This is a genomic window from Dyadobacter jejuensis, from assembly GCF_003149085.1.
GTDB classification, from domain to species: domain Bacteria; phylum Bacteroidota; class Bacteroidia; order Cytophagales; family Spirosomataceae; genus Dyadobacter; species Dyadobacter jejuensis.
Genome location: NZ_QGDT01000010.1, coordinates 115,343 through 215,452 on the forward strand (window position 1 = coordinate 115,343; position 100,110 = coordinate 215,452).

Sequence of the window (100,110 nt, forward strand, 5' to 3'; positions counted from 1 at the left end):
ACCTCCAAAGAGCAAGAGTTTTTCCGTAAGCGTGGTTTTCCCTGCATCGGGGTGGCTAATGATCGCAAAGGTGCGACGCTTCTTTATTTCCTGTATATTACTCATAAGTATCAATTGATCTCCTATCCCCATCGCCACAACGGCAGCCTGCACAGCGGCCCCAGCCTTTGAAATGGGCAGGAAAATCGGCCATAAATAAAATTTGCACAAAGATAAGGATAAACAAAAGCCGTCCCTAATAGGAACGGCTTTTGTTCTAACTAAATGTTATCTAACTGATCAGCTATTCAGTAAAAGGAATGCTTGTAATCTTCTACGGAAGTCTGAATCACCTCATGGGCTTCTTCACGGCCATACACATTGGTAATTTCAATATGGGCCTTTTCGCCTGGGAGGTTTTTATAAGTCAAGAAGTAGTGCTTCAGACGCTCTACTATCCCGTCGGGAAGTTCGCTCAAATCGTTGAACTCACCATATACTCCATCTCCCTTCAGTACGGCAATAATTTTATCGTCGGCTTCTCCTCCATCCAGCAGGCGTATCCCTCCGATAGGCTTGGCTTGACACATAATGTCGCCGTGAGAGATAAACTTCTCACAAAGCACCAAAATATCCAATGGATCTTCATCCCCTTGGGTAACCTCTCTTCCTGACCGTTCCCTGGCCAAATCAGCTATCTTCTCGGCACAATAAGTCTTAGGAATGAAGCCATAAAGCGCCGGAACAATGTTCGAATATTTCTGAGGGCGATCTATCATCAGGTAGCCCGTAGCCTTGTCAATCTCGTACTTTACAGTGTCTGTAGGCACTATCTCTATAAATGCTGTAACCAACTCTGGCGCATTTTCTCCCAGTGGTATTCCATGCCAGGGATGGGCTTTGTGTACGTTCGCGATCATTAAATTTACGAATAAGTAATATTTTAAGTTTACAATACTATTATTTGGAGCTCTCCTAGCCTGCTCTTTGAGAAACCACGTAGTCATCGACCTTGGTCACCGATTGCTTCACAAACAATTCCCCCAAAAACCCGGCCAAAAAAAGCTGAGTACCCACGATCATCGCCACTAATGCTAGAAAGAACAAGGGGTTTTCTGTTACATTCCTGTACACTTCCTGAGACACATATATTTTATAAATTTTGGAACCTATTAACCAACAGGCTATAACAGATCCAAGAAAAAACATGAGTGTTCCCAAACTTCCAAACAAATGCATAGGACGTCTGCCAAACTTATTAACAAAGGCAATCGAAAGCAAATCCAAAAAGCCAAAAATAAATCTTTCGAGCCCAAATTTTGTGGTACCGTACTTTCTAGGACGATGTTGGACCACTTTCTCCCCTATCTTGGCGAAGCCATTCCATTTGGCAATAACGGGAATGTAGCGGTGCATCTCCCCATAAATGGTTATATGCTGGACCACTTCGCGTCGATAGGCCTTCAGGCCACAATTAAAATCGTGAAGGGTCACACCCGATATTTTGCGGGTAACGGCATTAAAAAGCTTGGTAGGCAGCGTTTTGGATATGGGGTCAAAGCGTTTCTTTTTCCAGCCCGACACCAAGTCAAGGCCGTCTTCTTGAACCATCCTATACAGTTCAGGTATTTCGTCGGGGCTATCTTGCAAATCGGCATCCATGGTAATGATCACGTCGCCCATAGCGGCCTGGAACCCGGTTTGCAGCGCCGCTGTTTTACCATAATTCCGAACAAATTTCAAACCCTTGATGCGGTCATTCGCCTCAGAGAGGCCTAAGATAACCTCCCATGAGCGATCTTTACTGCCATCATCTACGAAGATAACCTCATACGAATAACCATGCTCTGCCATAACACGTTCTATCCATGCACTAAGCTCAGGCAACGACTCTTCCTCGTTGTAAAGTGGAATTAATACGGTAATTTGGATCGATGCGTCAGTCATGTAGATGGAAGGCCACTGGCCATACTAATTTATAGCCGTAAAGTTCGGCTTTTTCTTATCAAAATATCAAATAAAATGGGGACAACAGTCTTCTAAAACTATCTGTATAGCTCCGCTCCTCCCCCTCAAACACGATTAATTCATTATCTATCACCTTTTTACTGGATTCCTCTCCCCTATAATATGAAGTCAACCTCCTAAAAGGTTTTTTTGTTTCTTGATCTTTTAGGCGTAAAATGCGCTCAGGGTAAAACCCATAAGCCTTAGCCAAGGCTTCAAAGTCTAATGACTCTTCATAGGGAAGCAAGATATGGAAGGTACCCTCGGGATGTAATAACCTGGAGGCGGACTTCAGCAAGTCCTCAAAGTCTAGGGTCTCTGCATGATGTGCCCTATTTTTAAGCGCATTTGGGGAACGTAAATTGGCCTGATAAAAGGGCGGATTGGTAATAATGGCATCGAATAACCCCCCAGGGTCGAAATCCTGAACCGCTCCATGGTGTATATCCAATCGTGGGGCAAACGGACTCAGCCTAACATTGTCCAGGCTTTGCTCGTAAGAGTCCCGGTGTAGCTCAATACCCATCACCGAGGCCTCATGATAGCGCTGCGCCACCATTAGGCTTAGGAGTCCCGTTCCAGAGCCTATATCCAATACGCGCGTGGCCTTCGGCAGCTCCACCCAGGCCCCAAAAGTACAGGCGTCGGTACAGACCTTCATGGGGCAGCGATCCTGGTAAACCTTAAACTGCTTGAATTCAAAATAATTATTTCTTCCCATTATTTGCGACCAAAATCTGCCGGGTTTTCACCCCAATACTGTGTTTCCCATTTCATAATCCTGTTGGGATACGTATTGGTAGCCAGCCATCTTTCGGCCCTTTGCAGTAGCTCGAACACGGGTTTGTTGCGAGGAGTCAGTGCCAACTTGGTATTGGCATGCTTCTTCTTTATCCAGCTCATAGCCGTTTTGGAATCGGTATATATGGGTATGCTACTCCCCTTGGCCTGCAGATAGGCTAGCCCATGGACTATGGCCAAAAACTCACCTATATTGTTGGTGGCATCCTTAAAGGGGCCTTGAAGAAAAATGCGGGTACCACTTCCCAGATATACTCCCTGGTACTCCATATCGCCAGTGGCCGTGTTCCAGGCCGCGTCCACGGCTATGCTATCCTGAATAGGCTTCCCAATGGAGGCGGGAACGGCCTTTGAAAGTGTTTTTTGCCCAGCTTCCTTCTTAGCCACATATTCCCAGTAGTTTTTTTCTATGGCTGCTTGCGCTTCTGACAGGCTATCAAAAGACTTGAACTGAGCCCCATCGAAGTTCTTTATCCGCTCTTCACACTCTTTCCAATCGGTAAATATGCCCGTCTCCCGACCCTTCCACACTACATAAAATTTCGATTTCTTAGCCATTACGCTTTATTTTCCCAAATCTCACAAAGATTAACAATGACTTTGACGGCCATTTCCATATCCTGAACCGACACCCATTCCAACTTACTATGGAAGGCATGCTCTCCTGCAAATATATTGGCACAGGGCAGACCCATAAAGGATAAGCGCGACCCGTCCGTACCTCCTCGAATACTGCGACGAATGGGGTCCAATCCGGCACGTTTCATGGCCTCTAGGGCATTCTCTACCACCTGCGGGTAGCGGTCGAGTACCTCCTTCATATTTCTATACTGCTCCTGGACCAGCAACTCGGCCGAAGACCCCGGATACTGAGCCATCACCGACTCCATGATCCCGCGCAACACCTGCTGCTTGTGCAGGAGCCCGTCGGTAGTAAAATCTCTTAAAATAAAATCGATGGTCGCTTTTTCTTGGATTCCACTAAAGGAAACGGGATGAATAAAACCCTCCCGCTCCTGGGTAGTTTCTGGAGACAGTTCGGCTTTGGGCAGGGCTGCGAGTATATCTCCAGCAATTTTCAAGGCATTTTCAAGCTTTCTAAAGGCATAGCCTGGGTGGGTGCTCACCCCATGGATGATGATCTGCGCCCCATCGGCCGAAAAAGTCTCATCTTCCATGGTACCCACGGCCTCTCCGTCGACAGTATAGGCAAACTGGGCTCCCAGGCGCTCCAAATCGACCTTTTCGGTCCCTCTACCCACCTCTTCATCGGGAGTAAACAAGATCTTAACCGTTCCATGGGGAATCTCTGGATGGGCCACCAAAAAGGCTGCTGCAGTCATAATTTCGGCCACTCCGGCTTTGTTATCAGCACCGAGCAAGGTAGTGCCACTAGCCGTCACAATATCATTGCCTATCTGCTTGTCGAGGTCATGGAGCTCACTTTTCCTCAGTACCTGGCTGCCGTCGTCGGGCAGTACAATATCCGAACCATCCCACTGGCGGTGCACCAGAGGCTTTACGTCCTTTCCCGAAACATCGGGAGAGGTATCTACATGCGAGCAAAAACACAGCACCGGTACGTTGGGCTTCGAACTGGTAGCCGGAATGGTAGCATATACATAACCATTTTCGTCCAGACAAGCATCGCCAAGTCCGATAGCCTTTAGTTCCTCTACCAATAAGCTACTTAGCTTCAGCTGCTTGGCCGTACTAGGAAATGAGCTCGAGGAAGGGTCCGATTGGGTATCGATCTGGACGTAGCGAAGAAACCGTTCTAGCACCGTAGACATAAATAAAGATTTTAATTGTGAATGATTAGGCGTTCAAGATTTTCTCAAGATCTGCAGGAGAATAATTGATATTCTTCAGGGTCTTGTCGTCCGCCGTGCGGTATACCAGGTACTTACCTCCATCCTCTTTGAAATAACATGGAGTCCCTTTCGCTTCATAATGGGCCACCGTGGCTTCCGCCTCGGCAATAGTGAGGCAGGCCTTAGACATATTGGAACGTTGCACCTCATCGAACAAAGCCTTGAATTTGTCGCCTAAGCCAAACTCCAAAACCGCTCCTGACAACACATATTGTAAGTCGCAAAGGGCGTCAGCCACTTCTACCAGGTCCTTTTCGAGAATTGCCACTTCCAATTCTTTGAGTTCCTCAGCCAAAAGCGCCACACGTAACCTACTCCTTTCTTCCGAAGGGAGTTGGGGTTGATCCAGTATGGGATGCTTAAAAGTCCTGTGAAATTCGGCTACCTGATTAAGGCTATCGATCTGTTGCATATTCCTAATTGATAATTAATGATGTGTTGGAGAACGGGTTATGGTCGTATAAAGCACCTGCACCTATCCTACAACGAGATTTGATTTAAATAGTTTAATAGCGATGGCGATCAGTATAATACCAAACACCTTACGCAGTACGTCGATCCCCCCTTTTCCTAGTTTATCACCGATCCAATTGGACGATTTTAGCACGATATAGACAAAAACCAGATTCAGAAGAACCCCTATCAGGATGTTTTGAATGGCATAAGCCGAACGTAGGGCTAAGAGGGTGGTCATGGTTCCGGCACCAGCAATGAGCGGGAACGCTATGGGCACAATGGACGCGGCACTCGAATCCAGATCGTCGTGTTTAAAAATATTCCGGCCAAGGATCATTTCCATCCCTAAGAGAAACAGAATAATAGCACCTGCAATGGCGAAGGAGGATACATCCACTCCAAATAAACTCAACAATCGCTCTCCTAAGAATAGGAATAAGATCATAATAAAACCAGCTACCAGAGTAGCTTTTTCAGATTCTATATGCCCTATCTTTCTACGAAAATCGATAATCATTGGAATAGAACCTAGAATATCGATCACTGAAAATAAAATGAGCGAGACGGATATAATTTCTTTGAAGTTAAACATGCGACCCGAATATGTTTTTTTCACAAAGTTGAAGAAAACATACTATATAGCCAAGAATTAGAACAAACTGGGCTGGGAATTCTATAGAGCGTCTACCTATTATTCGCCTGATGGATATTGAAAAAGGATAATCACGGAGTCTATAAAACGCTATTGGGCAAAAAATTCAGAAAAGTATTAAACTGTTTCTTATATTTTTCTTCGTCTACTTTGTAGAAATACGCACCTTTCTTGGAGAATCCTCTCTGTTTTTCGTCCAGCTTGATCAAGAGTTTTGTCGATAATAGCTTTCTGCTAAAGTTTCTTTTGTCTAGTTCAGACCCGAATATAGCCTCATATAATTTTTGCAACTGGGGGATCGTAAATTTCTCAGGCAGCAACTCAAAGCCAATGGGGTGTTGAGAGGCCTTATACCTCAAATATTGGATGGCCATATCGACCATTTCAGCATGATCGAAAAGAAAGGTAGGGAGTTCTTCCAAAGAAAACCATTGGGCCTCGTAGTCACTCGACAGAGCTTGGCTATAGTCTTCGACGTTGATCAGCGCAAAATAGGCGATAGAAAAGGTGCGCTGTACCGGATCACGTAAGGGATCGCCAAAAGTATGCAATTGCTCCAAATAAATATCTTTGAGATTGGTGAGCTCATACAGGATTCGAGAGGCCGCATCCTGCAGGCTCTCCTCTTGATGTACCCAGCCCCCCATCAACGACCAAGTATCCTTTTCATTTTCTATGCCGCGTTTGACGAGCAATAATTTTAGAGACTCCCCATCAAACCCAAAAATAATGGAATCTATCGCTACTAAAAACTTGTCCTGAGTCTCGTATTGTTTTAATATATCTAATCGCACAGTTGATAAAGAGTAGTTTTATTTAAAGGATATACAGGAATATAGGTAGTGAAAAAAGGAACAGATCACTTCCAAATAGCTGCCACTTCGTTATATAAGAAACTGAAAGCTATAAATTCCTACTCATTTTTTGAAACAAGGATATAAAAAACATCTTCAAGGTATGTATTTCCTGATCGGTAATGGCCGGAAAGTTGGCAATCCGAAAAGTAGACTCCTTCAAAGCTCCATAGCCATTGCCAAGAATAATCCCAGCCTCCCGGGCTTTCTTTTTTACTACCACTAGCTCTGCTGGCTCCATGGCTATGGTGAGTACCGTTGGCGACCTCAGCTCGGTAGATTCAATTACCAAATGAAGGCCTATAGAATCGAAAAAGGAATACAGATCGGCGGCCCTTTCCTCTAGCAACTTTGCCGAATGCTCTATGGGCTGGCGGTCGTGCATGACCTTACCCAGCAAGTATATTCCGAGCGTATTGGGCGTAAAGGGTGTTTGGAACTTTTGAAAATTTTCCCTGATAAAAACGAAACTGTTGTAATGATCGTATTCGTGAAGCGCTATGGCACGGCTTATAGCCGCTGGGCTTGCAACGAGCACAGCAAGTCCCGGAGCCAGTCCAAAGCATTTTTGAACGGAAGCGAACCATAAATCGGCCGTAGCCCAGGGTAGGTGTAAGCCAGCCATCGAGGAGGTGGCGTCCACGGCTATAAGGGCTTTGGATCGCTCACGTACATCGGCCAGAAACGTATCGGGCAACATAGTGCCATTGGAGGTCTCATTATGCGTCAGGCATAGGAGTCCGTCGGATGCGGGTAAGGTCAGACTTTCCAAGTCTGGCAGTGCTTCTGACTCGAAAGCATGGCTCAGGACTCCCTCATTAATGCGACCGTCGTATTCGGCCCATTTCTTCCCGAATGCGCCGTTATGGAGATGTAGGGCACCCTTATCGGTGAACGATTGGGCAATTATCTCCCAACATTCCGTGGCTGACGACACCAAAAATACCTCATAGCCCTCCGGTATTGCTAGCTTGGAGGCCACCATTGTCAGGGTTTCTTGCAGCATTTGCATAAACCCTTCGCTCCTATGGTTCTGGCTCAAAATACCTTCTTGGTACGCCTGCTGCATATAGGCGGCTACTTCTGGATAAATTTTCGATGGCCCTGGATAAAATGTAATCATACCTACCGAACAATAAGATTGTGTTGAATGCAAAAAAGGCTCCACAGAGCCTTTTTCTTAAAGATAATAACGGTTATCAAACGAAACCCTCTCGGATCATGGCCTTGGCCAATTTCTCCCCTAACTCCGGAGTGGCTTTCAACAAGGGCAAGCGTACCTCTGAGCGACATACCCCTTTGATCTCCAAACATCTCTTGATTCCGACGGGATTCGATTCTATATATAAAAGATCATCAAACTCTAAGAAGGCCAATTGAAGTTTGGCAGCGTCTTTAAAACGCCCTTCTAAAGCCTGCCATGTAAGCTCTACAAATTCTTTTGGAAAAGCATTGGCAATCACCGAAATGACCCCATGCCAGCCCACACTAATCATCGGCGTCACGAGGTTGTCGTCGCCCGCCAATAGTAAGAAATCGTCGGGAACTTGGTCGGCCAATTGCATGCTTTGCTCCAGGCTACCTCCAGCATCCTTAACCCCAATTATATTAGGGTGCTCCGCTAGTGTAACGATGGTTTCTACAGACATGTTAACGACCGTCCGTCCTGGTACATTATAAAGCAACACCGGCACAGGTGAAGCATCGGCAATAGCGGTAAAATGCGCTATAATACCCGCTTGGGTAGGTTTATTATAATAAGGGCATACCGACAAGATGGCGTCTATACCATCAAAACTTGTTTGAGCAATGGTGTCCAATACCGATTTGGTATAGTTTCCTCCTATACCATAAACAACCGGCAATGACTTATAATTATTGGCAATGGTAAAGTTGAGAATCTCCTCCTTCTCACGGGCCGTTACCGTTGGCGACTCCCCCGTAGTACCCTGTACCACCAGATAATCGACACGACCTTCCGAAACCAGGTCGATAAGATTCTTCAGTCCGGCATAATCTACTTCGTCTTTATCATCAAAAGGCGTAACGAGGGCCACTCCTACACCTTTGAAACGTTCATCCAATGGCATTATTCCAGTATTAAAGTTTGTTTATAATCCACAAAGTTAGTCAAGTATATGGTCAAAAATAGGCCCTAAAAGCCACTAGGCATGGTATTTTTAACAACCTGCTCAATATCAACAGTTTACATACTTAAAATTTCCACACTATTCGGCCTGCCCACCTAAAAGGGTTATAAATTCTTCTTCCGAAAGAATGGTAACCCCTAATTTTCTGGCTTTTTCTAGTTTGGCAGGGCCCATATTTGCTCCCGCCACGAGGTAGTTCAATTTTCCTGAGACTCCACTAAGTACCTTGCCTCCATTCGCTTCAATTTTAGTCTTCAGTACCTCCCTTTCGAAGTTTTGGAAAACACCAGAGATCACAAAGGTAGAGCCCGCTAGGCTATCCCCCTCCATTTCCACGACCACATCACCCGTTTCCATCTGTAAGCCCGCATGGCGCAGTCTACTGATCATCGCCTGGTTGTCTGGATTAGCAAAATATTCCAAAACACTGTTGGCAATACGTTCTCCGATTTCTGGTACGGCAATGAGCTGGTCGAAGTCTGCGACCATCAGTGCATCCATCGTTTTAAAATAACTACTCAGCTTTTCTGCTACTGTGGCCCCCACGAAGCGAATTCCTAAGGCAAACAGCACTTGCCTAAATGGTACCGACTTAGACCTATCGATTCCTTTTAAAATATTAGCAACGGTTTTTTCCCTGAAGCTAATTTTCTTGACCTTGCCTGTGTCCTCGTTTAAGATGCTTTTCTCCAACCCTAGGAGTTGCTCACCCGTCAAGGCATACAGGTCGGCAGGAGAACGTACCAATCCCACATCGTAAAGCAATTGAATTTTACCTTCGCCTAGGCTATCGATGTCCATGGCTTTGCGGTGGATAAAATGCTCTATACGCCCCTTTACCTGAGGAGGACAGGCGGTATCGTTAGGGCATACGAATGCTACCTCCCCTTCCTTCCTTACCAAGGGGGTATTGCATTCGGGACAATTAGTGGGAAATTCGATAGCCTCTGTCAGATAAAAATCACGCTGGGAAAAATCTACACCGGTTATTTTAGGGATTATTTCTCCACTTTTTTCCACAAAAACGGTGTCCCCTACCCGCACCTCAAGTCTTTCTAGCTCGTTGGCATTATGCAAAGTAGCCCTTTTAACCCGGGTTCCCGACAGGTGTACCCCCTTCACTTTTTTATAGGGCCAGTCGCGTTCACTGACGTCACACAGATTGGCCACTGGGGTCACTGCCCCGGTTCGGCCTACCTGGTAGTCGACGTACCGAAGGACGGCTGGCTTGTTTTCAGCCTTATATTTAAATGAAATGGCCCAGCGCGGGCTTTTTGCAGTAAAACCTAAGGTCCGCTGTTGCTCCAAGGAGTTCACTTTTATAACGATACCATCGGTGGCTAATGGGAGTTTGGTTCGTTCCGTTTCCCACTCATGGATATAGGCGATTACCTCGTCGATGGTCTGAACTTTTCGCCATCCAGGAGAGACCTTAAAGCCCCATTGCTGCAAGGCTTCCAGGCTTTCAGAATGCGTTGCGAAGGGCGACTCATCACTCATAAACGCATAAAGGTAGCAATCCAGTCCACGGCGGCCCGCTTCGGCAGAGTCCTGAAGCTTAAAGGAGCCCGAAGCCGCATTTCTTGGGTTGGCATAGGGGTTCTCTCCCAGTATATCCATTTGCTCATTAAGCTTGGCAAAAGAACTATAGGGCATAAAACCCTCCCCCCGTACTTCGAATATTTCTGGTATGCCCCCTTTCTTTACCTTAAGGGGTAAGCTCCTGATGGTCTTTACATTTTGGGTAATCTCGTCACCTTTAGTGCCATCGCCGCGGGTCACGCCTCTGACCAAAAGCCCCTCCTCATAGGTAAAACTAAGAGAAATACCATCGAACTTCAATTCACAAATATACTCGAAGGGTTCTCCATTCAGGCCCTTTCGTACCCTTTCGTCGAAGCTCCTAATCTCGGCTTCGTTATAGGTATTGTCCAGCGACAGCATCGGATAACGATGCTGAACCGTATTAAAATTTTTGGTAATGCTCCCTCCTACCCGATGGGTGGGGGAATCAGGGAAATTATAAGCAGGATATTGGGCTTCCAACTCCTTCAGTTGGGCTAATAACTGATCGAACTCAAAGTCGGGAATAGCCGAAACATGTTCCTGATAATACAATTGGTTGTATTGTTCGATCTTTTCGATTAAAGCTAATATCTGTTGTTCAGGCGACATGGTCTTGATGGTATTTATGGCAATTAACTGATCTTCAACCCATGAACCAAAAGGCCGGGGAATGTTTTCTGCAAAATTAAGATTATTTCTTTTGGAACATCGAGGAGATTCTTTTCTGACGCCTAAAAGCCCTGCCTACCGAAAAGGCTGTATGAATATGTAAAGCCCATCTTTCCGTTATAAAGCGCATCAAGGGAGCTGCTGTGTCTACACTAAAGTCGGGGCAAATGCCTCCGTATATTGGTTTCTTGCGGTCAACACACCCAATTTTGTCATAGAATTACTTATTTTTGGCCTCTGACACGTCAACATTAACTCCTAATATGCCAGAAATAGCCCCATCGATATTAGCCGCCGACTTTGCCAATTTGCAAAGGGACATAGAAATGCTCAATAAAAGTGAAGCAGCATGGATCCATGTTGATATTATGGACGGTATGTTTGTTCCAAATATCTCCTTCGGCCTGCCCGTATGTTCGGCAGCGAACCAACATGCTCGAAAACCATTGGATGTGCATTTGATGATCGAACAGCCTGATCGCTATTTAGCCGCTTTTGTAAAGGCAGGCGCTGCCTTAATTACGGTCCATTATGAGGCCTGTCTTCACCTACACAGCACCATTCAGCGTATCAAAGAACTAGGTGTAAAAGCGGGAGTGGCGCTCAATCCGCATACCCCCGTAGAGTTGCTTAAAGACATACTTGCCGATTTGGACCTGGTACTGGTCATGTCGGTAAACCCTGGATTCGGCGGGCAGAAATTCATTGAAAACACCTACAAAAAGGTGTTAAGGCTCGATGGGATGCGCAAGGCCCAAGGTCTTAACTTTATGATTGAAGTAGATGGTGGCGTCAACCTTGCGAATACTCCAAAATTGGTAGAGGCGGGGGTAGACTTGCTGGTGGCAGGAAGCTCTGTATTCTCTTCGGCCGACCCCTTGGCTACGATCAGACAACTCAGACAGGCCGCTCAAGTATGAGACGATGGATCATCTTCGGTGTCGTTCTGGCCTTCGGTATCACGGTAAGTGCCCCTTCGGTCGTGGCCCAGCGGGAGGATAAGCTCCCGATCAGGGCGAGTCAAGACGGCCAACATTTGCTGGATGCGCAAAACCAGCCTTATTTGATGGTAGCCGATGTTGCCTGGCAGCTACTTCGCAAACTCAGCCTGCAGGATGCCACCAAATACATGGACATTCGTAAGAGCCAGTCGTTCAATACCTTGATCGTCCAGGTATTGCCGATTCAACCCACCCAGCGGAACTTTTATAAGAAGACGGCTTTTCTGGGTACGGGAATAGCGGAGCCCAATACGTCCTATTTTACACATCTCAAAAACCTGGTTTCAGCGGCCGAAAAACGTCAACTGACCATGGCCCTGGTCGTCAACAGAACCAGTTGGAAAACACTCTTCCAATCGGCCCAACCCGACGAGATTCAAAAATATGCCACGTATCTGTGCGACTTGCTGGCAGGGAATAAAAATGTTATCTGGGTGCTGCAGCCCGAGGGAATTGCCAAAGAGTCCTTTCAAGTACTAGCAGAAGCATTCCGTAAGCAATCGCCAACCTTGATGGTAGGTTCTCTACGCGAAAAATATGCTGGGGAGCAAAATTTCGACGAAGGACAACTTAGCGATATCAATATCCTGGTGCCCGACTCTACCAATAGCTCCAGCGATTATAGTCAATTCCTTCGTAGCAAGGTCCAGGAAATGACCCAAAAGAAGGATAGCCGTCCTTTGCTATTGGCCAATTCGGTATATTCCAAAGAGCTCCTTGACCAGTCGGCCCAAATAAGGAAACAAGCCTTCGAAGCATTTATGGTGAGCGGCGCAGGATTTTGCCATCAGAGTACCATCAAAAATTTTAATTCGACCTGGGTTCAAAACATCCAACAGGATGGAGCAGAATATATTGAGAAGCTCGTAAAAGTACTCTATGGAGTACCCTGGGCCTTTCTAGAGACCGACTGGAACAGCAATCTGATTGTCGATTCTTTGGACAAAAGCGAAGTAGGTGTTAAATTGTTAAACAACAAAAGAATGGCCCTGCTCTACCTACCTGGCTCAAAAAATATAGAAATAGACCTCCACCCCATGACGGGAGCGAACTTCAGGGCGGTGTGGTACAGCCCACGTACGGGAAAAAGATGGTTTGGAGGCGGCTTGAGTACGGAAAAACAAATAACCTTAACTCCCCCGGAGACCAAGCCCGAATGGGACTGGCTGGTATTGATTGGCTCAGGATTAAATTAGTCCCGAAACCAATGATGACAGATATCTAGTAAATTAATTAACCAAAGAGATAACCAAGAGGATAGTCGCCGACAAGCCTATCAGTTACTTCGAAGGAATAGCTATAATGACACCAATTACGACCAGAGTACATCTAAAACTAAGCTATTTGCTGGTTTTTGCCTTCGTTCTTAAAACGGCCTTTGTCAAGGCTCAAGAAGTGGCATGGGCCAGTAAAATATTGGGATACTCCTCCGAGCTTCGGACCGAGGGAAGCGGCACGGGCTATCGAGCCATACAAATATTAGGAAAGCCCAATAAGCTTCCAGCCGTTGGCGATAGTCCAGTGGCCTGGTCGCCGGCACAGGCCGACCGCCACGAAGACGAATGGATTAAGGTCGGATTTGACGCCACTATGCCCTTAGAGCAAGTTGTAATCGCCGAAAATTTCCACCCTGGAGCCATTAGCAAGGTGTTCGCCTATGATAGCACGGGAAAAGAATACCTTATAGAAGAGCGTACACCTGGGGTGGTACAGCCCAAAGGAAGGATGTTTCGGATTTTCCCAAAACAAAAAGGGATTATTTGCAAGGCTATTAAGGTCGTACTTACCCCCTCGGCCGTTGCGGGGTATAACCAAATAGACGCGATTGGGATATCATCGGGCACTCAGCCTATTGAAGCAGAGATTGTTATTTCTGCCACCCATCAGCTCAAAGAAAAGAAAGAAAATCTGGGAGCTGCCATCAACAGTCCAGGTGTAGAAATAGCCCCGGTGATCGCTTCAGATGGGAAAACGCTCTTTTTTGCCCGTTCCGATCACCCTCAAAATTTGGGTTCCAGATACCGTCAAGACATATGGGAGTCGACTCTAAGGGCCGATGGAAATTGGGAAACCGCTACCAACCTGGGTCCGCCGCTCAATAATATAGGAGATAACGCTCTGACGAGTATTTCGGCTGACGGCAAAAAGATCTATTTAGTCAATAAGTATCTACCAGATGGAACCCTGGAATTCGGCTTTTCTTATTCTCTAAAAACGAGCACAGGATGGAGCTTCCCCAAAGAACTCATCATTCCGAGCTTGGGGTATAACCATAACCACGCTTCCCTGGAGATTACCGTCTCGCCTTTGGGCAATGTGCTGCTTATTTCGATAGAGCGACCCGACACCGAAGGAAAAAGAGATATTTATGTTTGTTTCTCCACCGGGGCTAATACCTGGACGGCGCCTATGAACATCGGCAAGACCATCAATACAGCGGCACATGAGGGCTCCCCTTTCTTGGCCCTGGACAATAAAACACTTTATTTTTCGTCAGAAGGACACAGCGGGTATGGTGACAGTGACCTCTTTGTCAGCCGCCGACTAGACGATACCTGGGTCAACTGGTCTGAACCTGAAAACCTCGGCAACCAGATCAATTCCCCTCGCTGGGAGGGCTATTTCAATGTGCCAGCTGACGGCAAATACGCCTACTTCTGTTCTTCAGACCAAAGTTTAGGAGAGATAGATATCTTCAGAATACCCCTTTCGGCCGAGCAGAAGCCCGAGCCAGTCGCCATGGCATCGGGAATGGTATACGACAAAAATACCAGTAAACCACTCCCTGCACATATTCAGGTGGTACGCGTATCGGACGACTCCACAGTTACGAGTGCCCTTTACGAGCCCGGAAACGGCAAATACCAAGTGTACTTACCGCTCAAAGAGACGTATAAAGTGATGGCGACACAGGAAGGTTACTTCGCAACGGTAGAGCCGCTGAACCTTTCAGAAGACTCTTTATACAGAGAGATTTCGCTAAATCTTTACCTGGCACCCATCGAAAAGGGACAACAAATAAGGCTGAGCAACACCATGTTCGCTCAAAGCAGTGCCGAGATAGACGCCAGTACCTATGAGGAACTCAATACGGTAGTGGAGCTGATGAAGACGCATAGCAGCATGAATATTTTGCTGGAAGGACATACGGATAATCAGGGGGACACCAACAAAAACATTCGCCTTTCCCAAGACCGAGTCGATGCGGTAAAAAAATACTTGGTAGCACAAGGTATTAATGCCAGCCGTATAAAAACGAAGGCTTGGGGTCCCTCTCGCCCTATCACCCATAACCTTACAGAAGAAGCCCGACAAAAGAACCGAAGGGTAGAATTCACCATCCTTGATCTATAAGTAACCAAGATCCATAATTATTTGCGTACTTTCGCCCAAAATAGCACCCATTACTACACCAGAATATATTTGCAACGAGCCTTTACGACTTGATGACTCTAACAAAACCAAAATCAACTGTTAATTCCTGGATCATACTCGCCCTTTTATTGGGCCTGGGATTCTTCTTACGAGTGTACAAATTAGATGCGTATAGCATATTCTTTGACGAAAAAAGTACCATGGTTATTAGCCAGGGAATCGTTCTCGAAGGAGCCAACCAAAAAGAGGTTTTTGCTACCAAAAAATTAACATCCCGAGCGTTTTGGAAGACGCCCACCTTGGACCATGCCCCTCGGACGGTACTCAGGTCATTTACCTATCAGGAGGTATTCGTTCCGAGGAGTTTTACCCCGGCAGAGTTTTGGTCCCCTAAAACCATAGCGGACTATTATGAGGCGATGACCCGTAGCGACATCGGCAACAGTCCGTTTTATTACTTACTGCTTCATTTCTGGCTCGACCTATTTGGCATGTCCGATTTTTCGGCGCGTTTTTTTTCAGTCCTTTTTAGTGTGGCTATCATAGCCCTCACCTTCGTATTTGGGAGACGTTTTTTCTCGGATCGGATCGGCCTCATAGCCGCAGGGGTAGTGGCCATTGAGCCATTTTTTATCGCTTATAGCCACCAAGCACGCAACTACTCCTTAACGTTTTTCCTGACCCTACTGGCTACCTATTACTTTTTACGCATCATCGAAGAAAAGGAACAGGGCCGCTGGCCGGTCTATTTGGGCTATATCCTGGCCGCTGGCCTCGCCCTATTATCCCATTTTCTGGTGATTACCGTTTTGCTAGCCCATGGCTTATATGCGGTATTTTTCCTGAGAAACCTTAAGGTCTGGCTGCGTATGGTTCTGGCCGCCCCCGCCGCACTTTCCGGGGTTACGTGGTGGCTAATCTATGGTGGTGGACAGTACACCTTGTATACCTTAAGTTACCAAGCCGACTTGTATAGAAGAATGGCCGAGACCAGACCCTTCGACAACCCCTTTGGCGCTTTGCCCGCAACATTCGATAACGTATTGAACAAATCGCTCCCCCTTTTTAGCGATATTTATTTATATACCAATGGCATGGCCGACGCCTTAGTGGGTAAGCGTAACCTGGTCATCTCAGTTTTGGTAGGAATAGCCCTGGTCATTTTCCATCGCTACAGCAAGAAAGTAACTACGAATATCCCTTCTAATAAATTATCTTTCAATTGGTTAAGTATCGCACCCTTCGTACTGATAGGCATGGCGATGTTGGTTTACACGCAAAGCCGATTGCAATTCAGCATCTTATCAGTAGCCATATTTTCCATTTCTCTGCTTGTCGACATTCATCGACAGGCCGATAATGCTCAGCGAAGCCGGCTCTGGCTGCTCTATTTTATGGGTTTTATCCCTACCCTTTTTCTTATCATAATGGCCTTTAAGAACGGCCACACCACTGGTATCACACAACGTTACTCGGGATTTTCCTTCCCTTATATCATTCTGATATTAAGTATGATTCTGGTATATGCAGCCTCCCTAAGGCTAGAATACCGCCTACTTATCTTTATGTTTTTGGGTATACAGCTATTTTTTGTTGGCAATCGACTCCGCGAATTCTATCAGGACCGTTCGGTTAAATATGGGTATTTTGCATCGCCTCGGGAGCCCAATCCATATATGGAAGCTGCCGAAGCCATTCAGAAAATGTATCAACCTGGCGATACGATCCTCTACCCGGCGGCAGATTTTCTGTTTCTATCAGAAATGGACCGGACCTTCTTACCCTATTCGGTACAGGACGCCCAGCTAACCAACCTGTATTTCCCTAAAGATGCCCAGTATCAACAACGCATGGATAACACGCAAGATGAAAGCATTTTACTACTCAAAAAAAATAAGTCTGAGCCAATTGTGATTAAGCGACTTAAAGGCCTTCGATATGGTTCAGAATAGCTTTTGACGGGAAATTAGGGATACCGAACAATAAGAATTTGTATATTGCGCACTTATTAGACCTAAAATGCTTGTTACTTTGTAATCGAGTTCTCAAATCGCATTGACACACCAAAAGGCCATGACTGCAGAAGAAATCGTACAGAACCCTGAAAGGCTCAGTGGGGAGTTAAGACTTAGGATACTTGGGTTATACCATAAGGCTCATGCCGGGCATATAGGCTGTTCGCTGAGCTGTATCGACCTAATGATCGCCGTTTTATTCCTTAATAAACACGATGATGATACCTTTATCCTATCGAAGGGACATGCCGCAGCGGCTCTATACGCCTGTCTGAATGAGCTGGGGGAGATTAGCGATGCCGAACTGGATACTTTCTATCAAGATGGAACCACTTTGCCGGCACATCCTGCCCCACGTCAATACAAAGGAATACCCTTTGCTACGGGCTCTTTGGGCCATGGACTACCCATTGCCACGGGCATAGCACATGCGGCCAAGGTGTCGGGCGACGGTAGCTATTCCTATGTACTCCTTTCCGATGGTGAAACCAATGAGGGCACCACTTGGGAAGCTGCCCATTATGCCATTCAAAATAGACTCGATAATTTGATAATGATTATCGATAAAAACGGATTGCAAGGCTTTGGCTCTACGCAGGATGTGTTGGGAGAAACCGCCTCTGTGGCCAAATGGGAGGCCATCGGTTTTGAAACGGTATCGGCCAACGGCCATGATATCCCCGCACTTCATGAGGCCATCCAAGAACTTAAAACACATAAAAACGGGCTCCCAAAAGTTATAATCGCCGATACAGTTAAAGGCAAGGGAGTTTCCTATATGGAAAACAGATTGGAATGGCATTATTTGCCCATGAACCAAGATCAGTACACCCAGGCCACTACCGAAGTAAAGGATCGATATTTTAATGAACTCACGAATGCTTGACCAATTACCGGTTTACCACGATAAGATAGAAAAATTAAAAGGACCTATATTTGTTTTTGGAGCGAGTGGGTTTATTGGCGCTAATCTTTTCAAAGATATATTTAAAATCAGGAAGGACTGCTACGCCCTTACGCACGATGCCACCAAAGCTTGGCGACTAAAATTACTGAATGTCCCCTTCGAAAATATCATTCATTGTGATATACTTTCGAATAATTCGGTGCAAGAGGTCTTCGAGAAATACAAGCCACAGACTATCTTCAATCTGGCAGCTTATGGGGCCTATTCCAAGCAAAGCAACGTAAATCTTACCTATGAAACCAACGTGCTAGGTACTGTAAACTTACTACAGAACTGCACGCCAGAGATGACCTATATCCATGCAGGGAGTAGCTCTGAGTATGGCTATAACTGCACCGCTCCCCAGGAAACAGACCGGGTGGAGCCCAATAGTCATTATGCGGTTTCTAAAGTATCAGCGGCATATCTGCTAGAATACTACGCCAAGGCACATCACCTAAAGACCTTAAACCTAAGGCTTTACTCCATTTATGGAGCCTGGGAAGAGCCCGACCGGCTGATGTCGAAGCTAATAGAATGTGCCCGGGCCAAGACCTTGCCTACTTTGGTATCTCCAGACATTAGTCGTGATTTTGTATTTATCGACGACTGTGTGGAGGCCTTTATAGACGCCGCCAATGGAATTGATAGCAAAACTTCTGGAAATTCGTACAATATAGCTACTGGCCTCAAAACCACCATTGGCGACCTGATCGAAACCACCCGCAAGACCTTCTCTATCGGGCAACAACCCGAATGGGGAAGCATGAACAACCGAAAGTGGGACCTTGCCGAATGGTACGGCAACCCCGAAGCCTTCCAACAGGACTTTGGATGGAAGGCCAGGACTCCGCTTGAAGTTGGACTTCAAAAAACATTGCAATGGCAGGAAAACATTGATTATGACCAAAGTGTAATCCCCGCCTTCCAAAACCCCAAACTGAACCCTGTCATTACGGCAATCATCGCTTGCTATAAGGACGCTCAGGCCATTCCATATATGTATCAACGACTGGTAAAAACCTTTAACCAGTTAAAAGTACGCTATGAGATCATTTTTGTCAACGACAACTCCCCTGACAACCAAGAGGAGGTGATCAATCAAATATGTGACAAAGATCCGAATGTAGTGGGTATCAGTCATTCCAGAAATTTTGGTTCTCAGTCGGCATTTTTGAGCGGTATGGAGATCGCCACCGGCGACTGTGTCGTCCTCATGGATGGCGACCTCCAGGATCCGCCAGAAATCATCCCTGATTTTTATGAAAAATGGATGGATGGGAATGATGTGGTTTATGGGGTTCGTGTTCAGCGCGAGATGAAGCCGCATATTCATTTCTTTTATAAGAGCTTTTACAAGATATTCCAAAGCTTAAGCTATATCCCTATCCCCCGCGATGCCGGCGATTTCTCGATGATCGACCGTAAGGTGGTGAAGGAACTCGTGGACCTACCCGAAACCGAACAGTTTTTGAGAGGACTTCGGGCCTGGGTAGGATTTAAACAAACGGGTGTTCCCTACGTTCGCCCCGAAAGGATGTTCGGAGTATCGACCAATAATTGGGCAAAAAACATATGGTGGGCCAAAAAAGCCATTTTCTCCTTTAGCTTTGCCCCGCTGGAGCTAATGAGTTATGCCGGATTTGCCCTCACGGGTCTGTCGATATTGGGAATAATTTGGCAGATTCTGGCTAAATTAATCTTCTTCCCCGATACCCCACAGGGGATCAGTACGGTCATAGTCCTCATCGTATTTTTCGGAGGCCTAACTATCCTGGGGATCTCCTTCTTGGGCGAGTACATCACCAAAATATTCGAGGAAACGAAGAAGCGGCCCAAGTACATTCGTACACGCATTCGCCGAGGAAGTAAATCATACAAAACGGCAGAAGAGATTCGCACACTCGTAAAACAATTACGGAAATGAGAAAAGAATTTTCAGCAAGTATAGAAAAACTCGCCCTAGAGGACGATTCTATCGTCTTTATTACTGGCGACTTGGGCTATAATGCCCTCGAAAACCTGCAGAGCACCCTCGGCCCTCGTTTTGTCAACGCTGGGGTAGCCGAGCAAAACATGGTGGGCGTTGCCGCTGGCTTTGCCCATAAGGGCTATAAGGTGTTTTGTTACAGCATCGCACCCTTTATCGTATATAGGTGTTTGGAGCAGTTCCGCAACGACGTGTGCTTCAATAACCTGCCGGTATTCCTGGTAGGCAACGGGGGTGGCTATGGCTATGGCATCATGGGCAGCAGCCACCATACCATCGAAGATCTGGCCTGCCTAAGTGGCCTTCAAAATGCTCAGGTCTGGACCCCGGCCTTTTCAGACGAAATAGATTCGGTTGTTACTCAGATCGTGAATGAAAAACGTCCGGCTTACCTTAGGCTAGGAGCCGGGAAAACGACGCCCAAAGAGGCCGTGACGATGGGCTCGTTTAAGCTGATCCATCAAAGCCCCACCGCCGACACGACCGTCTTTGCTTTAGGCCCTATTGCCAATAACGTGCTTGCCGCTCTGGATGCCTATCCCGAGCTCATGCCCAAAACCAATATTATATCGGCCTTAAGATTCCCCTTGCAGCTAACCGCCGAGCTTAAAGAGTTACTTCAAAAAACACCAAATATTGTAGTTGCCGAAGAACATATTGGAACTGGTGGCCTAGCTCAACAGTTGAGCGTTCAGCTGCTAGAAGCAGGTATCCCTATTCAGTCCTTTAAGAGCATCAAAGCCGAGGGGTACCCCAATTCAAGATATGGCAGCCAAGGCTACCATCAGAAGCTCTCTGGACTTGATGCTTCCTCAATAGCCCAAAGTATCCTGGCCATACCTACTTTGACATGAACAGGAATATTTCTACAATCATAGTCTTAATCCTGTTATTGATTCCATTGGTCGTATTTTTTATGGTATGGGACTACTATGCCATCAATATACCAAAATGGGACGATCACAGCCTTAAGGCCTTTATTGTAGAGATGACTAAGGCTGAACATTGGCAACAACAGTGGGTAGCCATTACCAAGCAGCATAACGAACACCGCATAGCCCTCACCAGGCTCATCGCTTGGGCAGACTATCAGCTGGCAGGGGCTCTGAACTATAGGCATCTGATGATAGCCGGAAATCTGCTCCTGCTAGCGGCATTCCCCCTATTTTTCACGATATTAAAGAGAAACAAGAAACCCTTGTTCGCCTTAGTACCTATTCCGTTTCTATGGCTTACCCTGGCCTTTTGGGAAAATATGTATTGGGGCATGGCCTCCGTCCAGAATTTTGGTGTGATTACCCTAGTACTATGGACTATCTATTGGGCTATCCAGCCTGGTAACGGTCTGTTTGCCCTTTCTTTGCTCATGGCCTGTCTCACCGTACTTACGAGTGGTAATGGCCTCATGGTCCTCCCCATAGTAGCCGTACTGTTGTTTTTGAGCCGAAAACCTCAACGGTTGGCCATATGGGTAGTTATGAGTGCTGGCGCTATTTTTTGCTATTTTTATTGGTATAACAGCAACGTCTCCAACCCCGCAACCAAGGCCGGCCTTTTTGACCTTCTAAAAGGTTATATGGCCTTTTTGGGGGCCTTTGCCGAATCGGTACCAGTACCCAACAGCTTTCAAGTATGTATTCTCGTAGGGTCGGCGCTTTTCCTGGTGGCGATTTCCATTACGCTGAACACCTTATACCGACTTTCCAAAAACAAGTATGGTAGCCGGAACGAAAAAATTTTAGACCTCTTTAGTTTAGGCGCCTTGATGTTTATCCTTGGTACTGCCGTAGTCGTCGTGTATTCAAGGGCTGGATTCGGCTTAGAGGGGCTTATTACCAGCCGTTTTAAAATCTATTCCGTCCTATTGCTCATTATAGCCTATTTGTATATTGTGGTGCCCATTCGGGGCAGTTTCCTTTGCCCATATATCTCGGCTATCACTTTAATGGCCGTGATTTTCAATATATTCAGTTATCATTTTCATTTGGTAGACGCCGTCAATCTGCGGAAGATGCTCTCCACCGATCAGTTTAACTGGACCTATACCAACAAGAAACTAGAGCTACCACCGGAAACAGATTTTGCCCAGACCATTATGGCCAAAACTCCCGTTAACTATACCCAATGGTTTGAGGCTATTAAGCTTGCCGACAAGCAAGGATATGCCGGGCCCACCCAAGGGCTATCGGCTTTGCTGAAAGAAATCTCATTTAAAGAATCTCCCCTAAATCTTCAGGTCAATAACGTTAACTTTACGAGCCAACGACTTCAAGACAGCGGGGTGTATATACTATTAAGTAACAAGGATCGATACTACGTATATCCTACTTATAGAACTCGGAACAGAAACCGCAAACAACTTTTCTTGAAACAATATTATTTCGCCCCAGGCTTCTATAGTGAAGTTCCATTTAACCAGCTCACAAAGGGCACGTACAAACTAGGAATTATCCGTCAAGAAGGAGATAAAATCGGAATCCTATTCCAAAATGAAACATTAAACGTTCCGGAAGTCAAGGTAGAAAAAATTGAGGTTAATTGGTAATTATGCGTGCAACACCACAAGGACATATCATTCAGCTAGATGGCATACGGTTTATCGCCGTCGCACTGGTATTAATCGACCACTGGTTCGCCGAGGTAAATATCATTCCTCTAGGCCCATTGGGGGTAACCATATTTTTTGTTTTAAGTGGATTCCTAATATCACGAATCCTACTTAAGAGCAAGGACAAGACCATAGACCAGCCCGGAGGTATGGGCCGGTATCTAAGTAAGTTTTTTATTCGGCGAACGATCCGCATTTTTCCGGTATATTACCTGAGCATCGCCTTACTTTTCATTTTTAATGTCCCTCCAGTTCGCGATACATGGCTATGGCTCGTCCTGTATGGTACCAACATCTACATCGCTATCAACCAACACTGGATGGGCGTGGTAGACCATTTCTGGTCCTTGGCCGTAGAAGAGCAGGTCTATATTTTTTTCCCATTTCTCATCTTTTTCGTCTCTCGCAATCGGCTAATCCCAGTCTTGGGGCTGATGGGACTATTTAGTGTATTGCTTCGCTTCTATTTCTTCTACACGGGCAAAGAATGGTTTGTTTCCTACGTAACCATGCCTGCCTGCCTGGACTCCTTTGCATTGGGAGGCCTGATGGCCTGGTTACAGCTTTACAAAAACGATTTGTTCCAAAAGCTTTTTAGCAGGTCATGGCCTGTGCTGGCTGGTGTAGTAGCCTGGTGTTTGCTACATTATTGGTCCAAGACCTACGGTACCACTTTGCATAATGTGGCCAATGTGGTATATGACCGATTGGTGTCCTCGGTATTCTGTTTCTTTCTGATAGGAAGGTCCGTAGTGGGGTTTGAAGGGGGTATGAAGGCCTTTCTCGAGCACAAGGTCAGTATCTATTTGGGAAAAATCAGTTATGGCTTATACCTTTATCATAACTTCGTATACAATCATTACCATAGCGGCCCCAACCACCCGACGGTACGGTTAATGAACAAAATATATGAGGTAATACCCAGCTTAAAAGGCTCGCTTCCCTTTGAAGCCCTCCTGTTTGCCATACTTACGGTTATGGTAGCATCGGTATCCTGGCATTTCTTCGAAAAACCAATTAATTCACTTAAAGATAAATACGCTAAGTAATTATAATTATTTGAATGGGTGGTATCCATTAATATTTACTAAATTCGCACAAACTTACCAAATCTATAATTGAATGTCGTTCCTTCTGAGTATAGTAATGCCTGCATACAATGAACAAGATTGTATTGAAAAAGTGGTATACAATTGGACTAACTTCCTTAGAGACAAGTTCCCCAATGATAACACGACCCTGATCGTTATCAACGATGGTTCCAAAGATAACACCCAAGTGTTGCTAGATAAACTTAAAGGGGAGGTATCGAACCTGACGGTTATTCATCAGAAAAACGGCGGTCATGGAAATGCCGTAGTGAATGGATACTTGGCGGCCCTAAAGCTGGGCTCTGAGTATGTTTTTCAAACCGACAGTGATGATCAATTCATTTCCGACGATTTTGATAAGCTATGGGCTAAGCGAAATGAATCGAATTTTATCCTTGGGTATCGCGAAGTCCGCCACGACGCTGGTGTAAGGTTGTTTATTACCAAGTTTTTGAGAGGAACGATATCTACCATTTATGGGACTTTTATCATGGATAGCAATATTCCATTCCGTCTCATTAAGGGGAGCTTCTTACAAAAGCTGATGGACCAACTTCCAAAGCCAGAGCCATTTGCTCCCAATATATTTTTATCGGTAATGGCCAAAAAATCAGGAGAAGAAACTTTTGATATACCCATTACCCACAAAGACCGGGAAACTGGCGAAGTGTCTATCGTAAAATGGAACCTGTGGAAAGTTTGTATCCGCAGCTTCAAAGAGCTGCTCAATTTCCGTATGGAGCTTAACAACAAGGTCAAAGCTATAAAAGCATAACAAGATCTCAGTGATTAAAAACAAATACTTGATTATCCTGTCAGCTGTCGTGATGATACTGGCAGGATATTTCCTATTTAAATGGTATAGAATTTCCTCCTCAGCCTGGAAGTACATCCCCTCCAGTGCCATAGTGGTGGTTTCTAGCGCTCATTTACAGGACTCCACTTACACACTCACAGAAACGAACCTGGACGTAAAGCGTCTGCCCTTAATCGACGTAGCCAGTGACAACCTATCGTCACTGAATCTGCTAACGACGGATGCCAAGAAGTTACAAAAGTTATTAGCTCAAAAGGAAATCACCTATTCATTTCATCCCCGTTCGGCTTCTGAATGGGGGGTGATCGTGTATGTCCCTTTGGAGCAAGCCTCCCTCCAGTGGCTGGAGCGCCCCGACAACCCTGCCATCAGGATGCGGCATCATACTTTTCAGGATAATCGCATCATGGATATTTACGACACGGGTTCGCATCCCTTGTTTTCATTTATCATCAAGGACAATTATCTGATCATCAGTTATTTCGGAGATCTGATTGAGGAAGTACTAAGGACCTCCACCCTAGGGGTACAAGGTCGTAACCTGAAATCAACTTTTTCTAAGACCGATCTCTCTACCGACGGCACTAAGGTATTTTTGACTCAGAACGCCTGGGAATCGGTGATTCCTAAACTGGGGGATCAACAACATTATACCCATTTCCTCAATAACTTCCCGTACTTCCAAAACTTTCATCTGGCTACCACCCAAGAGGGCCGCAACGTTTCTTTTACTTCGGAAGGCTCCCCAAGTCCTGATTACTATCTGACTCAACTATTCAAAAATGTGGGGTCCTTACCTTTTAAAGGGCACCAATATATATCGCAACAGACCGCCCAGCTGTATCGATATGCCACAGCCGACAAAGAACAGTTCCATCAAAATTATCTGGATTGGCACGAAAATGAAGATAGCGAGGCTTGGAAAAAGCTATATTATCATATTGGAAAAGAGCGCGAGCTTTTCCTAGAAAGCTTCGGATCTGAACTCATATTTTGTCAGCTAGAGCAGAATAACAGCCTGGTAGATGCCAAAATTCTTTTGGCCGAATTCAATCAGTATGACAAACTTCGGGTAGTTTTACAAAAGCTTGCCAAGCTGTCGAATGAGGAGACCAATGCCAGTCAAGGAAAATTCCAGGGTTATGATATTTTTGCCATTGGCGTTGAACAGATGCCACAAGCCCTCTTTGGCTCGGCTTTTACTGGTTTTACTAAGACCTACGTTACCTATGTAGCACCCTATTTGGTGATGAGCAATAACGCACAAGCATTGCAGAACTATTTGGTAGATTACGAGAATCATGTTACCTGGAAGCAAGCCCCCGACTACGACAGCCTGCTGGTGAACAGCACCAAAGAGTGCCAAATAGCCATGGTCGCCAACCTAAGAAAGCTCCAAGCCACTCCTGGCCGATCTCAGGGTAAAGTTTATGGAGATTTGCTGGCCAAAATTGAAACCATCGTGGTTGGTTGCCAGATAAACGGCCGCCAGGCGATCCCCTCTATAACGCTAATTCCCAAGAAACGAGCCACAGCGGCCAAGGTACTCAACAAAACCTTCCTGAATATCGACATCGAATGGCCTCAGCTTTACGACCAGCATTTAGCGGCTCTTCAAAACCCAGTAGACGGCACCTCCGAACTCCTGCTTACCGACCAGCATTATAATTTATTAAAGGTTGAAAACTTCAAAACCGGAAAAATCGAGAATATCATTCAACTCGACGGAAATTTGAAAACCGAATCTTTTAAAGTCGACTTCTTAAATATTGGCAGGCAACAACGAATCTTGGCTACGGACAAGTCCATTTATGCCATCGACCAGGACGATGACTCCGTCTATACCACCTTTAGAGAATCCCTCCCATTGGGCAAGGAAATAGCCGCCGTTTACCTCGTAGATGGTGGGCAAGACGGCAGTAACCGGTTTATTATTCGCAGCCAAACGGAAGAGCTTTATATCTGGGAAAGCGTTACCAGCCCATTAAAGAAACTCAGCCAAAGCGTGAAGTTCGAAAACATCCAAGGCCCCATTTTGGCACTCAATCAAATTGGTAATCGAGGATTTATCGTGAGCCAACGTAATGGAAAAATATTTTTATTAGGCGATACTGGGATGGTCAAAAGAGGGTTCCCCAGCGACCTACTCACCAGAACGGCTGGCCCATTCACCTGGACGCAGAATCATACCACTGGGCAGCCCGAATTATTGGGCGTGAGTATATCCGGTCAGCTGATCCGGATCAATTTGGCAGGAAAAATTGTTTCCAAAAAGCAGCTCTTACGCCCCCTACCCGGAGCGACCTTTAAAATTATTTTTGACAGAAATTCGCTAGACTGGGTTCTTACCCGTTCGACGGACTCAAGGACGGCTATCTTGGACCAAAATGGCAAAGAGCTCTTCGAGATCAAAGATATTATGCCCAATGCCGAAATTCAGTATCATTTTTTTGGCGCCGACAACCGATTTATCAGCATCAAGTCGGGGAGCTATACCACCTTGTTCGATCTGCAAGGTAACCGATTGGGCGACAAGGCCATCCCTTCTGAGTCGCCTATCCGAATCACCTATCAACCAGGCTATTACAAACTTTTGATTTTTAGCCACTCTGAGGAAAAAATTCAGATCTGGTCTATTAAATTGCGATAATCCATGAAATTGGCACGTTATATCTTCTTATTTATTTTTATAGGAATTTGGGCTATAGGCACCAGCACCGAGCTTACCAAATGGGCCGCGGAACCCGGATTGGTTCACGATAGCTATCGGTATGGGGACCTCTACCGGCTTTCCAACTTAAAGGACTTTAAAGATCCACGAATCCCTTGCCCGCCCTATCGGCCGATGGACTCTTATGGCACTACCAAGCCCGTCCATTTGTATATCGTAGGCGATAGCTTCACGGAAGCAGACCGGATTGGCCAGGGAAATTTTGCGGCTCAGCGTTACTTGTACACCCATTGGAGCCAGACCCTACATATAAAGCCCGACACCACTGCTATCAACATTCTCATTTTGGAAACGGTAGAAAGGCATTTTAGGGAGAAATTCACCCATCATCCCATCCAAAATATCTTGCCCGATTCGGCAACTTTTGTGGGTGCATACCCCAATACCCCCATGAATCGGCTCGACGACCTATTCAGGGCCTCTAGCACCGAAGGTCGCCTAGACCAATTATTGTTTCAAAACAGCCTTTTCTTAACTTTAAAAGAGTGGAAGGCCCAATTTAACCTTCGGGTGTTTGGTAGGACCACCCCTGAAGTAACCTTGGTAAACCAGGGAGAAGATATTGTCTATTATATGGATACGGATACTCCGAATATCACCTCCTCTTTCACCGACCTGTCCCAAGCAGAGGTAGACTCCATAGTGGGCCATCTCAACGAATCGAAAGCGCTATTAGAGAAAATGGGGTTTGATAGGGTCATACTTTCGGTAATCCCCAATAAAGTATCGGTACTGATGCCCACGTATGGGGACTACAACCAGCTGATCACAAGGACGGTACAGCACCCACTATTGCAGATGGAGGCTATAGATGTGCTAGAGGACTTCCGGAAATCTCCAGAAAATCCCTATCTAAAAGGCGACTCCCACTGGACTTGCCAAGGCCAAAAGATATGGGTCGACAAAGCCAACCAATATATATATTCTTGGGTCCATGAACCCGCTCAGGACGGATCTTAGCAAGTTTCGGGTTTCTATAGCCATAGCAATCCAGTAGATTTGTAGTATAAAAACCATGTACGATGAGTCTCCAGCAAAACATAGATTATCAAAGGATCGCCCTGGCAATTGATTACATTCAAGATCATTTCCAAAGACAACCATCTCTGGATGAAATAGCGGCTCATGTCCACCTTAGCCCCTATCATTTCCAACGGTTGTTTACAGAATGGGCTGGAGTTAGTCCTAAAAAATTCTTGCAGTACATCAGCCTTTCGCATGCCAAAAAGGTCCTGAGTAAAGGCCAGGCAACGCTTTTTGATGCAGTAGAGGCCTCAGGTCTATCCGGAACGGGCCGTCTACACGACCTATTCGTACGAATAGAAGCCATGACACCCGGGGAATATAAAAACGGAGGTCTAAACTTAAAGATTACCTATAGCCATGTTGATAGTCCTTTTGGTCAACTCTTTGTAGCCTCCACCGAAAAAGGAATATGCCAAATCAGTTTTTCAGACAGCCTAGCCGACGGCCTTCACAAGCTCAACCACCTTTTTCCTAATGCCCAGCTGCTGACTGCCGCTCCAGGATTTCACGATACCGTGCAATCCTTCTTCAGATTAGACGTTCAAAACTTACCTCAGATAAAACTCCATCTTAAAGGGACCGCATTTCAACTTCAAGTATGGCAGGCCTTACTTCAGATCCCTGTTGGTGAGCTAGATACTTATGGTGGTATGGCGCGGCAAATGCATAAACCCGGCGCTTCGAGGGCGGTTGGCACGGCTATTGGTAGCAATCCCATTGCCTATCTTATTCCCTGTCACCGGGTAATCCAGGCTACAGGGCTAGTAGGAGGCTACCGCTGGGGCCCCACTCGTAAACAAGCCATCCTTGGCTGGGAGGCTGCTTCTCGGTTCGGACAGTAAAAGCTTACGGAATTCACTATTTACGACACTTCATGAATCTATTCAATCAGGATGCCATCCCCAACCTACTGCCCTATGAGGGCACCGTTTTGCATTATGGCCTGATCATACCCTCTCAGGAGGCCCAATGGTACTACCAGCGCCTGCTCGAAACGATCCTCTGGAAGCACGACGAAGCAGTCATGTTTGGAAAACATATCACTACCAAGCGTATGGTAGCTTGGTACGGAGACCTCCCCTTCGACTACACCTATTCCAAAACCACCAAAACCTCCTTGCCATGGACGCCGGAGCTGTTGTCACTCAAACAACGCGTTGAAGAATTGACGGAATGCCATTATAATTCCTGTTTGCTCAATCTTTACCATGACGGGAGCGAAGGAATGAGTTGGCACAGCGACGATGAGAAGGCCTTGGCACACCATAGCGCTATTGCATCCCTAAGCTTTGGTGCGGCCCGTAAGTTCGCCTTCAAACACAAAGTTACCAAGCAATACATTACAACGATTTTAGAAAGTGGAAGCCTAATCGTGATGAAAGACGATACACAGCAGAACTGGTGGCACCGCCTACCCCCTACCAAGCTCGTCAAACATCCCCGAATTAACCTTACCTTTCGGACCATGGACGTAAAAAAAACCTGAGTCAACATGGCGGCTTAAAGAGGGCTTTTGTAGTCTATAAAAATATCTGCTTTATTTTTAGTAATTTTGGACTTACTTGCAACTTCGCATGTACATAGGAAAGCAGATTGAACTAGATTGAAAGCTTCCCTGTTTACTTACAGGCTGCAAAGCCAAAATCAATATTACCGCGGGCCTAGGATTCATACAGAATGAGGCCCTTTAAAAAACACAAATGACATTTCAGGAATTAGAACTCATTGAGCCAATTTCAAAAGCGCTCCAAGAAGAAGGATACACTACACCAACCCCGATTCAACAACAAGCCATCCCCTTAATTTTAAAGAAAAACGACTTGCTAGGCTGTGCCCAGACGGGAACTGGAAAAACTGCAGCCTTCGCCATACCTATTTTGCAAATTCTGACCGAAACACCCGTACCAAGGGGGGAAAAAAGCCGGATACGTTGCCTAATTATGACCCCTACCCGGGAGCTCGCTATTCAGATTGGCGAGAGTTTTAGCGCATACGGTCGGCATACGAAGATCCGCCATACGGTTATATTCGGTGGCGTAGGCCAGAAACCACAAACGGATGCCTTATCCCGCGGAGTAGATGTGTTGGTGGCCACTCCTGGCCGTTTGCTTGATCTTATTAACCAAGGATTCATTAAACTGAACCAGTTGGAGCTTTTTGTATTGGATGAAGCCGACCGGATGTTGGACATGGGCTTCGTTCATGATGTTAAGAAGGTACTCAAACTATTGCCTAAAAAGAGACAATCTCTATTTTTCTCGGCCACCATGCCACCTGCCATCGTAACGCTGGCCGATAGCATCCTATCGAACCCTTCGAAGGTGGAGGTAACGCCAGTTTCTTCTACTGCCGATACGATCCGTCAAACGGTATTCCATGTCAACAAATCGGACAAAAATGCCTTATTGCTGCATATATTGGAAGATCAAGCCATAGCCACCGCTTTGGTATTTACCAGAACCAAGCATGGAGCCGATAAAGTGGTGAAGGTACTGAGGAAGGCCGGAGTAACCTCGGAAGCTATCCATGGCAACAAGTCGCAGAGTGCGCGACAAAATGCCCTGAAAAACTTCAAAGCCCAAACCACCCGAGTATTGGTAGCCACCGATATCGCTGCCAGAGGGATAGACGTAGATGCTTTGACCCATGTGATCAACTACGAAATCCCGAATATTCCCGAAACGTACGTACACCGCATAGGCCGTACTGGCCGGGCCGGTGCCAAAGGAATTGCCCTGTCATTCTGCGATGTAGAAGAAAAAACCTACTTGAGGGATATTCACAAACTCATTTCGAAAAATATTCCGGTAGAAAGAGACCACCCATTTTCGAGATAAATGATACTAAAATAGAAAATCCGCAGCCGTAAATGCTGCGGATTTTCTATAATTCTCCCAGAGAATCATGATTAAGAATACTTACACCGATATTTCCTTGGCTGAAATGAAGTCTTTGATGCTTCAACCCAATACCCTAGTAGTCGACGTACGCGAGCCTTGGGAGTTTGAGGAATTTAATGATGGGGGTATCAATATACCCTTATCTGAAATCCGCAACCAGCGCGACCGACTCGAACCATATGAGCGCATCGTGGTGGTGTGCACCAACGGCGTTCGCAGTAAGATAGCCGCTATGGACTACTGCCGGGTGGAAGCCTGGTTGGACAAGGCCATTTACCACGTTAAAGGGGGACTACTAGAGGCCCAATAAGCTAAAGACTTCCAGAAAACATATTGCTAAGAGCCTTCCTAAAAAAACAGAGCCTCTCAAATTTCCACTTGCCCTTCAAATACCCTCTGCGCAGGACCACTCAGACAAATATTCTGAAAGCCCTCGCCTCCGTTCGCTTCAAAGGCCACCTCAAGCTTACCACCCAAGGTATCGACGGCGATAGGGCTCGCCCATCCATGATGCAAATGAGCAGACAGCGCACCGGCCGTTACCCCTGTACCACAGGAATAAGTCTCGTCTTCGACCCCGCGCTCATAAGTCCGTATCGCCAGATGATTGGGAGCTTTCAATTCTATAAAATTGACATTGGTACCACCCAGAGGTCCAAATTCTTCTCCATAACGTATCGCTTTGCCGAGCGTTACCACCTCCGTATTGGCTACGCTGTCGACGTAAGCAACATAATGCGGCGAACCGGTGTTCATAAAGTCGTACCCTACGGCCTGGGTCACCTCGGTAACTGGCGACATGTTCAGGTGGATAATATCGCCCCGAACGGCTGCCTGATGAGGGCCATCCACAGCAATGAAAGTAGCCTCTTCGGCGAACAACCCTAAGTCATGAGCGAACCGAACGGCACAACGCCCCCCATTTCCACACATGCTTCCTTCTCCTCCGTCCGAATTAAAGTATACCATTCGAAAATCGTAACCCTCAGCTTTCCGTATTAGGATCAACCCATCGGCTCCAATTCCGAAACGTCGGTGACACAAATGGGCTATCAAGGCTTTGTCGATAGGAAAAGATTCCTGACGATCGTCTACCATGACGAAATCATTGCCTGTTCCCTGATATTTGAAAAAAGATAAATTCATTATTAAAAAATATTATTTCTGTAAAAACCATTCTTTTGGCTCCTAGAGTTCCCACTGCCATCCTATAAACAGAAAAAACCCTGCATGCAACGAATCACAGGCAGGGTTCCAACTTTCCGATTGAAATATAGACTATTTCGTTGGTTTCTTAAGCTCTTTGATACGAGCAGCTTTGCCCTGACGGCCACGTAGGAAGTACAGACGTGCACGACGTACCTTACCACGGCGAAGTAACTCAATTTTAGCGATACTTGGCGAAAGAATAGGGAATACACGCTCCACACCAATACCATTTGAAATTTTACGTACTGTAAAAGTTTCACCTGTAGAATTGGCGTTACGACGCTGAATCACCGTTCCTTGAAACTGCTGAATACGTTCTTTACCTCCTTCACGGATCTTCACGTGAACGTTGATGGTGTCGCCTGCTCCGAAGGCAGGATACTCGGATTTACGATTTTCAATCGTAGCTTCTACGAGTTTAATAAGTTCGCTCATGACGAATGCTTTTATAAAATTAAAGTAAATTGCCTGCTCCCAGCGGAAGAGGTGACGCCCCTTCATTCAAAACAGTCTTTTAAAAACGAGTGCAAAAATAGATTTTATTATTCACTTGTCAAAGGGTTATCACCTAAAAATGAGCATAATTATCGTTCTTTTAGATTTAAATAGAAAATAGGGCTCCGATCATTTGAAAATTCATTCCCTAGTCCAATTTTTGCTTACACCCGTAAAACACCCACGACCAGCCAAACCTATCATGAAAATATTAGACGGAAAACAGGTCAGACAGGCCGATGCTTATACCATAGCCCAGGAGCCTATTAGCCCATTAGCCCTTATGGAACGTGCCGCTCATGCCTTTGTGCATTGGTATATCAACCAGTTTGTACAGACACGACCAGTAGCCATATTTTGTGGACAGGGCAATAACGGCGGCGATGGCCTGGCTATTGCCCGAATTTTATCCCAACGAAGCTACTCTATACAGGTATATCTGGTAGCCCATACTTCAAACCCTTCAGACGATTATCGGGCCAACCTGGATCGACTACAGGGACATCATCGGCCCATACTCCTCAGTTCGGAAGCGGACATCCCGGAACTTTCGGACCAAGTTATTATTATTGACGCTTTGTTGGGATCGGGATTGAACAGGCCCGCTGATGGGCTATTAGCGGTAACAATTGATAAGATCAACCATTGCGACAACAAAAAAGTAGCGGTAGACATCGCCAGCGGATTATTTATGGATCGGCTAAACGCCCCCAGCGATGCCATCGTTAAACCCGACTACACTGTATCCTTCCAATTTCCAAAATTACCATTTTTACTGCCTCATTCGGCCGCCTATGCCGGAGAATGGCATGTGGTAGACATTGGTCTTGCCAAAGACTTCATTGCCCACTGCGACACCCCCTACGAACTAACCGACTACGAATCGGCCGAAAGGCTCAAAAAGCCTAGAGCCAAGTACGCCCATAAGGGGACTTTTGGGCATGCATTGATTATTGCCGGAAGCTATGGGAAAGTAGGAGCGGCAGTATTGGCCGCTAAGGCTTGTTTGAGAGCCGGAGTGGGGTTGCTTACCCTGCACATTCCCAAATGTGCCTACGAAATCGTGCAGGTAAGTGTACCCGAAGCCATGGCCTCTATTGACGTAAAAAAGAAAATTAATACCCTCCTACCCGAGCTTCAAGGCTATACGGCTGTGGGGATAGGTCCTGGGCTAGGCCAACATACGGGCACCCTACAGATGCTCCAACAACTGTTGTCGCTAGCGACTTGCCCCCTGGTGATAGACGCCGACGCCCTCAATCTACTTTCAGAAAACAAGGAATTGTTTGGGCTAATACCCCGAAAATCTATTTTAACACCCCATCCTAAGGAATTTGAGCGCCTGGCTGGACCTGGCCGCTCCGACCTCGACCGCCTCCATAAAGGCAGGGAATTTGCCCAAAAGCACGGAGTCATCATCTGCCTCAAAGGAGCCCATACTGCCGTGATTGACGACTGTGGACGGGTCTATTTTAATACGACAGGCAATCCAGGCATGGCTACCGGAGGTACGGGAGACGTACTTACGGGGGTCATCACCGCCCTTTTGGCCCAAGGCTATAGTCCAGTGGCCGCCGCCCGCTTGGGGGTATATGCCCATGGGCAGGCCGGAGACGCCGCCATCAAAAAAACGGGCATGGCCGGCTTAACAGCCTCCGACGTAGCGGAACACCTTAGACTGGACTGAACCAATCCGCCTATTGGGCCGACTATTATCCTTTAAGGCAATACTTATGAAAGAACTTGATAGGCTATAAAGGCGGAAACATAAGCCAAGGCCGTCATGTATAAAAGCTGTATAAGCGGCCATTTCCAGCCATTGGTTTCCCTATATACCACCGCAATGGTACTCATGCACATCATCGCAAACACATAAAACATGAGGAGTGACGTACCTACGGCTGTGGTATACATGGGTTGGCCAGTCTCAGGGTTAAGTTCCTGCTGCAACCTTTCTTTCACAGTAAGCACGTCTTCGGAGTCGCCGGTAATACTATAAATAGTAGCCATGGTTCCTACAAATACCTCTCGGGCTGCAAAAGATGCTAACAAGGCAATGCCGATCTTCCAATCGTAACCCAGAGGACGAATGGCCGGCTCGATAAAATGGCCAAAACTCCCGGCATAAGAGTTCTCCAGCCTAGCAGAAGCCACGGCAGCGTCTACGTCTTCTTGAGTCGCATCTACCGACATGCTGGCCACTACGGCTTGTTCGGCCTTGTCCATACGATCGCCAGGCCCATAAGAAGCCAGCAACCATAAGATGATGGAAATGGCTACGATGATTTTACCAGCCTCAAAAACAAAAGACCGTACACTTTCATACATGGTCATGCCGACATGGCCCCAACGGGGTAATTTATAGGATGGCATTTCTAACATAAAGTATCCTGGCTCCTTTCGAGGGACAAACAAAGATATGACCCAGGCCGAAGCCAAGGCTCCTACCAGGCCTAGTAAATACAATCCAAACAATACCAGCCCCTGAAGATTAAATATACCTAAGACTTTTTGGGCGGGCACTACCAGAGCGATGAGTATAGCGTAAATAGGCAAACGGGCCGAGCAGCTCATCAACGGCGTTACGAGGATGGTCAACAACCGCTCGTAGCGGCTATTGATACTCCGGGTGGTCATAATGGCGGGCACAGCACAGGCAACACCCGAAATAAGGGGCACCACACTACGGCCATTCAACCCAAATTTGCGCATCAACCGATCCATAATCACCATCACCCTGGCCATATAGCCCGACTCTTCCAGGATGGCTACCAAGGCGAATAGAATGGCAATTTGCGGAATAAAGATGATCACGCCCCCCACACCCGCTAGTACCCCGTCGGTAATCAGGTCGTTGAGTATGCCGGGAGGGAGCATATCCTTGACCCAACCAATGGTGGTGGCCGTGGCTTCGTCTATCAGATCCATTGGATAGGAGGCCCAGGCAAAAATGGCCTGAAACACCAGTATCAACACGGCAGCAAAGGAGAGATATCCCCCTATGGGATGGAGCAGGAGTCGGTCCAATTGTCGCGTCCAGTATGGCTGCTCGGTTTCTCCTGTAACTTTTACCGCCTTGTCTACAATGGGTTTTAGCCTTTCATATCGATCTATGGTTTCGGTAGCCAAGAAATCTTGTTCATCGAAATCATGTTTTTCAATGAGCCCATCCAACTTTACTTGCAAGGCCCTCTCCACAAAGGTAAAATTGTCGTGCTGACAAACATACTGCATCGCCATGTAGTCGTTGGTCAGTCCATATTCCGCCTTCACCTCCGAAATCAGCGCAGGGAAGCTATCGGCCGGATTATAAAAATAGGACTTCAATTGGTATTTAGGGGAATGAATCACCCCCGAAATAGCCTCCTTCAATTGAGTAACCCCAGTGCCGGTACGCGCATTAATATTGACTACAGGCACCTGAAAATGCATGGCTAGCTGAACGGCGTTGACCGTAATATTCCGGTCGGAGGCGACATCCAGCATATTTAAGGCCATAACCGTAGGAAGCCCCAGGTCATGAATCTCCGAAAACAATAATAAATTTCTAAGCAAATTGGAGCCGTCTACCACTACCACTACCACATCGGGATAGTCGGGATGCTGTGGATTGGCCAATATATCCATCACCACCGCCTCGTCTGCCGACTTAGGATAGATACTATAGGTCCCGGGCAAATCGACCGCTGTTACCGTAAGGCCTTGGTTGTTAGGTCCTTTTAGCAAGAAAGTCCCAGACTTTTTCTCGACGGTCACCCCCGGAAAGTTCCCGGTCTTTTGACGCAGACCAGTTAAAGAGTTAAATAATGTAGATTTTCCAGCATTGGGATTTCCTACCAATGCAACTTTTAGACGATTATCTTTCAATGGGATCTTTAAATAAATGCAACTATTCAATCTCTATGGTCGCCGCCTCACTAATGCGCAGCGACAAACAATACTGGCCTCCAATGTTGACACACACCGGATCACCAAATGGAGCGGACCCGTCCAGCCGAACGGTGCAGCCGGGCACACATCCCATTTCCAACAGCTTCAACGACATTAACCGATCTTTAAAGGATTTTATGATCCCCTTTTCACCTTTCTTTAGCTGGGATACTGTTCTCGCGGACATGGGTCTTTATTTAGATTGAATATACTTAACTACAAAGAAAGCATTCCTGTTCGGTATTTCAAATTTTAATTTTAGCCATTTCCATTATCCTAATGAAAATCATAGAAATTCATTCAGTTTTCTGAAAACCCTGTCCGTTTATGTCGTACTTTTGTCGGCATAATACAATTAAGATCGGATTGGAAACCGAAAAATTTCCACCCTAATGAAAAGGTTGTATGATTACCAACTGTGCCAAGGGCCCAAATAGACCGCCATCTGGCTGACAGAACGTATTTAATAATGACTAACCTGGGGCTACATACCAAATTGAAAGAAATCAAGACCCTAATATTGAAAGAAGCCACTTTGGAGTGGCGCCAAAAATATGCCATCAGTGGTATGCTGCTCTATGTGGTGAGCACCGTGTTTGTTTGTTATTTAAGCTTTAGCCTCAAGAGAAATCAGCTCACCCCTATCGTCTGGAACACCCTCTACTGGATCATTCTACTCTTTACGGCAGTAAATGCAATTGCTAAAAGTTTCTCACAAGAGCGCTTCGGGCGGCTGATCTACTATTATAGTCTGTGTAGCCCACAAGCCATTATCCTGTCAAAAATCCTTTACAACTGCCTCATTATGCTGCTGCTGTCATTGACGGGGTTTGCATTTTATGCTTTCGTGATGGGAAACCCTGTGGGCGATATTAAGCTGTATTTGGTGAGCATCGCCTTGGCCGCTGTAGGCTTTGCATCGGTACTCACCCTAATCGCGGGAATAGCCACCAAAGCTGAAAATAGTGCAACTTTAATGACCGTACTTAGCTTCCCTATCATACTGCCCATGCTGTTGATGACGATTAAGCTAGCAAAAAATGCCTTAGATGGGCTGGACTGGTCGGTGAGTATGGACGAAATCCAGACTTTACTCGCCATTGATGCCATAGTAGTTACTTTAAGTTACCTGCTATTCCCGTATTTGTGGAAAAGCTAAGTAAAGATACTGTTCATGGGCGGTCCAGCCATGACAGCACAAACCTAATAAAGGGACCAATAGTATAAAATATCAGTGTTATTATGAGAAAAATGTGGTGGAAAATTGCCAGTATCATCATCCTACTCTATGTGATTGTGATGGGCTTAATGGGGCCAGTGCCTCACTTACCGATTATCAACGAAACCATCCGAAACACCTATTTTCATGTTGCTCTTTGGTTGGCCATGACGACCCTCTTGTTTTCGTCAATGATCTATTCTATAGCTTACCTCAACAAAGGGGATATCAAATACGATGACCGAGCGAGTGAAATTGCCAAGGCCGGTATCTTCTATGGGATTCTGGGGTGTCTCACTGGCTCGTTATGGGCCAATTTTACTTGGGGGGATCCATGGCCCAACGACCCCAAACTAAACGGTGCCGCCGTTGGTATTCTCATCTATTTGGCCTATCTATTGCTGCGGTCGTCGTTCGAAGATGAGCAAAAGAAGGCACGTATTTCGTCGGTCTACAATATCTTCGCTTTTGCGGTGTTTATTCCCTTGATCTACATCTTACCCCGCCTTACCGACTCCCTGCACCCGGGTAGTGGTGGTAACAGTACCTTTGGCTCTTTTGACTTGAATAACGATATGCGGAAAGTGTTCTATCCAGCCATCATAGGATGGATACTACTCGGCCTGTGGATGGCCGAACTACGCGTCCGACTCAAGATTATTGAAAGATCCCAACATGACTGACCCGATGCTTGTCGTTATATATTTGGCAGCATCCACAAATCGAGTCTAGAAATTAAACTATCCCTAAAGAAAAACGTTAAGAAGAAAAGATATGAAACGCAGTGTCATCATGAAACGTCTAACCACTCTATTTTCCTTTTTGTTGCTCATGGCAATAACTGTTTCCGCCCAAACTCCAGACTCCTCCGTCGAAATGGCCACCCGACTCCGTCAGGATGGCAAGATCTGGGTCGTGGTAGCGGTGATAGCCGTCGTATTTATTGGAATCATTGCCAACCTTTTACGTTTGGAAATGAAAGTCCGTAAGATGGAAAAAGAACTTAATATTAAATAAATCAGGAAATATAAGCTATTTTTGAGGTCGCTTAAACCAAAACGGTATTTAAGACAAAAATGGCCTAAAATAGAATTTATAACCCATTTTCTATTTTGAAATTTCAAAAAAAGAACCATTTAGCCGGAATCATAAAATAAAGATTTATTCAACATGAAAAAGATACAAATATTTGGTCTTGTGATCATTGCCATCGCCATTGGCATCATCGTAACCACAGCCGGAGACGCCAGTACCTATGTAGACTTCAATAAGGCGCAACAAATGGCCGATAGTGGAGATAACGAGAGCATACATGTAGTGGGTACGCTCAAAAAAGATGCAGCAGGAAACATTCTGGAAATGGTCTATCAACCTGAAATCGATCCTAATTTTTTCAGCTTCACCTTGGTTGACAATAATAACGTAGCCAGAAAAGTAGTATATAAAAGCACCAAACCGCAGGATTTTGACAAATCGGAACAGGTGGTCATTATTGGGCGCATGCAACAAGATGCTTTCGTAGCCGACAAAATTTTAATGAAATGCCCTTCTAAATACGAAGAAGGCAAACTGGAAACTACCGAACATACTGCCCAAAAATCATGATCCATCATACTATCGGCAATGCCGGTCATTTGCTGGTCATCATCGCCTTCGTCACGGCGATTTTGGCCACTTACGCTTATTTCAAAACTACCCAAGCTTCTACTTCCCTTCAAGATTTAGAGACCCTCAACAGCTGGAAACGATTTGCTCGCACCACTTTTTTCGTGCATATGGCGGCCGTATTCGGCGTGGTGTTCTCTTTATACTGGATCATCGGGAACCATTATTTTGAATATCATTATGCATGGAAGAACTCCTCCCTTTCCTTGCCAACTGGCTATACCATTTCCAGTTTTTGGCAAGACCAAGAGGGTAGTTTCTTATTATGGATATTTTGGAATGTCATACTGGGCTTCATTCTGATATTTACCAACCGGTCGTGGGAAGCCCCTGTGATGACCATCTTCGCTTTGGTTCAGGCTTTCCTAACATCGATGATCCTAGGGGTTGTCATCCCGGGCATCGATCTAAAAATTGGCTCTACCCCCTTCTTACTCCTTAAAGAGGTGATGCCAGATATGCCGGTTTGGAAAATGGATCCTAATTTTATCCCTAAAGATGGTAACGGACTGAATCCATTACTACAGAATTACTGGATGGTGATTCACCCCCCTACCCTGTTCTTGGGCTTTGCCTCTACAATCATACCGTTTTCGTTTGCCATGGCCGGTCTATGGCTCAAGAAGACTCACGAATGGATTCGTCCCGCCTTACCCTGGTCCCTACTATCGGCCATGATATTGGGAGTAGGTATACTCATGGGAGCTTACTGGGCCTACGAAACACTTAACTTTGGCAGCTATTGGAACTGGGATCCCGTGGAGAACACCTCTTTCGTTCCTTGGCTCATCTTGGTGGCAGCCGTCCATACCATGATCATCGCCCGTAGAAATGCTACTGCTCTAAAGACTTCGTTTATCCTGACCATTGCCACCTTTGTATTGGTGTTGTATTCCACTTTTATGACGCGTAGCGGTATCTTAGGAAACGCCTCGGTTCACTCTTTTACCGATTTGGGACTTTCTGGTCAGTTACTGATATACTTGCTCACCTTCCTTGTCGTATCCATTGGCCTTTTGATTTATCGCTGGAAAATGTTGCCAAGCGATGAAGAAGAAGTATCCACTTACTCTCAGGAATTTTGGATCTTTATAGGTGCTACCTTACTCTGCCTCTCTGGCTTTCAGATTCTGGCGACTACCTCTATACCAGTTTATAATAAGATTGCCGAAGCTTTTGGTACGGTTCTCAATCTGGCACTTCCGGCCGATCAGGTGGCCCATTACAATAAGTTCCAATTATGGTTCTTCTCGCTTATCATTATATTGACCGGTATTGGTCAGTTTTTCTGGTGGAAGCGCGTAGGGAAAGATAAGCTCCAGGCCCTTTACAATCCCTTGCTGTTGGCATTGGTGATCAGTGCGGCCATTATTACTTTCGAAGGAGTGAAGGACATTCGCTATATAGCCATTCTAACGGCCTCCGTATTCGCTATTGTCGCCAACGGAAGTATTTTATTGGATATTCTTAAAGGGAACTACAACCTCTCTGGAGGAGCCATTACCCATGTAGGGGTGGCCCTGATGCTGATAGGCATCATGTTCTCCTCCGCTTACGAGCAGGTTGTTTCCATCAACAATTCCGGTCTGATGATCTCCCGTAGTGAGGAGTTTACCCAAAACGACAATAAGGAAAATAAGGAAAACATCACCCTATGGCTCAACAAACCAGAGCGGATGGGCGAATATATGCTTACCTGGAAAGATGTACGCATAGAACCCCGACACATTCCTTCGTATATCAGCAAAAGCTGGGTAGATCTGATTGAAGGTGACTATCGTGCTGTGGCCCTTAGGGATATCGTAGTAGACGACAAGCAATATTATGCCAAAGGAGATACTTTGGAAATAGCTCCTGAAAACTTCTATTATGAAGTCGAATACAGGGAACCTTCAGGAAGGGTATTTAACCTTTTCCCCAGGGTGCAAATCAACCCCCGCATGGGAGGAATTGTGTCGTCGCCCGATATACAACGTAAGGTGGACAAGGACCTGTACACCTATGTATCGATGGTAACCAACCCTACTGCCGAGCCGGTATGGAGCCAAACAGAGAACTTTACGGTCAACCTTCGCGACACGTTCTTTGTAAACGATTATGTAGCCGTGCTCGATCAGGTAGTCCGTACCGATGACGTGGAGGGAATGCAACTAGCCGAAGGAGACGCCGCTGTAAAGGCGATCATTCGAATTCTGGACAACGAACAAGAGTTTGTAATTACTCCATCTTTCGTGATTCGTGACCGGATGGTCGCTCGTAAGCCCGAAGTAAACAAAGAGTTGGGCCTTAGGCTTCAGTTCCAGGAGATTAACCCGCAAACCGGACAATTCACCTTTTCGGTCAATACCACCCAAAAAGATTTTATCGTCTTAAAAGCCATAGAAAAGCCTTTAATCAATATTTTGTGGTTAGGAACCCTCGTCTTGGTTATCGGCTTTATTTTGGCCACCATACGCAGGTTCCGCGATTTCATTAAGATGAGGGATCGAGAGGCTAAAGCTGACAAGCGTAAGCCTGGGAAATCCAAAACTTCTGTGGTCGCTTAAAAGAATAACGACTCATCAAAAAAGCCGAAACATACTTGGAAAGGTACGTTTCGGCTTTTTTGTTAGTTTTAGGGGTTAAAAGCGGTTAAAGGTCGAAAGTCAAAGGCAGTGCCCCGCCCGGTCAAAGGTTAAAGGTCGAAAGTAAAAGGCAGTGCATCGTCCGGTCAAAGGTTAAAGGTCGAAAGTAAAAGGCAGTGCATCGTCTGGTCAAAGGTTAAAGGTCATATATGCCTAGCAAGAACAGGTAATTGCCTACATCCTTTAAACCTTTAGAAATTAGTACGTCACATTAATAAGCAACAAAGGCTTATTGCTTATTGCATATTGCTCATCGCTTACAACCTTTTAAACCTTTAGAAATTAGTACGTTACATTAATAGCCAACAAAGGCCTATTGCTTATCGCCTATGGCTTATTGCATATTGCTTAATGCTTATTGCTTATTGCATAATGCATAATGCTTACAGCCTTTAAGCAAAACGTGCTGTCCAAACCAACCCTACTATCAGCACAATTGAAACGGCTCCCAGTACGAGCATATTAGAATGGTTGCTAGTAGCTAGTTTTGGCTCTAGGGCTATCCATTGGCTATTGTCCAATTTAAGCTTTACTTCATACTGGTTTGCCTCCGAAAGGACTACCTGCTTCTGTGGTAATTCCTTTAACGAAAGGATCAATTCGGATAGACTATTGGGGGTGTTTACAAATAATTCATTTTTCACGTAAATGGACTGAATGCTATCCGGAAAATTATCTAATTCGGCAAACACCGTCGTTTCATGGCCAAGGATCACCTGTGGGTTTTTCATGGCGATCGATTGGTCGTTGACCACTACCTCACAAAATTCCTGAAGTTGCTGAATGACCAGCTGCCTGAACTCCTCTGGCGTCTTAAATGCATCTTTATGGTATCGGTAGTTCACCTCTCCTTCAAAGCCCGTTAAAGAACTTTTAATCACCAATAGCTTCTTCCCATTTTGCTCATAAATCATCAGACTCGATAAGTTGGGCTGGTGGGCGAAGCACGCCCCTCCCATTACTAACAAAAACAGAAAATTGATATATTTCATAACTGATTGTTTCAGATTTTACCTGGCATATGCCCCTGCCAAACCATTGATAAAATTATTGGCTCCTGCATAATCGACATGGTAATGATATCCCCGGGTACTATCGTAATGACCCCGATTATCGTCCAAATCGGTATATTCGGTACCTGTAGCACTCAACCGCTCGTACATTCCAAAACCATCCATAGCATACCCGATCATGGCGGCATGCCCATCTGTTTGTTCGATTTTTGTACTCAAACCAGTAGCCGCATGATAATGATACCCGGCAGTGAGATTGATATGTCCTCCAGCGTCATCGAATGGGGCTAGGGTGTAGGCGCCCAAAATAGCACTGGTGGGCGCGGGAGCATCGAAGACGACGCCATTGAACGCGATACCTCGGGTAGAAGGACCAGAAGACCCTGGTCCACCGCCAAAACTAACCGCCGTGCTTAACTTAACCGGGGTAACCGGAATGTAATAGGTGTTGGTCACCGACGATACATAAGAGGGCAGACATTCTACGCAATAATTTTTGTACGCTTCGCCTACATTTGGATTGGCTGCCGCTTCGCAATCTTCAATGGTAAGGGTTTTGGTGATCGCCCCAGTGCTGGCATCGTACATTTGCCAGGTGGCATCGTTATAAAAACTGGCTAGATTTTCGATAAAGGCACCATCCACATCATATACATTGCCATCTTCGAGCCATATCCCTCCTGCACTGGCGTCGTCCGAAATATTAGAAGGACACCAAGGCCCCATCGTATGATCCGTGGCGGCGCTCTTCGCTACAATTTTATAGCAATCGGCTGTGGTCCCATTTGAGAGTGTGCGCGATACGATGGTTATAGGCTCAGAAAGCCCATCGGCCAAGAAATTGGCTGCATCTACGTCAACTACCGTATCCTCAGAGGCGGTCGGGGTGGTATCTTCACTGTTATCGCAGGAAATAAAGAATAGAAGCGATAAGGAACCTACAATAAGGGTTTTGAAAGTCATGATGTCTAAAATGATTGGTCTATCTCATTAGACTCCCGTTTCCTGTATTTCCTTCGCTGCTAATCGATTTATTTTTTAATGGTTTAAATTCAATAGAAACTTTTCTCACGAAAAGCAGGTTGGAACATCACGATAATCCGACCCGCGGCTCCCTCCTACTAAGGCGTATGATTGGCACGAAGTTCCTCAATCTTGGCATTGATCTGCTTGTCATATTCCAGTATCTGCGGCTGATACCGGTCTGTTTCTTCTTCAATTGCCTTATATTGTAATTCATAGCTTTTTATTCTAATTTCACAATACTCCTTCAACTGTTGGTTTCTGGTCCTTATCTGAAGAGGCAAATCGAGCTCCTCAAAACCATCCAAAAGTGCGATATTTTCTTTCCAATAATAGATCCCCCTATCCTTAATTTCAGTTAGCCGAACGTCTTTTGGGGTGTATGGTGGCATATGATAGGCCTCCAAAGCCATGGCTTCCATTGAAACAAACTTCTTGATCTGCCGGTCATATGTCCCCACATCGTTTGGCAAGCGAGTATAAACGGCATAAGTAGAGGCCAAAACAAAAATGCATAGAATACTTATCGTACCAATATTGAAACTAACGTCCTCGGGCTGTTTGAGACTAGGGAGAAAAGCCCAGCCTATCCCGGCTCCCGCTACCAAGCCCCCCAAATGGGCTGCATTGTCTATCCCTCCTTGCAGTCCACTAATTAAATTGTACCCCACAAACACCAAGATACTGGGCAGCAAAGCTTTACGGGTGGCAGGTTCAATCAAATTCGATGTCAGCATCACCAGGAACGCACCATACATCCCAAAGATGGCTCCCGAAGCTCCGGCGCTTATGGTGAGGTCGTTCCACCATAGACTGGCTGCGCTCGCCGAAACACCCGACAGCAAATAAACTACCGAAAACCTTAACTTACCGAGCTTAGGCTCTAAGAGAACACCTATAATAAAGAGTGCATACATATTCATGAGCAAGTGCAGGATTCCGATATGGACAAAATAGCTGGTAACCAATCGCCACCATTGTCCATCTAACGTGACAGGCCTGAAATTAGCCCCCCACAGCACTAGGCTTTCTTTTCCGGGCATCAAGAAATTGACTCCGCTAGCCACCATCGCTAGGAAGACTAAGATATTCAAGTTTAATAATACAGGAGTGATATAATAACTCTCCTTGGGCTTGAAAAGGGATAGAAAATGATCGAACTTTTCTGCAATCGTAGCTGGGGGTAACATTAAGACATCTTGGTCAGGGGGCACCAATTGGTCTTGAACTTCCTGGTATTTTTCATGTAAGTCCTCCTTGCTGAACGTCCCTTTAAGCTCCTCCATACGCCTATGAAACCTGGTTACCGTACGCTTATTTTTACCCCAGTCCGCAAGCGCACCTCCCAACGATTCACTATGAATAGTAGCAACATCGTCGTGTATTTTGATGGTAACTATACCATTCCACGAAAACAAGCCATTGGCTGTCCGGGCTATGAGTCCACTGTGACTCTGGTAGCTAACCTCCCAGTTCATCTCCTTAGCCGTTTCCAAGACCAGTATCAGAAATTCCTCTGTGGATAGACCCTCTAAAGGGTATTCTGCAATATGTTTGGGTGTAAAACCTATGGCCATCCTCTTAAAAGTGTATGTTAGTAAGTATAATTATGGCTTGCACGGGGCAACCCAAGGCAATAAGCCCCGGCCATGTCCTTATAATGCTCGGCCCACAGGATACAAGAGGTACCTATCGTCGTAGTATTTGGTTTTGCCGTAAAACCAGCCCAAAATAGCACCAGGATCCTTAGCAAAATCTTGATCCTCCTTTAATTTTCGTTCAAATTCCGCTTTTAATTCCGGCGACTCCTCGAGCATACGTTGGGCCAAGGGCTCCATCACATAGGCTTCTATATATTCTGTGCGTTGGAAGATATTGAGGAAAAACCCCCAACTAAAAAATGAATCCTTCGAGGTGGGTTCTAATAAATGGATCGCCAAATCGCCCAGGGGTTGATCGGTAGTGATAAAAACAGAACCAGCCGCATATTCTTGCTTCCGCAGTTCCGACCTTGCTTTACCACTTACCTGCATATGTCCCTCATAAGGGAAAGGTTCATGATTTTCATTTTCAAAATGGGCGTCTTCTATACGATACATTTCTACCTCCACCATGCGAGGAGCGGCAAGTACCTCCATCTCAATACCATGGATTTTCAAGCGTTCTATCACCTCGTCGCAGGAAGCTGGCACCCAGTATCCTTTAGGCCGGGTGATAAAGCCGATCGGTTCCGACTCTTTATAATAGGCTATTTTTTTGGTGATGGGCCTACCCATCCACTCAATATACTCAGACTGGGTAATAGCCGACTTCCTGATTTTGGAATCCATCCCAAGCAACAGCATGCTGTCTGGACGTTGGACGGTCTGATCTGAAAATTCCAATAAGGACATCGATTGAAAATCCACCTGATTCTTCATTTGAGGTATTTTATATGCCATAGGAACTTGAGCCTCCCTCAGGTCTTTATCGGACGCAGTGACTTTCTGCAAGGACTTACCCTCTGTACCCAGCAATTTTAAAGTACGCTCTAACAACACGTAGGTTCCTAAAACCCGTTGCTTATAGGGTTTTAAAGAATGATTTTCGACCAATATAGCTCCTAAATGACGCATAATCCCATAGGTATCTGAAAACCTGGGCCCACCCATTATGGCCACATTTCCTTTAGAAAAATCTCTGTCGTTTAGGGCAAACATCAACGGACCTGGTATATGTCCCTGAGCTCGTAAGCCATCGTCAACGAAGGGCTTAAACTTAGTTTCAAGCCAAGAGGCTATCCCGGGAGAATTCCCCTGCACCCCTGCTCCAGTATAGGTGATATCGAACTGGTAATCGGCACCATCCGTAACATGAATATCCATGTACAGCTCTGGGTCGTAATCGTTTATCACCCCGATCACCGCCCTCACCTCTTTGGTATCCAGCTTGGTATAGTCGCGGTTTAAATTTAGATTTTGGGCATTGGTTCTCCACCCCATGTTTTCGGGTCCCCGTTGATTCGGCCGGTTGTAGGGAGAAGAATTTTCATGCGCATCCACACTTAATATAGGGATAAACAGAAAGTTTACCCGCTCTAACAAGGCTTTCTTCTGACCAAAAGCAATGTCTCGAAGCAGCATCATACCGGCATCTTTCCCATCTATTTCCCCAGAATGGATCCCAGCCTGAACCAATAACAATGGTTTTTTGGAGTTTCTTAAGGCCTCAGGGCTTTTATTGGTATCCGTAGAGGCTACTAGCATATATATATCCCGCCCTTCTACACTCTTCCCCACCGACCGCATCGCTATCAACGGAGAGGCAGCAGCTAGTTTATTGAACCAAGCCATGGTTTCCTTATAGTCGGGCGTGGTCCTGAAACCGGATTGTTCAATAGGTGTAATCCATGGATCGTTCGGTGCAGCCACCAGGGCTTCACTTTTTCCATGCCAATCGAGCACCGGGGGAAGTATCGATTGGGCCATGATGGAGCCCATTGACAAACTTGCAATAGAGGAGATTATAAATTTTAATAGGTTAACTTTAGTCATATGAATTGAAAATAATGAGGGTTACTAATCAGGAATAGTGGAGGATATTCCAATTATATTTTTCTTATTCACTGTTTTCTCTAGTTTGAGGATCTACTTCCGAAATATAGGCCAAAATTTGTACATTTTTAGTTGCTTCTGTTCCCTCTTTTAAGCCAACGAACACGGGACATAGACCCCTATTGGCCAACTCCTATGACTGAGTAGTCCCTGATATTTTGCATTTTTTGGGACCTAACCGAGCCCTAGGCCTATCCATTAGGGCCAATAGAATATAAACAAACTGTTGACTGATGATCAGGATTCCATCCATTTTTGGATACCTTACATCATGAAAATAAATTTTTGGCTATTTAAACTTCAAACTAAGGAACATAAAAAGCAAATACCTCGCTGCTTTTTGAAGTTTTAAAGTGTTACTTTTAATAAGTTGTTATAACTAGTATACAGGACTATTATCTCAGTTTAGTGCTAAATAATTGTTATTAATAGGCATCTTTTAGGTAAAAAAAGTTAAAATTCCCGAAATAGTAGTCCCAAAATTTATTACCAATTTTGGATGCGAAGACAAGCCAATTAAAAACCATTTATGAATCAATTGTACATCACCTATTCTGACGAGGAGATCCTTCATTTAATAATAGGCCAGGACAGTCAAGAGGCCTTTGAGGAGCTTTATGATCGATATTTCAAGGTTTTGTACAATTTCGCATACAGTAAAATAGACGATGAGTATATTTCTCAGGAAATTATACAGGAGTTGTTTGTAACTTTCTGGCAACAGCGGCACGAAAACGTCATTAAATCGTGCCGGCCCTATTTATTTGGCATGTTAAGGAATTTAATACTGCTTCATTACCGCAAGGAGTACACGCGTCAGCGCCACTATAACGAATGGGTATTGACCCACGATGATGTGAGTGATTTATTGCCCGATCAGCCAGCGCTTACCAATGAATTACAGATTAGGTATGAAAAGGGCTTGGAAATACTCCCTCCTAAATGCCGCCAAGTTTTTTTATTAAGCCGCCAGGGGCGCACTTACCGTCAGATAGCTTCCGAGTTATCCATTTCCGAGAAAACGGTGGAGCAACATATTTCCAAGGCCATTCAAATGCTAAAACGCTACCTCAAAGAACATCTGCCTTATCTTATGGCTTGGTTCACCTTATGGAATTGAACGGTTTTACCATATCTACCTTGTCTTTTTTTAATAATTAATTTATTTTTTCGAATAGACTAAGGGTGTTTCCGTTTTGAAGCAACTATAATGCCGACAACGCCTAAACGGATATACTTCGATGCAAAAGCCTTACATTGATCCTCAACTCTTAAAAAAGTACCTGGATAACCAATGCAACGATTCAGAAAAAGAAATGGTAGAGCAATGGTATGCCCAAATAATAGGAATCCCTAATTATTTGGATACCATACCCGACAATGATCGGCGCCGTATTAAAAAGGAAACGTTTTCTTATATATCCCAAACATTAGGATTAGGAAAACCCAAGAGCCTACCATTTATGTTTTCACGATGGACTACCCTACTGGCTGCCGCTAGCGTCGTAATTCTACTAACTCTTTATTTGACGTATATGGGCAAGGTCACAAGCGACAATCCCGTTCAAATGGCCCAAAGGGAGAGACAGACGAATCCATCGGAAATTACTTTTACAAATACCAATTCACAAATTGTGCAACATGTATTGCCAGATGGTACCAAAATTTGGCTGCATCATGATGCCAATATCACCTATCCAAAGGCATTTTCAGGATCCACTCGAGAGGTGTCGTTCTCAGGGGAAGGTTTTTTTGAGGTTACCCCAGATAAAAGCAAACCATTCTATATACACTCTGGAGATCTCCAGGTGAAGGTTCTGGGTACTAGTTTTAATGTGAAGGCAAAAGCGAATGCGGATATTTATGAAGTTTCTGTTGTAACTGGAATCGTGGAAGTGAGTTCTATAAATACGACCAATCCCCAAGCAGAACTCTTGTTAAAGCCCAGTGAACAAGCACTTTATAATCCAAGATCGAATCAGATCACCTATTCCAAAAAAGTTGGCCAAACTAAAAAAGAAATATATGAACCGATTGATATCATTTTTGACAATACTCCATTGAACGAAGTAGTATCGAAATTGGAAACCCGATTTAATGTAAAAATTCACTTTTTGAATAAGAAACTCGCCAATTGTGGCATGACAGCCGATTTTGAGCAACAACCACTCTTAACGATTTTAGATATGCTCTGCGCCAGTTTGGGAGCAAACTATACGTTGTCGGACCAAACCATACTTTTGGATGGCCCCTCTTGTGACTAAGTTTTTTCTAACCGAATGTCAAATTTTAACCCAATAGTCAATATGAATAAGATCCATTCCCCTTAATAAAAGTTGTGGGCTGGAAGTGTACCACCACCGCCAACCCACTTTTAATTCCGCTTCTCTGGCCATCCATGTGTACCACCACAGGCGAAGAGAAACATTCCAATTAGTTCAGTTTAACTTAATTAGAGTTTCAAAATTATGGAAAAATTAGTACTTAACAAGCCAATCAACTGGCTTAAAATTATGCGCATCGGATTTTTTCAGTGTGTGATGGTAGCGCTGCTCGGAAGTATTTCCTATGCAAGGGAGACTTCCGCTCAGTCGATATTGGCCAAGGATATAAGCCTTGAGATCAATAACTTGTCTATAAAACAGGCGCTTGTGGTTATAAAAAATGAAACCAATGTGAAGTTTGTTTATAGTACGAGGGTACCCTTGGACGCCAAGGTTAATTTGCATGTTAAGAATCAGAAGCTATCTAAAGTACTGAATATGATGCTGGTACCACGAGGAATTGGTTATCGTGTAATCAATAATCAGATTGTGCTTAGTCCGAAAACAACCTCTGCAGAAACTGTATTTCCTGAGATTGAGCAAAAGTTACAAACCTTAATTTTGCCCAAAGACATCACCATTAAAGGAACGGTCAAGTCAGCTGAAAACAATGAACTCCTGCCTGGTGTAAGTGTAGTCGTAAAAGGGACACAGACTGGTACTACTACGGATACTGACGGTAATTTTGAAATACAGGTTCCCAATGTAGAAGCCTCGCTTATTTTTAGTTTTGTAGGTTATAAAGCCCAAGAAATAGCCGTCGGAAACAAATCTCAGTTTGACATCCTACTGGAATCGGACACTAAGTCCCTTTCCGAAATAGTAGTAATTGGCTACGGAACCGCCAAAAAAAGTGATTTATCTGCTGCAGTATCTACCGTTCCCGATATGGCACAAATAAAAAACAGACCAGTACTGGACGTCGGTAATATGATTCAGGGTAAGGTTCCGGGCGTAACGGCCGTCAGCAATGGTGGTCACCCCGATCAAACACCTAATATAACGATTCGTGGAACGGGTTCACGGGGTTCTGAAAGCGTATTGTATGTGGTGGATGGGGTGCCCAATGCCCCATATAACCCGGCCGATGTGGAGTCTATTACCATTCTAAAAGATGCTGCCTCTGCAGCAATATATGGCGCCTTCTCGGGTTCTGCTGGTGTCATTCTAATTACGACACGCCAAGCGTCATCCGGTAAACCCAGTATCGAATATTCAGGATTTATGGGAGCCAAAACCGCCTGGAAGTTGCCATCTTCATTGACGGCTGCCGATGAAGCCATGGTATCTAATTTGGCCTTTACCAATGCCGGGTTGAATCCTTTGGATGGCTGGGATGCTAGCAAAAACCCATATGCGCAAGTCACACGTACCAATTGGGTTGATGAGATATTCAGAACCGGTATTGTTCAACGTCATAATATCAGCATCAATGCAGGAACCGACAAATTCTCCACTTTATTCCAAGGTCGCTATGAAAAAAATGAGGGCACGCTACTGAATACTTATAGCCAGAACATGTCCTTGCGTTTCAATTCGGTATATAAATTCACCGACAAATTCAAATTCCGACAGGAGTTGTTCTGGAACAACAGCGATAGCCGTGGGACAGAGACTTCCAGTGGCTATAGCGGAACTATTTTGTCTGCCATTTATATGCCCCGATCGGCCACTCCTTATTATGAAGATGGTAGCTTTGGGGGTGTCGGACCGCGTGATTCACCCTATCTCGGGATCCATGGAGATGCTATTAACCCAGTAGCAACATTATTGAGAAACCGTCCTTATAATAAAGGCAATGATCTTTTATCAGTTTCGGAATTTTCTTATGCCGATATAATTCCAGGTCTTTCGTTTTTAACTCGCTTTTCATATCGTCAGAAAAGTTCTTTATACAAGAATTTTAATGTAAAAAGAACGGAACCCGGTAAGCCTAATAATCAGAACAGTTTAGGCTACAGCACCGACCGCTCTTACAACTGGATTTGGGAAAATACCATGAACTATGCCAGGGTGTTTGGCAAACATAATATTGGTGCTTTGTTATCTACTACATCCCAAGAAAACGCTGCCAAGGGATTTAGTATCGCAGCACGCGATTTTGCAGATGAAGATGCTTGGGCTCAATACTTTATAAATGCCCAGACTTTCACCTCTGACCGCCCAGGCGATTATGACTGGAAAGATAGAAACCTATCGTATGTCAGTAGGGTTTCCTATAGCTGGGCTGACCGCTATTTTGTTACTGGTAGTTATCGTTACGATATAGCGGGACGATTGGCCCCTGGCTATAGAGGCAAAGGATTTCCGGCAGCAACTGCAGCTTGGAAAATCAGTTCTGAACCATTCTTTAACATAAAAGGACTCGATCTGTTAAAAGTTCGGGCAAGTTGGGGGCGGATTGGTAATATCGGATCGGTAGGCAGATATTATGGCTACCCTACCCTAAGCTCCAATTCAACACATCAGGTGGGCGACGGTGCTCCACAATCAAACGCACTGTATATATCGAGCCTTAATAACCCTAAATTGTCCTGGGAAACATCGCAACAAACCGATATTGGTTTAGATATATCCATTTTGAATGAAAAATTAACCATCTCTGCCGATTATTTTGACAAACTAACCTATAACCTGATCAAACGTCAAGATACTGAGTGGACCCAAACCTACGGTTACGATGCACCTTATATTAATCAGGGTGAAATAAGTAATAAGGGTTTTGAGGCCGTAGTGACCTGGAGAGACCAAGTGGGGGATCTGGGATACGAGTTTAGTGGGAATATAGCTACCTTGAAAAACCGGGTTCAGAAAATTGATAATGACCCAAATAGTGTTTGGACCCATGGCGATGCCTGGAGGGGCACCATTAACCCCTATCGGTCGACGGTCGGACAGCCTTATTACTCTTATTGGTTGATCCAAAATGCCGGTATTTTCCAGACCGACGAAGAAGCCAACGGATATGCCGTAGATGGGAAAAAGGTACAGCCCAATGCGAAAGCAGGCGATTTGAAATTCATCGATCAAAATGGCGATGGTAAAATTGACGATGGTGACCGGGTATATATGGGTAATGCCTTTCCAAAATTGACCTATGGTTTCACTACGAATCTAAAATATCGCTCCTTCGATTTCAGCATGTTTATCCAAGGAGTGGGAGGAGTAAAACTATACAACGTTTTCAAAGAGTCGACTTTGAATGCTTCTGAACAGGGTTATAACCGTTGGGATAAAATTTTAGATGCATGGTCTCCGACCAATACAGGTTCGGAGATACCACGAATATCGGCCAATGATCCGAACAATAACTTTCAAACAACTTCGGACTGGTATTTAGAAAATGGAAATTATGTCCGTATTAAAAGTTTAATAATAGGATACACCTTCCCAAAACTTTTCAAAAGTGCTGATATGCGGATTTATTTGAGTGGCGACAATCTCCTCACCTTTACCAAGTATTCGGGCATGGACCCTGAAGTAGGAGGCATCGGAATGGACGGTGGTCAATTCCCCGTATCCCGAGTTTATTCCGCTGGTTTGAAAGTTAAATTCTAAAAGAAAAAAAACATGAAATTAAATATAAAATATACAGGATTAACCGTACTGGTACTTTTACTGACGATGAGTGCTTGTAACGAAGACTGGGTCGATACTAAGCCCAATGGCCAGCCAACTACGGCCTATTTTTGGAATAGTGATGACGACGTAATAAAGGCCTTGGCAGGCATGTATGTACCCTTGCGCTATGAATCGACTTGGGGACGGAATTTGTTTTGGGTACAAAATGCTAGCGACGATCTGATCGTTGGCCGCTCCAAAGCAGATGGCGAAAATATCAAGAACTTTATACCCACTGGCAATGAAGGCTATATGTCTGAAGGTTGGCGTGATTTGTATTGGATGATGAATAAGGCCAATCAGGTCATTGAAGGATTGGACGGATCGACTAATATCACCGAATCTTTGAAAACCCGTGCCTATGGCGAAGCCTATTTTATTCGCGCATTTTCCCACTTCTGGCTTGCATATATTTGGGGCCACAAGGACCAAGGCGTGCCCTATGATGGTGTTGAAAACGAGGGCTATGGCGAACGTATTCCACCACAACTGGCCTCTGTCACTGATAATTATGCCCAAATTATTAGCGACTTGCAAAAAGCATCAGACATGCTGCCACTTTTCCAATCCTATGGAGCAGGCGATCAAGGACGGGCACATAAAGCTGCTGCATGGGGATATATGGTAAAAGTGTACGCCTACTGGGCCCAATATGATCGTAGCAAATGGGCCTTAATTCCAGCCCTCGCCGACAAGATCAAAAATGAAGGTGGACGTGCACTAGTGGCCAATAAAGGTACCGGTGACAAAAACTACCGTGCTGTATTTACAATCGACGAAAACTGGGGTACAGAATATATTTGGTCGGTAACATCCGGCCCACAAGGTGGATCAGAATTTCCAGGCGTAATTTTGGAAAATAAGGGATGGGGAATTTATAATGGTTGGGGATATTTCCAACCGACCGAGGAGCTATACGAGGCTTATGAAGAGGGCGATCCACGGAGAGAAGCCACTATTCTGAAATTTGGAGACAAGTTTACTTTCTTTGGCGTCGAACGTCAGTACTTCTCTACCAACAGTTTGTCTGGCTTCCAGATTGCCAAATACATGGAACCTTACTCCTATGGCACCGATCAGGATGCAGGTTCTAACACCAAGATAAATCAAAATGGTGATTACCCAACAACCTCCCTTAATCTGCCTTTGATGCGCTATGCCGAAGTTTTGCTCTTCAAAGCAGAAGCGCTTTTGCAGCAAGGAAAAGCCAGCGAAGCGGCAGGCCCTTTAAACGAGATTCGTGCAAGAGTAGGGCTGCCAGCTATTGCTACACCTACCCTCGACGACCTAAAACATGAACGCCGGGTAGAACTTGGTTGTGAATGGACCGATCGACTGGCCGACCTAAAACGTTGGGGTGATTTTGACAAAATCAATGCCCCATTGCATGGTCGAATCCATACCAATAAAACGGATCCTAACTCGCCTTACGAGATTCAACAAGTATGGCCCGCCCGTAACTTTAATGCAAGCAAACATATGGCCTGGCCTATAGCTCCCAACGAAATTGCACGAAGTAACGGAGCTTATAAGCAAACCCCAGGATGGTAACCACTTAAGCTAAAAAAGCGGGTTCTTTCGGTGAGAGAACCCGCTTTTTCTTCGGTATGAATAGGAATTGTCGATTCGAATTCGGATTTGTATTTTGTGAATGGCTTTAATGGTTGCACCCTTACCTAGGGTGTAGAATACAGGCCCTGACTTGTCTCTACATCCTTAGGTGTAGATTACAGGCCCTGACTTGTCTCTACACCCTAGGGGAGGGAATACAGGCCCTGACTTGTCTCTACACCCTAGGGAAGGGGAATACAGGCCCTGACTTGTCTCTACACCCTAGGGAAGGGGAATACAGGCCCTGACTTGTCTCTACACCCTAGGGGGCTGCGTTATCAGAAAGCCTTGGTATTTTTTTATTCATTCGCATAAAATTTATCTTTCCCCCAATTCAAAGGATTATCTACAATATAATTTTGAATGTTCTCAAACGATTTGGCATCCCGGATGATATGGTCATAAAATCGAGATTGCCATTCAAATTTGAAACCCAATCTATGGCCATGTTTTGTAACGGCAGATTTGTAGGAACGAATTATGGTGGAAATCGAATTTGATTTTGGCGAAATTTCCGACATAAATTTATTTTTTTCTGTTGGTGGTAGAGACGTTGCGTGCAACGTCTCTACGTTCGTGTTCAATCCGTTAACATTCAAAATCAATACCCCATGCACATGATTGGGCATAACCACAAATTCACCCAATTCGATATTTTTTGAATGATTTTTTATTTCATACCACATCAAATCGGCTATGACACCAATATTGGATAATATCATTTTCCCGTTTTCAATTTTACCAAAAAAAGGTAACCGATCCTTAGTACAAATGGTAATAAAATAGGCCCCCTCACTTGCATAATCCCAGTTTTGCAAACGAGCAGAAGATATCCTATATTTATTTCTAAATTTATCGTCCATTATACAACAATCTCCTTTAATAGCCCATCAGTTTCTTGTTCGGATTTTAAAATATCGGCCGCTATATCTTTTAACGTATGTAGGGCTTCGAATTGGTAAAAATATTTATTGAAAGCAATTTCCTAACCCACTTTCATTTTGGTTTGGTCCTACCTGGCAACGGGTCAAAGGGCAATACTTCTTTTATAAAAAAATTATCGTATAAAAGCTTGTATGCCACATCTCTAAGTTGCAGAACATTTTTGATGCATTATGGGCTGATGCGGTTTTAGGGCTTGCCTTTGCAGCCGATTTATTTTTCCATTCTCGTCCTTTTCGGGTCGATGTATCATTTATTTGGGTACAAGCCAAAGTCTTCATTGTCAAATTACACCTAATTATCATCAAATAAAAATTGTTGGCAACAGGCTGTGTAGGCCTGCTTTTGGGAGGATAGTGTCGCCGGACAGCTCTAATTTTAAGCTCTGGTGATCCGTCAATATCCCGGATCTAGGGTGAATTTATCAAAAATGAGCCCCTTTCTTCAAATACCTGCCTTAAACATCCGGAAAGACCATATCATGAAAATACCATTTCTAATGGACCTGTTGGATTTCCCATTGGAGTATTAGCCTATCATCACCTTATTCCTTTTCCTTAAACTGTCCACGGTAGTAGGCGATTTCCCGTCGATACACCCCAAACTCTGTGTCGGGACATAGCTTTTCTAAGGCGTCGAGCTGTTTGGCAGCCAGCTTTTCATCCAACATCCAAAAATGCTTTTCCTTAAGGGAGCTACCATCCTGGTCGAGGGTATGCTGCAGATCTTCTAACAACCGAACGGGTACTTCCTGTCCGGGCCACTGCGCCAAAGTCTTGAGCTGGGCATCGCGAAACCTGAAAGCGTACAAACGGGTGGTATCTTCCTGCATCCTTTCTACGGCATCGAGGGTTTGAGTGAGAATGGGGCATTGTTGCCCAAAGAGCGGTACTACGCAGCCCAACCCCAACACCAACCCCATTGGCAATATATAGTTTCTTAGCATCTTAAAAAGCGAGTCCAACTTTGAGGAATAGATAAGTGCCGGCAATTCCGGTCTGCAGGGCCTCCCAGCTTCCTCCCGTCTCCGTCAAAGTAGGAGACGTAGCGTCGGGAAAAACATTTAACAAATTTTCACCTCCCAAAGTCACTGAGATATTTTGCTGCAACAAATATTGAAAGGAGGCGTCGAGTCCTAATTTTGGAGAATAGGTCACCAACTCCTCATTCCAATTATAGAGCTGATGCTGCCCATAACGTACCAGTCGCAGCAGGGCATTGAAACGATCTTGCTTATAGTTAACCGAAAGGTTTATTTTTGAGTTTGGGGCCGCTGCCATCAGCAGATACCGCTCCCTAAGTCCAAAATAGGGGTTGGACTTGCCATCCAATAGTGGGGAGGGGCTGTTGGCACCTAAATCCATCCAGTTAAAATTGGCCTGCAGACGGGCATCGAGAGACCCTTCTCCTAAAAAGAAACGATAGCCGAGGTTGGCATCTATCCCTGAGGTGGTCGTAGAGGTAAGGGCATTAGAAAGGAATTGCAGCTGGTTGGCATGCAAGGCGTCGAGTTCGGGCGCTACGGTCGGGTCCATGATGAGGCTACTGAGCCCTATTCTTTTCTTGACTTGCACATAATAGGCGTCAACACCGAGTGTAAACTGCTGGTCGGGCTGAAAGAGCAGGCCGATCCTAGCTTGTTGCGACTGCTCCATTTTCAAATCCTGTAAACCCAAAGACTTGGCGATGGGATGACCCACAGGGACCACCAACACATCTTGCGGCACGCCCTTTTGGTAGACACTGTAGATGGAGCTAAAATGTTGCTGGGGCAAGGAAGGCGCTCTAAAACCACTTTCGACGCTAACTTTGGCCGACAAGGTTGGCCCCATGATATACCGCAAGCCCAATTTGCCGGCTATAGCCGAGCCCTGATTCTGGTAATAAGCGTACCGTACTGAGGCATCGAACCTCAAGTTGGGCGAAAAATTAGCTTCCACATCCACATAACCATCGGCATTCATCCGGCTGTTTTCAGTGGCATTGTCGGGTCCAAAGCCCGGAAACCCTTGTGCTCCTGTAGCCAGTTCGAAAAGGTAATTATAGTAGGCGGGCCTCTCTCCCGTCACTATTTTATAGGTTTCATAACGGTACTCCGCTCCAAAGGCTACATTCACTCCTTGGAGCATATGACCAAAATACCTTGAAAAATCGATATTGGTCATGCTTTCAGCCCTCTGAAACCCTCCCGCCTTAAACTCATGCTGCGACAAGGGCCCTTGGGAAGGATTGAGGCTTTCGGTAAGGCTATACCGGTTCTGGTTGAAACCTACACTCGTGCTCAGATCGATATCCCATCCCTTACGTACGGTCTTAAGGCCTATCGCCATCGACCCGTCGTCCGACAGACTTTTAACCTGAGGATTATAACCCTCAGGATATACCTGATCGATGTTGCGAGGATCTCCAGGAAAACGGGTATGGGCCAAGTTAAGCCAATTCCTACGACTAAGCCCACCAAAAACATATAGCTCCGACTCGTTTTTTAAGGGCATGCGTCCATTTAAAAACAAGGCCCCAGACCCTACTTGGGGATTGCCAAATTGTTGCCGGATCATATCCGAATTCTTGTTGGCAGTCTGTGCTCTGTTGGTAGCTTGGGCAAGGTTAAAGTCGCCCGTTACGTTAATGAATCCCTTCTGGGGCAATCCAAATCCGTAATTCAGATTAGCGGCGGTATGCAGGCCATCGAAGGACTGTTGGCCCAGGCTATGGCTCGCCCTATTGACACCACTGCTGGCATGGACCAAAAGTTCCTGGCTGCTTTCCTTTAATATCAGATTAATAACGCCTCCTACGGCATCGGAACCATATTGTGCCACGGCCCCCTCGGTAAGGATCTCTACCCTATCGATGGCCGCCAACGGGATGGCGTTGAGGTCGGTACTGGTTTGGCCCCTGCCTATGGTCCCCAATAGGCTCATAACAGCCGATTGGTGTCTACGCTTGCCGTTGACCAATACCAACATCTGGTCGGCCCCCAGTCCTCGAATGGAGCCTGGTGCTAGCTGAAAGGTCCCATCGGCCGACAACTGCTGACGGGCATTGAAGGATGCCTCCATATAGGACAGCAGATGGTTTACATCGGCGACTCCCAGTAGTGGAAGCACCTCCTTGACACTTATGCTCCTACTACCGAGCAGGGTGTCCGCATCGGCATGCTGAAAACTCCTAGAGCCTAATAGGACTCGCGGATGTAGTATGGGCGTCTTTTGCAACCTAAAATGATGGGTAGACTGGGCATTAATAGGCTCTTCTTGGAGGGTATAACCCGGAGCACTGGCCTGAAGGCTTCCGTTCACATCCACCACATAAAAGGAATATTTACCCTGGGCATCGGTAATAGCGCCGGAGGCAAGCCCCTTTTCCTTAACGGATACACCCGCAAGAGGAAGGCCGTCTGGACCTACCACCTCCCCTTGAACCTTTAACTTTTGAGAAATGGCTTGCAGGGAGAGGCCTAATAAAATGATCAAATAAAATACTCTGTTCATTCCAAAATACTAAGTGTATGCTATAAAAAAATCCCGTAAGGTTAAGAATAAACTATGAATCTTAACTTAATTCTCCCTCCGAAATCCAAAGCTAGGAATTTTGCTTAAACGGTCGTGTCAAAAAATCAATTATTCTCTACTAATTCCTGTACTGAACCACTTTCTTTGGGAAAACAAGGAGCAGGTGGTATCTTTGGATTCTTACAAACGGAAATATCATGATACAGTCACTGGCCAAAACCAGCCTCGGAAGATTTAGGATTATCGCATTCTTAGAAGGTTGTTCTTTTTTGATACTATTAGGTATTGCTATGCCCCTCAAATACCTGCTCGGCAAGCCCGAAGCCGTACGGATGGTGGGAATGGCCCATGGAGTACTTTTTGTACTTTTCGCCCTATTACTCCTTCAAGTAACTATAGAAAAAGGATGGTCCATCAAAAAGGCCGTTCTTTCCTTTTTGTCTTCCCTAGTTCCGTTCGGCACTTTCTATGCCGACGCCAAGTGGTTTAACGAAAAGGCCAACCTTTAAGGAACCAGTCTGGGAGAGGGGGCCAATTTCCGGAATGATATTAATCGTATCCCAGAGCGCGCCCCTCTTTCATTTCAGGTAAAATCGTATGATCTTAATCAGCTTTGGGCTTCGCTTGTATCCCGTCTAATATTTTGTTGGTAATTTGGCAGTAGTACTTCTATTAGCATACTTCGACAACCAACTACATTAGTTATGACAAGCTCACCATATCTTCAAAATCAAGCCCTCAAAGATAGAATCATTACAGCCGACCAGGCCGCAGCACATATAAAATCGGGCATGTTGGTAGCCTCCAGTGGATTTACCAAGGCTGGCGACAGCAAGGCTGTATTATTGGCCTTAGCCAATAATACCCAAAATCAGGCTTATCAAATAGATTTGGTAACGGGTGCCTCCTTGGGCCATGATACCGATGGCCAACTCGCTCAGGCGGGAATCTTACGGCTACGGTTCCCCTTCCAGGTCGATCGGACCATGCGAAAGGAAATTAATAAGGGTTCCTTATACTTTATAGACCAACATTTGGGAGAAACGGCCGAATTATTAAAAAACGGCCATTTTCCCGCTATCGATGTGGCTATTTTGGAAGCCAGCAAAATCTTACCCGATGGCAGCTTCGTCCCTACTACCTCGGTAGGAAACGCTGCGGAGTTCGCAGCACTGGCCAAAAAAGTCATTATAGAGATCAATACCAGTGTTACGGCCGATCTGCAAGGTATTCACGACATATACCCTACTGGCATATATCCCGGCCGTTCGCCCATTCCTATTACGGAGGCTTCGAGCCGCATCGGCACCACCGCTATCCCATTAGATACCGATAAAGTAATCGGAATCGTATGGACCGATATCCCCGACAGCCCAGCCGATATAGCGGAACCAGACCCCGAAACCTCCGCCATAGCGGGTCATATACTCGATTTTTTACATCAGGAGGTAGAGCAAGGTAGACTTACCAAGTCCCTCCTCCCCCTTCAGGCGGGAATAGGCAAGGTAGCCAACTCGGTACTTCATGGCTTCGCCGATAGCGAATTCGAGGATCTTACCATGTATTCGGAAGTGCTACAGGACAGCACCTTCGACCTATTCGATTCCGGCAAGTTACTTTTTGCCTCGGCGGCCTCTATTACCCTGTCGGAAGCCTATCAAAAACGTATTTTCGAAAACTTTGGCCCTTATAAGGATAAAATACTCATACGCCCACAGGACGTTACAAATGCTGGTGAGGTCATTAGAAGGCTCGGGGTCATCGCCATCAATACGGCAATAGAATGCGATATTTATGGCAATGTCAACTCCACCCATATCAGCGGCACCCATATGATGAATGGGATAGGAGGCTCAGGCGATTTCGCCCGAAATAGCGCCTTAAGCATTTTTGTTACTACCTCGACGAGTAAAGAACATCGTATTTCCAAAATAGTCCCCATGGTGACGCACGTAGATCATACCGAGCACGATGTAGACGTTATAGTAACCGAACAAGGGCTCGCCGACCTTCGGGGACTGGCTCCGAGGCAACGGGCCTTGCGCATCATCGAGAACTGCGTACATCCTCAATACAAGGACGAGCTAAGGAGTTATTATGAAAGAGCCTGTACCCTTAGAGGGGGACAAACACCACATATCCTCGAGGAGGCCTTCGATTGGCATCGCCGACTAAGTAGTAGCGGTAGCATGAAAAAAACGGTCGAGCAAGGCTGCCCGACCGTCTAAGTCTCTAAAAGTAGCCCTTCCCTCTCAATTGGAGTGGGGATGGGTACTTAATTTTTCAACAAGTTTGTCAGCCATTTCACTGGACGACAATCCATACCCATTCACCAAAGTCCCTTTCACTCCCTCTTTATCGGATGAAATAGCATATAAAATAGCCTGGTCGTCTGGATTAGTATCGCCTTCGAAACGAAATATTTTATCAATTTCAAAGTCATCAGGCGACAAGGAAACTTTGGTCACATGACAAATAAGGCACTCTTCCTTCACGTTGAAGTCTATGGTATAGCCTTCTTCTTTCAAAGCGTTTATCGTCTCGGATAAGGTTCCATAACTTTCTTTCATGAGTCCTAGGTTTTTGGTGAAAACACGTCCTATTGGAAGGCCCATTGTCCTATGGGATTTGGGATCAATGGCTCTGCAACTTCCCAAACAGGGTCGTCAGGGCCGATTTTAGTTTCTGAGTGGCGCCAATAACGGCCTGGTCGTAGGTATCGCCAAAGTCGGTGGCTACCATGGGCTGCTGTCCTTTTACCCTTGCCTCCAATAGGCATTTTTTATCTTTTACGCCTCCTTTTACTCCGTTTTCATCGGAGAGGTGAAGCTCAATTCTAGTGATATGGTCAGTAAATCGACTTAACTCTTTTGACAAGATGCCTTCAATTTTTTCATTGTATTCTGCGTGTACGCTTAGGCTTTTGTCGGTGTTAATTTGAATGGTCATAAATTGCTAATTAATTAAGGATGATACTCTATTTTTATAACGTAAAATATAGGGTCTTCTTGCTGAGCGCCCTCTGTTATTGTTGGGTATAATTTAGCGATAATATAGGTTAAAAGCAATCTTTCCCCGATATTATCGTACTAAAATCGGCCAAGAGTGACAAATATCTTAATCGGACCTAGGTTTTAAAATAAAGCGAAGGGATTGGTCCCTAGTAAAAAAGGCGATCATCCAGTTATAAAAGGTTTTCATCTGATTCCTATATTGGATTAAGGAGAAAAGATGGACGAAAAGCCACATTAAATAGGCGATAAAACCCTTGAAATGAAACTTTGGCAAATCGGCTACCGCTTTATTAACTCCTACGATGGCCATACTCCCCTTGTCGCGATATCGGAAGGTCTGGAAAGAAGCTGGATTATTATATTTCTTAAAATTTTTGGCCAATAATTGGGCTTGTTGAATGGCTACCTGGGCCAGCTGTGGATGGCCATTGGGGTAAGCCTCATCCGCTTGCATGGAGCATATATCCCCGAGGGCAAATATATCCGGATGGTGCAGGAGCCTATTGGTTCCCGTCACTAATAGCCTCCCTCCTCTCCCCACCTCCTGCTTCCCTATTCCGGCAATCGGCGCCACGGTCACTCCCGAGGTCCATATCAGGGTGTCGGTACGGATCTTTTTTTGGTTAGCAAATTCGACGGTATGGTTGGTATAGTCCTTAACCATATGGTTTAACAAGATTTCGACTCCCAAATCCTTAAGATATTGGTGGGTCTGCTCCCTAGACTTTTCTTGCATAGGCGCCAGCACGGTAGGCAAGGCATCTACCAAATATATTTTTAATCCCTCACCCTGGAGTTCCGGATAATCTTTTTTAAAAATATTCTTATTCATTTCGGCTAACATCCCCGACACCTCTACGCCAGTGGGCCCGGCTCCAGCGACAACGATAGTAAGGAGGCTATTGCGCCTAACTGGATCGGACGTTTTGGTGGCTTGCTCTACCTGGCAGAGGATATGATTCCTCATGGCCAGGGCATCTTGTACCGTTTTCATGGGAACGGCCTGTTCTTTTAACCTATCCATGCCGAAGTAGTTGGTCACGGTGCCATTGGCTAGTACCAAAAAATCATACTCCATAAAGCCTACATCGGTCTCTATTTTCTTTTCATGGGGCAAAATCCCTACCATAGTGCCCATTACAAACCGCAAATTGGCCTTATGGTGAAAGAGCTTTCGAAAGGGATAACTGATATTGGAAGCCTCCAAAAACCCTGTGGCCACCTGGTACAACAAAGGTGGAAAAAAGTTGAAATTATTCTTGTCCAGAAGGGTCACCTCATAGTCCTCTTGACGGGCCATTTCTAGACAAAAATTAATACCCGCAAACCCACCACCAACGACAATAATTTTTTTCCTATTCATTTAAATGCATTTAGATTTACCAAAAATGTAATGGTCTTAGGACGCGCCCATACAATAAGGCTCTATTTGTTCCCTAATGGGTAGCATTTGCATACTAATATAGAGAGGGAGCCAGCACAGACGCCTGCGCCAACTCCCCTTTCCAGTCCTGGATGCCGACCTACACCCTATTCCAAAAACGATGCTGAGCAATGGCTAAGATAAAATCTACGGCAGTCTTCCCTACCGTACTGGCTCCTACCGGTAGTACCAAAATCCCTTGGTCGGCCAGGTGGTCTATCTGCGAGGCCGATACGGTACTGGTACCCTTTATCATGGTAAGCTCCAAGAAAGGGACGGTATCCCCTTCGACGGCTATGGGCTTCCCGTGGCGATACGCCTCATTGACGAAGGCAATGGCATCGGGGTTGGTAAGTAAGCGATTCTCATTTTTGGTCCCACCAGCCACATACACCGCATCAAAAAACACCGATGCTCCTGTTTTAAAATTCATGTCGATTTTGAGCTTTTCTCCAGACATCCCATGCAGATACCCAAGCTTTGGCGCTATAATTTTGCATACACCACCTACATTTTCCAATGCCGTTTTCATGGCCATCAAATTATCCATATCCACCTCAACGTCGGCTAAAATAGCGATCTGCCTACTGTTGATGCTATCTTTAATGGTATTCGCCATGCTCAATGCCTCTGAGCGGCCGATGTTCGGTTTCTTTTTGGTTGGCTGGTAGTCGATGGGGTCGGCGTCGGCTGGCACCCCATGGTTGAGCGGATGCTGTGGCTCCTTGGGCACTTCTAACCCTAAGTTGTCGGCCACTTGAGTGGCCAGTTGAAGGTCTACCTCCGTCAGAATACCGATCATACGTTCCCGAATACTTTCAAGCTCCACCTTCCCTAGCTCAAATGAAAACGCCTCCACGATATGCTCTTTCTCTACCTCGGATTGGCTATTATAAAATAGGGCAGCTTGGCTAAAATGATCCATAAAGCTCGCACTCCTTCCCCTTATTTTTTTGCCGTCAACCCTTTCAGCATAAGAAGTAAAGCCTCCTTGAGCCGCTTGTGCTTGGAAGGGGCAACCTCCACCCATCGAATTAGGGTCATAGCTCGTTTTACCCTTATTAATCATCTGACGCATATGCCCGTCCCTTTGATTGTTATGAACGGTATTGATGGACCGGTTGATAGGTATTTCATGGAAATTAGGACTACCCAATCGGGAAAGCTGCGTATCGGTGTAGGAGAACAACCGTCCCTGTAGCAGTGGATCGTTGGTAAAGTCAATCCCTGGCACCAAATGCCCCGGGTGGAAGGCTACTTGTTCCGTTTCGGCGAAGTAGTTGTCCGGATTTCGATTTAAAGTCATTTTCCCCACCTTCATGACCGGAACCAACTCTTCAGGTACCAGTTTGGTAGGGTCGAGTAGGTCGAAGTCGAACCGGTGTTCATCCGCTTCGGGGATAATTTGCATACCTAGCTCCCACTCTGGAAAGAATCCGTTTTCAATGGCCTCCCATAGGTCGCGGCGGTGAAAGTCGGGATCCTTACCCGATATTTGTAAGGCTTCATCCCATAACACCGAGTGCACACCTAATAGAGGCTTCCAGTGGAATTTTACGAAATAGGCTTCACCGGCCTCATTGATGAGCCGGAAGGTATGTACACCAAAACCTTCCATCATGCGCAAGCTACGTGGAATGGCCCTATCGCTCATCAGCCACATGATCATATGAGTACTTTCGGGCATCAAAGAAATAAAATCCCAAAAGGTATCATGTGCAGAGGCCGCTTGTGGAATTTCATTATGTGGCTCGGGCTTTACGGCGTGTATGAGGTCGGGAAACTTGATGGCATCCTGGATAAAGAAAACAGGCATATTATTTCCTACCAGATCGTAATTCCCTTCTTCCGTATAAAATTTGACGGAAAAACCTCTTACGTCCCGGGCCAGATCGGTGGATCCCCTCGAACCAGCCACCGTAGAAAAACGCGCGAAGACGGGCGTGCGCCGATCTGGGTCATTTAAAAACCCTGCCTTGGTATATTTGGCCATAGGCTCATATACTTGAAAAAAGCCATGTGCGGCGGCACCTCGTGCATGGACGATACGCTCGGGTATACGCTCATGGTCGAAATGCGTAATTTTTTCTCTTAGTATAAAGTCTTCCAAAAGGGTGGCTCCCCGCTCTCCTGATTTTAAGGAATTCTGGTTGTCGTTGATTCGAACCCCTTGATTGGTGGTCAAAAACTCGTCGGTACCATTTTCCTTGAATTTATTTAAATCATCATTTTTGGGGTCAAATTCGGTATTCTCATTCAATGTTGCCATTTGAAAAGTGAAGTTTAGTGAAGAATTTTCAAAACTAAATCGCCGATATGCGACGTACTCTAACACTTCATAACAACCATACCATGGCCCAATCGACCACCTGAGCGCCCCGCTTTTATCCCCGCAATAGGGTCATTTTTAACTAAATTGGTGTTCCGTTGTTCACATGTCCTACGTATATGTGGAGCCAAATATCCAATTTGTTACCATTACCACTCAAGCCTAATGGATGACGAATAGTCGTTTAGAAAAATAATATGGCTGTTTTAACTTTCTCTGACCCCCCAAACCATCATACTTTTGGTTGATCGGCGAGTTAGGTATCCTATTTGCTATGCTCTTGTATATGTATCACTCAACAGTTTTGGCTTATGGAAATGAAAAACGAAATAAAACCACAAACGCAGGACCGACAACCGGGTAGGGAGTCGGCCATGGATCCACAACCCATCATCATCAGAGACGACTATAAGGGGAGCAATAAGCTCTTAGGAAAAAAGGCCCTAATTACAGGGGGCGATAGCGGGATCGGTCGGTCAGTCGCCGTGCATTTTGCCCGCGAAGGGGCCGATGTCGCCATTATTTATCTGTGTGAAGATCAGGATGCACAAACCACGAAAGCAATGGTGGAAGCTGAGGGTCGCAAATGCATCAATATTCAAGGTGATATCCGAGATAGTGATTTTTGTAGTGCTACAGTTGGCCAGGTCATCAGAGAATTGGGAGGACTCAATATACTCGTCAATAATGCTGCCGAGCAGCATCCCGTCGAAGGGCTGGAGTTTATCTCCTCAATGCAGCTACAAAACACCTTCCAAACCAATATTTTCTCATTTTTCTATTTTTCTCAGGGCGTTTTACCCCACTTCAAAGAAGGTGATTGCATCATTAACACCACTTCGGTAACGGCCTACCATGGCAACTCTTCGTTAATCGATTATTCGTCTACTAAGGGGGCAATTACCTCCTTTACCCGTTCACTGGCCCTTAGCCTGGCACCCAAGGGAATAAGGGTGAACGCCGTAGCGCCAGGGCCCATATGGACCCCCTTGATCCCCTCCACTTTCGATGCCGAAAAGGTGGGCAACTTTGGACAGGATACGGCCATGCAACGGCCCGGTCAGCCTTGTGAAGTGGCTCCTAGCTATGTATTTTTGGCCAGCCAGGATTCCTCCTATATCAGTGGGCAGGTCATCCACCCCAATGGCGGGCAGATCGTCAACGGTTAAAAAATCAAAAGCCCCGATACTAAGGTTGCGTAACCTCGGCATCGGGGCCTAAATAGGCTACCCTTTAGACATTCTGCAAGGCGTTCGGATCGGTAGTGAGCTGTAAACCAGCAATGGTCTTTTGCGACGCTCCCTCTCCCACCACAACGGAGTACTTGCCGTATGCGTATACCTTGGGGCGGTACATTTTTCCTAATGTCCTTAGGGCCGAAACGACCTCACCCGATTCTTCATCGATCACCTGTACGAGCTGGTTGGCTTCTGAAAGGGACAACTGGGGCAAAAATCCTAGAGCTCTCCTACCGTCATTATCGAATTGACTGATCGTCAGCGGCCAACCGGGATAGGTATTGGCGTTATCGTTTGACGCCAAATCGGCCAAAAACCGATACGCTTCCATCTTAATCGTTCGCGCTTGGGTATCGAAAGTAATCAGGCCAAAACCAGAAGCCTTTTTCTGAGAGGCCACATAACGGTTCTTCTCCTCTCTGAAATCGTCGTCCGGATTCCCCACTGCATATACGTAATTGTCGTTGCCAAACACATCGCGGTAACAGCCCGTATGGGGCAAATTGTGTGCGGGCCTATCCGTAAAGGGCATATTGACTAGGTCGGGCTGCCCCCAGCGCGGATAACCTGTAGAAATAGCGGGGGTACAGTAGGTCCAACTGCCGTCTTTGGGCTCGTCGATACTGTATTTTAATAAAAATGGAACGTGCTGATCGCCATTGATATGAAACACACAAGCCTTTCTCATAATCCTTAGAACGTCATCTTTTTGCTTTTTCGGCCATCCACCCGAATCCAGATCACCCGTCAGATATTCCTTTTTAGGGCCGTGGTGGGTACCAACACTTGAAAACAGCGTCTGACTCAGCAGTACTTTCATATCGGCCTGGTGCCAGTCTGTTACCCAGTTTTCTAAGAAAGCCACTTGTTGCTTGCCCAGATAGGATAATTCATCTGACTCCAAAGTACCTATAGGAAGGGGTTCGCGGATATGGTCAATTCGTCCTTCTCCTGGTCGTATTTTCTCGGGGCCCGATTTGAAATAGCGATCGCTGACGATGGCGAAGCTCACTCGCCCATAGGTAAGGGCCGTAAACCAGGTACTAATTCCCGAAGGCAGGGGCTCGGCCTGAATAGGATCGGGCAAGTGGGCACATTGCGTTTGATTCACCACATTGACCATGGCGGTTGTCTGCACGAAGCCGCCATGAGCATCCCTTTTCTTCGCCCACTCTTCAAGACTAATATGAACGCCGCCATCGCCCCAGAGGTTACCTTGAAAAACATCATGGTCGTCGGGGGTGCAGATGGTAGGCCTATCTCTCATGATATTGCCGAAGCTCCATCCGAACATAAACCATTTTCCAAGATAACTCAGTATCGCTTTGTCTTCTGGTTCCCGTTTGATAGGATACCCTCCATTTTCTTCGTAGATCTGGTCGCCAGAGAAGTACAATAAATCTGGGTTAGATTTTTCTAAATTTTCTACCAAAGGACGATAGGGATACCCTAGCCAGTTCTGACAGGTAAGCCCCCCAAAAAGCAACTTCTGACGCGTGGGTTCCTTTCTAATACATCCTTTATAGGTATGGGTAACCTCGCCAAGGCGATAGGAAACCCTAAAAGGCTGGTCCTGTTGGGCTTGGGTATAAGGCAGCGAAAAAGTGGCTACATAGGACAGAGGGTCGAAATTTTGCTTGGCCACTTCAACCCATTTCCCCGCTTTTAATAACTCCAGGCTCACCACCTTCGTATCGGCCTTCCCTAGAGGAGCCATTTGTGCACTCAATTTTAGTTGTCCATCCGATAGGGTGTACATACTCCACAGAATGGGACCAAAGGAGTTGTCGGGGACGGACACCACCTTATTGCCGCTAAGGGATACCTCCGACCACCAAAATGTACTGGCATCTTTTTGAAGGATGTTGTTTTCCAGGGCTACCAGCCCTTCCAACGTCCCCTCGAGGCTGTTGGTAAGTTCCGCTTTTCTTTTTTGCGAGTCTATGGCTAGCAGCGTACCCGTAGACTTCCCTGCAGAAGTATCGCCTACAAATTTCAGACTGAAGTCCTTAAAGTCGAACCCAACGGGCAGTGAGCTCGACTTTTCTCCTAGGAATATCTTCCCCTCCAAGGATACTCCGGCCGCGATGCCCTGGCCATAATAGCACGCCGCTTTGATGCTAGCAGGGTCCGTTTGATCCTGAATACCGATGTTGAAGCCCACAGCCCCCTTGTCTCCCTTGGCTTCGAGCAAGCCCAGTTTGGCTTCCATGGTCAACGACCCATCGGTAGGCTGTACGACTTCTGTAAGAAAATGGAGCCGAGCCGATTTTTTGTTTCCCGAAAATTCCAGACGCCCCTTTTTAATTTCCCAATCTTCCATGGGTACCGACCAAAAGTCGGCCCCTATCCAGGTTCGGTCGCCGATCGACTTAAAATTACGGTGAAACCCCTTTCTTTTTTGCACGCCCATCGGCGACAGGAGCTTCATGGAGCCCCCCCAAGAAGTAAGTGGTAAGGACACTATGGGCAGAGAATAACCCAGTTTTTGAATAAAGGATCTTCTTGAATAATCCATGTTATGCGTTTTATAATAAAGAAAAAAGCCGCCCCGGCCCTTGGGTCAAGACGGACTAAAGATTTAATCGGCCAGGTTGGGGTTCACATTGACCTCTGACTGAGGAATGGGCCAATGGTCGTCTTGGCCCTTTCTAAAACTCTTTGAAGTCACAAACCAACGACTTTTTGGATCGATCTTCTTGGAAGTCTTAGAATATAAAGTAGAGTTGGGGAATGGAGCACCCCAGAAATCCCCCACTAATACCTGGTCGCCAATGTCCCAACGTATGATATCCCATAGCCGGAGGCCTTCGAAGGCCAGTTCGATGCGGCGTTCGTTGCGCAACACGGGGCGCAGGGCAGCCGGGTTGGTGATGGTAACGGGAGGCAACCCTACCGACGCTCTTCCCCGAACGGCATTGATGGTTTGATCCAACAGCGCTTGAGTAATAGGTGTGCCGGCCTCCATTTCGGCTTCCAAATAACTGAGAAGGACTTCAGCATAACGTAAAATAGGCACATTACCCCCATAATCGGTACGGAGGTTTCCGGAGAAATTTTCATCAAAAAACTTCCGTAGTCCATATCCAGTCCTAGTAGCCTGTTTCGAATAAGTGAGCTGATCCAAAGATTTGGTGGAGTCAGGATGGCATACATAGCGTTTGTTGCCGAACATACTACCGTCCCACAACAGGTTATAACGGAAGCGAGGATCGCGGTTTTTGCCCATATCGCTGTAGTCGAAGCGTGGGTCGTCGTAAGAGAGCGGCGTGCCATCGCTAAAGCCATAAGCGTCGGCGAGGCTGCCTAATGGATTCACAATATGCCACCCCGACGCCATGGCCGGCCAAGCATGTTGAGGCAGGGCGTTTGGAGCTTGCCCTGACACATGTTGGTTGCTAAAGATATTTTCGCTGCTGTTCTCATTGGTTGGGGTGAACAAGGTCTGATAGTCAGGGTCAATACTATTTTCGCCCATGTCTATGATCTGCTTGTAAATGGTAGCAGCCTCAGAAAAACGTTTCTCTGCTAATAAGATTCTTCCCAAAAACCCTAAAGCCGCTTGCTTACTGGCCCTGCCGGTTTCGGCATTGGTAAGGCTACCGAAAGAGGGTAAGTCGGCCGCGGCCGCTCCTAGCTCGTCGATCACATACTTTACCACCTCGGCCTTAGGGGCCTTAGACACTTGGTTGGCCTCGTCGGGTGTTAAGGTATTTGGGACCAGGGGTACCGATCCAAAGTATTGTGATAAATAAAAATACTGGGTGGCCCTCACGAAGCGTGCTTCGGCCTTCATCCGGCTAATCTTCTCAGGAGCCATACTGACCTTGTCGATACTCTCTAAAAAATCGTTGCAGATGGCAATCCTTTTGTACGACGATTTCCAATAACCCAATATCACATCGTTATTGGGCAGCAAGGTACCATTCGTCAGGCGATTTTGGGCCGAATTGTCCCCCCGGCGGTCATAAAGATTGTCAGTAGCAAATTCGAGAAAAATAATACCACAATAGGACCACCAGTCGGTGGGGACTACCTCGGTACCATACTCGATGGCCCCTCTATACATGCCCGTAAGGGCTATATTGGCATTGGACTCCGAAGTCCAAAAATTATCTTTGGAGAATGAATTGCTAGGATATTTCTCCAACTCCTGGTCACAAGCCGTTGCACCCATCACTAGCGCCACTGCCAACGCATATTGAAGAATCGATTTTTTTATAGGAAATAATTTCATGGTCGAATTATAGTTTAAGGTTAACACCAAAGGTTACGGTTCTAAGGATCGGGTAAAACGCCCCTCCTCCATTTACTTCAGGATCCCATCCATTTCGGTATTTGGTTACCGTCAACAAGTTTTCGGCAGATACGTATACCCGCATTCTGTTAATCCTTAAGGCATTGAGTACCGAGCTGGGCAAGGTATAGCCTAGTTGCATATTTTTAACCCTCAAGTACGAGGCGTTGATCACCCAGAAGTCCGACTGCACCGTATTGGGCGTCCCACTGTTAGAGATCACTTCTAGGCGTGGGTAGTCAGGATTACGTGTAGGCTCCGCGGGGTTAAAACGCCCCTCCATTTGCCATCTCTGGATATTACCCTGATTAAAAAAAGCATAGCCAGCATAGCCCGACAACTGTCCTTTTACTCCAGCTACCCCCTGTAGAAAGGTAGAAAAATCGAAATTCTTATAAGAGAACCCTAGGTTAGTCCCAAAGGTGTATTTAGGGATTCGACTTCCTAAATAGGTGCGGTCGTAGGTGGGGTCCACTTTGCCATCGGGTACTCCATCTGGCCCACTGATATCCTTGTACCGTAGGTCCCCGGCCTGGGCGTTGGGCGTAACAGACTTTTGATCGGGCCATTCGCTTACCTCTTGCTCATTGAGGAACACCCCGTCGCTGAGATAGCCATAGTACATTTGCATGGGGTAGCCAATAAAGATATCGGAACCATTGCCGACAAAGCCGTTAGGTTGGGTCACATTCCCCAAGCCCAGAGTTACTACCTTGTTTTTGATAATCGAGAAATTCCCGTTGATATTATATTTGAAGTCGCCTAAGCTCCCCCGGTACCCAAGGTCAAACTCCCAACCTGAGTTTTGCATGGCGCCGGTGTTGGTTTCAGCGATGGCTACTCCCAACACGTTACTTACACTAGCCGATGGCTTAAAGAGGATATCTTCGGTGTTACGTTTAAAATAAGTAAGATTGAAAAGCAATTGGTTATTAAAGAAGCTGGACTCCAAGCCAATGTCGGTAGTTTTGGTGGTTTCCCACTTGATATTAGGATCGGTGTAAATTGAATAGGCCGCCCCCGTGCTGATCTGATTGCCGATGGGGTAATTGCGCCCGGCGGTCAACACCTGCTGGTAAGGATAGTTTCCAATATTTTGATTCCCCAAAATTCCAAGAGATGCCTTGAGCTTCAGATCGGAAATCCACCGGATATCCTTTACAAAGTTCTCCTGCGACAATCTCCATCCTACGGCAGCAGAGGGAAAGAAAGCGTATTTTTGGCCAGCAGGGAAGCGAGAGGAACCATCGTTCCTTACTGTAAATTCGAATAAGTATTTTTCTTGTAAACTATATTTCAGCCTTGAAAAAAGGGATTGAATGGCCCATCCGGCATCGTAACCACCGGCCTGTTGGTTGCTAAGGCCTCCCATATCGGGTACGGTATATTGGTTGCTAGGGAAATCCTGACGATACACATTCAAATAGCTGTATTCTTGATTCTCAAAGGAATACCCTCCTAGGATACTAAAAAAATGGGGGCCAAACTCCTTGCTATACTCTCCGGTAAATTGCATGGTTTTGTAGATCTCCTTATCGCTACTCTGGTTTAGATAGGACTGGCTCAGGAAAAGGTCTTCGTTGAGTCGCTGAGAGGCTAGGTACGAGCGCTCCTCCAATAAGGAGAAGTTGAAACCACCGATAGCAGACAGGGTAAGTCCTTCTAAAGGCTTCCACTCCAGCCTAGAATTGATCCCTACGCGGGTTTTTGGATTGCGATAGTAGGAATCGGAGGCTAACCAGGACACTGGCGTACCCCCACTTTCGGGACCTATGCCAAAGTCACCATTGGAAGCCTGTCCCAAATAAATGGACGGATAACGCACCGCATTTTGAATGAGCTGATCAGAAAGTTCGCCACCTTTATTGGCAGTAGCCTGTGGTTCCTTGCGATTTTCGATGGCACCAAAAAGGCGGGTGTTTAGCTCAAAATTTTTGCCAATTTTATTTTGAATATTTAGCCTTTGGTTGAAACGACTGTACCGGTTTTTAGGCACTATTCCTTGCTGTTGTAACATCGCACCCGACAAGAAAAAACGGTTGTTGTCGTTTCCTCCCGACAAGGTGATGGTATGCGAATTTTGAACCCCTTTTCCACTAAATAAATCCTCGAGGAAGCGCGTGTTCGGATAATTGTCCGGATCGGACTGAGACTTGAATTTTTCGATATCCTCAGCCGAGAAGCTATTACTACCCGAAGCCTCATTGAACATTTCGGCATATTCCCAAGAATTGACCAGGTCGGGCAGGCGGGTAGCCTTGTTGACCCCTACATAGCCATCGTAACTTACCGATAGCTTGTCGGAGGTGCCATTTTTGGTCGTAATCAGTATTACCCCATTAGCGGAACGCGCTCCGTAAATGGCCGCCGACGAAGCATCTTTTAAGACCGATATCGTTTGAATATCGTTGGGATTAATGTCGTTCATACTTCCAGGAATCCCATCGATAAGCACTAGGGCATCGGGTTGGGCACCAAACGACCCTACCCCTCTTACCCTAATCTCGCCACCGCTAGCGCCGGGGCGTCCTGAACGCTGGATCACCGTAACGCCGGGCATCTGCCCTGTGATGGCCTGAGAAGCCTGAGTAACTGGCCTGTTCTCTATATTTTTTGAGCTGATCTGTGAGATCGACCCAATTACATTTACCTTCTTTTGGGTACCATAACCTACCACCACTATTTCCTCTAAGGCCTTATTATCCTCCTCAAGGGTAATATTTAGCTGGGTGCGGCTCCCTACGAGCACTTCTTGACTGGTGTAGCCTACAAAAGAGAACACTAACACAGCATCGGGGTTGTCTATCGATAAGGAAAAATTCCCATTCACATCGGTGGTGGTACCTTTTTGCGAGTCTTTTACCAGGATACTTACTCCGGGCAAGCCCATGCCGTTCCCATCGACTACCTTTCCTTTTAGGTCAATAAAACTCGATTGCAATTTCACTGCCGGTGGGGCTATCTTACCCGGCTGCTCCGTGTCGTCCATCTTATTGAGGACGATTTGTCCTTCGACCACCCGATAGCTTATTGATAGCGGCAGGAGCGTCTCTCTTAAAAAGTCTTCTAGCCGCTGCTCTTTGGAATGGATGCTGACCTTTTGATCGGCCTGTATGGCTTTGGAACTGTACACAAACTGAACTCCCGCCTGTTTTTCTACCTTTTGCAAGACGGCTCGTAGGCTGGAGCGTTCCATATGCAGGTTTACCGACTTATTCAGAAAGTCCTGGGCGTGGCCATCGAAGGCCAGGGTGACTCCCGAAAAGATCATCGCTACCATCAACTGTAGGACCGTTATTTTCATGATTTGTAGTACTAACCGACCTGGTTTTAAAGATTTTTTCATACATTTAAATGTTTTGATAAATTGAGCATTTAGACAAAACAAAGCCTGTACACCTCAAGGGTGCTTTTTAGGATCAGCTTTGTTGAAAAGGGCTTTCCGAGAACTGTCAATGTTGCAACCATTGTCAGTTCTTTTTTTGCCTGGATTGTTTTATTTCATACCACGCCTATTTTAAAGTGTTAAACCATCATTTTAATCACAACCTTTCCCATTAATCAGAATGGTCGTGCCCTTTAATTCATAAGAGCCCTGAATGGCCGCACAGATGAGGTCCAGCTGGGCATATAGTCCCTTATTGGTTAGGTTGGCCGTAAGCGGACAATCCTTAAGGGCCTTCCGTTCCAATTCCAAATCGATCGAATACGTATTTTCCAAAACCCTTAGCACCTCCGCCAAAGGAGTATCATCGAAGTCGAAATGAGGCCCCTGCCCTTCTTCAGGAGAAACAGGCACCGGCTGCTCAACGAGCTCGGTAACAAAAATGGCACGATCAGCCATAAACGTCACCTGGTGATTCGGGCTTAAGATCACCCCATTGCTCTTCTTTATGGAGTTATCTCCTTGTTTTTTATTCTTTTCATAGACCGAAACTTTTCCGGTTTTCACCGAGACTTCAACATCGGCCTGGCCCTGCGGTGCCTTTACCCTAAAACTCGTCCCTAATACTTTGGTCGTAATTTTTCCGGCATTGACAAAAAATGGTCTTTGGGGATTTTCACTGATCTCGAAGAATGCCTCTCCTATCAGGTCCACTTCCCGGTGGTCTTTGGCAAATTTCTTGGGATATCGGAGTTGGCTCTGTGGGCCAAGCATCACCTTGCTACCATCTTCCAAGCTTACAGTAAGGACCTTATTTTCTTTATTAATCATCAGGGCTTGTCCATTATCCAAAGGGGCCAAAGTAGGCTTTTGCGGCCATAGGGTATAGACGATCAAGAGCACGATACTCGCACAGGCGGCGGCCGCATAGGGAATAAAAGGCTTTATCTTTAACAGTAAAGGCCTCGAAGGTTCTTCTGCCGAAAGTCCCGCTTTATTTTCCAACTTGGCCCATAACCGCTGCTCAAGTGCCTCCCATTCGGCAGGGTGAAGGGTACGGGGCCCCTCGTCGATCAGGGCATACCACTGCTCTACGATGAGTCGCTCCCTTTCCGTGGCCTCGCCTTTCAGGTATTTTTTCAATAAAAAAGCAAATGTTCTTCGATCCATCTTAGGTAGTGTAGTTGCTCCCTAATAGTCGTATAAAACGGCAGATACCGCAGGATAACTTAATACATTCTTTGAAAGTTTATGTATTTTACGATAAATTAGCTTATTTTCTTCTAAAAATACAAGTCAAACTTGAAGTAAAAGAGCAATAAAAAGGGAGGGTAAAAAATCCTTTAATGATTTTCGGAGTTGTTTTAGGGAAAGAGTAATGTGGTATTCAACGGTCCTTTCGGGAATAGCCATCAGCTGGGCGATTTCTTTGGTAGACTTAAACTCGAGCCGGCTCAGATGAAATATTCTACTCGTTTTCTCTGGGAGAGCGGAGAGCACTCTTTCGAAAATACCGGAGATTTCCGTAAGATGTACGGCTTGTTCGGTGGCATCTTCGAAAGATTCTTTTTGGGACAACAGCAAGTTCTGGTATTTATCACTTTGAAACTGGGCCCGGTAGTGATCCATAATTTGGTATTTGGTAGCCGTATAAAGATAGGCTCCCAAATTTTCAATCTCTTGGGTGGCACGTTTCTCCCAAATTTTTAAAAAAACATTTTGTAACACCTCTTCTACGATCTCATCGGAGGCTATTTTCTGCTGTGCCGCTATGAATAACGTCTTCCAATACCGATTATAAATTTCATTGAATGCGCCTGAATCATCGACTCTTATGAGTTTTACAAGCAGTTCGTCACTAAGTAGATGATACTCCATACAATAGTTTTGTACAAACATATCATGCTAAACTTCATTTTCCAAATTATAAGTATTGAAAAACAAAGGTAGACCTGGGAAGGAAATAATGACTACTCTATCCCAGGTCTATGTCCTTCTTACAAGATCAATAATGTGATGGATCCTCGTCCTGCCATTCATTGACACCGTCCCTTATCCGATTACGGAAGGTAAGTGTATCTTGAGCGTAGGAAGTGGTGCCGTCAGGATTGGCAAACTTATAGTTCAAATACAGCTTTCGGTCCTGTAAAAGTTTAGAACGATTGAAGCTGCTCGTACCGTCGGGGAGTACCACCACAGAGGACCCCTCTGCCTGACTGACCGTAACATTACCATCAGCCAGGGTAATCTTCATAGCACCCGACTGATCGCTAATCTTATTGGTTATCAATGCATTGGGAGCCACCGTTTGAAGGGTCATCATTTTGATTTCGGGGGTAGGAATAGTCGTATAATAATTGGTTGTTTTTAAGATTTTCCCTGAAGAATCCTTTACCACGGTCACCCCACCATGGTAGTAATTCCCAAAAAGCATATTTTCATATTTAAGGGCTATCACCGCATACCTTTTGGCCGACAGCACCGAGTCGGCGTCGGCACTTTTAATATAAAAGGGCAAGGCGTAGACGGGATGGATGGTTGCGGGGTCTTTCAAAAATGCAGCTGAGTCGGCCTTTATCACCACCGAACCCATATAGGTCCCCTTTTTGATGACCATTTGACTGGGGTCAGAAATGGTAAAATAGGAAGTAGGAAGGGGCTTTAGCTCTGTTACTGGGGCTATAGCGTCCTTGATATAACCCAGGCCCGATTTCATAACTGCCAAAATATCACTGGTAATCAGACTATTATCGAGGCTAAAGTTCACAATCCTATCCTGACGATTGTCTCGTACTCCTGCCAAGGAAGCCCCCACTTCTATCTTCATCCCCTCTCCTACCACAAACGTTCTGACGTTGGTTTGATAGTTAAAATAGATGGCATCATGGTCAAAATCGTCGATATAGTCCTTATAACAGGATGTAAGAATTCCTAGCAGAAGGATACTGATTAAGCTATTTTTTTTCATTATTTCCAATTTTTAAAATGATGTAGATAAACCTTACTGCCACGATTCCCAACCTTCATTTTGAACCAAGTTGCTCATCCTTAATATTTCCTCATAGGGAATAGGCAAAAAGGGAGAGTTAAACGATCGGGTTTGAACAAGACTATTAAGATTATAGGTAAAGCTGTCATCGGCATTTTTAGTGATATGTGCTCCATGAACAGGCTGGTTGATAGCGTCGAGGGTGGTGGACCAACGCCGCAGGTCAAAGAAGCGCTGGCCTTCGAAGCACAGCTCCAGGCGCCGCTCATTTTGAATGAACTTATTGAAGGCCTCTGGTCCGGCTGCGGCTACTTCGGCCAGATAAGGGTCCACCGTAAAGCCTGCGGCACCATCCGAAGTGCTCTTGGAGCGGATATAGGCCATAGCCTCTTTGGCCGAGAGTCCATATTTCGCACCATTGGGGCCTTCCACCTGATTGGCCGCTTCAGCAAAAGCCAATACCATATGCTCCCACCGAATATAGAACTTAGAATGAGGCTGACGGTTAATCGAATTGTCAGACCAATTCAAGCCCATAAACACCATTTTCTTGATATGATAGTTGGTCCTACTATTGTTGGCAGGCCCAGCAGCATCCTTCCCATCGATCCAGTTTTCGAAGGTATACATGACGTTGCTGGTATTGATTTTTATGGCCTTGGCATTATTATAAAAAATGGTACTATAAAACCTCGGATCCCTGTTGGCATAGGGGTTGGCGGGGTCGTACAGACTTAGTGGATTGGTGATCGGATAGCCATTCTTCATAGGAAAGGCATCTATCAATTCCTGTGTAGCGCCTACCGACCCCGTACCCTGAAAGCCGCCTGGATAGAACATACGTTCCATGGCATCGTTGGCATTATTATAACGCGAAGCGAAGATAATACCGCCAAAATTAGGATCGAACCAATTGACTGCCTTGGTAGGACTAAAGCCATTTTTGACGGCATCGGTAGTCTGCTTAAAATCCATCACCTCCTTGGCCATTTTGGCCGCCATATCCCAGCGTGAAAGGTCGTTGGTAGGGTTAAAGCGAGGACTCGCCCAATTAAGATATACCAAAGCCTTGATAGCCCGAGTGGTGATGCCGTCGAAGCGGCCCCAATACCGGCCTCCCGCATAGGCTCTATCCCCCACCACAGGCACTAAATAGTCGCGGTGAGCGATGGGCAGATATTTATAGGCCGAATCGCAATCGGCCAAAATTTGTTTTACGCACTCGTCGTAGGTGTTTCGGGCAAAATTGGACTCGGTGCTAATGTCCACGGGCTCCAGCATAATGGGATAGCCCAACAGCTGGCCATTCACCCCTTTACCTCCAAACTTCAGCAGCAGGTCGTACTGGAACCAGGCCCTCAAAGCGAATGCCTCGCCTTGGAGCCTGTTTTTTACCAGGCTGTCCAGATGCGGATCCACCAAAAACCGAGTGTTGTACCCTCTTCTATCTTTGAGGAATAAGTTGACTGAATAGATAGACCGATAGTCGCGGTCCCAATAGGTGCGAAAAGGATCTTGACTAGTAGGCAGGGCCCCAACTGCAAATTTACTGAGCGTATTGGTGGTGCTGGTAATGACCACGTCGTCGGTGGCTCCATCCAGATACACCCCCTCAAAGTCGTTATACCCCCTGGGCATATTGTCATAACAGTTCCCTACCAAGCCTTGTACCATATCCTGGTATTTCCAAATATCCTCCGTAGTTCGGTTGCCATTAGGATAAGGCTCCAGATAATCCTTGCAGCAGAACAAACTCACTCCCACTAGAGCGAGAAGCATGGTCCACGTAAAGTTTTTTATTTTACGATTCATCATATTATTCGTTAAAAAGTAAGTTTAATTCCTCCTGTAAAGGTTCGGAAGAGGGGGTATACCGTAATCCCTGAGTTAATGGACTCGGGGTCCACCTCCTTGATTTTCGAGAACGTTAGCAAGTTAGCGCCCCGCACATACAGCCGAATACCTCGGGCCCCGATAATATTGCCAGGAACCAACGGTACGTTATAGGCTAACTCGACATTTTGGATTTTAAAGAATCCACCATCCCGTAGCCAGTAATTGGAACCTACAAAGTTATTGTTGACTTTGAAGTAGGTTAGATTAGGATAGTCTCCTCCTACATTATTCTTTACAAAGTCGGAATAGTTATTGTCTCCCCATCCGTTCCAAAAATACTTATTGGTAAATGGAATATCATAGAATGCCCGACCATTGCCTAGTGCCATGAAATCGAAATTCTTGTAGTTCAATTTCAGGTTTAGGGCATATACCAACCGTGGTGCAGTATGGCCTATTTGGCTATTATCGTTATCGTCTACGATCCCATCGCCATTCATATCCTTGTATTTGAGGTCGCCCGCATGTAATACCTCGTCATATATCTGGGGAACGACGGTGGCTTCGGCATCACTACCAAATTTCCCTAGGTATGTCTGTCCGAAATAGGCGTCGCTTGGCTGGCCAATTCGTGACTGATATCCATTGCGATAGTTTGGCTCATCGTATTTTAGGATCTTACTATTTTGAACACTGGCATTTCCACCAATAGAATAGCGCAGACTTCCCAACTTATTTGAATACTGAAGGGCCATTTCCAAGCCGGTGAGTCTCATTTTGTTGTAGTTGTACCAGGGACGTGCATTGGAGATACCCGCCGTATAAGGCACCTTGTTGAACAACTGAGACACCATCCCATCGCGGAGGTTGTTGTAATAGTTGACCTCTAAAGAGAGCTTTTTATCCAATAAAAGGGCATCGATACCTATGCTAAATTCCCGTCTTTTTTCCCAGGTTAGATCGGGATTCCCTATACGTGCAGGACTGGTACGGTACACCGAGTTGTCGGTATTAGAACCAAACCACTGGTTGGTGGAATAGGGCCCAAAGGCAGAGCCCGAGGAGTTGACCGACCATCTGTCCAAATAATAAAACGGGGGAAGAAAGCTCTCATAACCCACTATACCGGCTTCGGCCCTCAATTTCAAGTAGTCGACGCCCTTAACAGCACCAAAGAAGCCTTCTTCGGAAAGTACCCAACCCAGCCCCAGGGCAGGAAACATTCCATAACGCTTATCCTTGGCAAAGCTGTAGGTACCGGCATAATTCAGCACCCCCTGAAGCATATATTTGTCACGGAACGAATAGGACCCAATCAAGGAGCCATTTTGTTGTCTTTGAGGCTCTTCTATTCCATTTCTCGACGACTTGCCCAAATAATAGGTAAGCCCGAGTTGCAATTCGCTCTTCGCCCAGGTCTTTTCATACTTCAGGTTCTGATAAACCACAAAGCGCTGGGAATAATAATCGTGCAGTTTGGCTAGTCCCGACATATCGGCCCCATCATGAACCTTAGAAAGCGTAACGGTGTCGGCACCCGAAGCAGTAGTGGTCGGGTTTACGATATAGGCTATATAGTCCTCAGCCTTCCCGATTCTTAAGCTATTAAAAATATTGAAACCGATAAAACTAGTAGACTTCAAACCCGGAATCACCTCTTTCAGATCATACTCAAAAGTAAGGTTAGAGGCACCCGTCCGGCCCGTTTCGGTATAAAATCCATTGTGCATGATATTGCCAATGGGGTTGGTTCTAAAGGCCGAATTGGAACTAACCGCATACCAAGGGGCATCTAGGTCGTCGGCATACGCCGCGTACACGGGGAAGGCAATGGGTGGAAGGTCGGTAATATCGTCAATCACCGAGTTAAACTCTACCAAGTCCAATGCAGTATTGGTGGTCTGGCTTTCATTGGTAAAATTTGAGTTGTACCCATAATTGGGTGAACGTCGGATGGTCATCCCTCCAAAGAAATCAAATTTGACCTTGATCAGCGGATTAATTTTGATATCGATATTGGACCTCACATTAATGCGATGATAGTCAGATATTTTTCCGATTTTATAGATATCTCCTTCTCCATTATAACCCAAAGATGCACTGTATTGCACCGCTTCGTTTCCACCCGTCGACGACAAATTGACTCTTCGGAACGTCTTGGAGTCTTTGAGCATCATATTCCGATAATCAACATTAGGATATTTAAAGCTATAAGGATCGTTCTGGGCATAGCCTGCAATATCCGATTCTTGATAGATGGGTGCCAGACCATTATTATTTCGGGCTTCGTTATTGAGCCGAGCGTACTCGACCCCATTGGCCCAGCCCGGAAATCTGTCCACATAGCTTACGCCTTGCTCCGCATTAAACGACATAACCCGCTCGTGCATACGCCCTCTTCTGGTTTTGATATAGATGATCCCATCGGCACCTCGGGGGCCCAGCATGGCCTTGCCGACAATGTCCTTAATGACCGTCACCGATTCTATTTCTTGGGGATCTAGGGGCATTTCAGTGATATCGGTGGGTATGTCATCAATTACAAAGATGGGGCTTCGGCCCCGGGTGGTGAGGCTCACTTTCTCGGTAACCCGGTACATCCCCAGCTCCTCCTCCGCATTCAACCCCACGGACCCGTCGCGCTCTACTACTTCGAGCCCATTGGCCAATCCACTGAAGGCATTCCTCAGGTCGTTGGTAGGGTATTTTTCTAAGTCGGAGCGCTGCAGGGTAGTATAAGCACCCGTCACGGATCGGCGTTTGAGGTTCATAAAAGGCAAGGCCACCCGGTCGTCGTCCGTAGTAAATAGCTTGGCCTTTTTGAGGGCTACAACGGCATAAGTGATTAAGTCGCTCACCACTACTACCGATTTACTATATCCAGGAGCCTGAACCGTTACAAAATCTTCGTGAAGTCCACTAAACGAAAACAATCCTGAAGCATTGGTCACCGCATGCAGGACCCCTTCGCCTATTACCACTTGGGCGCCAGGTATAGGACTACCGGCCTCATCGGTTACTTTCAAATCGATCTTAACGACCTTGGCCGCTTTGTTCTGCGCTACTGCCTGGCCCATACATAGGCAAAGCAGCAAACATAAGCCCAGTATAACCCCAAATTTTATATCTATTTTCTTCATCATTTCCATCTTTAAGGGTTGGTTTTACCAAACTTCATTAGGTGTAAAATTTTTCATTTTGTAGGTATCATCCGTATCAAAAGGCAAATAATACATAGCATCTTTCCACCTAGACTGGCGATTGGCCGCCAAAGGAACCCTTACATATTTAAAACCTGTAGGATAGGCACTGCTTACGGGCACCTTCTCGATATCGACTCCCATCAACGGGCCATTCATAGCCTTGGGAGCATCTTTCCACCGACGTATATCATAATAATAATGCGACCCTTCAAAGCACAACTCTATCACTCTCTCGTTCTTGATTCGCTCCCTGAGCAACTCTTTGGAAGTAGTAAACTGCAGCTGCACATCGGGCATTCCCGCCCGGTTTCTGATCTTGTTAAGCGCTTGCAGGGCGGTCATGCCCGCTCCAGGAGCGGCACCGTTGGGGCCGTAGGCTTCATTGGCGGCTTCGGCATAATTAAGGTATAATTCGCCAAGCCTGATGATGGGATCGGTATGTTGCGGCGTCGTTTTGTTATTAACACTTTGTTCTCCCCAGGTTTTACGTTGGTAATACCCGGTCCTGGTGATCCCGGCATACGACTGGTCCTGGAGTTGTGCATATACGGCAGCACCGTTGACGGTCTCATAGTAAATTTTGGCATTCCCATAACCCGGCACGGGTGCGGTGTTATAGATGATGTCGATATAAAACCTTGGGTCCCGGTTGGTATAAGGATCTTGCTCATTATAATGCCCGGCCAATGTTGCTTTTTCCCGATCCGCTTCCGTATTCAATGGATCTCCCCATTTGGTCTCGAACTTATCGACGGTATTCTGAGTAGGACACTCTCCCGACCAGCCCGTTTTCCCTCCTCCGAAGACACCATTGACCAGTCCATTTAAGTTGGAGTTATTATAGGCCATGGTGCCGATATACCAGCCCCAGAGTTGTTCGTTGGAATAGGTAGTCCCGATATAATTCTTTTTGTAATCGGCTAATGACAATAAACCATAACCATATTTTTCGGCAATTTGGATGGCTTCCCAGTTGGCCACGGCAGCATTTTCCCAATCTTTGGTACCCAGTTCGTTATTTAATGGGCTGGCCGCATACAGCAGTGCTCTACCTTTAAATGCCTTAGCTGCCACTCCAGTAGGGCGTTTCTGCTCCGGGCTATTCAGGTGTCCTGCAATGCCCGGCCCCGGATCGCGCCGCATGAGCTCCCCCTTCTCAAAGAAGGATGCCGCCGTATCCATGTCCATAGCTATACGTACCAAGGTTTCATGATTCGATAACCTGGGGATATCCCATTCGTCATCGGGACCGATCACCGCGTTCAAATAGGGCATTCCGCCCCAGAGCCTAAAAAGGTGAAAATGAGCAAAAGCCCTTATGAAATGCGCTTGGCCTTTAAAATCGTTGATTTCTACCGGGTTAACCTCTTGCAGCATACCAATATTAGCTAACGTGGTATTGCAAATCCTGATGATCGAAAACATGGCTCCGAGCATCGGCCTACGAGCCGGGTCATAGGTCATCTTATTAATGATGGCCGAAATAGATCCATTTTTTATCACCTGGGCGTCCATAAGCCGCCCCTGATCACTCATATCTGTCAAGGCCTCAAGGGTATACTTTTGATCCCAAAAATTGATATACATCGAATAGCCCAACTTAATATTATAGGCCCTCCAGGTAGTCCCCGACACCTTAGTGCCTTCATAGATGGCATCGAAAAACTTTTTAAAGTTCTCATATTTGGTAAATACATCCTCCGTAGTCAATCCCGACTCGGGAGCCTTGTCAAGGAAATCTTCGATACAGGATACCGTACCCACCAACAGCAGGAGGCAGGTCGTCCATAGCATAATATATTTTTTCATTTCTCGCATTGTTAAGGTTAGAAGGCCGCTTTGATGGCAAACTTGATACTGGTCATTTGGGGATAAAAGCCCTGATTAAAGTCCTTATATTCTGGATCTCCTTCTATCAACTTGGTGAAGGTCTTCAGGTTGTTGCCCGTCACAAAAAACACCAAATCGGAGGTCCCGATGATCCGCTTCAACAGCTTGGAGCTGAAAGTATAAGAGGCATATACCTCCTTCAATCTCAAATAGTTGGCATTCCTCCAAAAACGATTTTCGACCATAATATCGAATCCCCTGTCGGCTTCTCCCCCACCCCAAAAGAGGTTGTCGGTACTACCACCACCCGAGTAATGGAGGGTAGCATGATTGGCCGTTGGATTGGTGGGCGTCCAATAGTCGAGCTGGGACTCGTGCACCCTCCAGTCTCCTTTTATGAATTCAACTTCATAGGTCTGGTTATACTCCACGTATTTGCCTACGTTTCCCTGAAAAATGAAGTTGAAGTCGAATTTTTTAAACGAGAAACCTGAGGAAAAAGAATAGGTGAGTGGTGGATAGTCCGAGCCAGGAATGGGATATTTATCTAGGCTGTTAACCAGCCCGTCCGCATTGAAATCGAGGTATTTATAATCTCCAACATTCAGCTTATTAAGGTCGATCGCCGAGACGTTATTATGAATATCATCGACGGAAGTATAATAGCCTGAACCAGTCAGCTCCACCCCATTCAGCTGTGCTCCCAATGGTTTGCCGGCGGCTTTTTGATAATCGGCAGCATAGGGCAGGTCATCCTTATAGAGGATCCGGTTTTCGTTAAAACCGAAAATACCACGTACGAAATAGTTAAGTCCAGCAGCCGTTTTGTTTCTATATTCGGCTTCAAACTCTATGCCGTGTTTCTTTAACCGCCCCAAATTGAGCTCCTTAAAGGAATTTCCTACGAGCATCGTAACACTTTGAGGGACTAAAAGCATTTTCTCCCTTTTTTCGTCGAATAAGTCGACGCTAAAGGTAAAGCTATCATTCCAAAGCCCTAGCTCTACGCCGAAGTCACGCTTACGGGCTTCTTCCCATTGCGATACGCTGTTGGCCCCCAGGTCCTCCCGTATATATCCGGCATTATCCTTGAAATAATCACTTAAATATAACCAGCGATTGGCCGCTACGTCACTACCCACTTTGCCATCGGAATATCTAAACTTCAACTTACTAATCCAGGGTACATGTTTTTTCATAAACTTCTCCTCCGACAGCATATAACCTACCGCTCCCGAAGGGAAGAAGCCATAGCGATTGCCCGGGGCAAAGCGTTCAGATCCGGTGTATCCGACGTTGACCTCTACCAGGTATTTACCCGAAAAATCGTAAGTACCACGCCCAACGATCCCCTGGTTATAGTAGGGGAATTCGGTAGTCTTATCCTTCTGCTGGCGATTGCCCAATACCAACCCCGACACATGGTGCTTACCAAAGCTTCGGATATAATTCAACGACAGCTCGTAATACAGATCCTTGTAATAATCATTCTGCAAACCACCTACATTAATATCGAGAGGAGCCTGTTGGAAAATTTCGTTGCCCTGCCCCAATCGGAACCAAGGGTTTTCGTCACTACCAATTTTGTCGTAATTCAATTGATATTCAGGAAATGAATAGGATGCGGTCAGTGAGTTATTTCGGTAATAGGTGCTCAACGACACTTTCCCTCTCGCACTTAAGCCTGGGGTAAGCACATCCAGCTTTTGATCCAGAATCAAGTCGGTAAACAACTTAGAATCGAGGTAGCGGTTAAAAGAGCCCTGATGCATAGAAGTATAAGGGTTTCCGGTATATTCACCAAAGTTCATGGCCAACCTTTCTCCAGTGTCATTTGGATAATCGAGATCGGGCACCTGCTCGAGCACCCAAGAAGGGAAATAGGCGGGATAACGGGCCGGTCCAGTGGCGTACAAATTCCGCCAGGGTGAGCTACTGGGTTGATTTTTAATGCCCGTTTCTCCACCTACATTAAGCGATAAGGTGGTTTTTTTGGTCAGGTTAAAATCGATGTTCGTTCTATAATTGAATCGATTGTACCAATACCGCGTGTCGTCATAGCCTTCGTTGTAGGCCTTAAAAAAGTCGCCTTGGCGGGTATAGCCCAAGGAAGTAAAGTACTTGATAAAGCTTGTTCCTCCCGACACGTTAAAATTGGCATTGGCAGTGGTCGCAAAGGGCTTGGTAAGCGTTTCGAACCAGTTTACATTGGGATAACGTAATGAGTTTAGAGGAGTGGAGGGGCTTCGGTATTCATTCAAAGATGACTGAGGAATGAGGTCCGTAAATTGTTGGCCATTCATTAACGCTTGGTTGTACATGGTCATGGTGGTGTACGAGCTGATATGGTCCGGGATTCGGGTAGCCATCGATAAGCCATAAGAGGCCGTAAAATCCAACTTAGGCTTCCCGATCACCCCTCTTTTGGTGGTCACTATCACGACCCCATTGGCACCTTTGGCACCGAAAACAGCCGTAGCAGAGGCATCCTTAAGTACCGATATGGTGGCAATCTCGTTAGGATCCATGTCTTTAAAGTCCCTTTCGACGCCGTCGACCATAATGAGTGGCTGAGAACCATTCCAGCTCGATAGACCACGGATTATAATCTCAGAATGGTCGTTCCCTGGCTCCCCGCTGCTCTGCATGGTGAGAACACCCGATAGCTTCCCGGCAATGGCATTGGTGACATTAGACGTCCCTGACCGCATCAGGGCCTTGTTATCCACTTGGGTAATGGCCCCTACTACACTTTCCTTTCTTTGCACACCATAGCCCACTACTACCACCTCCTCCAAGGACTTATTCTCCGAGAGCAGGTCGACGTTCAGGGCTCTACGACTGCCTAAGGTTATTTCTTGGGTTACATATCCGATATAACTAAAAACAAGTACCGAATTATTGCTAGCCACGGTGATCTTATAACGCCCATCGGTATCGGTAGAAACGCCGTTAACCGTCCCTTTTTCAATCACATTGACGCCAGGTAACACTTCCCCGTCGTCTCCCTTCACCACCCCCGATACCGTTACCGCTACCGACGACTTTCCGGCATCCATAATTTTATCTAAATGTTGGCGGTAATTCAGTTCCAACTTCGAAGAAGCAAAGAAACTGGGATCCGAGGTTACCAGCCCTAGTTGGGCGACGGACATCTCCCTGGTGTCGGCCAATGCTCCTGCAGCTTCCTTGACATAAATCGTCTCATTAACCCTTCGAAAACCCAAATTAGTTTCCTTTGAAATATACCGTAGTACATTCCCTAAGGTCGAATTCCTGAAGTTTAAATCGATCTCAATATTACGGACCAGCTTCTGGTCATATTGAAAATTTAAACTGGTCTTTTCACTGATCGTGACCAAGGCGTCTTCTAGGGATACTCCCTTGGTAATCAGCGACAAGTTGATTTTGTCAATGCTCTGATTCTGGGCATTACCCTCCGCTGCGGATAGTAACCCCACAAATAAGCATTGTATCAACATTCCTAGTAAGGTATATCGCGACATGACTAGAATTTGTGACGGTAGTTTTAATTGCATAATTTTAAGTGTTTTAATGAATGTTCATTTCAACTACAGCCCTATTACTTCCTGTGAGCGCCAACTCTAGTAATCAGGGCTGTATTTTTTTGTCTATCCGGCGGTAAGAGAGCTCGCCGAATCGGTTAACTGGTGTTCGCTACCATAAGTAGGATGTTCGGTTTAGTGATAAATATTGACCGTTTTATTATCGACTCGGTATTTAAATACGTTAGGATAGCTGATGGCCTCTAGGATATACTCCACCGATTTATTGGTAAATTTCCCTGTAAACCTCCAGTCTTTGTCTATTTGAACATTGCCGTTAACCCGAAACTTTATTCCATAACGCTTCTCGAGTTTTTTGACAATGGAAGAAAAATCAGCCTTTTTAAAGAGGATCACCCCATCTTTCCAGGCAATCTGATCGGAAGGATCGTAAGCCCCTACGCTGATTTCCTTACTTTGTAAATCGAAAGTGGCCATTTCGTCTTTTACAAGGACCACCTCCTTCTGGGCTTTACTGGGCTTCCGCCCATGTAGCCTCACCTTTCCCTCGACTACGGCCACTTCTATGGATTCTTGCTCTCCATAAGCGCGTATAGCAAAGGAAGTTCCCAGCACCTCTGTCATGAGTAGGCCCGTCTGAATTATAAAGGGCCGAAGGGAGTCCTTTTGTACGTCAAAGAATGCCTCACCCGTCAGTTGAACCTTTCGCGTACTACCTGCAAATGAAGGCTGGTATTTCAATTCAGAACCCCCATTTAGCTTTACCCGAGACCCGTCGGGCAAGGTCACCGTCACCATATTGCCAGGCTCGGCCTTTACACTGTTAACACTAAACGTAGGAACATCGAGTAGGGTGGGATACTGGTATTGGCCCAGGTACACCAAACCCAGGATAAGAAAAATGCCCGCCACCTTCCACCACCAGGCCCCAAGACCAATAGATGGAGTTCCTTGCCCCAAAGACTCCCGGTGGCTTTCGTTAAGCTCAGGAACGAGGCGTTCCCACTCCTTCTCTATTTGCAGAGAACTGAGCTTAATATTTTTGAAGTGCATAGATTGGTAGATCAACCGGGCCTTCCGGACATCTGGCAAGGCTTCAGGATGTAATTCCAACCATTGCTCCCAGCGCTGATCGACCTCGGCATTGCCGGCCCGCAGCCATTGGACAAAAGAATCATCCATCAAAAAATCTTCTGCCTTATAGCCCTTATATTTTTCCATTAAAAGTCAAATTTTCTCCTCTTATATTAATAGAAGCTATTAAAAAGAGAAAGTGACCCTATGCTTGGCATATTTTTTATATTTTTTTTAACAATAATATGCCATATGCATATATACCATTGATAACCAGAACATTAAATACAGAATGTTTATTAATACTTTAGGAAACTAAAGTCTGATAAAAGGGATCGAAACGTGAAAAATTTATAATTGTCCGGCATGGGATGCCCCGCATGGAATGCCCCGCATGGAATGCCCCGCATGGAATGCCCCGCATGGAATTCCCCCCTCTACAAGCTAGGACATACGGTAAGCCGATGAGGCGGAGTTCAATTGCATCGATATTGCGTAGACCTAGAATAATATCGATAAAATATAAGGAATATTTTGAGTCTTCATTTTGGGCTGTAGTTCTCGGTTGAGCGCCTCTAATGACTTGTAGATGAGCTTATACACGGCTCTCGTGGTGATGTTCATGATTTGGGCAATGTCGCCGAAGGAATGATCGCCATAAAACCGAAGGAACAAGGCTTCTTTTTGTCGAGCGGGTAATTTTTCTAAGGCTTCCTGGAGGGCCAATACATTTTCGCCACTCGTTTCATCGTTGATATACACGGCTTCGAAGGACAAATCGGCATAAAAATCGATGTCTGAAGTATCCATATCGACAAACTTATTCTGGTTAAGCTTTAGTCTTTTGAGTACTAATCTCCTTAATGAGGAAAAAAGATAATTACGGATATTATCGGAACTACCCAGAAACTCCCTTCTTTCCCATATCGTCAAAAACAACATTTGGATACAGTCTCGGACCTCTTCGGAATCTTTATGAAACCGGCATCCATAATTGAATAGGGGTTCATAATAAAGATGAAAAATACGCTCATAGGCGGAAACTTCCCCCTCCTTAAGCGCCTTCCATAGAGGGTCTACCTCGCCATATCGTCCTATTGATTTTCTAACTTCCAATATACGTCCAGTTTACAAGAAAGATTTAAAGACACTTACTATATGGGCGATTACCCCCTCTAATCAACTAAGTAATATTGCGGTAACCTTTCCTTGGGACGCATAATTATTATATATACCCTTAAGTCTGACCAAAAATAAATTGAAGACGGAGAGATAGAAATAGCTGACGGTATCAACATTTCTATCTCTCAACCCATCAATCGTTAGCGGCTCAGCACGATGACCCAGTCTTGCTTGGCATCTGGGGCAGTCAGCTTACCCGACACACTTCCTAGTTGCTTTTCTGTTTTACCCGTTCTCGGATTAAAAACCGATCCCTTCCAACCTTTACCTGACAGCTTGATCTGGGTAGAACCACCGGTCGGCATATAGACGACGATCTTTTGGTCGTTGCCCAACACATAATTGGTGGTTTCGCTGGTCAACCCATCCAAGGGCTGCATCGACTCCACATCGAGTCCTTCAAAAAACTTTCTGGCGACAGCCGCTTCTTGATACTTTTTCTCCCGACTCCGATGGTCCTCGGCATTCAGGTCGTTTTGTTCGGTATCGTATCCATAGTAATATTCTACACCGGCACCCCCAGCCATAAAGGTAGACCAAAGCACCTTATGTCGGATCATATCCCGGTTGTCGGGTTTCATTTTTCCGGTATATCCAGGAAAGCTTTCGTCGACGGTGATCCCTACGCCCGCACCACCTTGCTCATCGTTGGCTACCACCCATGGCTTGCCCGACTGTTCGGAGGTAAGTACCCATCGTTTTACTTCTGTATAAATATCGTCGACTTGCAATTGTAAAGAGGCTCCTGTAAGTTCCGATTGCTGCCCTACCAGATTGGGATAGTAATATTCATAGGTGGGTCGGTCTTTCCCTTTGCCATGCCCCAAGGGATAGGTATGTTGCACCACATGATTTTTGTAAGGATCCAAAAGACGAATATAGGAGGCGGTTTTTTTGATTAATGCAATATCCACATTGGTTTCTTCACTCAAATTCCAGTTCAACGCCAGATGGTGTGCATAACGCGCTATTAATTCCCGATAGTACAACTTCCTTTCATTGGTAAGCTCATACTTGCCCATTAAGGCGATGTTCTCGGCTTCAAAAGTCTTGAAATGAAGATACATCCCTTTGCTCTCGGCATAGCTGAATACCTTATCCCACTGGTCCAGTTTCGAACAATCGAAACGGTGTTGGTGTACGGCCTTGCTCCAGGAGCGCGACTCTTGCGAAGCGGCAATAAATGCTTCATCGTCTTTTACGATATAAGGGTATACTCCCCCATCGTCACCATCTATCGACATGGTAAGGAAAGAAATAGAGTTCACGCCGGTTTTGGCCAGATAATTGATAGCTCCTAATAGATTTTTACCTTTACCGTCTTTCCAGGTATATGCTGACGCCGCAGGGTCATAATCCCTAGCATGTGGCTCCCAAGTCTTCATCAGCTGGTAATACTTGTTGCCCAGCTTACCGTAGGCATCCAGGTTCCCATCGAAGTCGCTGTAATGCAACATATTTTCTGGGGAATCGGCTCCCGTTTTCAGGAAAGGGGTATTGTTTTCGGCCCATTCCAAATAACGCTTACCCACATATTGCAACCGTCCTTTGGCGCGATTGTCGGGGAGGGCCTTGTCGGAGGCAGAAATAAGAACTGTTCCCTGTTGCCCATCCATAAAGCCGGCCGATTCGCCATCATCTCCAATAGCGGCCATTTCACCGGCCTTAAAGCTTACCTTATAGGACCATTTTCCGGTTTTCGGGGCTGAAAAATGAACCCTCCATACATGACCCTTGGTACTAGAAGTGCTGCCCGCTTGCCCATCGGCAGCATAATAACCAGGCACTTCCATAATGGGAAAGCCATCTTCATGAGTAAAGGTAACGTCGAGTCGGTAATAGGTAAATGGGTTGGGCATGGCCATTTCCGAAGTCTCGGGACCCTGAAAATCGATGGTCGTATTGTCCCATTTTTGCCCTTGTACCGTCCTCTGGGCGTACACCTGCCCCAGGCCTACCAGAAGCCCCGCGAGCATCAGGTTCCTGGTTTTTACTACTAATGATTGAAACATAAGAATTGTTGGTTATAAATGATCGGCTATAATCGAATTAAAAAAGGCAACCCCTCATCTGCCGACCGATAGGCCAGGCGTTGCACCTCTATATTCTTTAGATAATCGAGGCCATTGGTCTCAAATGGCCCACCATTCAGCAGACAGCTGACAAAGTGCTGCTGAGTAGCCAAACAACTATCTCCGGCAAACCCTCGATTTCCATGTATATAGGAATGGACTGTCACTTCCTCCCCCAGCTTTTGAATGGTAATATTACCCTCGTAGTCGAGCCTAATACTACCCCCTCGCCCTTCTACGGTCAACTCACAAAAAGTATAGCGGAGTTTTTTGGTGATGGGTTCGTTGTAGCGATTGGCATCCCAAAATGCCCAGACTCCCTGATGGGTTTCAAACTGCGCATGCACCCGATCCTCCCCTTTGATCACCGGATTTAATCGTCGCGTTTTAACGAAGCCTTGCCGTATTTCTCCCGCATAAAACCGAATAAGATCGATAAAATGAATGCCGGTTTCGTAAATCAGCAGATGCTCGTAGGCCCTGAAATAGGGCTGGCGAGAAAGGTATGCATCCTCCCCCCATCCATCGCCCATTCGGGAATTGAAGCTCAGGTTATGGATATCACCGATGACCCCCTCCGATATGAGGCGCTTAATTTCCCTATGCCAGGGCTGAAATCTAAAGTTTTCATGAACCATAAATGGGATTCCAGCCTCCTGGGTAAGACTCACCATACGCTTGGCATCGGCATCGGAAGGCGCTAAGGGCTTCTGACAGATCATGGGAATACCCAGGGTCACGATATGCTCCACGATGGACAAATGACTGGCCGGAGGAGTGACGATATCTACAAAATCAGGCTTCTCTTTTTCGAGCATCTCCTGATAGTCGTTATAAAAGGTAGAAATACCATACTTACCTTGCATGGCCTGCCCATTCTCTTCATTGAAATCGGCGAGGGCAACTATCTCTACTTCGTCTATCCGCGACCAAGCATCATAATGGAAGTCACTAAAATACCCCGCTCCTATTACTACTCCTTTTAACTTATTCATACGTTTTCAGCGATTGCGCTGCGTTCATTTGCGTCCAACCATATATGGCTATAATGGCTAGCCCTATGCCTACATAAAAAAATGTGTTCTCGTCGCCCGTCCAGGCTTGCAGGTATGGAAATGCCAGTGCCGTAAGGAAAGACCCCAGATTACCGGCCATATTCATCGTCCCCGACAATGCTCCCGCATGCTCTCCGCCTACATCGATGCAGTAGGACCAAGAGGGACTCAAGGTCATATCGGCACCAAAAATGGCCAAGGATAAACAGGCGATGGAGGTGTAAATATTTTCGGCACCTATATTGGCCACTAGGCCGATCACGATAAGGGCGAACCCGATGATGGCCGGAATCCTCCTGGATCCTATTAAGCCGTTTCGTTTGTAGAGAGCATCGACCAAATAACCTGAAAAGTAATTCCCAAAGGCTCCTGCAATAAAGGGCAACATGACCCAATAGCTCAGCTGAAGGTCGTCCATCTGGTACTTCGCTTTAAGGAATGGGAACAACCAGGTGAGGCAAAAAAAGAAAATATAATTGCTCCCAAAATACTGTAACATGACCCACCATACTTGCTTATTTCGGAGCAGGGAACCCAGACTCACCGATTGCTTGGTAGTAAGGACCACCTGTCGGTTTTTCAAGATATAGTCCAACTCCTCTGCACTAATGGATGGATGTTGCTCGGGGGCATCCCGGAACCAGCTGTACCAAAAAACTGCCCAGGCTACTCCTACCACACCTAGTATAAGGAAAGATTCGCGCCAGCCAAAAGAATTCAAAAGCCATACGACTAGTGGCATGGCAAACGCGGCTCCTAGTCGACTACCCGAGAAGTTGATACCCGTTACCAGTCCTCTTTCTTTTAGGGGAATCCAGGTAAGGGTCGACTTCGAAATTCCTGGGAAGGCACCGGCTTCACCGGCTCCAAACAAGAACCGAACTACTAATAAAGAGCCAAAATTCCAAGCTGCCGCAGTAAGGGCCGTCATCAACGACCATATCGTCACGATGGTGGTCAGTACAATATGGGGCCCCTTTCTATCGATTAGCTGACCAGACGTAGTCTGTAGTAAGGCGTATCCTAGGGCAAATGCCGATAGGACCCAGCCAAACTGCGTGTCTGTCAGGCCTAAGGACTCCGTAACGGGTGCTTTGGCTGCCGATATACATACCCGATCGATATACAGCAAGAGGGTTAGGGCAAAGGTGGTGGCGACCAACTTATGCCTGAGGGGTATTTTTATCATTTTTAATTTTTTGGTATGCTTGAAACAAACTATCTGCCTCCCCGACATTTCCCGGGAAAATCACATATTTCAATCCAGGAAACTTAGAGCCGGCATCGGCCCGCCAAACGGGCACACCGGGCAACACCTGGCCCATCACCATAGCCCTTGATATTTTGAGGCCCTTGGTGGCAATATCACTCGAGGTAATCCCCCCTTTGGATATCAAAAAAGAAGGCTGTACGGGAAGGGAGGAAACCAATCCGACAAGCCCATCCGATATTTGTGTGCTAAGCCGAAGGCTATCATCCCGATCGTTTCCTTTGCGCAGTGTTCTACTGGTATATACCACTACATCCCGATTTTGACTTAACCGAGACTGAATCTCTAAGCTCAGTCCCTGCACATAACCTTGGCCCGATTGCAAATAAGTAGCGATGTCAAATTCCAAAGCATCCACGTCGGCCTTCAGCAATTCACTTAGCTGAAGGGTCGTTTTGGGCACATGGGATCCTACAATAATAAGTCCACCGCCGGCTCCATTCTCGGCCTTAAGCGCTTCTGCGGTCAACAAAGGAACTTTGCCAAAGCCCCCAAATGAAGAGACGAAGGACGCAGCCGTTCGAAAGACAATTCTCCTGCTACTACGAGCCACCACAGCCGAAAACCGATCGATATGTCGCATATCGATCGCATTGACGATCAACGCCCGATCGGCCTGCGTGATCACCTGAAGAAGATGCACATCGTTACTACCTTCCAGTTCTTGAATGCTTAAGGAGCTTATTTGCGATGCTTGGATCCGCCCTTCAGACTTTTCTTCCACCCAGTCTTTCAGATTAGAATTACGATAGCCAAAGGTCTCATCCTTAGCATATTCACTTTCCCCTACCGGAACAAACCGACCCTGTTCCTGTAGATAATGGACATCGCCTTGGGTGAACCGCCGTCCTTCAAAAAAGGCAGGTAGCAATACGTATAGGAAATCATCCCCCCAGCCTAGCCCCTCTGCCAAGGCGTCTGTTTCGCTAGGGAAATGCCCCCGCAGTGTAGAGTCACCCCGACTTATCACCCAAAATGGCCTCTTCGTCTGCCGGATGGCCTCACCTATGGCCCGATTGATCCCCTGGGCGACCTCTTCAGGAAAGGCTCTGGTATTGGTCAAAATAAAAAATAGAGGGGTATTGCGTTCGAATTCCTCCTTGATCTCCTCCACAGACCAGCCCGTTAGGACCGGCACCTGTCGAACCGTTTGAGTACCCGTCGGGTCGTCATCCAATACGATGATTGTTCTTTCCGTATCCATAGTCTTTACTAACGGTTAGCATTATACTCCTTATCTTTATAGCACCTACAGGAGGTCCACAGTCGTTGCTGCGGCCTTCTATAGGCCTTTTATTCTTCGAAGGCAATCACCCTGCAGGGCGCCCCGTCTCCATCTTTGATTTTGAGGGGAAGGGCAATAACCTTAACCATTGCTCGCTGCAACTGGTCCAGATACCCAAGGCCTTCTACAATAATGACGTTCCCGAGCAGGATCTGATGGATGCGCGTTACTTCGGGCAGATTGTTTACGTCGGCTACCGAAGGAGCCTCCACACCCAACATGCTCACCCCTCGTGCCACCATCCACTGAGCCAATTCCTCGCCTATTCGTGGTAACTTATTACGATACGCCTCAGTGCCGAGTCGCTGATACCAGTCCGTTCGCAAGAATAGCCCATCCCCATTCTGAAGGGTATTGGCTACCTCCCCCAGATCGGCTATACCCAGCAAGGTCTGGTCTTTCACCGGCGTCAAATCGACTACCCATACCCTATCCACCACAAAGTCGGAGACGTCAAACTGATCGATGGTACGATCGCCTACCCCAAAATGAATGGGAGCATCCATATGCGTACCCGCATGGGAATAAATCTGTAAGGTGGTGGCATTCCAACCATCCTTAGATAATTCCCTGGCCGGACTATGTGAAAATCCGCTGATCTGGCCAGAATAAGGCAGGGTAAGGTCGACTATTTTCATAGATTTTCGATTATGGCCCTGGCAATATCTTGGGTACTGTAGCTTCCGCCCACATCTTTGGTGAGAATACCCGCAGCCGTAGTCCTATTAATAGCCTTCACGATGGCCGTTGCCGCCTGCTCTTCACCCAAATGATCCAACATAATGGCCACAGACCAGATCTGCCCTATCGGATTGGCAACGCCCCTACCAGCGATATCGGGTGCCGAGCCGTGTATTGGCTCGAACATGGACGGGAAAGTATTTTCGGGATTGAGGTTTCCACTCGGCCCAAAGCCCAGGCTGCCCATAATAGCACCCCCTAAGTCCGACAAGATATCTCCCAGCATATTGGTGGTGAGTACGACGTCGAAATACTCGGGATGCAAAACGAAATTGGCAGTAGCCGCATCGATGTACATTTTATGGTATTCCACATCTGGATACTGCTCGGCCACCTCCCCAATTACCCGATCCCAATAAGCCAGGGTATTGATCATGGTATTCGATTTGGTAACGTTGGTTACCTTCTTGCGCCTTTTCCTGGCCAGCTTAAAGGAATAATGGGCAATCCTTTCGACTCCAACCCTGGTAAACAAGCTGGTATCGGTGGCGAAGCCAAAGGGTTCGTCAGGATACATTTGCCGTCCATTTTGGACAAACTCTCCCTCATTATTCTCCCTCACCACTACGAAGTCGATATCTTTTTGCGTTTTTGTTCCGAGCGGGCTCTTTACACCATCTAATAATTTCACCGGTCGGTAGTTGACATATTGCTTAAAGGCAGTACGAACTTTATTGGTAAACAGCTTAAAAGGAAGGGTATCATCTACGGCAGGCAACCCTACTGCCCCAAACAGTATAGCGTCAAAACCCTTTAAAATCTCCAGGCCATCGGGAGCCATAAAGTCGCCGTGCTCCAAATAGTAGCCAGCGCCAAATGGAAAAGTGGTAGACTCCACACTAAAATCGTGCTTTGCAGCTACGGCTTGCAATACCTGTTCAGCCATGGGCACGATTTCATGCCCAATTCCATCACCGTTCACCACGGCTATTTGATACTTTTTCATGCGTTTTTGTTCACTAATATTTGAATTGTTTTTCTTGCGTGCGCCTTAATTAACTCTTCGGCTCCAGTTCCATCTCCTTTACGAATGGCCTCTATGATCGACAAATGCTCGGGCAGGGTCTGCTCTGGCGTTCTTACCAACCCTAGCGAAAAGGTCATTTTGAGGTAATTACCTAGGGCATCCAATTTCTTGAGTACTACATTGTCCGACTTCTGCCTTACCATATTATGAAATAGCTGATCGGCTATCCGGTATGCCTCTACGTCCACCTCCTTTTGATGGACGAAAGGTTGAAAAATATCGAAAAGCTCCTGCGCTATTTGACGGTGATCGTCCTGCAGGGCTAGCCGCCTTGCCGCAAGCCCTTCCAATACCTCCCGACACTCGAAGGCATCTATAAGCTCTTGAAACTCAAACTTCTTTACAAAGTATCCTCTTCTCGGAATCGCCTCTACCAAAAATTCACTTTCCAGCATCTGAAATGCCTTATGCAACGGCATACGGCTCACGCCCAGCTGCTCCGCAATCCTTTCTTGAACGAGCTTCTCCCCTTTCTCCAACTCCCCTTCTAATATTTGCCTCTTCAATTCTAAATAGGCCAGTTGACTTAAATCGGTATGACTGATCATGTATACTGTATTTTGTATACAAAAATAAAAAACTATGTCAACAACGCAATCGTTTTTGTATTATTATTTTAAAAAACTGTTTTTTACCATTCCCCTGGCCAGTTTTGTGGTAGAGCAAGGACGAATAGCTCACCTAAAACCCATTCCAATAGTCTTTGGAATGGCTAAACCTCTTCAAAAAGGATGGCAGGTGAGCCAATTGGAGTATAGGGGGGGGGACCGTTAAATACATCTGAGAAGGCCTCATGCAATACCCAACGTTTGCTAGCCGGAGGTCCCGATGGCTGCTGGATATTCTGGAGCATGTTGGGCTCTTCGTCAATTTTGATGAAACAATATCAATAAACTACACATTATTTTGCTATGGTTACCCCACTTCCCTTTTTGAATACCAGCCTCATTCTGTCAATTAATTTATAGGACTGACTGGGTTTATAATCCACCCCAAACTGTTCTTTTATTACCTTAAGAATACCAGGGCCTGACCACCTTT

The 100,110-nt window shown here is 45.9% G+C and carries 77 protein-coding genes (1 of these 77 running past the window's edge); 30 read left to right on the forward strand and 47 right to left on the reverse strand.

Annotated elements, in window-relative coordinates:
• From CLV98_RS17225 to ligA, 12 genes are all read right to left on the reverse strand, one after another.
• Nucleotides 1–105, reverse strand: the 5' end (the start) of a protein-coding gene (locus CLV98_RS17225) for a peptide chain release factor 3 (protein ID WP_109676349.1). 1,491 nt of this gene lie to the left of the window's left edge; only the first 105 of its 1,596 coding nucleotides appear in the window; it begins with the start codon at nucleotides 103–105; its stop codon lies off the left edge, out of view.
• Nucleotides 106–287: 182 nt separating this feature from the next.
• Nucleotides 288–899, reverse strand: a complete 612-nt coding sequence (locus CLV98_RS17230; protein ID WP_374755195.1) for an inorganic pyrophosphatase — start codon at nucleotides 897–899, stop codon at nucleotides 288–290.
• 55 nt (nucleotides 900–954) lie between these two features.
• Nucleotides 955–1,926 carry a glycosyltransferase family 2 protein gene (locus CLV98_RS17235; protein ID WP_109676187.1) on the reverse strand — a complete coding sequence of 324 codons (972 nt, stop codon included), beginning with the start codon at nucleotides 1,924–1,926 and terminating at the stop codon, nucleotides 955–957.
• A gap of 58 nt (nucleotides 1,927–1,984) precedes the next feature.
• Nucleotides 1,985–2,707 carry a tRNA1(Val) (adenine(37)-N6)-methyltransferase gene (locus tag CLV98_RS17240; RefSeq protein ID WP_109676189.1) on the reverse strand — a complete coding sequence of 241 codons (723 nt, stop codon included), beginning with the start codon at nucleotides 2,705–2,707 and terminating at the stop codon, nucleotides 1,985–1,987.
• Nucleotides 2,707–3,345, reverse strand: a complete 639-nt coding sequence (locus CLV98_RS17245) for a ribonuclease H1 domain-containing protein (protein ID WP_109676191.1) — start codon at nucleotides 3,343–3,345, stop codon at nucleotides 2,707–2,709. The genes CLV98_RS17240 and CLV98_RS17245 overlap by 1 nt, the downstream gene beginning before the upstream one ends.
• Complete coding sequence (pepT, locus tag CLV98_RS17250) at nucleotides 3,345–4,580, reverse strand: peptidase T (RefSeq protein WP_109676193.1); 1,236 nt, start codon at nucleotides 4,578–4,580, stop codon at nucleotides 3,345–3,347. Before pepT ends, CLV98_RS17245 begins: the two co-directional genes overlap by 1 nt.
• A gap of 25 nt (nucleotides 4,581–4,605) precedes the next feature.
• Nucleotides 4,606–5,073, reverse strand: coding sequence for a pyrophosphohydrolase domain-containing protein (locus CLV98_RS17255; protein WP_109676195.1), 468 nt, complete (start codon nucleotides 5,071–5,073; stop codon nucleotides 4,606–4,608).
• A 63-nt stretch (nucleotides 5,074–5,136) separates the two neighbouring features.
• Entirely contained in the window at nucleotides 5,137–5,709 is a 573-nt protein-coding gene (locus CLV98_RS17260; RefSeq protein WP_109676202.1) for a MarC family protein, read from the reverse strand.
• 140 nt (nucleotides 5,710–5,849) lie between these two features.
• A complete protein-coding gene (locus CLV98_RS17265; RefSeq protein ID WP_109676204.1) occupies nucleotides 5,850–6,563 on the reverse strand; it encodes an NUDIX hydrolase in 714 nt (237 codons plus the stop codon).
• 109 nt (nucleotides 6,564–6,672) lie between these two features.
• Nucleotides 6,673–7,746, reverse strand: coding sequence for an aminotransferase class V-fold PLP-dependent enzyme (locus tag CLV98_RS17270; protein WP_109676206.1), 1,074 nt, complete (start codon nucleotides 7,744–7,746; stop codon nucleotides 6,673–6,675).
• 76 nt (nucleotides 7,747–7,822) lie between these two features.
• A complete protein-coding gene (gene dapA, locus CLV98_RS17275) occupies nucleotides 7,823–8,713 on the reverse strand; it encodes a 4-hydroxy-tetrahydrodipicolinate synthase (RefSeq protein ID WP_211320057.1) in 891 nt (296 codons plus the stop codon).
• Nucleotides 8,714–8,851: 138 nt separating this feature from the next.
• Nucleotides 8,852–10,948: an NAD-dependent DNA ligase LigA gene (gene ligA / locus CLV98_RS17280; RefSeq protein WP_109676208.1), complete on the reverse strand. Its 2,097-nt coding sequence runs from the start codon at nucleotides 10,946–10,948 to the stop codon at nucleotides 8,852–8,854.
• Between the two features lie 323 nt (nucleotides 10,949–11,271).
• Between ligA and rpe the strand changes: the two genes are divergently transcribed.
• From rpe to CLV98_RS17360, 16 genes are all read left to right on the forward strand, one after another.
• Nucleotides 11,272–11,928, forward strand: a complete 657-nt coding sequence (gene rpe / locus CLV98_RS17285; protein WP_109676210.1) for a ribulose-phosphate 3-epimerase — start codon at nucleotides 11,272–11,274, stop codon at nucleotides 11,926–11,928.
• Entirely contained in the window at nucleotides 11,925–13,205 is a 1,281-nt protein-coding gene (locus CLV98_RS17290) for an apiosidase-like domain-containing protein (RefSeq protein WP_109676212.1), read from the forward strand. The genes rpe and CLV98_RS17290 overlap by 4 nt, the downstream gene beginning before the upstream one ends.
• A 106-nt stretch (nucleotides 13,206–13,311) precedes the next feature.
• Entirely contained in the window at nucleotides 13,312–15,363 is a 2,052-nt protein-coding gene (locus CLV98_RS17295) for an OmpA family protein (protein WP_109676214.1), read from the forward strand.
• Nucleotides 15,364–15,536: 173 nt separating this feature from the next.
• The gene (locus tag CLV98_RS17300) at nucleotides 15,537–17,336 is read left to right on the forward strand and encodes a glycosyltransferase family 39 protein (RefSeq protein WP_229203434.1); all 1,800 of its coding nucleotides are present in this window, start codon (nucleotides 15,537–15,539) and stop codon (nucleotides 17,334–17,336) included.
• Between the two features lie 121 nt (nucleotides 17,337–17,457).
• Nucleotides 17,458–18,285 (forward strand): transketolase, encoded by an 828-nt coding sequence (locus tag CLV98_RS17305; protein WP_109676218.1) that lies wholly within the window; start codon nucleotides 17,458–17,460, stop codon nucleotides 18,283–18,285.
• Nucleotides 18,278–20,272 (forward strand): NAD-dependent epimerase/dehydratase family protein, encoded by a 1,995-nt coding sequence (locus CLV98_RS17310; protein WP_109676220.1) that lies wholly within the window; start codon nucleotides 18,278–18,280, stop codon nucleotides 20,270–20,272. Before CLV98_RS17305 ends, CLV98_RS17310 begins: the two co-directional genes overlap by 8 nt.
• The gene (locus tag CLV98_RS17315) at nucleotides 20,269–21,189 is read left to right on the forward strand and encodes a transketolase family protein (protein WP_109676223.1); all 921 of its coding nucleotides are present in this window, start codon (nucleotides 20,269–20,271) and stop codon (nucleotides 21,187–21,189) included. The genes CLV98_RS17310 and CLV98_RS17315 overlap by 4 nt, the downstream gene beginning before the upstream one ends.
• The gene (locus CLV98_RS17320; RefSeq protein ID WP_109676225.1) at nucleotides 21,186–22,880 is read left to right on the forward strand and encodes a glycosyltransferase family protein; all 1,695 of its coding nucleotides are present in this window, start codon (nucleotides 21,186–21,188) and stop codon (nucleotides 22,878–22,880) included. The genes CLV98_RS17315 and CLV98_RS17320 overlap by 4 nt, the downstream gene beginning before the upstream one ends.
• Nucleotides 22,881–22,882: 2 nt before the next feature.
• The gene (locus CLV98_RS17325; RefSeq protein WP_109676227.1) at nucleotides 22,883–23,992 is read left to right on the forward strand and encodes an acyltransferase family protein; all 1,110 of its coding nucleotides are present in this window, start codon (nucleotides 22,883–22,885) and stop codon (nucleotides 23,990–23,992) included.
• Between the two features lie 73 nt (nucleotides 23,993–24,065).
• Nucleotides 24,066–24,809, forward strand: a complete 744-nt coding sequence (locus CLV98_RS17330; protein ID WP_109676229.1) for a glycosyltransferase family 2 protein — start codon at nucleotides 24,066–24,068, stop codon at nucleotides 24,807–24,809.
• A 28-nt stretch (nucleotides 24,810–24,837) separates the two neighbouring features.
• Nucleotides 24,838–27,501, forward strand: coding sequence for a hypothetical protein (locus CLV98_RS17335; protein WP_229203435.1), 2,664 nt, complete (start codon nucleotides 24,838–24,840; stop codon nucleotides 27,499–27,501).
• A gap of 3 nt (nucleotides 27,502–27,504) precedes the next feature.
• The gene (locus tag CLV98_RS17340) at nucleotides 27,505–28,542 is read left to right on the forward strand and encodes an alginate O-acetyltransferase AlgX-related protein (RefSeq protein WP_109676233.1); all 1,038 of its coding nucleotides are present in this window, start codon (nucleotides 27,505–27,507) and stop codon (nucleotides 28,540–28,542) included.
• A 62-nt stretch (nucleotides 28,543–28,604) separates the two neighbouring features.
• The gene (locus CLV98_RS17345; RefSeq protein WP_109676235.1) at nucleotides 28,605–29,450 is read left to right on the forward strand and encodes a bifunctional transcriptional activator/DNA repair enzyme AdaA; all 846 of its coding nucleotides are present in this window, start codon (nucleotides 28,605–28,607) and stop codon (nucleotides 29,448–29,450) included.
• 32 nt (nucleotides 29,451–29,482) lie between these two features.
• The gene (locus CLV98_RS17350) at nucleotides 29,483–30,094 is read left to right on the forward strand and encodes an alpha-ketoglutarate-dependent dioxygenase AlkB family protein (RefSeq protein WP_109676237.1); all 612 of its coding nucleotides are present in this window, start codon (nucleotides 29,483–29,485) and stop codon (nucleotides 30,092–30,094) included.
• Nucleotides 30,095–30,308: 214 nt separating this feature from the next.
• Nucleotides 30,309–31,445, forward strand: coding sequence for a DEAD/DEAH box helicase (locus CLV98_RS17355; RefSeq protein WP_109676239.1), 1,137 nt, complete (start codon nucleotides 30,309–30,311; stop codon nucleotides 31,443–31,445).
• Nucleotides 31,446–31,512: 67 nt separating this feature from the next.
• Entirely contained in the window at nucleotides 31,513–31,818 is a 306-nt protein-coding gene (locus CLV98_RS17360) for a rhodanese-like domain-containing protein (RefSeq protein WP_109676241.1), read from the forward strand.
• Nucleotides 31,819–31,874: 56 nt separating this feature from the next.
• On the opposite strand, the gene dapF is transcribed toward CLV98_RS17360, so the two are convergent.
• Nucleotides 31,875–32,654, reverse strand: coding sequence for a diaminopimelate epimerase (gene dapF, locus CLV98_RS17365; protein ID WP_109676243.1), 780 nt, complete (start codon nucleotides 32,652–32,654; stop codon nucleotides 31,875–31,877).
• Nucleotides 32,655–32,786: 132 nt separating this feature from the next.
• The gene (rplS, locus tag CLV98_RS17370) at nucleotides 32,787–33,152 is read right to left on the reverse strand and encodes a 50S ribosomal protein L19 (protein ID WP_109676354.1); all 366 of its coding nucleotides are present in this window, start codon (nucleotides 33,150–33,152) and stop codon (nucleotides 32,787–32,789) included.
• A 262-nt stretch (nucleotides 33,153–33,414) separates the two neighbouring features.
• Between rplS and CLV98_RS17375 the strand changes: the two genes are divergently transcribed.
• The gene (locus CLV98_RS17375) at nucleotides 33,415–34,899 is read left to right on the forward strand and encodes an NAD(P)H-hydrate dehydratase (protein WP_109676245.1); all 1,485 of its coding nucleotides are present in this window, start codon (nucleotides 33,415–33,417) and stop codon (nucleotides 34,897–34,899) included.
• 44 nt (nucleotides 34,900–34,943) lie between these two features.
• Here CLV98_RS17375 and feoB read toward each other — a convergent pair whose 3' ends face one another.
• Both feoB and CLV98_RS17385 read right to left on the reverse strand, forming a co-directional pair.
• Nucleotides 34,944–37,079 (reverse strand): ferrous iron transport protein B, encoded by a 2,136-nt coding sequence (feoB, locus tag CLV98_RS17380; RefSeq protein ID WP_109676356.1) that lies wholly within the window; start codon nucleotides 37,077–37,079, stop codon nucleotides 34,944–34,946.
• 22 nt (nucleotides 37,080–37,101) lie between these two features.
• Entirely contained in the window at nucleotides 37,102–37,329 is a 228-nt protein-coding gene (locus CLV98_RS17385) for a FeoA family protein (RefSeq protein ID WP_109676247.1), read from the reverse strand.
• Nucleotides 37,330–37,611: 282 nt separating this feature from the next.
• Between CLV98_RS17385 and CLV98_RS17390 the strand changes: the two genes are divergently transcribed.
• The 5 genes from CLV98_RS17390 to ccsA (CLV98_RS17410) all read left to right on the forward strand — a co-directional run bounded on the left by CLV98_RS17390 (nucleotide 37,612) and on the right by ccsA (CLV98_RS17410) (nucleotide 42,572).
• Nucleotides 37,612–38,301, forward strand: a complete 690-nt coding sequence (locus CLV98_RS17390; RefSeq protein WP_211320058.1) for a heme exporter protein CcmB — start codon at nucleotides 37,612–37,614, stop codon at nucleotides 38,299–38,301.
• An 83-nt stretch (nucleotides 38,302–38,384) separates the two neighbouring features.
• Nucleotides 38,385–39,044, forward strand: a complete 660-nt coding sequence (gene ccsA / locus CLV98_RS17395; protein ID WP_109676249.1) for a cytochrome c biogenesis protein CcsA — start codon at nucleotides 38,385–38,387, stop codon at nucleotides 39,042–39,044.
• 109 nt (nucleotides 39,045–39,153) lie between these two features.
• Nucleotides 39,154–39,378: a CcmD family protein gene (locus CLV98_RS17400; protein WP_109676360.1), complete on the forward strand. Its 225-nt coding sequence runs from the start codon at nucleotides 39,154–39,156 to the stop codon at nucleotides 39,376–39,378.
• A gap of 153 nt (nucleotides 39,379–39,531) precedes the next feature.
• Entirely contained in the window at nucleotides 39,532–39,966 is a 435-nt protein-coding gene (locus CLV98_RS17405; protein ID WP_109676251.1) for a cytochrome c maturation protein CcmE domain-containing protein, read from the forward strand.
• Nucleotides 39,963–42,572 (forward strand): cytochrome c biogenesis protein CcsA, encoded by a 2,610-nt coding sequence (gene ccsA / locus CLV98_RS17410; protein WP_109676253.1) that lies wholly within the window; start codon nucleotides 39,963–39,965, stop codon nucleotides 42,570–42,572. The genes CLV98_RS17405 and ccsA (CLV98_RS17410) overlap by 4 nt, the downstream gene beginning before the upstream one ends.
• Before the next feature lie 470 nt (nucleotides 42,573–43,042).
• On the opposite strand, the gene CLV98_RS17415 is transcribed toward ccsA (CLV98_RS17410), so the two are convergent.
• The 4 genes from CLV98_RS17415 to CLV98_RS17430 form a co-directional block, all read right to left on the reverse strand.
• On the reverse strand, nucleotides 43,043–43,642 hold the full coding sequence (locus CLV98_RS17415) for a hypothetical protein (protein WP_109676255.1): 600 nt from the start codon (nucleotides 43,640–43,642) through the stop codon (nucleotides 43,043–43,045).
• Between the two features lie 18 nt (nucleotides 43,643–43,660).
• Entirely contained in the window at nucleotides 43,661–44,626 is a 966-nt protein-coding gene (locus CLV98_RS17420) for a YHYH protein (protein ID WP_109676257.1), read from the reverse strand.
• A gap of 158 nt (nucleotides 44,627–44,784) precedes the next feature.
• Entirely contained in the window at nucleotides 44,785–46,263 is a 1,479-nt protein-coding gene (locus CLV98_RS17425; RefSeq protein ID WP_109676259.1) for a rhomboid family intramembrane serine protease, read from the reverse strand.
• A 78-nt stretch (nucleotides 46,264–46,341) separates the two neighbouring features.
• Nucleotides 46,342–48,219, reverse strand: coding sequence for a M14 family metallopeptidase (locus tag CLV98_RS17430; RefSeq protein ID WP_109676261.1), 1,878 nt, complete (start codon nucleotides 48,217–48,219; stop codon nucleotides 46,342–46,344).
• 589 nt (nucleotides 48,220–48,808) lie between these two features.
• Between CLV98_RS17430 and CLV98_RS17435 the strand changes: the two genes are divergently transcribed.
• From CLV98_RS17435 to CLV98_RS17450, 4 genes are all read left to right on the forward strand, one after another.
• Nucleotides 48,809–49,399 carry an RNA polymerase sigma factor gene (locus CLV98_RS17435; RefSeq protein WP_109676263.1) on the forward strand — a complete coding sequence of 197 codons (591 nt, stop codon included), beginning with the start codon at nucleotides 48,809–48,811 and terminating at the stop codon, nucleotides 49,397–49,399.
• A gap of 121 nt (nucleotides 49,400–49,520) precedes the next feature.
• Complete coding sequence (locus CLV98_RS17440; RefSeq protein ID WP_109676265.1) at nucleotides 49,521–50,543, forward strand: FecR family protein; 1,023 nt, start codon at nucleotides 49,521–49,523, stop codon at nucleotides 50,541–50,543.
• 204 nt (nucleotides 50,544–50,747) lie between these two features.
• Complete coding sequence (locus tag CLV98_RS17445; RefSeq protein ID WP_229203436.1) at nucleotides 50,748–54,161, forward strand: TonB-dependent receptor; 3,414 nt, start codon at nucleotides 50,748–50,750, stop codon at nucleotides 54,159–54,161.
• Nucleotides 54,162–54,173: 12 nt separating this feature from the next.
• Entirely contained in the window at nucleotides 54,174–55,775 is a 1,602-nt protein-coding gene (locus CLV98_RS17450; RefSeq protein WP_109676271.1) for a RagB/SusD family nutrient uptake outer membrane protein, read from the forward strand.
• Between the two features lie 359 nt (nucleotides 55,776–56,134).
• Here the strand turns inward: CLV98_RS17450 and CLV98_RS17455 are convergent, their stop codons facing one another.
• The 3 genes from CLV98_RS17455 to CLV98_RS17465 all read right to left on the reverse strand — a co-directional run bounded on the left by CLV98_RS17455 (nucleotide 56,135) and on the right by CLV98_RS17465 (nucleotide 60,271).
• Entirely contained in the window at nucleotides 56,135–56,698 is a 564-nt protein-coding gene (locus CLV98_RS17455) for a transposase (protein WP_109676273.1), read from the reverse strand.
• A gap of 623 nt (nucleotides 56,699–57,321) precedes the next feature.
• Nucleotides 57,322–57,723 carry a hypothetical protein gene (locus CLV98_RS17460; protein WP_109676275.1) on the reverse strand — a complete coding sequence of 134 codons (402 nt, stop codon included), beginning with the start codon at nucleotides 57,721–57,723 and terminating at the stop codon, nucleotides 57,322–57,324.
• 1 nt (nucleotide 57,724) lies between these two features.
• Nucleotides 57,725–60,271 (reverse strand): TonB-dependent receptor, encoded by a 2,547-nt coding sequence (locus tag CLV98_RS17465; protein ID WP_109676277.1) that lies wholly within the window; start codon nucleotides 60,269–60,271, stop codon nucleotides 57,725–57,727.
• A gap of 218 nt (nucleotides 60,272–60,489) precedes the next feature.
• Between CLV98_RS17465 and CLV98_RS17470 the strand changes: the two genes are divergently transcribed.
• Together CLV98_RS17470 and scpC are read left to right on the forward strand one after the other, a co-directional pair.
• Nucleotides 60,490–60,801 (forward strand): DUF3817 domain-containing protein, encoded by a 312-nt coding sequence (locus CLV98_RS17470; RefSeq protein ID WP_109676279.1) that lies wholly within the window; start codon nucleotides 60,490–60,492, stop codon nucleotides 60,799–60,801.
• Nucleotides 60,802–60,996: 195 nt separating this feature from the next.
• On the forward strand, nucleotides 60,997–62,520 hold the full coding sequence (gene scpC / locus CLV98_RS17475; protein ID WP_109676281.1) for a succinyl-CoA:acetate CoA-transferase ScpC: 1,524 nt from the start codon (nucleotides 60,997–60,999) through the stop codon (nucleotides 62,518–62,520).
• Between the two features lie 24 nt (nucleotides 62,521–62,544).
• On the opposite strand, the gene CLV98_RS17480 is transcribed toward scpC, so the two are convergent.
• From CLV98_RS17480 to CLV98_RS17495, 4 genes are all read right to left on the reverse strand, one after another.
• Nucleotides 62,545–62,862, reverse strand: coding sequence for a phosphoribosylpyrophosphate synthetase (locus CLV98_RS17480; protein WP_109676364.1), 318 nt, complete (start codon nucleotides 62,860–62,862; stop codon nucleotides 62,545–62,547).
• A gap of 64 nt (nucleotides 62,863–62,926) precedes the next feature.
• A complete protein-coding gene (locus CLV98_RS17485) occupies nucleotides 62,927–63,241 on the reverse strand; it encodes an HPF/RaiA family ribosome-associated protein (RefSeq protein ID WP_109676283.1) in 315 nt (104 codons plus the stop codon).
• Between the two features lie 168 nt (nucleotides 63,242–63,409).
• Nucleotides 63,410–64,669 carry an NAD(P)/FAD-dependent oxidoreductase gene (locus CLV98_RS17490; RefSeq protein WP_109676285.1) on the reverse strand — a complete coding sequence of 420 codons (1,260 nt, stop codon included), beginning with the start codon at nucleotides 64,667–64,669 and terminating at the stop codon, nucleotides 63,410–63,412.
• Between the two features lie 160 nt (nucleotides 64,670–64,829).
• Nucleotides 64,830–66,998, reverse strand: coding sequence for a catalase (locus CLV98_RS17495; protein WP_109676287.1), 2,169 nt, complete (start codon nucleotides 66,996–66,998; stop codon nucleotides 64,830–64,832).
• A 371-nt stretch (nucleotides 66,999–67,369) separates the two neighbouring features.
• Between CLV98_RS17495 and CLV98_RS17500 the strand changes: the two genes are divergently transcribed.
• The gene (locus CLV98_RS17500; protein ID WP_109676289.1) at nucleotides 67,370–68,227 is read left to right on the forward strand and encodes an SDR family oxidoreductase; all 858 of its coding nucleotides are present in this window, start codon (nucleotides 67,370–67,372) and stop codon (nucleotides 68,225–68,227) included.
• 64 nt (nucleotides 68,228–68,291) lie between these two features.
• Here the strand turns inward: CLV98_RS17500 and CLV98_RS17505 are convergent, their stop codons facing one another.
• The 19 genes from CLV98_RS17505 to CLV98_RS17595 all read right to left on the reverse strand — a co-directional run bounded on the left by CLV98_RS17505 (nucleotide 68,292) and on the right by CLV98_RS17595 (nucleotide 99,617).
• Nucleotides 68,292–70,814 (reverse strand): alkaline phosphatase D family protein, encoded by a 2,523-nt coding sequence (locus tag CLV98_RS17505; RefSeq protein WP_109676291.1) that lies wholly within the window; start codon nucleotides 70,812–70,814, stop codon nucleotides 68,292–68,294.
• Between the two features lie 63 nt (nucleotides 70,815–70,877).
• Nucleotides 70,878–72,533, reverse strand: a complete 1,656-nt coding sequence (locus CLV98_RS17510; protein WP_109676293.1) for a RagB/SusD family nutrient uptake outer membrane protein — start codon at nucleotides 72,531–72,533, stop codon at nucleotides 70,878–70,880.
• A gap of 7 nt (nucleotides 72,534–72,540) precedes the next feature.
• On the reverse strand, nucleotides 72,541–75,939 hold the full coding sequence (locus CLV98_RS17515) for a TonB-dependent receptor (protein ID WP_229203437.1): 3,399 nt from the start codon (nucleotides 75,937–75,939) through the stop codon (nucleotides 72,541–72,543).
• Between the two features lie 192 nt (nucleotides 75,940–76,131).
• Entirely contained in the window at nucleotides 76,132–77,148 is a 1,017-nt protein-coding gene (locus CLV98_RS17520) for a FecR family protein (protein ID WP_109676295.1), read from the reverse strand.
• Nucleotides 77,149–77,274: 126 nt separating this feature from the next.
• Nucleotides 77,275–77,856 (reverse strand): RNA polymerase sigma factor, encoded by a 582-nt coding sequence (locus CLV98_RS17525; RefSeq protein ID WP_158281286.1) that lies wholly within the window; start codon nucleotides 77,854–77,856, stop codon nucleotides 77,275–77,277.
• A 127-nt stretch (nucleotides 77,857–77,983) separates the two neighbouring features.
• A complete protein-coding gene (locus CLV98_RS17530; protein ID WP_109676300.1) occupies nucleotides 77,984–78,946 on the reverse strand; it encodes a DUF1735 domain-containing protein in 963 nt (320 codons plus the stop codon).
• A 33-nt stretch (nucleotides 78,947–78,979) separates the two neighbouring features.
• Complete coding sequence (locus tag CLV98_RS17535; RefSeq protein WP_229203438.1) at nucleotides 78,980–80,782, reverse strand: RagB/SusD family nutrient uptake outer membrane protein; 1,803 nt, start codon at nucleotides 80,780–80,782, stop codon at nucleotides 78,980–78,982.
• 8 nt (nucleotides 80,783–80,790) lie between these two features.
• A complete protein-coding gene (locus tag CLV98_RS17540; protein WP_229203439.1) occupies nucleotides 80,791–83,946 on the reverse strand; it encodes a SusC/RagA family TonB-linked outer membrane protein in 3,156 nt (1,051 codons plus the stop codon).
• A gap of 21 nt (nucleotides 83,947–83,967) precedes the next feature.
• Nucleotides 83,968–85,815: a RagB/SusD family nutrient uptake outer membrane protein gene (locus CLV98_RS17545; protein WP_109676302.1), complete on the reverse strand. Its 1,848-nt coding sequence runs from the start codon at nucleotides 85,813–85,815 to the stop codon at nucleotides 83,968–83,970.
• A gap of 17 nt (nucleotides 85,816–85,832) precedes the next feature.
• Entirely contained in the window at nucleotides 85,833–89,375 is a 3,543-nt protein-coding gene (locus CLV98_RS17550; protein ID WP_229203440.1) for a SusC/RagA family TonB-linked outer membrane protein, read from the reverse strand.
• Between the two features lie 162 nt (nucleotides 89,376–89,537).
• The gene (locus CLV98_RS17555) at nucleotides 89,538–90,584 is read right to left on the reverse strand and encodes a FecR family protein (protein ID WP_109676306.1); all 1,047 of its coding nucleotides are present in this window, start codon (nucleotides 90,582–90,584) and stop codon (nucleotides 89,538–89,540) included.
• A 354-nt stretch (nucleotides 90,585–90,938) separates the two neighbouring features.
• A complete protein-coding gene (locus tag CLV98_RS17560; RefSeq protein ID WP_158281287.1) occupies nucleotides 90,939–91,553 on the reverse strand; it encodes an RNA polymerase sigma factor in 615 nt (204 codons plus the stop codon).
• 206 nt (nucleotides 91,554–91,759) lie between these two features.
• Nucleotides 91,760–93,631, reverse strand: coding sequence for a DUF5060 domain-containing protein (locus tag CLV98_RS17565; RefSeq protein ID WP_109676310.1), 1,872 nt, complete (start codon nucleotides 93,629–93,631; stop codon nucleotides 91,760–91,762).
• 26 nt (nucleotides 93,632–93,657) lie between these two features.
• On the reverse strand, nucleotides 93,658–94,686 hold the full coding sequence (locus tag CLV98_RS17570; RefSeq protein WP_109676312.1) for a Gfo/Idh/MocA family protein: 1,029 nt from the start codon (nucleotides 94,684–94,686) through the stop codon (nucleotides 93,658–93,660).
• On the reverse strand, nucleotides 94,679–95,935 hold the full coding sequence (locus CLV98_RS17575) for an MFS transporter (RefSeq protein WP_229203441.1): 1,257 nt from the start codon (nucleotides 95,933–95,935) through the stop codon (nucleotides 94,679–94,681). Before CLV98_RS17575 ends, CLV98_RS17570 begins: the two co-directional genes overlap by 8 nt.
• A complete protein-coding gene (locus CLV98_RS17580; RefSeq protein WP_109676316.1) occupies nucleotides 95,910–97,220 on the reverse strand; it encodes a four-carbon acid sugar kinase family protein in 1,311 nt (436 codons plus the stop codon). The genes CLV98_RS17575 and CLV98_RS17580 overlap by 26 nt, the downstream gene beginning before the upstream one ends.
• An 89-nt stretch (nucleotides 97,221–97,309) precedes the next feature.
• Nucleotides 97,310–97,939 (reverse strand): cyclase family protein, encoded by a 630-nt coding sequence (locus CLV98_RS17585; protein ID WP_109676318.1) that lies wholly within the window; start codon nucleotides 97,937–97,939, stop codon nucleotides 97,310–97,312.
• Nucleotides 97,936–98,988, reverse strand: a complete 1,053-nt coding sequence (locus tag CLV98_RS17590; RefSeq protein ID WP_109676320.1) for an isocitrate/isopropylmalate dehydrogenase family protein — start codon at nucleotides 98,986–98,988, stop codon at nucleotides 97,936–97,938. The genes CLV98_RS17585 and CLV98_RS17590 overlap by 4 nt, the downstream gene beginning before the upstream one ends.
• Nucleotides 98,985–99,617, reverse strand: a complete 633-nt coding sequence (locus tag CLV98_RS17595; RefSeq protein ID WP_109676322.1) for a GntR family transcriptional regulator — start codon at nucleotides 99,615–99,617, stop codon at nucleotides 98,985–98,987. Before CLV98_RS17595 ends, CLV98_RS17590 begins: the two co-directional genes overlap by 4 nt.
• A 34-nt stretch (nucleotides 99,618–99,651) precedes the next feature.
• Between CLV98_RS17595 and CLV98_RS23350 the strand changes: the two genes are divergently transcribed.
• The gene (locus CLV98_RS23350; RefSeq protein WP_146202304.1) at nucleotides 99,652–99,843 is read left to right on the forward strand and encodes a hypothetical protein; all 192 of its coding nucleotides are present in this window, start codon (nucleotides 99,652–99,654) and stop codon (nucleotides 99,841–99,843) included.
• Nucleotides 99,844–99,970: 127 nt separating this feature from the next.
• On the opposite strand, the gene CLV98_RS24210 is transcribed toward CLV98_RS23350, so the two are convergent.
• On the reverse strand, nucleotides 99,971–100,110 hold a 140-nt coding region (locus CLV98_RS24210), incomplete at its 5' end, for a winged helix-turn-helix domain-containing protein (protein WP_146202305.1).

Coding starts and splice junctions, on each gene's coding strand:
- CLV98_RS17450 (WP_109676271.1), top strand. CDS start 54,174: ATGAAATTAAATATAAAATATACAGGATTAACCGTACTGGTACTTTTA.
- CLV98_RS17485 (WP_109676283.1), bottom strand. CDS start 63,241: ATGACCATTCAAATTAACACCGACAAAAGCCTAAGCGTACACGCAGAA.
- CLV98_RS17310 (WP_109676220.1), top strand. CDS start 18,278: ATGCTTGACCAATTACCGGTTTACCACGATAAGATAGAAAAATTAAAA.
- CLV98_RS17400 (WP_109676360.1), top strand. CDS start 39,154: ATGAAACGTCTAACCACTCTATTTTCCTTTTTGTTGCTCATGGCAATA.
- CLV98_RS17495 (WP_109676287.1), bottom strand. CDS start 66,998: ATGGCAACATTGAATGAGAATACCGAATTTGACCCCAAAAATGATGAT.
- CLV98_RS17545 (WP_109676302.1), bottom strand. CDS start 85,815: ATGAAAAAATATATTATGCTATGGACGACCTGCCTCCTGCTGTTGGTG.
- CLV98_RS17375 (WP_109676245.1), top strand. CDS start 33,415: ATGAAAATATTAGACGGAAAACAGGTCAGACAGGCCGATGCTTATACC.
- CLV98_RS17390 (WP_211320058.1), top strand. CDS start 37,612: ATGACTAACCTGGGGCTACATACCAAATTGAAAGAAATCAAGACCCTA.
- CLV98_RS17260 (WP_109676202.1), bottom strand. CDS start 5,709: ATGTTTAACTTCAAAGAAATTATATCCGTCTCGCTCATTTTATTTTCA.
- ligA (WP_109676208.1), bottom strand. CDS start 10,948: ATGTCGCCTGAACAACAGATATTAGCTTTAATCGAAAAGATCGAACAA.
- CLV98_RS17355 (WP_109676239.1), top strand. CDS start 30,309: ATGACATTTCAGGAATTAGAACTCATTGAGCCAATTTCAAAAGCGCTC.
- CLV98_RS17540 (WP_229203439.1), bottom strand. CDS start 83,946: ATGATGAAGAAAATAGATATAAAATTTGGGGTTATACTGGGCTTATGT.
- CLV98_RS17320 (WP_109676225.1), top strand. CDS start 21,186: ATGAACAGGAATATTTCTACAATCATAGTCTTAATCCTGTTATTGATT.
- CLV98_RS17430 (WP_109676261.1), bottom strand. CDS start 48,219: ATGACTAAAGTTAACCTATTAAAATTTATAATCTCCTCTATTGCAAGT.
- CLV98_RS17345 (WP_109676235.1), top strand. CDS start 28,605: ATGAGTCTCCAGCAAAACATAGATTATCAAAGGATCGCCCTGGCAATT.
- CLV98_RS17440 (WP_109676265.1), top strand. CDS start 49,521: ATGCAAAAGCCTTACATTGATCCTCAACTCTTAAAAAAGTACCTGGAT.
- CLV98_RS17550 (WP_229203440.1), bottom strand. CDS start 89,375: ATGCAATTAAAACTACCGTCACAAATTCTAGTCATGTCGCGATATACC.
- CLV98_RS17340 (WP_109676233.1), top strand. CDS start 27,505: ATGAAATTGGCACGTTATATCTTCTTATTTATTTTTATAGGAATTTGG.
- CLV98_RS17530 (WP_109676300.1), bottom strand. CDS start 78,946: ATGAAAAAAAATAGCTTAATCAGTATCCTTCTGCTAGGAATTCTTACA.
- CLV98_RS17350 (WP_109676237.1), top strand. CDS start 29,483: ATGAATCTATTCAATCAGGATGCCATCCCCAACCTACTGCCCTATGAG.
- CLV98_RS17420 (WP_109676257.1), bottom strand. CDS start 44,626: ATGACTTTCAAAACCCTTATTGTAGGTTCCTTATCGCTTCTATTCTTT.
- CLV98_RS17425 (WP_109676259.1), bottom strand. CDS start 46,263: ATGGCCATAGGTTTTACACCCAAACATATTGCAGAATACCCTTTAGAG.
- CLV98_RS17570 (WP_109676312.1), bottom strand. CDS start 94,686: ATGAATAAGTTAAAAGGAGTAGTAATAGGAGCGGGGTATTTTAGTGAC.
- CLV98_RS17360 (WP_109676241.1), top strand. CDS start 31,513: ATGATTAAGAATACTTACACCGATATTTCCTTGGCTGAAATGAAGTCT.
- CLV98_RS17385 (WP_109676247.1), bottom strand. CDS start 37,329: ATGTCCGCGAGAACAGTATCCCAGCTAAAGAAAGGTGAAAAGGGGATC.
- CLV98_RS23350 (WP_146202304.1), top strand. CDS start 99,652: ATGTCAACAACGCAATCGTTTTTGTATTATTATTTTAAAAAACTGTTT.
- CLV98_RS17595 (WP_109676322.1), bottom strand. CDS start 99,617: ATGATCAGTCATACCGATTTAAGTCAACTGGCCTATTTAGAATTGAAG.
- CLV98_RS17240 (WP_109676189.1), bottom strand. CDS start 2,707: ATGGGAAGAAATAATTATTTTGAATTCAAGCAGTTTAAGGTTTACCAG.
- CLV98_RS17490 (WP_109676285.1), bottom strand. CDS start 64,669: ATGAATAGGAAAAAAATTATTGTCGTTGGTGGTGGGTTTGCGGGTATT.
- CLV98_RS17520 (WP_109676295.1), bottom strand. CDS start 77,148: ATGGATCGAAGAACATTTGCTTTTTTATTGAAAAAATACCTGAAAGGC.
- dapF (WP_109676243.1), bottom strand. CDS start 32,654: ATGAATTTATCTTTTTTCAAATATCAGGGAACAGGCAATGATTTCGTC.
- dapA (WP_211320057.1), bottom strand. CDS start 8,713: ATGCCATTGGATGAACGTTTCAAAGGTGTAGGAGTGGCCCTCGTTACG.
- CLV98_RS17460 (WP_109676275.1), bottom strand. CDS start 57,723: ATGCTAAGAAACTATATATTGCCAATGGGGTTGGTGTTGGGGTTGGGC.
- CLV98_RS17290 (WP_109676212.1), top strand. CDS start 11,925: ATGAGACGATGGATCATCTTCGGTGTCGTTCTGGCCTTCGGTATCACG.
- CLV98_RS17585 (WP_109676318.1), bottom strand. CDS start 97,939: ATGAAAATAGTCGACCTTACCCTGCCTTATTCTGGCCAGATCAGCGGA.
- CLV98_RS17555 (WP_109676306.1), bottom strand. CDS start 90,584: ATGGAAAAATATAAGGGCTATAAGGCAGAAGATTTTTTGATGGATGAT.
- CLV98_RS17255 (WP_109676195.1), bottom strand. CDS start 5,073: ATGCAACAGATCGATAGCCTTAATCAGGTAGCCGAATTTCACAGGACT.
- CLV98_RS17235 (WP_109676187.1), bottom strand. CDS start 1,926: ATGACTGACGCATCGATCCAAATTACCGTATTAATTCCACTTTACAAC.
- CLV98_RS17270 (WP_109676206.1), bottom strand. CDS start 7,746: ATGATTACATTTTATCCAGGGCCATCGAAAATTTATCCAGAAGTAGCC.
- CLV98_RS17525 (WP_158281286.1), bottom strand. CDS start 77,856: ATGGAGTATCATCTACTTAGTGACGAACTGCTTGTAAAACTCATAAGA.
- CLV98_RS17305 (WP_109676218.1), top strand. CDS start 17,458: ATGACTGCAGAAGAAATCGTACAGAACCCTGAAAGGCTCAGTGGGGAG.
- ccsA (WP_109676253.1), top strand. CDS start 39,963: ATGATCCATCATACTATCGGCAATGCCGGTCATTTGCTGGTCATCATC.
- CLV98_RS17535 (WP_229203438.1), bottom strand. CDS start 80,782: ATGATGAATCGTAAAATAAAAAACTTTACGTGGACCATGCTTCTCGCT.
- CLV98_RS17565 (WP_109676310.1), bottom strand. CDS start 93,631: ATGTTTCAATCATTAGTAGTAAAAACCAGGAACCTGATGCTCGCGGGG.
- CLV98_RS17590 (WP_109676320.1), bottom strand. CDS start 98,988: ATGAAAAAGTATCAAATAGCCGTGGTGAACGGTGATGGAATTGGGCAT.
- CLV98_RS17245 (WP_109676191.1), bottom strand. CDS start 3,345: ATGGCTAAGAAATCGAAATTTTATGTAGTGTGGAAGGGTCGGGAGACG.
- rpe (WP_109676210.1), top strand. CDS start 11,272: ATGCCAGAAATAGCCCCATCGATATTAGCCGCCGACTTTGCCAATTTG.
- CLV98_RS17580 (WP_109676316.1), bottom strand. CDS start 97,220: ATGGATACGGAAAGAACAATCATCGTATTGGATGACGACCCGACGGGT.
- CLV98_RS17405 (WP_109676251.1), top strand. CDS start 39,532: ATGAAAAAGATACAAATATTTGGTCTTGTGATCATTGCCATCGCCATT.
- CLV98_RS17470 (WP_109676279.1), top strand. CDS start 60,490: ATGATACAGTCACTGGCCAAAACCAGCCTCGGAAGATTTAGGATTATC.
- CLV98_RS17505 (WP_109676291.1), bottom strand. CDS start 70,814: ATGGATTATTCAAGAAGATCCTTTATTCAAAAACTGGGTTATTCTCTG.
- CLV98_RS17500 (WP_109676289.1), top strand. CDS start 67,370: ATGGAAATGAAAAACGAAATAAAACCACAAACGCAGGACCGACAACCG.
- CLV98_RS17510 (WP_109676293.1), bottom strand. CDS start 72,533: ATGAAATTATTTCCTATAAAAAAATCGATTCTTCAATATGCGTTGGCA.
- CLV98_RS17415 (WP_109676255.1), bottom strand. CDS start 43,642: ATGAAATATATCAATTTTCTGTTTTTGTTAGTAATGGGAGGGGCGTGC.
- CLV98_RS17575 (WP_229203441.1), bottom strand. CDS start 95,935: ATGATAAAAATACCCCTCAGGCATAAGTTGGTCGCCACCACCTTTGCC.
- scpC (WP_109676281.1), top strand. CDS start 60,997: ATGACAAGCTCACCATATCTTCAAAATCAAGCCCTCAAAGATAGAATC.
- CLV98_RS17455 (WP_109676273.1), bottom strand. CDS start 56,698: ATGGACGATAAATTTAGAAATAAATATAGGATATCTTCTGCTCGTTTG.
- CLV98_RS17295 (WP_109676214.1), top strand. CDS start 13,312: ATGACACCAATTACGACCAGAGTACATCTAAAACTAAGCTATTTGCTG.
- rplS (WP_109676354.1), bottom strand. CDS start 33,152: ATGAGCGAACTTATTAAACTCGTAGAAGCTACGATTGAAAATCGTAAA.
- CLV98_RS17325 (WP_109676227.1), top strand. CDS start 22,883: ATGCGTGCAACACCACAAGGACATATCATTCAGCTAGATGGCATACGG.
- CLV98_RS17435 (WP_109676263.1), top strand. CDS start 48,809: ATGAATCAATTGTACATCACCTATTCTGACGAGGAGATCCTTCATTTA.
- pepT (WP_109676193.1), bottom strand. CDS start 4,580: ATGTCTACGGTGCTAGAACGGTTTCTTCGCTACGTCCAGATCGATACC.
- CLV98_RS17330 (WP_109676229.1), top strand. CDS start 24,066: ATGTCGTTCCTTCTGAGTATAGTAATGCCTGCATACAATGAACAAGAT.
- CLV98_RS17465 (WP_109676277.1), bottom strand. CDS start 60,271: ATGAACAGAGTATTTTATTTGATCATTTTATTAGGCCTCTCCCTGCAA.
- CLV98_RS17480 (WP_109676364.1), bottom strand. CDS start 62,862: ATGAAAGAAAGTTATGGAACCTTATCCGAGACGATAAACGCTTTGAAA.
- CLV98_RS17445 (WP_229203436.1), top strand. CDS start 50,748: ATGGAAAAATTAGTACTTAACAAGCCAATCAACTGGCTTAAAATTATG.
- CLV98_RS17515 (WP_229203437.1), bottom strand. CDS start 75,939: ATGAAAAAATCTTTAAAACCAGGTCGGTTAGTACTACAAATCATGAAA.
- CLV98_RS17230 (WP_374755195.1), bottom strand. CDS start 899: ATGATCGCGAACGTACACAAAGCCCATCCCTGGCATGGAATACCACTG.
- CLV98_RS17315 (WP_109676223.1), top strand. CDS start 20,269: ATGAGAAAAGAATTTTCAGCAAGTATAGAAAAACTCGCCCTAGAGGAC.
- ccsA (WP_109676249.1), top strand. CDS start 38,385: ATGAGAAAAATGTGGTGGAAAATTGCCAGTATCATCATCCTACTCTAT.